86 protein-coding genes and 1 rRNA gene (1 of these 87 running past the window's edge) are annotated in these 95,129 nt (G+C 38.6%); 29 read left to right on the top strand and 58 right to left on the bottom strand.

What is annotated here, in order from left to right; all coding sequences use genetic code 11:
- A 16S ribosomal RNA gene (locus tag V7108_RS03955) occupies nt 1-114 on the bottom strand; the annotation flags it as partial.
- 600 nt (nt 115-714) lie between these two features.
- Between V7108_RS03955 and V7108_RS03950 the strand changes: the two genes are divergently transcribed.
- The 4 genes from V7108_RS03950 to V7108_RS03935 are packed head-to-tail and all read left to right on the top strand — an operon-like array spanning nt 715 to nt 5,424.
- Nucleotides 715-1,896 (top strand): galactokinase, encoded by a 1,182-nt coding sequence (locus V7108_RS03950; protein ID WP_335567393.1) that lies wholly within the window; start codon nt 715-717, stop codon nt 1,894-1,896.
- Between the two features lie 2 nt (nt 1,897-1,898).
- The gene (galE, locus tag V7108_RS03945) at nt 1,899-2,894 is read left to right on the top strand and encodes a UDP-glucose 4-epimerase GalE (RefSeq protein ID WP_335516647.1); all 996 of its coding nucleotides are present in this window, start codon (nt 1,899-1,901) and stop codon (nt 2,892-2,894) included.
- Nucleotides 2,895-2,896: 2 nt separating this feature from the next.
- Nucleotides 2,897-4,390, top strand: a complete 1,494-nt coding sequence (gene galT, locus V7108_RS03940; RefSeq protein ID WP_335516650.1) for a UDP-glucose--hexose-1-phosphate uridylyltransferase — start codon at nt 2,897-2,899, stop codon at nt 4,388-4,390.
- Nucleotides 4,387-5,424 (top strand): aldose epimerase family protein, encoded by a 1,038-nt coding sequence (locus V7108_RS03935; RefSeq protein WP_335567392.1) that lies wholly within the window; start codon nt 4,387-4,389, stop codon nt 5,422-5,424. Before galT ends, V7108_RS03935 begins: the two co-directional genes overlap by 4 nt.
- A 75-nt stretch (nt 5,425-5,499) precedes the next feature.
- Here V7108_RS03935 and V7108_RS03930 read toward each other — a convergent pair whose 3' ends face one another.
- The 15 genes from V7108_RS03930 to V7108_RS03860 all read right to left on the bottom strand — a co-directional run bounded on the left by V7108_RS03930 (nt 5,500) and on the right by V7108_RS03860 (nt 23,914).
- On the bottom strand, nt 5,500-6,057 hold the full coding sequence (locus V7108_RS03930) for a cysteine hydrolase family protein (protein WP_335567391.1): 558 nt from the start codon (nt 6,055-6,057) through the stop codon (nt 5,500-5,502).
- A 121-nt stretch (nt 6,058-6,178) separates the two neighbouring features.
- The gene (locus V7108_RS03925; RefSeq protein WP_335567390.1) at nt 6,179-7,360 is read right to left on the bottom strand and encodes an ROK family transcriptional regulator; all 1,182 of its coding nucleotides are present in this window, start codon (nt 7,358-7,360) and stop codon (nt 6,179-6,181) included.
- A gap of 276 nt (nt 7,361-7,636) precedes the next feature.
- Nucleotides 7,637-10,861: a DEAD/DEAH box helicase gene (locus tag V7108_RS03920; protein WP_420489157.1), complete on the bottom strand. Its 3,225-nt coding sequence runs from the start codon at nt 10,859-10,861 to the stop codon at nt 7,637-7,639.
- A gap of 129 nt (nt 10,862-10,990) precedes the next feature.
- Nucleotides 10,991-11,686, bottom strand: a complete 696-nt coding sequence (locus V7108_RS03915; RefSeq protein ID WP_335567389.1) for a hypothetical protein — start codon at nt 11,684-11,686, stop codon at nt 10,991-10,993.
- The gene (locus V7108_RS03910; protein WP_335567388.1) at nt 11,687-12,424 is read right to left on the bottom strand and encodes a hypothetical protein; all 738 of its coding nucleotides are present in this window, start codon (nt 12,422-12,424) and stop codon (nt 11,687-11,689) included.
- Nucleotides 12,411-13,307, bottom strand: a complete 897-nt coding sequence (locus V7108_RS03905; RefSeq protein WP_335567387.1) for an ABC transporter ATP-binding protein — start codon at nt 13,305-13,307, stop codon at nt 12,411-12,413. Before V7108_RS03905 ends, V7108_RS03910 begins: the two co-directional genes overlap by 14 nt.
- Complete coding sequence (locus V7108_RS03900; RefSeq protein ID WP_335516673.1) at nt 13,304-13,684, bottom strand: GntR family transcriptional regulator; 381 nt, start codon at nt 13,682-13,684, stop codon at nt 13,304-13,306. Before V7108_RS03900 ends, V7108_RS03905 begins: the two co-directional genes overlap by 4 nt.
- A gap of 144 nt (nt 13,685-13,828) precedes the next feature.
- On the bottom strand, nt 13,829-14,992 hold the full coding sequence (gene mmsB / locus V7108_RS03895) for a multiple monosaccharide ABC transporter permease (protein ID WP_335516675.1): 1,164 nt from the start codon (nt 14,990-14,992) through the stop codon (nt 13,829-13,831).
- Nucleotides 14,993-14,996: 4 nt separating this feature from the next.
- Nucleotides 14,997-16,526 carry a multiple monosaccharide ABC transporter ATP-binding protein gene (gene mmsA / locus V7108_RS03890; protein ID WP_335516676.1) on the bottom strand — a complete coding sequence of 510 codons (1,530 nt, stop codon included), beginning with the start codon at nt 16,524-16,526 and terminating at the stop codon, nt 14,997-14,999.
- A gap of 200 nt (nt 16,527-16,726) precedes the next feature.
- On the bottom strand, nt 16,727-17,803 hold the full coding sequence (gene chvE / locus V7108_RS03885; protein ID WP_335516679.1) for a multiple monosaccharide ABC transporter substrate-binding protein: 1,077 nt from the start codon (nt 17,801-17,803) through the stop codon (nt 16,727-16,729).
- A gap of 212 nt (nt 17,804-18,015) precedes the next feature.
- Nucleotides 18,016-19,248, bottom strand: coding sequence for a response regulator transcription factor (locus V7108_RS03880; protein WP_420489088.1), 1,233 nt, complete (start codon nt 19,246-19,248; stop codon nt 18,016-18,018).
- A gap of 19 nt (nt 19,249-19,267) precedes the next feature.
- Nucleotides 19,268-21,061, bottom strand: a complete 1,794-nt coding sequence (locus V7108_RS03875) for a sensor histidine kinase (RefSeq protein ID WP_335516685.1) — start codon at nt 21,059-21,061, stop codon at nt 19,268-19,270.
- Nucleotides 21,062-21,083: 22 nt separating this feature from the next.
- A complete protein-coding gene (locus V7108_RS03870) occupies nt 21,084-22,094 on the bottom strand; it encodes a substrate-binding domain-containing protein (protein ID WP_335516689.1) in 1,011 nt (336 codons plus the stop codon).
- 192 nt (nt 22,095-22,286) lie between these two features.
- Nucleotides 22,287-23,129, bottom strand: a complete 843-nt coding sequence (locus V7108_RS03865; protein WP_335516692.1) for a VOC family protein — start codon at nt 23,127-23,129, stop codon at nt 22,287-22,289.
- Between the two features lie 50 nt (nt 23,130-23,179).
- Nucleotides 23,180-23,914: a sulfite exporter TauE/SafE family protein gene (locus V7108_RS03860; protein ID WP_335516695.1), complete on the bottom strand. Its 735-nt coding sequence runs from the start codon at nt 23,912-23,914 to the stop codon at nt 23,180-23,182.
- 283 nt (nt 23,915-24,197) lie between these two features.
- On the opposite strand from V7108_RS03860, the gene V7108_RS03855 reads away from it, so the two are divergent.
- The 4 genes from V7108_RS03855 to V7108_RS03840 all read left to right on the top strand — a co-directional run bounded on the left by V7108_RS03855 (nt 24,198) and on the right by V7108_RS03840 (nt 28,079).
- Nucleotides 24,198-25,814, top strand: a complete 1,617-nt coding sequence (locus tag V7108_RS03855) for a PhoX family protein (protein ID WP_335516698.1) — start codon at nt 24,198-24,200, stop codon at nt 25,812-25,814.
- 214 nt (nt 25,815-26,028) lie between these two features.
- Nucleotides 26,029-26,217 carry a twin-arginine translocase TatA/TatE family subunit gene (locus V7108_RS03850; RefSeq protein WP_335516702.1) on the top strand — a complete coding sequence of 63 codons (189 nt, stop codon included), beginning with the start codon at nt 26,029-26,031 and terminating at the stop codon, nt 26,215-26,217.
- A gap of 66 nt (nt 26,218-26,283) precedes the next feature.
- Nucleotides 26,284-27,009, top strand: coding sequence for a twin-arginine translocase subunit TatC (gene tatC / locus V7108_RS03845; protein ID WP_335516706.1), 726 nt, complete (start codon nt 26,284-26,286; stop codon nt 27,007-27,009).
- A 281-nt stretch (nt 27,010-27,290) separates the two neighbouring features.
- On the top strand, nt 27,291-28,079 hold the full coding sequence (locus V7108_RS03840) for a metal-dependent hydrolase (protein ID WP_335516709.1): 789 nt from the start codon (nt 27,291-27,293) through the stop codon (nt 28,077-28,079).
- 607 nt (nt 28,080-28,686) lie between these two features.
- Here the strand turns inward: V7108_RS03840 and V7108_RS03835 are convergent.
- The 9 genes from V7108_RS03835 to V7108_RS03795 form a co-directional block, all read right to left on the bottom strand.
- Nucleotides 28,687-29,403 carry a hypothetical protein gene (locus V7108_RS03835; protein ID WP_335516712.1) on the bottom strand — a complete coding sequence of 239 codons (717 nt, stop codon included), beginning with the start codon at nt 29,401-29,403 and terminating at the stop codon, nt 28,687-28,689.
- A 218-nt stretch (nt 29,404-29,621) separates the two neighbouring features.
- Nucleotides 29,622-31,055, bottom strand: coding sequence for an IS110 family transposase (locus V7108_RS03830; RefSeq protein ID WP_335516714.1), 1,434 nt, complete (start codon nt 31,053-31,055; stop codon nt 29,622-29,624).
- An 848-nt stretch (nt 31,056-31,903) separates the two neighbouring features.
- Nucleotides 31,904-32,005: a YjcZ family sporulation protein gene (locus tag V7108_RS03825; RefSeq protein WP_335516717.1), complete on the bottom strand. Its 102-nt coding sequence runs from the start codon at nt 32,003-32,005 to the stop codon at nt 31,904-31,906.
- A 323-nt stretch (nt 32,006-32,328) separates the two neighbouring features.
- On the bottom strand, nt 32,329-32,793 hold the full coding sequence (locus V7108_RS03820; protein ID WP_335567386.1) for a hypothetical protein: 465 nt from the start codon (nt 32,791-32,793) through the stop codon (nt 32,329-32,331).
- Nucleotides 32,794-33,039: 246 nt separating this feature from the next.
- Nucleotides 33,040-34,215: an amidohydrolase gene (locus V7108_RS03815; protein ID WP_335512636.1), complete on the bottom strand. Its 1,176-nt coding sequence runs from the start codon at nt 34,213-34,215 to the stop codon at nt 33,040-33,042.
- A gap of 3 nt (nt 34,216-34,218) precedes the next feature.
- Nucleotides 34,219-35,472, bottom strand: coding sequence for a Zn-dependent hydrolase (locus tag V7108_RS03810; protein ID WP_335512638.1), 1,254 nt, complete (start codon nt 35,470-35,472; stop codon nt 34,219-34,221).
- An 18-nt stretch (nt 35,473-35,490) separates the two neighbouring features.
- Nucleotides 35,491-36,696 (bottom strand): hypothetical protein, encoded by a 1,206-nt coding sequence (locus V7108_RS03805; protein WP_335512640.1) that lies wholly within the window; start codon nt 36,694-36,696, stop codon nt 35,491-35,493.
- Nucleotides 36,697-36,954: 258 nt separating this feature from the next.
- On the bottom strand, nt 36,955-37,578 hold the full coding sequence (locus tag V7108_RS03800; RefSeq protein WP_335567385.1) for a histidine phosphatase family protein: 624 nt from the start codon (nt 37,576-37,578) through the stop codon (nt 36,955-36,957).
- A gap of 130 nt (nt 37,579-37,708) precedes the next feature.
- On the bottom strand, nt 37,709-38,875 hold the full coding sequence (locus V7108_RS03795; protein ID WP_335512644.1) for a TraB/GumN family protein: 1,167 nt from the start codon (nt 38,873-38,875) through the stop codon (nt 37,709-37,711).
- A 179-nt stretch (nt 38,876-39,054) separates the two neighbouring features.
- Here V7108_RS03795 and V7108_RS03790 point away from each other — a divergent pair, with 179 nt between their 5' ends.
- Nucleotides 39,055-39,939 (top strand): AraC family transcriptional regulator, encoded by an 885-nt coding sequence (locus tag V7108_RS03790; RefSeq protein WP_335512646.1) that lies wholly within the window; start codon nt 39,055-39,057, stop codon nt 39,937-39,939.
- A 115-nt stretch (nt 39,940-40,054) separates the two neighbouring features.
- On the opposite strand, the gene V7108_RS03785 is transcribed toward V7108_RS03790, so the two are convergent.
- The 7 genes from V7108_RS03785 to V7108_RS03755 all read right to left on the bottom strand — a co-directional run bounded on the left by V7108_RS03785 (nt 40,055) and on the right by V7108_RS03755 (nt 45,866).
- Nucleotides 40,055-40,678: a class I SAM-dependent methyltransferase gene (locus V7108_RS03785; protein ID WP_335567384.1), complete on the bottom strand. Its 624-nt coding sequence runs from the start codon at nt 40,676-40,678 to the stop codon at nt 40,055-40,057.
- A 37-nt stretch (nt 40,679-40,715) separates the two neighbouring features.
- Entirely contained in the window at nt 40,716-41,957 is a 1,242-nt protein-coding gene (locus tag V7108_RS03780; protein WP_335512649.1) for an MFS transporter, read from the bottom strand.
- A gap of 81 nt (nt 41,958-42,038) precedes the next feature.
- On the bottom strand, nt 42,039-42,749 hold the full coding sequence (locus V7108_RS03775; RefSeq protein ID WP_335512651.1) for a class II aldolase/adducin family protein: 711 nt from the start codon (nt 42,747-42,749) through the stop codon (nt 42,039-42,041).
- A gap of 160 nt (nt 42,750-42,909) precedes the next feature.
- Complete coding sequence (locus V7108_RS03770; protein ID WP_335512653.1) at nt 42,910-43,572, bottom strand: amino acid ABC transporter permease; 663 nt, start codon at nt 43,570-43,572, stop codon at nt 42,910-42,912.
- Nucleotides 43,573-43,584: 12 nt separating this feature from the next.
- The gene (locus V7108_RS03765; RefSeq protein WP_335512655.1) at nt 43,585-44,223 is read right to left on the bottom strand and encodes an amino acid ABC transporter permease; all 639 of its coding nucleotides are present in this window, start codon (nt 44,221-44,223) and stop codon (nt 43,585-43,587) included.
- A 91-nt stretch (nt 44,224-44,314) separates the two neighbouring features.
- Complete coding sequence (locus V7108_RS03760; RefSeq protein WP_335512658.1) at nt 44,315-45,121, bottom strand: transporter substrate-binding domain-containing protein; 807 nt, start codon at nt 45,119-45,121, stop codon at nt 44,315-44,317.
- 16 nt (nt 45,122-45,137) lie between these two features.
- Nucleotides 45,138-45,866 (bottom strand): amino acid ABC transporter ATP-binding protein, encoded by a 729-nt coding sequence (locus tag V7108_RS03755; RefSeq protein WP_335512661.1) that lies wholly within the window; start codon nt 45,864-45,866, stop codon nt 45,138-45,140.
- A 473-nt stretch (nt 45,867-46,339) separates the two neighbouring features.
- Between V7108_RS03755 and V7108_RS03750 the strand changes: the two genes are divergently transcribed.
- Nucleotides 46,340-47,560 (top strand): MFS transporter, encoded by a 1,221-nt coding sequence (locus tag V7108_RS03750; protein ID WP_335512663.1) that lies wholly within the window; start codon nt 46,340-46,342, stop codon nt 47,558-47,560.
- A 10-nt stretch (nt 47,561-47,570) separates the two neighbouring features.
- On the top strand, nt 47,571-48,128 hold the full coding sequence (locus V7108_RS03745; RefSeq protein ID WP_335512665.1) for a TetR/AcrR family transcriptional regulator: 558 nt from the start codon (nt 47,571-47,573) through the stop codon (nt 48,126-48,128).
- 169 nt (nt 48,129-48,297) lie between these two features.
- Here the strand turns inward: V7108_RS03745 and V7108_RS03740 are convergent, their stop codons facing one another.
- Together V7108_RS03740 and V7108_RS03735 are read right to left on the bottom strand one after the other, a co-directional pair.
- Nucleotides 48,298-48,642: a n-acetylglutamate synthase gene (locus V7108_RS03740; protein ID WP_335512667.1), complete on the bottom strand. Its 345-nt coding sequence runs from the start codon at nt 48,640-48,642 to the stop codon at nt 48,298-48,300.
- 367 nt (nt 48,643-49,009) lie between these two features.
- Nucleotides 49,010-50,413, bottom strand: a complete 1,404-nt coding sequence (locus V7108_RS03735) for a PLP-dependent aminotransferase family protein (RefSeq protein ID WP_335512669.1) — start codon at nt 50,411-50,413, stop codon at nt 49,010-49,012.
- A gap of 115 nt (nt 50,414-50,528) precedes the next feature.
- Here V7108_RS03735 and V7108_RS03730 point away from each other — a divergent pair, with 115 nt between their 5' ends.
- A complete protein-coding gene (locus V7108_RS03730; RefSeq protein WP_335512670.1) occupies nt 50,529-50,957 on the top strand; it encodes a GNAT family N-acetyltransferase in 429 nt (142 codons plus the stop codon).
- 209 nt (nt 50,958-51,166) lie between these two features.
- On the opposite strand, the gene mtnA is transcribed toward V7108_RS03730, so the two are convergent.
- From mtnA to V7108_RS03710, 4 genes are all read right to left on the bottom strand, one after another.
- Nucleotides 51,167-52,231, bottom strand: a complete 1,065-nt coding sequence (mtnA, locus tag V7108_RS03725) for an S-methyl-5-thioribose-1-phosphate isomerase (protein ID WP_335512672.1) — start codon at nt 52,229-52,231, stop codon at nt 51,167-51,169.
- Nucleotides 52,232-52,236: 5 nt separating this feature from the next.
- Complete coding sequence (gene mtnK, locus V7108_RS03720) at nt 52,237-53,472, bottom strand: S-methyl-5-thioribose kinase (protein WP_335512674.1); 1,236 nt, start codon at nt 53,470-53,472, stop codon at nt 52,237-52,239.
- Between the two features lie 169 nt (nt 53,473-53,641).
- Entirely contained in the window at nt 53,642-54,634 is a 993-nt protein-coding gene (locus tag V7108_RS03715; RefSeq protein WP_335512675.1) for a Gfo/Idh/MocA family protein, read from the bottom strand.
- An 82-nt stretch (nt 54,635-54,716) separates the two neighbouring features.
- Nucleotides 54,717-56,159, bottom strand: coding sequence for a PstS family phosphate ABC transporter substrate-binding protein (locus V7108_RS03710; RefSeq protein WP_335512678.1), 1,443 nt, complete (start codon nt 56,157-56,159; stop codon nt 54,717-54,719).
- A gap of 167 nt (nt 56,160-56,326) precedes the next feature.
- Between V7108_RS03710 and V7108_RS03705 the strand changes: the two genes are divergently transcribed.
- Nucleotides 56,327-57,334 carry a GNAT family N-acetyltransferase gene (locus tag V7108_RS03705; RefSeq protein WP_335512680.1) on the top strand — a complete coding sequence of 336 codons (1,008 nt, stop codon included), beginning with the start codon at nt 56,327-56,329 and terminating at the stop codon, nt 57,332-57,334.
- 350 nt (nt 57,335-57,684) lie between these two features.
- Here V7108_RS03705 and V7108_RS03700 read toward each other — a convergent pair whose 3' ends face one another.
- Entirely contained in the window at nt 57,685-57,924 is a 240-nt protein-coding gene (locus V7108_RS03700; protein ID WP_335512682.1) for a spore germination protein, read from the bottom strand.
- A gap of 344 nt (nt 57,925-58,268) precedes the next feature.
- On the opposite strand from V7108_RS03700, the gene V7108_RS03695 reads away from it, so the two are divergent.
- Nucleotides 58,269-58,751: an FUSC family protein gene (locus V7108_RS03695; RefSeq protein WP_335512684.1), complete on the top strand. Its 483-nt coding sequence runs from the start codon at nt 58,269-58,271 to the stop codon at nt 58,749-58,751.
- Between the two features lie 191 nt (nt 58,752-58,942).
- Entirely contained in the window at nt 58,943-59,074 is a 132-nt protein-coding gene (locus tag V7108_RS03690) for a YjcZ family sporulation protein (protein WP_335512686.1), read from the top strand.
- A gap of 270 nt (nt 59,075-59,344) precedes the next feature.
- On the opposite strand, the gene V7108_RS03685 is transcribed toward V7108_RS03690, so the two are convergent.
- Nucleotides 59,345-59,524, bottom strand: coding sequence for a hypothetical protein (locus V7108_RS03685; protein ID WP_335567383.1), 180 nt, complete (start codon nt 59,522-59,524; stop codon nt 59,345-59,347).
- A 98-nt stretch (nt 59,525-59,622) separates the two neighbouring features.
- Between V7108_RS03685 and V7108_RS03680 the strand changes: the two genes are divergently transcribed.
- Nucleotides 59,623-60,558 carry an SDR family oxidoreductase gene (locus V7108_RS03680; RefSeq protein WP_335512690.1) on the top strand — a complete coding sequence of 312 codons (936 nt, stop codon included), beginning with the start codon at nt 59,623-59,625 and terminating at the stop codon, nt 60,556-60,558.
- 367 nt (nt 60,559-60,925) lie between these two features.
- On the opposite strand, the gene V7108_RS03675 is transcribed toward V7108_RS03680, so the two are convergent.
- The 3 genes from V7108_RS03675 to brnQ all read right to left on the bottom strand — a co-directional run bounded on the left by V7108_RS03675 (nt 60,926) and on the right by brnQ (nt 66,189).
- Nucleotides 60,926-63,049 carry a glycoside hydrolase family 3 protein gene (locus tag V7108_RS03675; RefSeq protein ID WP_335567382.1) on the bottom strand — a complete coding sequence of 708 codons (2,124 nt, stop codon included), beginning with the start codon at nt 63,047-63,049 and terminating at the stop codon, nt 60,926-60,928.
- Nucleotides 63,050-63,582: 533 nt separating this feature from the next.
- Nucleotides 63,583-64,785, bottom strand: coding sequence for a helix-turn-helix transcriptional regulator (locus V7108_RS03670; protein ID WP_335567381.1), 1,203 nt, complete (start codon nt 64,783-64,785; stop codon nt 63,583-63,585).
- Between the two features lie 72 nt (nt 64,786-64,857).
- Nucleotides 64,858-66,189: a branched-chain amino acid transport system II carrier protein gene (gene brnQ, locus V7108_RS03665; RefSeq protein ID WP_335567380.1), complete on the bottom strand. Its 1,332-nt coding sequence runs from the start codon at nt 66,187-66,189 to the stop codon at nt 64,858-64,860.
- A gap of 281 nt (nt 66,190-66,470) precedes the next feature.
- Here brnQ and V7108_RS03660 point away from each other — a divergent pair, with 281 nt between their 5' ends.
- Together V7108_RS03660 and V7108_RS03655 are read left to right on the top strand one after the other, a co-directional pair.
- Complete coding sequence (locus V7108_RS03660; protein WP_335512700.1) at nt 66,471-66,713, top strand: hypothetical protein; 243 nt, start codon at nt 66,471-66,473, stop codon at nt 66,711-66,713.
- A gap of 54 nt (nt 66,714-66,767) precedes the next feature.
- Nucleotides 66,768-66,944: a DUF3934 domain-containing protein gene (locus V7108_RS03655; RefSeq protein WP_335512702.1), complete on the top strand. Its 177-nt coding sequence runs from the start codon at nt 66,768-66,770 to the stop codon at nt 66,942-66,944.
- A 76-nt stretch (nt 66,945-67,020) separates the two neighbouring features.
- Here V7108_RS03655 and V7108_RS03650 read toward each other — a convergent pair whose 3' ends face one another.
- The 10 genes from V7108_RS03650 to V7108_RS03605 all read right to left on the bottom strand — a co-directional run bounded on the left by V7108_RS03650 (nt 67,021) and on the right by V7108_RS03605 (nt 79,488).
- Complete coding sequence (locus V7108_RS03650; protein WP_335512704.1) at nt 67,021-67,776, bottom strand: NRDE family protein; 756 nt, start codon at nt 67,774-67,776, stop codon at nt 67,021-67,023.
- Between the two features lie 36 nt (nt 67,777-67,812).
- Nucleotides 67,813-68,871 (bottom strand): aldose epimerase family protein, encoded by a 1,059-nt coding sequence (locus V7108_RS03645; RefSeq protein ID WP_335567379.1) that lies wholly within the window; start codon nt 68,869-68,871, stop codon nt 67,813-67,815.
- A 529-nt stretch (nt 68,872-69,400) separates the two neighbouring features.
- Nucleotides 69,401-70,813, bottom strand: a complete 1,413-nt coding sequence (locus tag V7108_RS03640) for a sigma-54 interaction domain-containing protein (RefSeq protein ID WP_335567378.1) — start codon at nt 70,811-70,813, stop codon at nt 69,401-69,403.
- A gap of 98 nt (nt 70,814-70,911) precedes the next feature.
- Nucleotides 70,912-71,688: a 3-hydroxybutyrate dehydrogenase gene (locus tag V7108_RS03635; protein WP_335515549.1), complete on the bottom strand. Its 777-nt coding sequence runs from the start codon at nt 71,686-71,688 to the stop codon at nt 70,912-70,914.
- A gap of 22 nt (nt 71,689-71,710) precedes the next feature.
- Complete coding sequence (locus V7108_RS03630; protein ID WP_335567377.1) at nt 71,711-73,147, bottom strand: GntP family permease; 1,437 nt, start codon at nt 73,145-73,147, stop codon at nt 71,711-71,713.
- A gap of 341 nt (nt 73,148-73,488) precedes the next feature.
- A complete protein-coding gene (locus V7108_RS03625) occupies nt 73,489-74,148 on the bottom strand; it encodes a 3-oxoacid CoA-transferase subunit B (RefSeq protein WP_335515556.1) in 660 nt (219 codons plus the stop codon).
- A complete protein-coding gene (gene atoD / locus V7108_RS03620; RefSeq protein ID WP_335515559.1) occupies nt 74,148-74,807 on the bottom strand; it encodes an acetate CoA-transferase subunit alpha in 660 nt (219 codons plus the stop codon). Before atoD ends, V7108_RS03625 begins: the two co-directional genes overlap by 1 nt.
- A 115-nt stretch (nt 74,808-74,922) precedes the next feature.
- Nucleotides 74,923-76,548 carry an ATP-binding protein gene (locus V7108_RS03615; protein ID WP_335515561.1) on the bottom strand — a complete coding sequence of 542 codons (1,626 nt, stop codon included), beginning with the start codon at nt 76,546-76,548 and terminating at the stop codon, nt 74,923-74,925.
- Between the two features lie 160 nt (nt 76,549-76,708).
- A complete protein-coding gene (locus V7108_RS03610; RefSeq protein ID WP_335515564.1) occupies nt 76,709-78,814 on the bottom strand; it encodes an MMPL family transporter in 2,106 nt (701 codons plus the stop codon).
- A gap of 104 nt (nt 78,815-78,918) precedes the next feature.
- Nucleotides 78,919-79,488 carry a TetR/AcrR family transcriptional regulator gene (locus V7108_RS03605; protein ID WP_335515567.1) on the bottom strand — a complete coding sequence of 190 codons (570 nt, stop codon included), beginning with the start codon at nt 79,486-79,488 and terminating at the stop codon, nt 78,919-78,921.
- A 150-nt stretch (nt 79,489-79,638) separates the two neighbouring features.
- Between V7108_RS03605 and V7108_RS03600 the strand changes: the two genes are divergently transcribed.
- Genes V7108_RS03600 through V7108_RS03590 form a run of 3 tightly spaced genes read left to right on the top strand, consistent with a single transcriptional unit; the run spans nt 79,639 to nt 82,126 of the window.
- Complete coding sequence (locus V7108_RS03600) at nt 79,639-80,358, top strand: ABC transporter ATP-binding protein (protein WP_335515569.1); 720 nt, start codon at nt 79,639-79,641, stop codon at nt 80,356-80,358.
- Nucleotides 80,358-81,458, top strand: a complete 1,101-nt coding sequence (locus V7108_RS03595; RefSeq protein ID WP_335515573.1) for an ABC transporter permease — start codon at nt 80,358-80,360, stop codon at nt 81,456-81,458. The genes V7108_RS03600 and V7108_RS03595 overlap by 1 nt, the downstream gene beginning before the upstream one ends.
- Before the next feature lie 20 nt (nt 81,459-81,478).
- A complete protein-coding gene (locus V7108_RS03590) occupies nt 81,479-82,126 on the top strand; it encodes a TetR/AcrR family transcriptional regulator (RefSeq protein WP_335567376.1) in 648 nt (215 codons plus the stop codon).
- 115 nt (nt 82,127-82,241) lie between these two features.
- On the opposite strand, the gene V7108_RS03585 is transcribed toward V7108_RS03590, so the two are convergent.
- Complete coding sequence (locus V7108_RS03585; RefSeq protein WP_335567375.1) at nt 82,242-83,624, bottom strand: L-cystine transporter; 1,383 nt, start codon at nt 83,622-83,624, stop codon at nt 82,242-82,244.
- Nucleotides 83,625-83,782: 158 nt separating this feature from the next.
- On the opposite strand from V7108_RS03585, the gene V7108_RS03580 reads away from it, so the two are divergent.
- Together V7108_RS03580 and V7108_RS03575 are read left to right on the top strand one after the other, a co-directional pair.
- Nucleotides 83,783-84,640 carry a hypothetical protein gene (locus V7108_RS03580; RefSeq protein ID WP_335515581.1) on the top strand — a complete coding sequence of 286 codons (858 nt, stop codon included), beginning with the start codon at nt 83,783-83,785 and terminating at the stop codon, nt 84,638-84,640.
- A 185-nt stretch (nt 84,641-84,825) separates the two neighbouring features.
- The gene (locus V7108_RS03575) at nt 84,826-86,013 is read left to right on the top strand and encodes an MFS transporter (protein ID WP_335515584.1); all 1,188 of its coding nucleotides are present in this window, start codon (nt 84,826-84,828) and stop codon (nt 86,011-86,013) included.
- Between the two features lie 38 nt (nt 86,014-86,051).
- Here the strand turns inward: V7108_RS03575 and V7108_RS03570 are convergent, their stop codons facing one another.
- Both V7108_RS03570 and V7108_RS03565 read right to left on the bottom strand, forming a co-directional pair.
- Complete coding sequence (locus tag V7108_RS03570; RefSeq protein WP_335567374.1) at nt 86,052-87,065, bottom strand: HAAS signaling domain-containing protein; 1,014 nt, start codon at nt 87,063-87,065, stop codon at nt 86,052-86,054.
- A 5-nt stretch (nt 87,066-87,070) separates the two neighbouring features.
- Entirely contained in the window at nt 87,071-87,400 is a 330-nt protein-coding gene (locus V7108_RS03565) for a PadR family transcriptional regulator (RefSeq protein ID WP_335567373.1), read from the bottom strand.
- A gap of 232 nt (nt 87,401-87,632) precedes the next feature.
- Between V7108_RS03565 and V7108_RS03560 the strand changes: the two genes are divergently transcribed.
- Nucleotides 87,633-88,133, top strand: coding sequence for a DinB family protein (locus V7108_RS03560; RefSeq protein ID WP_335567372.1), 501 nt, complete (start codon nt 87,633-87,635; stop codon nt 88,131-88,133).
- A gap of 118 nt (nt 88,134-88,251) precedes the next feature.
- Here V7108_RS03560 and V7108_RS03555 read toward each other — a convergent pair whose 3' ends face one another.
- Nucleotides 88,252-89,352: an amidohydrolase gene (locus tag V7108_RS03555; protein ID WP_335567371.1), complete on the bottom strand. Its 1,101-nt coding sequence runs from the start codon at nt 89,350-89,352 to the stop codon at nt 88,252-88,254.
- Nucleotides 89,353-89,675: 323 nt separating this feature from the next.
- On the opposite strand from V7108_RS03555, the gene V7108_RS03550 reads away from it, so the two are divergent.
- From V7108_RS03550 to V7108_RS03530, 5 genes are all read left to right on the top strand, one after another.
- The gene (locus V7108_RS03550; protein WP_335514573.1) at nt 89,676-90,212 is read left to right on the top strand and encodes a ribonuclease H-like YkuK family protein; all 537 of its coding nucleotides are present in this window, start codon (nt 89,676-89,678) and stop codon (nt 90,210-90,212) included.
- A 166-nt stretch (nt 90,213-90,378) separates the two neighbouring features.
- The gene (locus V7108_RS03545) at nt 90,379-91,707 is read left to right on the top strand and encodes a UDP-glucose dehydrogenase family protein (RefSeq protein WP_335514569.1); all 1,329 of its coding nucleotides are present in this window, start codon (nt 90,379-90,381) and stop codon (nt 91,705-91,707) included.
- 15 nt (nt 91,708-91,722) lie between these two features.
- Nucleotides 91,723-92,250, top strand: a complete 528-nt coding sequence (locus V7108_RS03540) for a phosphatase PAP2 family protein (protein WP_335514566.1) — start codon at nt 91,723-91,725, stop codon at nt 92,248-92,250.
- 28 nt (nt 92,251-92,278) lie between these two features.
- Complete coding sequence (locus V7108_RS03535) at nt 92,279-93,421, top strand: glycosyltransferase family 4 protein (protein WP_335567370.1); 1,143 nt, start codon at nt 92,279-92,281, stop codon at nt 93,419-93,421.
- 19 nt (nt 93,422-93,440) lie between these two features.
- On the top strand, nt 93,441-94,424 hold the full coding sequence (locus V7108_RS03530; protein ID WP_335567369.1) for a metal-dependent hydrolase: 984 nt from the start codon (nt 93,441-93,443) through the stop codon (nt 94,422-94,424).
- A gap of 56 nt (nt 94,425-94,480) precedes the next feature.
- Here V7108_RS03530 and V7108_RS03525 read toward each other — a convergent pair whose 3' ends face one another.
- Nucleotides 94,481-95,129, bottom strand: the 3' portion of a protein-coding gene (locus V7108_RS03525) for a cytochrome-c peroxidase (RefSeq protein ID WP_335567368.1). It continues 446 nt past the right edge of the window; 649 of the gene's 1,095 nt are visible here — the last part of the coding sequence; its start codon lies beyond the right edge, outside the window — the gene reads right to left on this strand; its stop codon occupies nt 94,481-94,483.

Here is a 95,129-nt window from a genome sequence, read left to right as displayed (position 1 = left end):
ACTCACCCGTCCGCCGCTAACCATGAGGTGCAAGCACCTCAAGATTCGCTCGACTTGCATGTATTAGGCACGCCGCCAGCGTTCGTCCTGAGCCAGGATCAAACTCTCCAAGAAAGTTGATATAGCTCATTTGTTACGTTGGCTAGTTTCTATAGAAGAAACTAATATTTTTTGTTGACGTTCTTGTTTGTTTAGTTTTCAAAGAACAATACTTTTCGGAACAGGATGTTAGTATAACATCGCTTGTTTGTTCGTGTCAATTACTTTTTCGAAATATCTTTTCGTAATTGGCAACAAAAATTATTTTACTATGAATAAAATAATATGTCAACATTTTTTTCAAATTTCAAATAAAATCAATGGTTTGTTTCAGTTCCCCTATCGGGGAATTACTATACTACTATCTTTACGGATACAAATCAAGAGCATTATTCAAATACCATGTTTTACCACAACCCTTAATTCAAACCATCCCAAATGAAACCACATTCTTATTTTACCTAATGTACACATAAGTCTGTGGTATCATGCTTTAAAGTCCGGACCCACAAACTTTGTGATACCTAACAAAATTAATGGATTATTCTTTAATATTTTTATTGCCTCTTGATGCGATTCGCAGTAAACTTGTAGTAACTTAATTAAATTAATTAATTAAGCAGAAACCTTAAATATACGAATAAAAATTTACTTTTCATCTATATAGGAGGCATTATGAACACCACTCTCAATCTAATAAGCGAATTTCAATCTATTTTTGAAACACCTTTAACACCAAGAACTTTTTTTGCCCCAGGCAGGATTAACTTAATTGGTGAACATACGGATTATAACGGCGGTCATGTTTTCCCTGCTGCTATCTCCTATGGAACCTATGCACTAGCAAAGAAACGTGACGATCAAACTTTTCGTTTTTACAGTATGAATTTCCCTAAAATCGGTATCATCGAATGCAATTTACCAGATTTAGCTTTTAACGAGAACGATAATTGGGCGAATTACCCAAAGGGCATGATCCTCTTTATAAAAGAAGCTGGATATGATATTCAACAAGGTGCAGATGTTTTGTTTTATGGAAATATCCCAAATGGTGCAGGTCTCTCCTCCTCCGCATCCATTGAACTGGCAACAGGTGTTTTGTTAAATGGACTTTTTGATCTAAAACTAAATCGTATTCCTATGATTCAACTCGGACAAAAGGTTGAAAATGAATACATCGGTGTAAACAGCGGGATTATGGACCAATTTGCTATTGGGATGGGAAAAAAAGATCATGCTCTTCTTCTTAACTGTCAGACCTTAGAATACAAGTATGCACCCATCGTATTGGACAATTATGTGATTATGATTATGAATACAAATAAACAACGTACTTTAGCCGGTTCGAAGTATAATGAACGGCGTTCCCAATGTGAACAAGCGCTTAGTGACCTACAGTCGAAACTAGCAATTACTAGTTTAGGAGAATTAACACCATCACAATTCGACGAAAATAAGCACCTAATTCGTACTGAAATAAATCAAAAACGTGCAAAGCATGCAGTTTACGAAAATGCACGGACTCTAGAAGCATTAGAAAAACTTCAACAAGGTGATCTCAAGGGATTTGGCAAATTAATGAATGTTTCTCACCTATCCTTAAAGGATGATTATGAAGTGACGGGCCTTGAACTTGATACCCTTGTACAGGCAGCTTGGGAACATGACGGTGTCTTAGGAGCACGTATGACGGGAGCAGGATTTGGAGGTTGTGCGATTGCTGTTGTTGCGGAGGACCAAATAGATAATTTTAAGAAAAATATTAACAATATATATCGCGAAAAAGTTGGCTATGAGGCAACGTTCTACACCGCAGCCATTGGTGATGGCGCAAAAGAAATCTCTGAGGAGTGGTAAAGATGAGTGTACTCGTTTTAGGAGGAGCAGGTTATATCGGTTCACATGCTGTCTATCAATTAATCGACCAAGGAGAAGAGGTTGTGGTAATAGATAATCTTGAAACCGGTCACAAAGGGGCAGTCCATCCAAAGGCAGCTTTTTATGAAGGTGACATGCGTAATATTGATTTCCTTCGCTCCGTTTTTCAAAAAGAATCCATTGATGCGGTCATTCATTTTGGAGCCAATTCACTTGTCGGTGAATCGATGGAAAACCCGCTTAAATATTATGATAACAATGTGTACGGTACACAAGTTTTACTAAAAGCTATGGTGGAATTCGGTGTCAAAAAAATCGTTTTCTCTTCTACAGCAGCCACCTATGGAGAACCAGAAGCTGTTCCGATAACAGAATCAATGGCGACAAATCCAACCAGTACGTACGGTGAAACAAAGCTTGCAATGGAAAAGCTGATCAAGTGGACCGAGCAGGCGCACGGTATAAAATATGTTTCACTAAGATATTTTAATGTGGCTGGAGCGAGAGAAACAGGAGAAATCGGCGAAGACCACCGTCCTGAATCACATCTCATTCCGATTATCCTGCAAACAGCATTAGGACAGCGTCCACATATCATGATTTTTGGTGAAGATTATGATACAGCTGATGGAACGTGTATTCGTGATTATGTTCATGTAGAAGACCTAATCAATGCTCATCTGCTCGCTTTAGAATATTTGAATGAAGGCAATAGCAGTGATGTTTTCAACCTTGGAAGCAATCAAGGTTTCTCCGTTAAAGAAATGATTGATACTGCAAGAGATGTTACAGGCAAGGAAATTCCTGCTGTAATTGGTGAACGCAGAGCAGGCGACCCAAGCATATTAATTGCTTCCTCTGATAAGGCAAAACAAATATTAGGCTGGAATCCAACACGTACTTCCATTACTAAGATTATCAGTGACGCTTGGAATTGGCATTCCGCACATCCAGAAGGATATGGGAAGGAAGGGTGAACATGATTTACCAACTACTAAATGGACTTATTCAGAAAGCGTTGGAAGTGGAATTAATTGAAGCTGCTGATCAGATTTATGTTCGAAACCAGGTAATGAGCTTGCTAAAGCTTGAGGCTTTTCCTGATAAGGAAGTAGTACCAAGTGAGGATACAATCCCAAACCTCATTGAAAAAATTACTATTTATGCTGTTGAACAAGGTGTCATAGAAAACGTCTTTGATGATAAGGAAATTCTCGCAGCCAACATTATGAACTGCTTTGTCCCTAGACCTTCTGTTGTGAATGCTGTATTTAACCAAAAGCATCAGGACTCACCTCAAGCAGCAACGGATTATTTTTACAACCTAAGTAAAAACAATAATTACATTCAAATAAATCGGATTGCCAAAAACATCTCTTATAAGGTAGACACTGCTTACGGTGTCATGGATATTACCATTAATCTTTCCAAGCCGGAAAAAGACCCGGAGCAAATAAAACGCGAACGTGAAATGAAACAAACTGCTCATTATCCAAAATGCCTGTTATGTAAAGAAAACGAAGGCTACTCAGGGCGAACCGGTCATCCTGCACGTGCCAATCATAGGATTATCCATGTACCACTTTCAGGGCAAAGCTGGTTTTTGCAGTACTCTCCATATGTTTATTATAATGAACATTGTATTGTTTTTTCTGAGGAACATCGTGATATGAAGATTGATAGAAATGCGTTTGAGAGATTACTTGAATTCGCAGATAAATTCCCTCATTACTTCATTGGTTCAAATGCGGATTTACCTATTGTTGGAGGTTCTATTTTAAGTCATGACCATTATCAGGGCGGCTGCTATGAATTCGGCATGACGCGGGCAGAGGATGCCTTTACTTTTGAGTTGAAAAAATATCCAGAAATCCATGCAGCCGTTTTAAACTGGCCGATGTCTGTTATCCGTTTAAGGAGCAAAAACAAAGCCTCCCTGCTCGAGGCTGGTGATAATATATTGCAAACTTGGAAAGGCTATTCTGATGAACAAGCAGATGTTATTGCCTATACGGGCGAAACCCCGCATAATACAGTTACACCGATTGCCAGGAAACGAAATGGCAGCTTTGAATTGGACCTAGTACTTAGAAACAATCGGACAACAGATGAACATCCACTTGGGATTTTTCATCCCCATGCGGACGTACATCATATTAAGAAAGAAAACATCGGGTTAATTGAGGTTATGGGGCTTGCAGTTCTCCCGCCAAGACTATTAGATGAACTTGCTGAAATTAAAAGTTTTCTATTAGGCGAATCCGTTCATGTTGCAGAGTATCATCAGGAATGGGCAGACCAAATAAAAGCAGCATATGGCACACTTTCTGATTCAGAACAAGCGGAAACTATTTTACGCGAAGAACTAGGAAAGAAATTTGTAAGGGTACTGCAGGATGCAGGGGTATTAAAGGAACAGGAAGCATTTAATCGATTTATTAACACATTAAACAAACGGGTGGAAGTCAAATGAGAATAGAAAAAAAAGAGATTCACGAAAAATGGATAGAATACACGTTAACCAATGACGTCGGCATGAGTGTTAGTGTACTAGACCTCGGAGGAATTATTACCAAAATCATGGTTCCCGATCGCGATGGAAACATTGAAAATGTTGTTCTGGGTTATCGTAATTATGAAGATTATCAAGCAAATCCGAATTATTTTGGTGCTATTATTGGCCGGGTTGCAGGCAGAATTCAAGGTGCCTCCTTTAATCTGAATGGAGAAACGTATAAATTAGCTGCAAATGATGGAGAAAACCATTTGCATGGCGGTCCTCGCGGGCTTCATCAACTAGTTTGGGAAGCAAGCACCTTTGAATCTGATGAAGAAGTTGGATTAACTCTTAGCCATAGAAGCGTTGATTTGGACAGTGGATATCCTGGAAATGTAGAAATAAAGGTCACTTATACGCTAAATAACCAAAATCAACTCATCCTTGATTATGCAGCAAAAAGTGATCAAACTACCCCGCTTACACTGACAAACCATTCTTATTTTAATCTAAGCGGCAATTTAAAAAATACGGTTCACAATCATCAAGTAACGATTGATAGCAGCAAGTTCGTTGAGCTGGATTCAAACCTTATTCCCACTGGTATGCTGCTAAATGTTTCAGAGACATCATTTGATTTCCGCAGCGGACGTGCACTTGAAGAAGGGTTTAACAATGACTTCGAGCAAAATAAAGTCGCCGGAAGCGGGTATGATCATTATTTTATTTTTGACAATGCCCAGGAACATCAAGCAAACCTGCTAGACCCTGATAGCGGCCGCGTCATGCTCGTGAATACAAATGAACCTGGAATGGTCATGTATACATCAAACACTATGGAGGAAGGTCTGAAATTAGCAGAAGGATCCTCCCGTAAACACCTAGGCGTTTGTTTCGAAACTCAAGCATCACCTGCCTCCTTGCATCACGAAGGATTTCCGACGGTGATTCTAAATGCAGGAGAAGATTATAACAAACAAACTATTTTTACCTTTCTAATAGAAGACTAAAAATAAAAAAGGCAAACCTCGCCATAGTAATTGGCGAGGTTCTTTATTAGGGATACCGAAACCTTAATAAATATTTTAACGGTATTTATTGTGAATAGGGATAAATAAATCTTCATCTGTATTTCTAACAACTGAAAAATTATCTACATTATAATGACCGTGAAGAGTTGCATTGTGATGAAGAACTATTTGTTCTGCCGATAAAGTTTTCGAGTCTGAGGTAGAATGTCCATCTCCAACTAATGTTACATCAAAATGATTGATTGTTGCTGTTCTAACAGCTGTATCAATACAATGTTCTGTCTTACATCCCATTATTACAAGATGTTCTACATTGTTTGTATTTAAATGTTCGAGTAATGGAGTGCCATAAAACGAATTTGTGGCAGCTTTATCAAATATGGTAGCAGTGGGTGGTACTCTAATATCTTTATGTATCTGAAATCCAGGTCCCTTACCATTCGCAACATCTAGATCCCTTATAAAAACAATGGGGATACTATTATTTATCGCCTTTTCAATTACTGTGTTAATGTTATTGATGATTTTTTCTTTTTCAAAAACTCCTTGTTCTTCATTATTACCTTCCATTAAGTCCTGTTGAGCATCAATGATTAATAATGTTTGTTCCAAATATTTCTCCTCCTTTAACAGTTACCTGTTAGCACATCAACCAATTTCTATATATATTTTCGCCAGAGTTTACTAATACCATATTTTCTCATCTAAACACACCCCCCTGACGAAAAAGGGATCAGCCTATTTCTTTTATAGGGTTAAATAACTCTACCAACAGCAGGGACACCGCACCTAGCAATGTGGCATCATCACCAAGCTGCGTGACAGTAACTTCCGTATTTCTTGCCTCTGAAGTCAAGACTCTTTGCTGAATGGTTTCAAGAATGGCAGGCATAATGAATTCCTCACTCTTCATAACCCCTCCGCCTAAAACTATTTTTTGCGGATTTAGTAAGTGAATTAAGTTTGTTAATCCGACACCGATAATCGTACCGGTATCATGAAGAAGGGCTCTGTATAAGGGATTACCCTTTTGTGCCAATTCAAATACTTCTTTTCCTGTCAGGATTCCCTTGCTCTCATTTCCCTGTCTTTCTGCCCTTTCAGCAATCGCCGCTCCACTTACGAAGGTTTGAAAACAACCACGATTTCCACACTCACAAGTACTGCCGTTCATATCAATCGTCATATGACCAAATTCTCCTGCAATTCCCTGAGCACCATGATACAATTTTCCGTTCATGACAACTCCGGCACCGACACCACGGCCTATATTGACAGCAACCATACTTTCCGTTTCACCATGACCGCCAAACCATGATTCACCAAGCGCCATCGCCCGGGCGTCATTTTCAACCTTAATCGTTAGATTAAATTCCTCCTCCAATGCCTCTTTGATGGGAATATTTCTTAAGTTTAATATTGGGGCAACCAGAGAAGTTCCGGTTTCAACATCCACAACGCCGTGCATGGCAATACCGATACCAATGATTTTGTCATGGCTGATTTCAGTTGATTTTAAAATGGTATATATATTCTCTTTTAAAATTGAAAGGAATACCTCATTCGTTATTGGTTTTTTTATAGGGCTAGAAGTCCGTTGCAAAATTTCACCCGATAAATCCGTTAGAACACCTTTGATCGTTTCTGGCCCGGCATCAATCCCAATGACGTAAAGTGAACTGTGATTGATATGTAACATCGTTGGCTTCCGCCCGCCGCTTGAATGTCCCAAAGTACTCTCTCTTACCAACCCCTCTTCAATCAATTCCTTTACAATCGTACTGACGGTCGGGGGAGTAAGACTCGTTTCTTTGGCAATTTGTGCCCTGGATATTGGTTCTGAGGTACGAATCTTATTTAAGATAATTGATTTATTAACGGATTTCATCAATTGAAAAGTGCCACGCTGCTGCATAAAAAATCCCCCATCTAACGGTTTCATATCTGTATAGTATAACATAGTTAGTTAATTTAATTAATATATTCAGAATGATTAAAAGAGACTCGATAAACGAAAAAAATAGGCTGCGTCACTTTCAAGTTTGGCAGCCTATTTTTTATGAATGTAAAGGGAATTTTATTGAGTGCTTGTTCACTTCACTAGGTCTGGAGTTACCGTAATTTGAATTTTGTTGCTTGCTCGGTCACTCCACTAGGGACAAGCCACATCACCAACAATAAGTCGCGTATCCTAGATCATCAAAATCTCCCGAATATCTTCCTCCGTTAAGGTAGAATTCCCTTTCTCGCTCGGATCAATAATTTCTTCTATTAATTCTCTCTTTTTCTCCTGCAGCTCATTCATTTTTTCTTCGATTGTCCCTCGGGTAACCATTTTGATGACTTGCACAATATTGGTTTGGCCCATTCGGTGTGCCCGGTCGGCTGCTTGTTCTTCAACTGCCGGGTTCCACCAAAGATCATAAAGGATGACCGTGTCCGCACCTGTTAGATTGAGACCAGTCCCACCCGCCTTCAGGGATATGAGGAAAAGGTTCCGTTCGCCAGCATTAAATCGATTGGTAAGTTCTAAACGTTCTTCTGATGGGGTTTGTCCATCAAGATAGAAAAATGGTAACCCTTGGACAGCCATTTCCCGTCCAATCAGCTCCAGCATTTTCGTAAACTGGGAAAAAATCAACACCCTCCTGCCCGCTTGCTTTGATTCTTCTATAATCTGCAGCAGCTGATCAAATTTTGCTGAACTCCCCTTATAGCCATTTACGAACAATAACGGGTGACAGCAGATTTGCCGCAGCCTCGTTAAACCAGCAAGGATTTTAATTTTATTTTTTCGAAGAGTGTCTTTATCTAGATGTTTTAGGGTGTCATGCCGCAGTTTTGCTAAATAAGCCGCATAGAGCTTCTTCTGTTCTGGCAGTAGCTCGACTAAATCAATCGATTCAATTTTTTCTGGGAGTTCAAGAAGCACATCTTCCTTCAACCTTCGCAGTAAAAATGGCCGGACCCTCCTTGCAATCTTCTTTCGTGTTAAATGACTGTATTCCTTAAGTCCTTGAAAAAGTTCCGGAAATATAACATGAAAAATAGACCACAGCTCTTCCAACGAATTCTCTACTGGTGTTCCTGTAAGGGCAAATCGGTGGTCGGCCTTGATTCTCTTCACCGCTCTTGCCGTTTGTGTAATCGGGTTTTTAAAGGCCTGTGCTTCGTCAAAAAACACGGTGTGATAAGTTTGTTTCTCGAACCAAGCAATATCCTTTCGCAGCAATGGATAAGAGGTAATGACGACGTCTGCCACTCCCTCTTCCTTCTGTTTTACCTGCCTCTCTTCTCTACTTCCATCGACAATGACAGCTCGTAAAACAGGAGCAAATTTCTTTATTTCACTAAGCCAGTTATAGGTCAGTGAAGATGGACAGACAATGAGAATCGGAAGCTTTCTTTTTCGAATGATTTGCAGCTCCGAAAGAATAAAGGCAATACTTTGCACGGTTTTCCCAAGCCCCATATCATCTGCTAGAATTCCACCAAATCCATAGCTGGCAAGTGTTTTCATCCATTTATAACCATGAACTTGATAGTCTCTCAAAGCCGGTGCTAACAATTCAGGGACCTCAAATTCCATCCTCCCCGGATTACCTATTGTTTCTAGAAACTGACGGAACGACTCCTCTAAAGTAAACGTATCATTGTCTTCAACAGAGTCAATCAGCTTCATTCCGCGAACAATGGGCATGTTCAAACCTGCTTCTAAATCCTCAGCCTGAACGGGAACTGCCTGTAGAAACCGGTTGATTTCCTCAAACTCTCTTGTTTCCAATGAAAGAAGGGAACCATTCCGGAGGCGGTAATATTTGCGTTTTTCCTCAAGCGCGGCCAAAACCTCTTTTATCTGTTTCTCCGGGATTCCATCCATTTCAAATTTGAATTCGAGCCAATTGGTCCGCTCTTTTTTTACCTTTACCCGTATCTTCGGAATAGTATTTTCTCTAAAAATCCTGTTTCGTACAGACGTGGTCGCATAAATTTGTACCAGCTTTTGCAGTTTGGGCACCACATGATACAAAAAATCATACTCCAGCTCCTCGTTATGTAAATAATAACCGCTGTCTGTATGCGCAAACGCGCTCTCCTCCATCAGTGCCAGGATTTGATTTTCCTTTTCCAGATCCCTGATTAGTATGGGGCCCTTTTTCTGCTCCCTTGGGTTATCCAATGGGTTTATCACGATATTTTCATAATGAAACTCTAAACCAGCTAACAGCCGATTTTTAACACGATCCAAGTAAAGCTTGGCAATCAAAGGCGTCTTCTTATATCTGTCAGTTACGTTATAAGGCAGTTCCACCTCACCTAGCTTTTTTAAACCAGGGACCACTTTTTCTAAAAAATAATCCATTTGGTCATGGGGTATCTCGATTTGATTGGTATTTGAATTATCTAACATCCTTTTTAGGCCAGCCAATCGTTTGCAGTCACTTTCTTGCATTCGAATGAATTTACCCTTATATAGAACAAAGTGGTAGGATTCCAAAACAAGTAGATGGTTCAACCCTTTGATTCTCAGGTGATAGCCTTTGGTTCCCGATGTCGCAAAGACAAACTTTAATGGAAGTAATTTTTCTGTTAGATCAAGACCTGTATATGTTTCCCCTTCAAATTCAACGTTTACAGCTGGTGATTTTACCAATAAAGGAAGCAGCTGCTCCCAGGAAGATGGTGGAATAAGCAGCTGGTCAGATGTAAAAGTATTCTCTAAGGTTTCTGGCATTGCACTGACATAAGCCTTTTCATCTTGGAGCACGGTGCTGAGCTGCATAATCACATCATTTGTTTCTTTTTGAAAACAATGCTGGTTTGGATCGAAGGTGAAAGTGTCAGCAAGAATACTAGAATGCCCTTCTTTAATCCCAATAAGGAAATCTCGAATATTATTGACTTTTACATAGTCAATTTCCATTTGAATTCCAAGTAATTCGATGCCTTTTCGAATTTCCACTGGCTTACATAAAAACGCTGCTCCAAGTACTTTTCTATTCTCAAAATGAAGCTGATGACCGCTTGAACGTTTAGGCTGGTCGGTAAAAATGGTGAGCAGTCCTTTGGTCAGCTCTTGTTTGGCTGCTGAATCCATTTGACTTCCAGTCGTCACGACTGGCGTTGTGCCTTGCTGTTGATGTTCATAAAGCGCCAGTAATACCGCCGCGATATGCTGACATTCTGTTTTCACCGACATGAGTGTTGGACAGCTGCATGACGTCCGAAGGGTTCCAGTCTCTTCTATATTTACAGTGACATAAAAATCTTCCGTTCCCTTGACACTTGCCACACAACGAATAGGACTATAATAATCAAAAGAAACCTTTCCCGCTCTATAAAAAGAATCCCCTCGTTTAAAGGAGACAGTTCCGCACATTTCTTTAATCTGTTTATGAGTGATAGTAGTATTCAAATGTCCCGCTCCTCTCCAAGGGATATATTAATCAATAAAAAGTGACTGTCCACCCCAGGCGTACAGTTGTACACCGACGGTGCCTGTCACCAATATTTTTTCACTATTATTTTTCGCCGCTATATTTCCTTACTCCACATATTGTACATTAAGTTCGGATGGGGCGTTGATTTTTAGGTCTTTGGGAACTTTTAGGTAAAGGATGCTGGTTCCTTCATAGAAGTTATGGGAATGGCTGAAGCCGCCCTTTCCTGTAAATTGGCTAATTGGGAATGCTTGTTGGAATTGGGTGAATTTTAGTTCTAATTTTTCTGGATTCTCTATCCTCATCGTATTATTCTCAATCTTCATTCGAAGTGGTTTTTCTAAATCCGAGATGTCCATTCCATTAACACTGGACCCCGATTTAAAGTAGACCGCATCAATTCCGCCATCATTCACTGTTTTTCTTTTTACAATGATCGACGTTTCGATATATTCTTCATTTGGAGAAATTATTGCAAGTTGTTGATTTTGATACTCCAGATTCCATGTCTTTTTGATATAGTTACTATCCACCTTATCAATATTCCCCGCAAGTGCTGTCTCGTATAACTCGATACCCGCACGGTCTAGATTATTTACATCAATGGCTTTGTCAATTTTTTCGTCCTCCGGCAGCAAGGGACTTAAGCCAGCACAGATGACCAGGATGGCTAAATATCCACCAAAAAGCCAGCGAATTGGCTTACCAAAGAAGTAATTCTTCCTACCGCTGCTCTTCGACATTCTTACTATGGCAATTATGATAATTAAGATGATTAATAGAGGCAAAATAGAAACCATCTACCTCACCTCCAATCGATTCGATAGCAGCATCGAGCTAGAAAAAAGCAGAGTAACCAAAATTACTATTTTTATAAAAAATAAAGCGAAGGATGACTCCATAAAAATAAATTTAATCATATCTTGAAAAAATCCCCCATCCATACTTCCCGCTCCAAGCACAATCATTCCAATGAATACACCCGGTACCAAAACAACAAATAACCTATTAAGCTGGACAAGGGTTCCAATAAAATAACCGATTGCAGTACCAAGTAAAACATAGAGAATGGTAGCACCAAAACCAATAATCATTTCAGATGCAGCAATGGGACTCGATAGATATTCAGCTCGCTCCAATACATACATCAATACTTTCATTACATAAGTGGACATGATGGCCGTTATGCCACCAATGATACTAGCAGTCAACAAGAACAACATATTAGAAAAATTACTGCTTTTTCTATTTGTAATAAATACAAAATCATCATTTCTATATGCCTGAGTAGTGATAAGAATAGCAGAAATAATCGCCCAAACAATCGTGAAAGCAATCACTATATCTGCAGAATAAAAATGGACATTCACTCCAAGCGTATTACTGCCTCCTCCTGACATCCCAACACCGTTAAAGGAGAAAAGTATTCCTAACATCTGAATAAAGACCAGGGACATAAACACCTGAATATATGCCCGAAGCTTATAGATATATTGCTTTTTAACAATATCAAACATACTAATCTTAGATAAAGACATCATCGATTCCCCCTTTCGTTTTACTTGTTACATACACACATACATCACTTGAAGAAACCGGCATAAAGGTAAGCCCTGCGCCTTGTGACTGAAGCTTTTCATACTCAGTAAAATCATTTCTGACCACTGCATACATACGATCTGGACCGATGGTTTTTAAATGGATGACCTCTCTATCCTGTATCCATTCTTTCACATGCGCAGTCAATCCCTGTACGCCAATCGCCCAGCCTTTTAAATCTGCCATTGGCATATGAAGATATTCTTTCCCATCTTTTAACAGCAAGATGTCTTCTACTAAATCCTCAATCTCATTTAAGTGATGGCTAGAGAGTAAAATGGTTCGGGGATAAGCAAGGTAATCTTTTAACATAGCCCGATAAAAATCTTTTCTTACTGCCGCATCCATCCCGGTTGTCGGCTCATCAAACATGGTTATGGCACATCGAGCAGACAAACCTACGATTATATTAAACGTGCTTTTCATCCCCTTTGAAAGATCGTTATACTGTTGGGTTGGATGAAAGGAAAAGTAGTCAAAAAGACGAATAGCAAGCTCGTGGTCCCAATTTTCATAAAAGGTTGCTGCCACATTTAATATTTCTTTTAACGTTAATGCGGTTGGAAAATTCATTTGATCATTTATATAAATAACATTGGCAGAAACAAAGAGATTGTTAAACGGCTTTTCGGAAAAAACCTCCACTTCTCCTGCTGTTTCTCTCATAAAGCCGGCAATGATTTTTAGAAGCGTTGTTTTCCCCGCACCATTTCGTCCTATTAAACCGGTAATCTTATTTTCCTCTATGGTAAATGAAAGATGATCAAGTGCTTTTGTTCCCTTATAAACCTTGGTCAGTCCTCTGCAATTAACGACGTTCATTTCCCCGCCTCCCCTGTTTTTACATTGCGAATCATTTGGATCAATTCCTCTTTGCTTACATCTAACCGTTCCGCTTCCATTACTATTTCAACGACTAATCGCTTTAGGGTTTGATCCTTTCGTTTATTCGTGATGATTTCTTTCGCATTACTTGCCACAAACATTCCAAGTCCACGTTTTTTATATAAAATGTTCTCCTCGACCAGCAGCGTTAATCCCTTGGCTGCCGTAGCGGGATTAATCGTAAACATTTCTGCAAGCTGATACTGGGAGTAAATTTTTTGATCACTTTCAAAATTTCCGTTCAGAATCTCTCTCTCCAGCCACTCTGAAATTTGCAGATAGATCGGTTTTGTTCCGTCCATATTAAGAATCAACCCAATTCCTCCTTTCTGATATAGTACATTACTGTTGTAATGTACTATATCACTATTTCCGTCGGGAAACAACAAATATTGAATATTTTCCCAGTTATTAATAAACAAAAAAAAGAAGACAGCTGCAAACTGTCTTCCGTTCTATTAAGCTGCCTTATTTTTGTTATAAATATCAAACGCAACAGCCGCTAGTAAAACAAGTCCTTTAATGGCTTGCTGCCAGTCGATACCTAAGCCAATTAAGGACATACCATTGTTCATAACACCCATTACAAGACCACCGATAATCGCACCGGGAACAGTACCGATACCGCCATACGCGGAGGCGCCTCCAATGAAACATGCTGCAATGGCATCTAATTCAAATAGGTTACCCGCCTTCGGAGTTGCAGCATTCAGACGTGCAGCAAAGATTAACCCCGATAACGCTGATAGTACACCCATATTAACGAATACCCAGAATGTAACTCTCTTGGTCTTTACACCTGAAAGCAGCGCTGCTTTTTCGTTTCCGCCAATTGCATAAATATGGCGGCCAATAATGGTCTTTCTCATAACGAATGTATAAACAAGAATTAATACTGCTAAGATAATTAAAATATTGGGGATACCATTATAAGTCGCAAGCACATATGAAAATACCAGAAGAATAGCTACCAAAACTGCTAGTTTTGCAACAAATACACTTGTTGGAGAAACATCAAATTGATATTTCATTTGAGTTCTTCTATTCTTCAATTCTGTAAAAATTAAAATAACCGATAATAGGACACCAATCACAATGGTTAAAAGATGGGTTTCTCCTCCTCCAAATAAATCCGGAATAAAGCCTGAACTCATACCTTGAAATGACTTTGGAAATGGTGCAATCGATTGTCCCTGCAAGACAACCATTGTTAAACCTCTGAACAATAACATCCCAGCGAGAGTAACAATAAAGGCTGGTATTTTAACATAAGCAATCCAAAATCCCTGCCAAGCTCCGATGACCGCTCCAATTAATAATGAAATAATGATAGCAAGGGGTGTTGAGACATGATAGGTAACAATTAATATTCCAGCTATGGCCCCGACAAAGGCTGCAATCGATCCTACAGAAAGATCAATATGACCTGTAATAATGACTAATACCATACCAATTGCTAACACTAAAATGTAACTGTTTTGTAGAATTAAGTTTGTTATATTTAAAGGCTTTAAAAGTATGCCCTCCGTTAAGATTTGAAAGAGCAGCATAATAAAAACTAATGCAATAATCATACTTGATGATCTTAAATTTTTCTTCGCCATGCTTACTAGCGTTTGCATTTTTTTACCCCCTCGTCTTCGTCATATATTTCATAAGATTTTCTTGAGTGGCATCTTTTCTGTCTACTTCTCCAGTGATTCTGCCTTCACTCATTACATAGATTCGATCACAAATCCCTAAAATTTCCGGAAGCTCAGAAGAAATCACTAAAACACCTTTGCCTTCATTTGCTAATTGATTAATGATGGTATAGATATCAAACTTGGCTCCAACATCAATTCCACGGGTAGGTTCGTCCAAAATTAAGATTTCAGGATTAGAAAAAATCCACTTACTTAATACAACTTTTTGTTGGTTCCCCCCACTTAGGTTCCCAGCAGATTGCCAAATGCTCGGTGTTTTGATATTTAATTTTTGACGAAATTTTTCCGTTTCAATAATTTCTTGATTTTCGTTAATGACATTATTTTTAGAGATAGAAAACAAACTTGGAAGTGAGATATTTTTTCTAATATCATCCATTAAAATTAAACCGTTTCCTTTTCGGTCTTCCGATACATAGGCCAGCCCTTTTTTTATCGCCTGGTCGACACTTTTAAACTGAACTTCCGCACCATTCAAGTAGATGTTCCCGCTAATCTTCTGCCCATATGTTTTACCAAAAAGGCTCATGGCAAGTTCTGTTCTTCCGGCACCCATTAAACCAGCGATTCCAACGATCTCGCCTTTTTTAATTTTAAAATTAATATCATCCAGCACTTTGCGCTCACTATGCAAAGGATGATAAACATTCCAGTTTTTCACTTCAAAAATAACGTCTCCAATTTTAGGCTCTCTTTTTGGATAACGATTGGTTAAGTCACGCCCAACCATACCTTTAATGACACGTTCTTCTGTAATGTTTTCACCATGAACATCTAACGTTTCAATTGTTTGTCCGTCACGAAGGATTGTAATTGAATCCGCTACTTTTAAAATTTCATTCAATTTATGTGAAATAATGATAGCTGTAATTCCCTGCTTTTTTAATTCTAGTAATAAATTCAAGAGATTCTCACTATCATTTTCGTTTAATGCCGCAGTCGGTTCATCCAAAATTAGTAATTTTACTCGTTTAGATAGTGCTTTTGCAATTTCTACTAATTGCTGCTTACCAACACCAATATCGGTTATTTTTGTGTGAGGGTTTTCAGACAAACCTACTTTTGCTAATAGTTCTTTTGTTTTAAGAGTCGTTTCGTTCCAATTGATAATACCTTTTTTTGCCTGTTCATTACCTAGAAAAATATTTTCTGCTATTGATAAATCCGGTATTAATGCTAATTCTTGATGAATAATAACAATTCCTAAATCTTCACTTTGCTTGATATCCTTAAACTCGCAAATCTTTTCTTCAAAAAGAATATCCCCACTATACGTTCCAATCGGGTATACTCCACTTAATACCTTCATTAAAGTTGATTTTCCTGCACCATTTTCGCCCATTAGTGCATGAATTTCCCCTTTTTTCACTTGCAAATTAACATTCTCAAGTGCTTTAACGCCCGGAAACTCTTTTGTTATACTCTTCATTTCTAATATAATCTCCGACATTCTAACACCACACTTTCATAATGTAATAAATGAGGGCTCTTTTCTTGGAAAGAAAAGAGCTTGCAACTAGATTCACAAGCGGAAAATAACTATTCCCGCGTTAAAATCGTCTTTAAGATTTTAACAACCATCGTTACGAAAACTGCATAAATGATTTAGTGGTCTTATGAAAAAACCACTAAATCATTTTCTAGGATTCTCTATTTAAGATCGTCTTCGCTCCAATAACCGCCATCAACTAATACAGATTTATAGTTTTCGATATCAACAGATACAGGCTCTAATAGATAAGAAGGAACGACTTTCTTTCCATTGTCATATGTTTCTGTATCATTCACTTCCGCTTTTTCACCTTTTAATACCGCAACTGCCATTTCTACTGCTTTCTTAGCTAGTTCACGAGTATCTTTAAATACTGTTTGTGTTTGCTCTCCAGCAATAATTGATTTAACAGATGCTAATTCTGCATCTTGTCCTGTAATTATTGGAAGCGGCTGGCTGGCAGAACCGTAACCGATTCCTTTTAATGAGGAGATAATTCCGATACTAATACCATCGTATGGTGATAGAACTACGTCCACCCTTTCAGAAGCATAGTTAGCACTTAATAGGTTATCCATTCTGGATTGAGCAGTAGCCCCATCCCATCTTAAAGTGGCAGCTTGTTCGAATGAAGTTTGTTTACTCTTTACGACTAATTTTCCAGATTTAATATATGGCTGTAAAACTGACATTGCACCATCAAAGAAGAAGTATGCATTATTGTCATCCGGTGAACCTGCAAATAATTCAATGTTGAATGGGCCTTTTCCATCTTTTAATCCTAATTTTTCTTCAATGTAAGTACCTTGTTGTACACCGACTTTAAAGTTATCAAAAGTTGCATAGTATTCAACGTGCTCTGTGTTTTTGATTAAACGATCATAGGCAATTACTTTAATTTTCTCATCGTTAGCTTTTGATAAAACGTCTGTTAGTGCTTCACCATCGATAGAAGCAACCACTAGTACGTCGACACCCTTTGTGATCATGTTTTCAATTTGGGAGACTTGGTTTTCAACAACATCTTCTGCATATTGTAAATCTGTTTTATATCCTAATTTTTCAAACTCCTTTACCATGTTGTCTCCATCATGTACCCATCTTTCAGAGGACTTTGTCGGCATTGCAATTCCTACATAACCTTTTTCAGCGTCACCAGAAGATTCTTTACTTCCGCATGCAGCAAGTATGAACATCATGGTTAACAACAAGATTAATGAGAGCATTTTCTTCATTAGTCTTCCACTTCCCTTTTAAGTAGTTTTTATGAGTCAGGGTGTTTTCCTGTCTCTAAAAAATAATAACAGTACATCCAAATCCAGTCTTTTCAATAAAATGACTATTTTTATAAAAAATTAACATTTTTTAAACGCTTACATTTTAAACGCAAAAAAGAGCTACTAAAAAATAGTAACTCTTGTGGAAAAGTTAAAATAATGGCAGCTCATTATTTTTCAATAGACTGCAGCGTTAATCCTTTACGATATTGGTTCGGAGACACCCCTACAAATTTCTTAAATGCCGTACTAAAATAATGCTGAGATGCATACCCTGTCTGCTCTGCAATCTCAACCATATGCAGATCCGTTGTATATAATAGTTTAATAGCTTTCTCGATTCTCTTTTGGGTAACTAAACCGACAAAGGATGTCCCCAGCTCTTGTTTAATCGTCCTGCTTAAATAGACAGGTGATACTTGTAACAGCTGGGCAACCATTTCTAATGTAAAATCAGGATTTGTAAACGATTCAGTAATAATATTTTTCGCCCTTCTTACGATAGGAGAAACAGGAACTTCAGCATATACTTTCTTTAAACAGCTTTCATAAACAAAAGGAACATTATCAAAATCCCCTGTGACTGTTTCCGTATGAATTGTAACCGATACGTCTAGATAGTTTTGAATGTTCTTTTCGAGTGTTAAAAATAATTCATCGTACTCATGTCCCCATAATAGGATAAAAAGTAACCCAGAAGAGGGGTCACCAAAAACGAGCCTTGGTTCCTTTTCAAATATTTCTAACACAATGTTCTTTACCCCAAATAGGATTAATTCTTTATCCGACTCTGTTATAAGCTGCTGTTTACTTTCAAATTCCTGACTTCGGATACAAGCTAGCAAATTGGGCCTTTCCTCGGGGAGTCCCCAAAATTGCAACTGTTCCTTGATCTTTTCTCCTGTAAAGCTCCTAGCTATCCAGTTTCTGCAAAACTGCTCTTGAATAATAAACGTATTTTGTACTATTTGATTAGAAGCAACCTTTAAAAACTTCCTTTGAGCAGCCAAAGATTTAAGTGCTTCACCTATTTTTTCAAGGATATCCGTTAAATTATCGGGTTTAATAGGCTTTAAAATATAATCATCCACTTGTAGCCGTAATGCCTCCTGAGCGTACCGAAATTCATCATATCCAGAAATAACTACTACTCTACAATGCGGCAGGCTTTTGCGAATATTTTTAATTAATGTTAATCCATTCATAATTGGCATATTTAAGTCAGCTAAAAGAATATCAATTTCATATTTTAGCGCTAATTCTAAAGCTTCTTCCCCATCTTCTGCTTCTGCTGCAACCTCCATTCCAATTTCATTCCATTGAATCGAATATCGAATGCCTTCTCTAATTATCGGCTCATCATCCGCAATTAAAACCTTTAAATACTCCTGCAAATATAACACCCCATTATGTCCATTGTTGTCATTGCTCGGTATTTATTGGAAGTAGAATTTTTACCATTGTACCTCTTCCCTGGACACTTTCAACACTTATTCCATACGGGTCCCCAAAGGTTAATTTAATTCTGGCTTGTACATTCATGACTCCGTAACCGATAGCTTCCCGATTTCTTGTTTCTTCAAGACTATCAAAAGAAACAGCCAAACTTTCATTTAATCTGCAAAGTCTTTCCTCGGGTATTCCTACACCATCATCTTTTACATAAATGACTAAATTCCCTTCAGCTACTTCACTAGTAATAGTAATATATCCAGGTCCTCGCCGTTCCTTAATCCCATGATAAATTGCATTTTCCACAATAGGCTGCAGCACTAGTTTTACAACTTTTATATTGTTTAGTTCAGGATTTATTGAAATACTATAATTCAATTTATCCTTATATCTTGCTGTCTGAATTTTAAGATAACTATAAATATGTTCAATTTCATTTTCTAATGAAATGATGTCATTTCCTTTGCTTAGTCCAATTCTAAAAAGCTGTGATAAAGATTCCACTAGTTCCGCAACATCCAATGCCCCTTTTTTCCGAGACATCCAATTAATCGTATCGAGCGTATTATACAAAAAGTGTGGTTTAATATGCGCTTGAAGTGCCTGTAATTCTGCCTCCCGCTTTTGCCGGCCCTGAATTTGCATTAAGGAAATAAGCTTGTTAATTTGTTCAATCATCGTATTAAAGCTTCTTCCTAACATACCAATTTCATCCGCACGATTACCCCTATAACGAGTTGATAAATCTCCTGATTCTACCTTTTTCATAATTCTATTTAATTGATTTATAGGCCTAGACATCGAATAAGACAAATAATAGGAGGCACCAATACCAAATGCAAAAACAATAAATAAAAAGCTAATAACATAAAAGTTAACTTGTCGAACCTCCATAACAGATTCCGTTGTAGAAAATACCCCGATTGTCGTCCAATTCGTAAAAGGAGACTTCCTATAAATAAACTGCATGTTTTTCCCATCTATTTTTTTTGAGAATGAGTTTGGTGAGTCTTCTTTAAACCAATTTAGCTGAATCCTATCTACTAGCGATTCCTGCGGGGAATAAATGACCTCACCCTCATCATCAATAACCATCAAATAACCTGATTTACCTAAACGAACATCCTCAATTATTTCCGAGATTACTCGTAATTTTAAATCGATTAAGACGACACCAATCACCTTTTCCGTTTCAGGATCTACTATTGCTCGTGCACCTGCAACAATTTCATTATCTGTATAATTGATATGAGATTTCAAGCTTCTGTCTGCAGGATGGCCAATAAATTTAAAAATGCCTTTATTCTCTACTGCGTCTTGATACCATCTTTCTTCCGTCAGTGATTTGATATTTCTGGGATACAACTCGTTACTAAGATACTTACCTTCATTATTTACCACAAGGATTCCTGCAATTTCAGGATTAACCGTTGTGAAACCTTGCAAGAATTTCTTAAGTTGATAATTATCATTTGAACCCTGATATTCCTCACCTTGTAGAAAACGAATAATATCTGGATTGAAAGAGATTAAATAAGAGACATCCTGCATAGTTTCTCCGTAAGATTCTAGTGACTTATTTGCCTGCCCAATTAATTGGAGTGTATGCTCAGATGCTTGTTTTTCAATAATTTTATCTACTGCGATACTTACTAAGGAACCAAAACCTATAGAAGGGAGAATACTAATTACAAGTAATAGCACAATTATTTTGGAACGAATTGGTAAATCATTTATTTCAAATGATTTTACTTTTTTCAACATTATCACTCTTTTCTAAGTTGCCTTACTTCGCATAATAGCTGTCAACATTCTCTTTTGTCACAACTGTTATACCCGTGTCCATTTTCGGTGGTGATTGATTATTGGCTATGGACTGGGCACTTTTCGGTTCAATTAGTCGATGTTTAAGTTCAAACAAATATTGTAATGACCAAAAACCCATATTCCAGGTCCCCTGAGCTATTGTGGCGGATATGGCTCCTTCTTTCACCATATCTAAAGTTTGTTTATCCGTATCGAAACCAATAATTGTTACTTGTTTGTCTAAATTTAGAGTTTTCGTTGCTTTAGCAACCCCAACACCGCCATTTGCCTCTGTTACAAACACACCTTTTAAATCAGGATGTTCTTTTAAAATATCAACCGCCAAATTTCCTGAAACTAACTCATCACCTTTTCCGTCTTCAATCGCTACCACTTCAATATTAGGGTACTGCTTCTCCACGGTCTCTTGAAATCCCCTCGTGCGATCCATGTGATTTTGTTGATTTGGTAAGGAGATCACGGCGACCTTACCACTATTGTCTATTAAATCAGCCATTTTATGAGCTACTGTAACACCTGCATTATAATTATCAGTTCCTAAAAAGGAATAAGCTCTACTGTCGGGTGCATCAGAGTCAAACATGACAACAGGAATCCCTGTATTAATAGCTTTGTCAATGGTTGCACTTAGCGCATCTGGGTGCATCGAAGAGATTGCAATCCCTGATGGTTTCCTAGCTATTACCTGTTCAAGAACTGTGATTTGCTCATTCACGTCATATTGTGTTGCTCCTCGATATTCTACGGATACATTTAGTCCTTGTGCAGCATCCTCAAATCCTTTAACGACATTTTTCCAATAATCAATTCCAACTAGGAATGTAACCATGACATATTTTTCATCTATATCCCCCTGTAGTCCTTCCCCTTTCCAATTAGAACTTGCAGTCAATTCCTGTGATTGATAGTTTACTAAATATATAAGAAAGGCACTGATTAAAATAACATAAACGAAAATAAGCTTTTTCACTTGAAACCCCTTTCAAAAAACTATATTTAAAGGATTTAGCAAAATCTATTATACAATGTTTCCTGCCATTTGCGATTAGTATATTATTGAAATGTTGCAACTTGGTGTTATATTTTGATTATTCCCAAATAAAAAAGAGACATTAGGTTACCCCAAGTCTCTTTTCATCTTTAAATTGCTAGAAGTTAATTTTCATTTTAACCGTATTTGATTTCCTGATGGATCGCTGGTTAAATAATAATCCGCTTCTTTTTGTGTAGGGAAGCCTAATAGCTTTAGTTGTTTGACAGCACTTTCTCTTATTGCCTCATCCGGAAAGACGAGTGTATACCAATGTAAACCAACACTATTTTCTGGCGGTGTAGCTGCTCCCACTCCCTGCCAAGTGTTAATGGCAATATGGTGATGGTAACCGCCTGTTGATAAAAAGACCGCTTGTGGATAATGGCTTACCACTTTAAATCCGAGTCCTTTTGTATAAAATTCTTCTGCCTTCTGTAAATCTCCCACGTGGAGGTGAATATGGCCCATGATTGTCCCCGCAGGCAAGCCCGTCCATTCTGCATTACTTTCAGCTAATATCCCATTTCCATCGAGTTCTACCGTAGCCATATCCACTAACCCATTATTCCAAGTCCACTCCTTTGAAGGGCGATCCCGGTAGACTTCAATCCCGTTTCCATCAGGATCGGTAATATAAAGTGCTTCGCTAACATAATGATCGGCAGCACCGAGCGGGTATCCAGTACTAAGAAAATGACGTAAGAAGACGGATAAATCAGCACGGCTAGGAAGCAAAATGGCAAAGTGATAAAGCCCCGACATTCGCCCTTCTTTTGGTATCACATTTTCAGGCTGTTCAAGTGTAAGTAATGCAGTTTTCCCATCTGTGGTTAAAACTGCTTTCTGATCTGTTTTTTCTAAAACTTGAAAACCAATTAAGTTTTGATAAAAAGTTAATGCCCTATCTAAATTTTCCACTTTGAGCGTAACTTCGCCCACATAGATATTGGGTTTTTGATGAAAACCTTCCATTGTCTAGATCCCTCCATTTACCTTATTATTCAACAATCCATAAAAGTAATTCAAATTATCTGTTCGACAGCGATTTGAATAATAAGCGCAGCTGTTACAAAACGTAAGATGACTTTTACCACAATCGGTTTCAGCTTTTCAGCTAACCGTACACCGATTTGCGCACCAGTCAATGAGCCAAGGAGAAGGGCAATTGTAAATGGCCAAATAATTTTCCCCGAAGCGATATACGAAATTGCTGCCCCAAAGCAGCTTGAAAAAGTGGCAAGACGGACAAGACCCACTGCGCGAATATACGCGATATTCAAAAAGTCAAATAAATACAGCATAAGCGTTCCCTGGCCAGGTCCGAACAGTCCATCATATATCCCAATTCCATAAAGCCCCGTGATACTGATCTTATTCATTTTTAAAGGCTCTTTACCGGTGAAATTTCCTTTTCCAATAAACGATGTACCGAAGGCGAAAATGAGTAGAACGAGTGCAATGATAAACATATACTCTCCTGACAGTTTGGAGGCAATGAATCCGCCAGTTATCCCGCCGCCTAGACTAACGGGGATGATCCAACATGATTCCTTAAGGGAAATTTCCTTCTTTTTCAATAGGTGATAGAAGCTTGAAAAGGAACTAATCGTATTCGATACCTTGTTTGCCCCAATTGCAGAGTGAACGGGTATCCCCAAAATCAGCATAGCAGGAAGGCTAATTAACCCGCCTCCTCCAGCCAGAGTACCGAGTGTAGTGGCACAAATGCCGATAAAGAAAAGGAAAATGTACTCCATTTGGCCCACCTCCTGTTTGTTAATTACAGTATAATCCATCCATATCCTTCAAGAAATTTGTTATTTTTAATGAAAAAGAATAAGAAAATCTTATCAATTGTATAAACTATATCTTTCGTCATTTAAATCGGCCTTTTTGACCATTTTTCTAAAATTTACAGATAATTAAAACACTTTAAAACTTCTTAACAAATCTTTACACTCCCTTAATTAACATTGAAATCGGGACTGCCTATAATCATAAGTGAAGTTATTAAACCAGCTAAAAAGGGAGAATGATTAAATGGATCGCCGTTTATTTTTAACATATGTTGGAAGCAGTACTGCCGCACTGGTTGCCGCTTCATCAGGAATTGGAGCTTTAACCGGAAACGCTATGACTGGAAACCATTTACAGAATGGACAACCATCGGGTAAGGGCAAATCACTTACTTCACCATTCAAACCAATTAGTCGCACCTGGGAAAACGATGTGGTACTTCCAAATGGATATGACTATTCGATTATCGCTTCCTATGGAGATGTCATTAACTCAAAGGGCGAGAAATTTGGAGATGCCGCTGACCTTACAGTCTATTTTCCTATTGATAGTTTAAAAGGCGGAAACAATTCCGAAGAAGGCTTAATCTGGGTGAATCATGAGTTCCCGGAACCAGGAAACTATATGAAAATGTTAGGAATCAATGAATCTACTTTTAAAAAGGAAAATCTAGCAAACTATCCTGAGCTTCTTAAAATGGAAAAAGAAGCAGTCGGCGGATCTGTTATTCACGTTAAGAAAGAAAAAAATGGATGGAAGCTTGTAGTAAATGATACATACAATCGCCGAGTTGATGGCAATACTCCGATTGAATTAACGGGTCCAGCCCGCGGAAGCAAATATGTAGCAGGTGCTACAAGTGTTGTCGGCTCATTAGGCAACTGCTCTGGCGGTCGTACTCTATGGAATACCGTTCTTTCCTGTGAGGAAAATACAGAATATGGCGATGACTATGGCTGGCCGAATTTTAACGATAATCATTATGGCTGGGTTGTAGAGGTGGATCCGTTTGATCCTGCTAGACCTGTTCGCAAGCATACTGCCCTTGGCAGATTTGCACATGAAAATACAGCAATGGGCTTAACCAATGATGGCAGAGTTGTAGTATACATGGGTGATGATAAAGGTGACGCGTGTTTCTACAAATTCATCAGCAATAAGAAATTCAATCCTGCTAGTCGTGAAGCCAACTTCGATATTTTAGAAAGCGGAACTTTATATGTGGCCAATATGAAAGATCAAAAATGGGTTGCGCTTGACTATGCAACAAATTCTACTCTTCAGAAACAATTTGCTGACCAAGCGGATGTTTTAACAAATGCACGTGCAGCAGGTCTTGCCGTTGGCGGTACGAAATTAGATCGTCCGGAAGATGTAGAAATTCATCCTCATGACGGCACTGTTTTCTTAGCATTAACAAACAACACTGGTCACGGTAATTTCCATGGTCAAATTGTTCGCTTTGTTCCTGCAAATGGCGACCATGCTAGTGAAGCCTTCACATTTGAAGTATTTGTTGCTGGCGGACAGCAAAGCGGGATTACTTGCCCAGACAATCTTCACTTTGACAGCAAAGGGAACCTATGGGTTGTTGAAGATTTTGGTGCATCCGAAACGAATCAATATGCTGCTTATAAAAACTGTGGTGTGTTCATGATTCCAACTGATGGAAAAGAATACGGGGAACCTTTCCAATTTGCCTCAGGTCCAAAAGGCAGTGAACTAACAGGTCCATGGTTAACTCCAGATGAAAAAACATTATTCCTAGATGTTCAGCATCCTGAGACCTGGAATCCATACCCTGGTCAAACCTTTGGACGCTCTTGTTTAGTAGCTGTCCAAGGCGGTAGCTTTAAATAAGATAATGCGAAAGGAGTCCATTCTCACCATGTTTGTATGTTCCAACCACGTAAAGGATGCCTTGGGGCTTATGTATGTTCCACACATTAAATTGATTCCTGAGGAAGAAGGCAATCGCTGCCATCTTTGTAAGTGCAAAGCAAAATATAAGCTTTTTCAATATTGCTACCAAAGGAATTTGACAAGAAAAGCTATGTAAAGGAGGTAACAATCCATGCTTCAAAATATCGGCATACCGGGATTAATTCTCGTTTTAGTGATTGCCTTAATTATTTTCGGACCATCCAAATTGCCTGAATTAGGCCGTGCGGTTGGTTCCACACTGAAGGAATTTAAGAAGTCTACCCGCGATCTTGTTTCAGATGATGAATCTGATAAGGTGAAGACTAAAAAAGAGATATAAACTATTTCTTAGGAAGATGTAGGCAGAATCAGGTGCTTGCATCTTCTTTTTTAAGGAGGATATATAATGGCTAAGCCACAGGATATGGATTTGATTGGACATTTTGAAGAATTACGTAAACGTCTTATTATCATACTAGGAACCTTTTTAGTATTGTTTATTTTAGCCTTTGTTTATGTACAAGATATTTATCAATGGATTGTGAGGGATATAGAAGTACAGCTGGCCATATTAGGTCCGAGTGATATTTTATGGGTGTATTTACTGCTCGCCTGTGTCGTATCCATTTCGGGGACGATTCCTATGGCTGCCTATCAAACTTGGCTTTTTGTTCGTCCGGCATTGAAAGAAATGGAGCGTAAAGTAACTTTAGCCTATATTCCAGCTTTATTTTTTCTGTTTATTATCGGAATAAGCTTTGGGTATTTTGTCATTTTCCCAATCGTGTTTCAGTTCCTTCTTTCCTTATCTGAAGACATGTTTATGACCTTTTTCACCACAGAAAAATACTTTCAGTTTTTACTGCATATGACCCTGCCATTTGGATTTTTATTCGAACTTCCCGTGGTGATCATGTTTCTGACAAGTTTAGGAGTCTTGAACCCTTACAGATTGCAAAAGATTCGTAAATACTCCTATTTCGTGCTTATCGTAACAGCCGTCTTAATCACGCCGCCTGATTTACTATCAGACGTTTTGGTCATCATCCCGCTCATCTTTCTATACGAGTGTAGTGTATTACTATCGAAGGTGGTGTACCGCCGGAAACAAAAGGTCAGCTTGGCTGCTTAGTTTTTTAGTATTGAATTAATTTTTTTGGATCTTAAAGACAAATCTCTTTAATGCTGCTAGAGTTTTGTCTTTAAGAACCCCGATTGAGGACAAATCCCTCTAACACTACTATTCGTTTTGTCTTTAAGAAGCTCGATTAAGGACTAATCCTTCCAACACAACTATTCGTTTTGTCTTTAAGAAGCTTGATTAAGGACTAATCTCTTCAACCCCCCTGTTCTTTTTTTCTATTATGAAAATAAAATGGTTAAGGGAGTTTTATTTGTTTAGGAGGAATTGTTATGAAGATCTTGCGACTTGGACATGCGATGTATGTACTAAAAAGTAAGGAAGGGAAAAATTATTTGATTGATCCTTTTTTTGATTTGAATCCTGGTTTTCCTGAGGAGTTAAACACCGCTGACTTCTATCAATCTATTGACTGTGTTTTACTGACACACGGCCATTTTGATCATTCGAGCGGATTATCGAAAATAGTGGAGCACAAACCGGAGATTATGATTATTGCCCAGTATGAATTGGCGCTCATTCTTCTGCACCAAGGGATTAAAAATGTTCTTCCTATTAATTTTGGCGGTTCCGTTTCATTTGATGATGTGACAGTAACGATGGTGCAGGCAAGACACTCCTCCTCCTATGGAGAAACAACGGGTGCTCCGGTATATGCCGGGGAGTCAGCGGGGTATATATTTGATTTTAAAAATGACTATACTCTTTATAATTCAGGCGACACCGCCTTAATGGCAGATATGAAGCTGATTCAAGATGTTTACGAGCCTGAAATCGCCATCCTGTCTTCATCAGGACATTTTACCATGGGACCAAAAGAAGCAGCCTACGCAGTAAAAAATCTATTAAACGTAAAATATGTGATCCCTAGCCATACCTTCCCTACTACTGAAACAGCAGCATCACCCGAATCCTTGGCACAATTATTACAGGCTTTCCCTGTAGTGAAATTCATGATAGATAAAGATAACGAGTTAAAAGAACTCCTAAAGGATTACAAAAAAACAGCCGTAATCCCGCTTGGTTACGGGGAAGAACGAGAGTTTGTTTTAAAAAAATAATGGTGCCTGTCACCAGGGTGACACCTAAAAGGTGTTTACCTCCCGTGGACACTGTCCACCTCAGGCGGACAGTAGTTAAACAAAAAAAGGATACTGCCGCTGGCTAAGTAGAAAACCAGAAATAACATTAGACATAGAGTACTAAATGACATAAGGCTTAGCACTCTATTTTTTGTTGTTAAATCAACGCTAAAATAATTGACTGGATTAAGGTCAATATCGGTGCAAGAGTTAAAGATCCAGCTGCCATTTCTGGTACATATCGTAGTTATCCCCAAAAAAACACATTACTTCACTAATCGATGTTAAACCAGAAGATAAAGATGTGCTGACCGATTTAATTTCAGTGATTCAGAAAGTATCAAAACAAGTAAACGACAAATACGGTGCTTGTACTGTATCAACCAATATAGGTGTATCAAAGCAATAAACATATGCATTGGCACCTTCATTATGGAAATCGTTTATAATATTTAGATGGTACTTGGTGCTAAAAGATAACAGATGAAGATCGCTGCGGCGATCCTTTTTGTTGTTGAACGGGGGTATATAAAATAATGAACAAGTGCCCTCTATATAATGGGCACTTGTTTTAACTGAACAAACTTTAATTTTGATCTAAACCAAGTGTTTGTTTCATTTTAGAAACTGCTTGATCTAATTCCTCATCTTCCACAATGGTTATATCAGTGTCCCATTGTTCTCCTAAAGGTAATTCAAATTGGAAGTTCTCGGCATAGGGTGCTGGACGGCCTAATACATACTCAACAATTTCCTTTGCGATAAAGGCTCTTGCTTCTTCGGGAGTACGTTTACCTGTAACGATTTCATGCATCATATTTAAAGAGAGAGTATTTGCCCCTTCATTATCGCAGTGGACAGAAACTTCACCTTTTGTACGGTCAATAACGATACTACCTTCCAGCTGGGCAACTAATCCTATTTTATCTGCTGGCACATGATAATCAATGAATTGTTCAAGTACGTCAGTGTGGGGCTCAGGGAAATCATGAGGTACCTCATCGCGAAAGGCTATAGTTCGTTTCCAAGGTCCATTGTTATACCAGATTAAACAGCTTGAAGTTGCTTCATTGGGGGGGCCATAAAAATTAATTGTATTTTCAGCCGCCATTTTAGAAGTAGCAGGCCATTCCTCAATAATCTTTTTTGCATCCTCCAAATTAATTAAACCTGTCGAGCCTTTTTCTCTACCATACCCTTTTGCATGTAGCTTTTGATTACTAACCATTGCAGTTGTTGCTAATTTTAACCGATCTTCAGCTGGGGCTTCACTTGCAGCTGTTTTTTGTGAATTATTATCCATTTGCGAATCTCCTCCAATTGAAATAAATATATAGTATATCTTCCCGATTAAAATTAGATTAAACTTCGATTTTACGATAGGGAAAGATTCTACTTAAATGTAGTGTAGTGCTTTATTCAATTTAAGCTAATTCCTAAAAACACAAAATCGCCTTATTTTGAACAAAAAATAGGCGATTTTGTGTTTTTAATAGACTTAGGAGTTTGTTAAAAATATGCCTAATTTTTATTGCCCGTTAAAAGTTGAGGTTCTTTTGATGGATTTTTTAAATAGAGATTATCCATCTTAATACCGCAAGCCTTAGCGTGGATTATCGGATCGTATATCTTTTTGTTTTTTAGAACTGTATAAATAAGAGCTGCTATTTTACCACAAAGATGACCAATCGCCTTTTTCTTATTCATTCCTTCGTTAACCTTTCGGTCATAATATACTTTGAAGACGGTAGGGTGCTTTTGACCGTTTGCTAAAACGATTAAAGCTATTTGATATAGAACTCTTCTGGCATCTCGTACACCACTGTACGTTTGCCTTGTACCAGTTACAGATGTTCCTGATTGCTTATTTTCTGCTGAAACACCAAGATATTTTTTGAACTCTTTATATGTCCTGAATCGTTCAATATCACCTATTACCCCAATTAATGTACAAGCGATATTTTCACTTATGAAGGGTAAAGACATAAGAATCTCAGTGTATGGATGTGGCTCCACACACTTTTCAGGATTTCCCCATAGTAGTGTATGAATCTCTTGATCAATCAGTTTTAAACTCTCTTCAAGCCGTAAGGCTTCTTCTATAACCCATTTTTGCCTTTCTACAAGGTGTTCAGCGGGTACCGCAATCGTATTAGACATAACTTTAGCCAAGGTATTTGCTGCTTTTTTCGCTACGCCCTTTGCTCCAGCTCTAATTAAAGTCTCATATATTTCTTCAGCCGTAGCTTCTTTCATATGAAGCCCAGTAGGATACTGTAAGACTAATTTCATCACTGATGGGCTTGATAGACTTTTAAACGCCTTGTTTAAATCGGGGTGAGTTACTTTTAAAAGTTGTTGCACCTGGTTTTTTCTGCGTGTTAGCTGCACATTTAAATACCAACGATCCCGCATTACTGTACGAAACAAAGATTGAAGAACAGATTGCGGTCTAATAAGTGATACACCCTGCATATGTGGGTGTAACTGCTTATGCCAACCCATATATGACATTACTTTGGCATCCATTGAATCAGTCTTTTCAGAGATACCTAGGTTATTTTTGCGAAATTCACCAACAGCTCTATTCTCAACTTGAAACAGCTCATAGCCTTCGTTTAATAACACCTGTTGGACAAGGTAAGAATAGTGTCCTCCAGTTGGTTCTAATAGAATTAAAAAATCTTTTTTTGTAAGAGAAAATTGTTTTTCAATCTTTTCCAAAGCCTTTAAAAATTCAGCGATTCCAGCACTATCTGAGTTAAATTTCATTGTCTTCGTTCGTTTCCAGGCAATGCCCTTTGGATCTAGGAACGCATCAAATGGAATACAGGAAGCAACGTGAAAACTCGCTCCTATATCAATACCAACATAAAATTGATAAAACTTGCGCTTAGTTTGGTGGTCATTTTGCGTGTCATTTCCATAACTAAATGGAGTAATGGAATCTTTCATCATTTCTCCTCCTAGATGCAGTATGACATATCTGACTATCCAAGTTTCTATTAGAGCTTTATGCCCAGTGTAGTATGTCAGGATTATATCGCCAGATATTAAATCTCATATTTAACACAAGAGTCTAGTTTCCTAGCTCCAACCAACGGTAGAGTTTCAACTGCTTAATATGATATTGTTTTTGTAGTTTGCTCAATATAGTCTATTAACAAAAATTTATATACGACAAAAAACTAAGAATTCCTCCTAATAAAACAAAAAAACCCTGCAAAATATGACAGGATTTTTAATAAATAATTATGTAATTTAAGTGCAGTGCCACTGAAATAGTGGAGTGCCTCACACCAATATAAGAGGTCTAGAATTTTAGCCCCAACTCTAAATGTAGAATCATTTAAAGGTCACTGCACAATTATATTTTACAGCACTTTTGGCAATATAAAAACAATGTCCTCAGACAAACGGTAGAGTTCCACTAAATTAGTGATCCCACGTTTAAGTCAAAGGTACATTGATAACACCATTATAATTAATTAAAGAAATCTTTCAAATATTTTTTGCTTAAAACTAAGTAGGTAAAGCCATTAGAGTCCCCCAGTATGTAGTGTATTAAATGAGGTAATAAATCAGTTAAACTACTACAGAAACAAACGGGTGCGATAAAGAAGACTTCTCTACCTGGAGAACAAACTGAACGTACTTTTTCTCTATTTGCAGCTGTACATGCTTGGCACACAAAAAAAATGGCGATTCCCAAATTAAGGAATCACCTTTTTTTGATTTTAGTTCAGGTAAAGTCAATTTGGAAAATGAAAATCCCAAAAATGAGATCCATTTTTTTATTAGTATCAATAACCCCAGAAACTAGCTCCAATAATGACTAAGAGGATAAACAATACGATAAGTAAGGCGAAACCCCCGCCAGCGTATCCTCCAACTGCTCCTGACATAAAATCACCTCCTTTTTAGGAGGTGTTACAATGAGTGGTAATACATATTATGCTTCACATAATAGATGACACAATGTAGTTTGGTTTTATAAGTCATGAGTTATAAAAGGATTGGAATTGAACTAACGAAGCGGTTTAGTGGAAGAAGTAGAAAAAAATAAATAGTTATTAGGGGCAGAATTATGGAAAAACGTAACAAATGGTGAATGGGATTTTAAAAAAAATAACAGTTTTTATAATTCAAACACATTTATGAATAGATGTAACTTATATTTCTGTTTGATAACAACAAGGAGTTTTTTACATAAATAATATTTATTATTTTACTTTTCAGAAAATATATAATAAAATCCAGAACTACAATGAGAAATTACATTTAATAAAGATATATACATTTTCATTGCACGAATATCATTAAATTGCACAACCTTTTGAATACGATTAAATGCATCTTCTTTTTCATATCCGCAATTTTCTAAGTATTTATTAAAAATAGTAACGACCCAAGTTTCATTATCTTGATAATAAGAAATTAAGACATCTTCCTTATCTAATGGAGAAAATATTATTTGATTTGCAGCATTATCCTTTAATTCATCAACAACAAATTCTGGGTCATTATCTTTCAATTGATTTTCTACATAATATAAAATATCTTTTTTAATCATTAACGGAACCTGATATAAACTATCCATACTTGCCTCAAACATTTCTATCGAAAATTCCATATAGGTTCCCGATTGTGGTTTTGCTGAAAATAAATTTTTTATTGCTTTAAAAATAGACATAATTTATCACAACCTTTTAATTTAAATTACTTGATTATATCACTTTTTATATAATATAAAACAAAAAAGGATTTACATTATGGTGATAGATATAAAGATGAAAAAACGCTTGGTTTATCCAAGCGTTTTTGTATATGATTTAGTGTAATAATATTTATGTGTTTTAGTATGAAATCCTATCTGTAATTTCACATTTTACACTAGCAGCTTGCGTTATCCTTTTATATTTGTTTATTTTTTATTTATTTATTCATTTAAGTACGCCCAAGCATATTGCGCATAGAGTTCGGCGCCTGTTTTTAGGGCATCTTCGTCGATGTTGAATTTGCCGTGGTGGTGGGCCCATTCTGTGTCTTTTTCTGGGTTGCCGCTGCCGACGAGGGCAAAGCTGCCTGGTGCCTTTGTGAGATATTCGCTGAAGTCTTCCCCGCCCATCGTTGGTTTTTCGTGATAAATCGCATCTTTACCAAATGATTCAGATGCAACTTTTTGCACCAGGTTTGCACTGTATTCATCGTTAATGACCGCTTGCGTTCCATGGATGTATTCTACCTTAGCAGTGGCTCCGTATATTGCAGCCACCTGATCAGCGTAATGCTGTAGTTGTGTCTCAATATGATCTCTAGTTTCTGGGTGGAAACAGCGAACGGTTCCTTCTATCACTGCATTTTCCGCTATGACATTGAACCTAGTGCCAACAACCATTTTTCCAATAGTTAGAACAGCTGGATGCTGTGCGTCGATGGTTCGGGATACTACAGTTTGCACATTCATAACAAAGGATGAAGCCACGACTGCCGCATCAATACATGCATGAGGCATAGCCCCGTGGCCGCCCCTTCCTTTAAACGTGACTTTAAATAAATCTGCTGAAGCAAAAGACGGTCCCGGTGGACAAGAAACCTTGTTTGTCGGCATTTGTGACCAAATGTGGATACCAAAGACGTTATCCACGCCTTCCATGGCACCTTGTTTCACCAATGCCTTCGCACCTTCTGCTACTTCTTCCGCCGGCTGGAACAATAACCGTACATTACCCGGCAGTTCTTCTTTTATTTCATTTAGGGCTTTGGCTGCAATCATGAGCATTGAAGTGTGTGCGTCATGTCCGCACGCATGCATTTTACCTTCTTCTTTGGACGCATATGGTAAATCCTTGTTCAGTTCCTCAACCTGTAAGGCATCCATGTCGCCTCTTAATGCAACGGTTTTCCCCGGCTTTCCACCTTGAATTTCGGCAATAACACCGGTTGGTTCTGTTTTACGATAAGAGATTCCTAGTCTATCCAGATAGTCGCAGACAAACTGCGTGGTTTTGAATTCCTCCCATGATACTTCCGGTTCACTATGAAGCTGTCTGCGTAATTGTGTTAGTTCTTCACTATAGGTTTGAATCGCTTCTTTTATTTTTGTATGAATCATATCTTATTCCGCCTCCGTTAACGTTTTCGTAGCTTCAAATAGAATTTGGACTGCATTTGCAATATGACGTGAATCCGACCATTCTTCCGGACAATGACTTAATCCGTCTTTACTTGGAATAAACAGCATCCCTACATCGGTAAAATCAGAAAAGACCATTGCATCATGACCTGCACCACTGTTTATCGGACAGTTCTGAATCTCAAGCTCATTCGTCGTTTTCTTTAGCAAAGAGACAATTTCCTTGTTCATCTCTTTTGGCTGAATATATAATAGCTGCTCAACACTTATTTCCATTCCGTTGCTACTATATGAAACTGCTAATTCTTTCACTTTCTCGATAACATTCAGAACACGCTCTTCCTTCCCTGAGCGAATATCCACCGTAAACACTGTTTTATCGGGGATTACATTCGCTCCATTCGGAAACACATTCAACCGGCCTGTTGTGACAACCGTACCTTCCCCCTCTGAGCCCGCAAGCTCTGGGAATTGCGCAATCATCTTCGCAGCAGTAACTAACGCATCTGCCCTCCGGTCCATTGGAGTCGTGCCGGCATGTCCTGCTTGCCCCTTAACAGTTACTTCTAATTGAGTCAAACCGACAATCGCTTCCACCACACCAATTGGGATACCTTTTTCTTCAAGGATCGGTCCTTGTTCAATATGCAATTCTAGGTATGCCTTCATCGTTTTTGGATCTCTTTTTTTCGGAAGCGAAGGATCGAGTCCAATACTCTTCATGGCATCGACAGCATGTATTCCATCTTTGTCTATTAAAGCATTAAAACCTTCCTCATCTAATAATCCGACGATTCCCCGTGAACCCATCAGTCCGCCGCCAAATCTAGAACCTTCTTCTTCGACTAAGGCAATCACTTCTAAAGAATATTTCGGTGTTAAACCTTTCTCAGCAAACAGTGCTGCTACTTCAAGGCCTGCCACTACACCTGCCGGCCCATCATAGGAGCCGCCATTCGGCACCGAGTCGAAGTGTGAACCGATAAGAACACTTGGAGCATCCTTCAACGTTCCTTCCATCTTTCCAAAAATATTGCCAAATCCATCTTCCCTGACTTGTAAACCGTATTCTTTCATTTTTGCTTTCAGATACTGACGTGCCTTCGAATCCTCATGGCTGTATGTAAGCCGGGTAGTACCTTTACCCGGCGTGGCGGTAAAGGTACTTAAAGTATCAATATGACTTTCAACCTTGGCCTGTATTGCTGCTAGATTACGGTCAGTTTTTGCATTCATTCTATTACACAACCTTTCTTACAAGAAACCTACAAAGATACCTGCTAAAATAACCGACACCATCGTAACGGTGATGAATCCGCCGACAAGCATAGGAGGCAGCATATGGCTCGTTAGCATGTCTCTTTCTTTTTCATCCTCTGTTAGGGATTTAATGACTTCGTTTGTAATAATATAATCAGCTGGAAATCCATATAAAGCTGTCAGCGAAACAGCAAACGCCATATCTTTGCTCACCTTTAACAGTTTTCCGGCGATAAAGGAGAAGATATACATTCCGATTACACCCAGCACAATAACACCTACAAGTGGATAAATGATTTCAAGCATCATGCTTGGTGTAGCCTGTTTTAAACCATCAAAGATAAACAGCATAAGCGCCATGATCGCAAATCCAAAGCCATTTGCTTTTTGTAAAACTTGCTTTTCAAGGAACCCGATACTTGTTGCGATGACCCCGAACAGTAAGCATAGAACAAACGGGGAGATAGAAACGATTGGTGCTAATAGTGTTGAAGTTAGATAGGCAAGGTATGCGACTAAGGCTAGCCTTAAAAACTTAAAAAAGTCTGTATTGTATTTCTCTGGCATATTTTTAAACAACTTTAGCTCTGGCTTTGTAACTGCTGTCGAAACTGCAACCTCTGCTGCTGCCGCTTCTTGTGCTTTCATAGCCAGCTTCCCGCCTCGATATTGCTGAAGAAGTCTCTTTCCTTCTTTCTTCAAAACGATAGAGGTAAGCGGATATCCTGCAAATCCCTGCATGACATAAATAACGATGGCAAATACCGATAATGTGGCTAGACCAGCTTCTTTCGCACCCTCTGACATGATCAACGCCGATACGACACCACCAACTAATGGAGGGATGGCAACAACGATGGTTTCAAATCCGAAGAGCAAGGTTCCAACCCCAAATAGAAGTGCGATAATCCCTAAAATACCTGAAAGCGCAATGATGATTGTTTTCCACTGATTCTTTAATTCCTGTAGGGAAAGCAACGTTCCCATATTCGTAATGAGTAAGTACATCATCATCGTGGCTACCACTGGCGGTACTCCTGCCAATGCTACGATGTCCTGCGGAAAGAATGTCCAATATCCTAGAAGGAAAAGAACAGCGCAAACAAAAATTGAGGGCACCCAGGCCTTTGTTCGAACGGCAACTAAATCTCCGATAAATAGAATAAGTAATAGAATAACTAAAGCTAACATTTGTGACATAAGATGTCTTCCCCTCTTGGATGGATTTGGTATTATTTCGTCTTCCGAAAGATTTGTTATTAATTGAATAATAATATAATTATAGTTTTCAGTCAATTTAAATTATTAAAATTTTTCTTGCAACCTATTTCATTACCTTTTATATAAGGAATGTGTAAATTTTTCTATATTAGAAAAAGTTTTAATATTATTCTAGAAATTGATTTGTCCCCAAAAAAACACACCCCTAAGTCACGAATTGAGGGTGTGTGATCGATATTATTGGATAACTGGTACAAAAATTTTCTTATATTGATAGTCTCCATCTACTTCGTTTATTTTTATAACAGAAGCATTCTCAACAGGTTTGAAATTTTTCAAATCCTCCATTGGCCAATTCATTAAGAAGGTGAGCAGCATCTGAATAAAAGCAGCATGCGTGACAACGACAACATTATCATATCGCTGCTGACATCTTACTCGTTCCACTACCGAATGCATGAACATCGTCGCTCGTAGGTATACATCGGCGAGTGATTCCCCATTTTGAAAGCGGAAATAAAATTGACCCGCCGCTTTGAATTCTTTCTTCTTTTCAGGGGGACGATCTGAAAAATCATAAAGATTCCCCAACTCCCACTCTCTTATTAATGGATTCTCGTAAAATGGAACACCTTCTGGTAGTAGGGAATGTATCACCTTAGCTGTTTGCATTGTTCTTAAGTAAGGTGAACTATACAAAACAATCTTAGGAGTCACAATTGTATTGAAAAATTCAGCAGTTACTTGGGCTTGTTTCTGCCCCAGCTCCGTTAAACTATGCTGCGAATCATGAGTATGTGCCATCACTGTCTTATCCACATTATGCTCTGCTTCACCATGTCGGATGAGATAAATATTCAACCATCTCCAACCTCCTTTTACTAGTCTATTACTTCTATTCTATTTCAACCCGCTGACCCATTACCTAGAAAGCTTTCGACAACATTTTTCACCATAGAAAAAAGCACCCTCCGTATGGAAGGTACCTCGATTACAAATTATTCAAGAACGTACGAATAACATCCGCTCCCCCAATAAAGGTTCCAAATGAACCTCCAATGTTAGTAAGGATGATGACTAAAAGAACCCGTGTAAATTTATTTCGCCAAAAGCCTTTGAGTGAGAAAACATCCTCTGATAATGTTTCAAAGTCTGCTACACTTGGACGTTTGATATACGCTTGGACAATACCCGAAACCCAGCCGGCTGCCAATAACGGATGTAAGGTGGTAATCGGCGCTGCCAGGAAGGCCGATAATATCGCGAGCGGGTGCCCCAATGCAACTGCAGCACCAATCGCCGCCGTGATACCGGTCCAAAGGATCCAGCTAATTGCTTGGTCCATACCAGCCGCAGGATTCATGAAAAAGGTAAACGCAATTATGGCCACAATCAGCAATGGAATTGCCCAGCCGATGATTTGCGGTGTTTTAGATTTTGGTTTTGTTTTGGTTAAAGCCTGCAAGTCCTGTTCCTTATGAATTTCTTTCGTGATACCAGGAACGTGGGCCGCTCCGAGGACAGCAACAACCTTTTTACCGGGTGCTTCCTTTATCTTTTGAGCTAAGTATTGATCACGCTCATCAATTAATGGTTTCTTTAACTTAGGAAATGCTTCCGAAATTTCAGCAAGCGAAGCATTCAATGTATCCTGCGTTTTCATTTTCTCAAGCTCTTCTTCTGAAATTGATTCTTTATTGAAAATGCTATAGAAAATAGAAGTTAACAGCTGCCCTTTTCCCCAGATCCCAACATTACTCCAAATCCTCGAAAAAGTAATTTGAATATTTCGGTCTGCTAATACAAGCTCCGCACCAATTTCCTTTGCCGATTCAATTCCTTGAATCATTTCCTGTCCCGGTTTCGTATCAAATTGCTTAGCCAAACGATTCTGGAAAGACGAGATTGCGAGATTCATGATGAGTAATGTCGCTTTTTTTTCTTTTATCACCTTAAAGATATCTGTTTCTCGCCACTTATTGCCTTCCATAATGGATTTATATCGCTGTTCATCCAATTCGATACAAACAGAATCAGGCTGTTCCCGATCAATAACTTCCTTAACCTGTTCTACACTTTGCTTGGAAACATGAGCGGTACCAATTAATATGATTTCTTTGCCATCCAAATCAATTCGGGTTATATTTTCTTCCGTCATAATCTACTTCCTTCATAAAAATATACTTATTCACAGAAATGTCTCTATCCTTATAATGAAGGACAGCCACCAGAATTTCAACAGAAAGAAAGAATGATGGTGCACAGATTCAAATATAAATTATAATTTATTAAACAATGTTATTTTTCGAGGTGAACCTTATTCAACAGTTACATTTGTTGCAGGAAGTAATCGATTATATTGAAGAACATATTAAGGGTGACATTAACCCTGAAGATTTAGCACAAAAGGCGGGATATTCCCCTTATCATTTTTATCGAGTGTTTCAAAAGCATACAGGTTACACCTTGATGGACTATGTCGTAAAAAGAAAGCTCCAGTATGCATTACATGAATTGGTCCATGGAAAAAAAATCATCCAAATTGCAATGGATTATGGATTTGAAACACATGCCGGCTTTACCAAAGCGTTTAAAAAATGCTTTGGCAGTCCTCCTCGATTGTATAAGATTCATTGTCCCAAATCGCTGCCGCAAAAATTGGATTTAATGAGTATTCATCAAAAACAGACAGGCGGAATCGTGATGCAGCCAATGATTGTGAAGATGCCCTCCTTCACGGTTGCAGGTAAAACCTTTGAAATTAACATGGGAAATGTAGCTTATACAAGAGAGGCGCCCGCGATTTGGGATCAAGAAGGGCTGGCAGACGGTTCTATCGAAAGATTGCTCTATTCGTCGCTTGCCCCAAACAAACATGGGGAGTACTGTATAAATTTAAGTTCTGCAAACGTTGAAGATACATTTATCTATTTGTTCGCAGTAGATTTAGACAATGATACTTCGCTTCCAGATGGCCTGACACCATTAGAAATACCAGCAGCTACTTATGCTGTGTTCAGAACCCCTCTGGTAGAGGTGGAGAAGTTTGCCTCCGCGATCAAAGGAACGTGGAAGTATATTTTAGAGGACTGGGTCCCACATTCCTCCTATGAAGTGGATGAAGATGCCTATGACTTTGAATACTATGATGAACATTGCCACTACTGGGACCACGAAAGAGTATATATGGAAATTTGTATTCCCATTAAAGAGCGAGGGTGAGTCTCCTAACGGATTCCGTTCCCCTCTTTTGCCAAACGTGTACTTGCGGTGCTTTTTCATTATAAAAATAGTAGCCCAGCTCATAGGAACCAGGCTAAACAGTAAATTTCGAACATTATTCTTTCTTACATTTCACCATGAGAAAATTTATGGAAGGTTTATTTTTCATTTCTTTATTTGGCTCATCCATTTCAGAAACCTCTACCAGTCCATACTTTCCAAATTCTTGCTTTATGGAGTCGGAATCATAAAAGAACATTTTTATGCCTTCCATAATCTCGTAATAGTCTTTATCCAATTGTCTGCCCTTCCCAAACATCGGGGCTTTTTGTGAAACAGTTGTAAAAATCATATATCCATTTGGCTTTAACTGATTATAGCAATCCATAATAAACTTTTCTCTTTCATGTTTATTTAACAAGTGAATCAGTGCATGAGAAAAAATGCCGTCGTAGAGTTTAGAATCAAAAGGCATGTCCATTACAGAACCATGAAATATAGGCATATTAATCCCATTCTTCCTTGCTAAATCAATCGCAGTTTTTGAAATCTCAATACCCGTAACATTGATTCCATTGTCAATAAAGACCTTTGCATTTCTTCCATATCCGATTCCTGGTACAAGTATGTCCGTAACATTCTTTTCAAGAAAAAATTCATTTGTTAAGATGGCAGAGTCTGTTGGTTCGAATCCCCACATCGTTTGTTTTTCTATAAAGCTTGATTCCCAGAACTCCATTCTTTGCCTCCTAGCCATTTTATAAGAAGAGGAACCTTTACGATTCCTCCCCTCTCGTTTTTCTCATCATTCGGCTATATAAGAATAGTACAGGCGTCAAAATAATTCCACTCACCAGAATCGCTATTTTAATCGTAAAGGTTGAAGCGATCACGCCAATTACCGGACCGCCGCCAATTTGTCCGATTGCATCCACCTGGCCTTTGACTGAAAAAAAGGTAGCTCGTGTAGAAGAATCTGGGATGATTTTATTCAGCCAGACACTCTCCAAAGGATACATAACGCTTCTTGAAATTTGGATGATGATATAAAAAGCGATCAACCCTACAGCGAATGTGGTAAAAGCAAAACCCATTAAGGAACATATAATTAGAATGCTCCCTATAAAAAGGGCCGTGTATATATGGCTTAGACGCTGGTGGATAGAACTATTATCAATAAAATGGAGCGCAGCAAATGTTAAAAAGACGACAATGAATTCAACCCCGCCCATCAGCAAAACTAACTGACTGTCCGACAGATTTGCTAGACCAGATTGTTCTAGAAAGTGGGATAGCCACAATCGATCGAAGCCCTCACTATAAAAACCAAAAAACAACGCAATCAGAAAGAGTATTCTCATTAGATAATTTAGTCGAGAATAATATAGAATTTGGCTCATATTTCCCTTTATGTTCTTCCAAACGGAAACTTGCTCCACCTTTTCAGCAGGTTTAAAATTTTCTTCTTTCATAAAGAAAACTAAAAGGATCGAAAGCAAGACTAACCCTATACCACCTAAAACAATTGGCAGATTGAGCAAATAATACCCTGCCAGCATACTTAATGGAATCGCAAGGACTTTTCCGAGATTGCCTGCCTTGGCACCTTTGACAAATGCTGAAGAAGCACGTTCTTCCCCAATCTCATCAGCAATCCATGCTTGATGGGCCCCACTCGTAAAGGTATAGCCAATCCCCCAAATAATTTGTGCTAAAATCACTGCCGTAAAAAACGGAAACATGCCCTCGATAATAAACCCGATTCCAATTAGGAAAAAGCCAATTATGACAGAAAGCTTTCTGCTTTTTAAATCGGACAGAATTCCAGTAGGAATTTCAAAAATAAAAACAGTCGCCTCCAATACCGTCCCCACTAACACGAGCTGCAATGCATCAAGTTGAACCATTTCCACTTGATATAACAAGTTAACTGTAAAAATAATAGTAAAAAACAATTGTGATACGAAACAAGTATAAATATATACCTGATACGGATCCTTCTTCTTTAACAGATTCATTTTCCTTCCCCCTCACCTTCATCATAAAGGGGGGACGGAATTATTTCTTTTCCTAAATTGCGATAATCTGTACAAAATGATTTATTTTTCTTTTTTCCTATCAACTTCACTTATCGGTACGCCGCCTGCTTTTATTCCCATCGATTCTCGAATCTTTATCAAGTCAGCAATTTGTGAACTATTTAATTCATTCATCTTTTTCAAAATATTAGTAGAGTACATAAGGATAGCAGCGTAATGTTCGAGCGATTCCATCCGGAAGTATGCCTCCATCAGGTCTCTTCCCCATGTAAGGGCTCCGTGATTAGCCAAGAGAACGGCATTATGTGTCTTGCAGTAAGGTGCAATGGAATCGGGAACTTCTTGTGTTCCTGGTAATGCATACGGTGCCACTGGGACATTCCCTAACAGGACAATTGCCTCTGGCAGTACTGGTTGATCCAAACTTATTCCTGCAACTGCAAAAGAAGTGGCTACTTGCGGGTGAGCATGGACCACACCATGGACTTCAGAATTTTCATTGTAAACCCTCAGGTGCATTTTCACCTCAGAAGAATGCTTTAATTTTCCGGATAGAACATTCCCAGAAAGGTCCATTTTCACCATCATGTCTGGAGTCATAAACCCTTTGCTTACCCCTGTTGGTGTCGTCAATATTTCATTGTTACCCACTTTCACGGAGATATTTCCATCATTCGCGGCTACATAACTTCTGTTATACATTCTTCTGCCGATTTCGCAGATCATTTCTCTTGCTTCGAAATCGGAATCGTATTGTTTGTTATCCTGCATAAGTATTGAACTCCTTTTACAGCAACTTTAATCATCCATTAACAATAATCTTATTTTATGTGTTCAGCAGTAAATTTGTATGTAACCTTTTTCTGTTTTTTATGATAAACTATGAACTTTTTAAAAACAAAAATCCGGCCCAATTAATGAGCCGGATTTCTTAAGACTGTTTTAATTCTAACCTTCGCGCAACTAGTGACAAAGCATAATTAACGATAAAGTACATCAACGCCACTATTACAAAAACAGGTATCACATACGATCCCTTTTGCGCGTAAATTATTTGTCCGTTGTGCAATAAATCCGGCAACGCGATGACGACCGCTAATGATGTATCTTTTAGCAGAGAAATAAATTGACTGACAATAGGCGGAACCATTCTTCTCAGTGCTTGGGGCATGATGATATAGCGTAATGTCTGGATGTAGTTCAGACCAGACGCACGTCCTGCTTCAATCTGTCCTTTTTCAATCGAGTTTAAGCCACTTCTGATGATTTCAGACAGCATCGCTGATTCAAAAACGGTCAATGCTGCGATGGCCGCAGTGGTTATTTCCATTTCAATCCCAATTTCAGGCAATGCAAAATAGGTGAAGAAAATGATGAGCAGCAAAGGAAGGTTACGAATCGTCTCGACAATCACGGCTAGTAATTGAGAAACAACGGGAATCCGCGCATATCTGAGAGTTCCAATTAGACCTCCAATAATGAAGCTGAGCACGATTGAAATTGCAGCAACCTTGAGAGTTACCCCAAATCCTTCCAGCAAAAATTTAAAATGTTCAGGTGTATATACTTCAATGAACGGTGCTAGAAAATCCATCTGCGCACCTCCTTAATTACTTCTAGCCAAGCGTTTTTCTAAATATCCTACGCCAAGACTTAAAGGTATAGTTAAAATTAAATAAAATAAGGCAACGAAAACATATGTATCAAAGGTTACGTACGTTTTTGCAGATATTAAATCCCCCTGATACATTAAATCCCCTCCAGCAACGACCGCTAACAAGGATGAATTTTTAACTAAATTGATAAATTGGTTGCCAAGAGGGGGGATAACGATCTTTATAGCCTGAGGGAGTATAACCATTCTCATTGCCTGGCCGTAAGTTAATCCTGTCGAGCGGGCAGCTTCCATTTGCCCTCTTGGTACAGACATAATTCCGGCACGGATTGCTTCAGCGATGAATGCGGCTGTATAGATGGTCAACCCGATTGTTCCTGCAGTCATCCCGCCAAAATTACCAGCCAAATAAGCGAAAAACACAATAACCAGTACAGGTATATTACGAATAAATTCAACATATGCCGTACCCAGCCAGTTAAGAGGTTTAAACGGAGCAATTCGCATAACAGCAAGAAGTGTTCCCAAAATAAAACTTCCTAATAAAGCTATTAAACTGGCAATTATGGTTACTTTTAATCCTTCTAAAAATGAATCCATATTAGTCGTTAGTATCGAGAAATCCAGCAAACGATCTCCTCCTAAATAATCAGGATGGGCCGCTCCGAAAAGATTGAATACGGATTACAGCCCATCCCGATGAGAAACCTGGTATTAATAATTAATTTTTAATCCATTTATCTTTAATCTCATCGTACTTTCCTGAATCCTTCAGGCTTTTCAATGCTTTATTCAACTCATCAACAAGCTCTGTATTACCTTTTTTTACAGCTATCCCGTATGGCTCTTCAGTAAACGTTCCTCCGACCAATTCAAATGACGGATCTTCTTCTGCCATACCATAAAGGATCGAATCATCTGTAGTCAGGGCATCACCCTTACCTGCCTTTAGTGCTGTAAAGGCTTCAGCATAGTTTTCGAATTCAAGTACTGTTGTTTCAGGAGCTTTCTCACGAATATTGATAGAAGATGTCGAGCCTTTAACAGCAAGAACTTTTGTGTCTTTTTTTAAGTCATCAATGCCCTGAATCTTACTGCCCTTTTTTACAAGCAATGATTGCCCAGCATCAAAATAAACATCAGTAAAATCAACTTCCTTTTTGCGTTCTTCCGTGATTGTCATCGTAGCGACAACCGCATCAACCTTACCATTATTTAAGAGACCTACCCTTGTTTTCGAAGTAACCTCAACGAACTCAGGCTTAACTTCCTTGCCAAACATTTCTTCTGCCAGCGCTTTGGAAAGATCGATATCGAACCCTTCCACTTCACCTGTTGATGGATTTTTCAATCCAAACAAACGCGTATCATGTTTTACGCCAAATACAACTTTTTTGTCTTCCTTGATCTGGGCTAGTACATCCTTGCTGCTACCAGTAGAAGTCTTGTCCCCGCCGCAACCGGCAAGAAATATGGCAGCCATTGCAGATACTAACGCCATTTTTACGAATTTTTTTGTTTTGAACATTCCTTTTTACCCCCTATTAATGATTTAATATACGGCTGAGAAATAAGCGAGCTCGTTCTTCACGAGGATTCTCATAAAATTCAGCCGGAACTGCATCTTCTAAAATTCTTCCTGCATCAATAAATACGATTCGGTCGGCCACCTCTCTAGCAAAGCCCATTTCGTGGGTTACTACGACCATTGTCATGCCTTCCCTAGCTAGGGTTTTCATTACATCCAGAACCTCCCCGATCATTTCGGGATCAAGTGCAGAGGTGGGTTCATCGAAAAGCATAATTTCTGGTTTCATTGCAAGACCACGGGCAATTGCTACACGCTGCTGCTGGCCTCCGGATAGCTGAGAAGGATAAGATTCAGCCTTATCCAATATCCCTACTTTTTCTAGATAATGCCGGGCTGTTTCTTTAGCCTCTTTTTCGGATTGGCCCAATACTTTCATAGGAGCCAGAGTAATATTTTCAAGCACGGTTTTATGGGGATATAAATAAAAATGTTGAAAAACCATTCCAATATTGCGTCTTAGCTTATTGATATCTGTTTTTTTATCCCCAACTGATATCCCATTTACCGTAAGTGTTCCGTCAGTGATTGTTTCCAGGTGATTGATACAGCGCAGCAGAGTACTTTTCCCTGAACCGGATGGACCTATTACTACAACTACTTCACCTTGATTGATTGTAAGATTAATATCTTTTAAGACTTGAAAATCTCCATAAAACTTATTTACCTTATTAAATACAATCATGCTTGACCTCCTTATTACAAACCTATCAATTATCGAGTTTCCACTTTTGAAAATTTTCAGAATTAAGTAAATTATAGTCATGCTTTGTCGAAACTGTCAAATAGTGACAAATTACCTGTTTTTTCATAGTCTTTTAATACTATCTTTTATAGCGGAATTAAAAAGAAACCTCGCCAAGATATGTACTGCACCTCCATTGTTAGACTCAAAACTAACAATGGAGGTGCAGTTTTTTATATGGCTAAATTCACATTTGATGACAAGTTATGGGCAGTGAACGAATTCGAAAAAGGGAGTTTATCATATCGAGATATGGCAGAGTGGGTTAATAAAATGAATGAAGTATGTAAGAGAACGTGTCTTGGTATTCCCTGCATAATCGCATCAAATTCATAAAAACATTTACTAACTGACGCACGTCAGATAAAATACTTAATATCAAGAAGGATATACATCGTACCTGAGGTGAATTTATGACTGGTCAAATCCATACGGCTTCAAAAGTAAAATTATGGACCCGCTCTTTTATTTTTATTATGATTGCAAACGGCTTGCTGTTTATGGCGTTTGAAATGCTGCTTCCGACCTTGCCGCTATTTGTTTCAAGCATTGGCGGAGAGGCTTCTCAAATTGGCCTGGTCACAGGGATTTTCACCGTTTCGGCTATTCTTATCCGCCCATTTGCAGGGATACTCACAACAAAATTCAACAAGAAACTCCTGCTAATGATTGGAATGGCCATTTGTGCACTTTCAACCGGTTTATACTACCTGTCGTCAGATATTTGGATTCTAATTTTTATCCGTTTGATTCATGGGATTGGATTCGGTCTTGCAACGATCTATATTACAACAATTGCAGCTGAAAACATGCCTAAGGAGCGAATGGGCGAGGCGATGGGTTATTTTGGTGTTGGGGAGACGGTAGCAATTTCTCTCGGACCGGTATTAGGCATCAGTGTGTTACATTGGTTCGATTTTAATGGGATGTTTTGGAGTGCTATGGCGATTTCACTTTTAGCGATCTTATTCGCTGGTTTTACTTCTAGAAAATCCGAGTTTAGTAATGACAATGAGCCTGAAACCGTCCCCTTCTCAAAATTCAAGTGGGTAGAAAAACGAGTTCTGCTCCCTTCTATTCTTATCTTGATGACGGGAATCGCTGCTGGCGGTGTCATGTCTTTTACGACTTTATACGCAGTAGAGAAAGGATTTCACCTAATTGCCTGGTTTTTCTTTATATCAGCTGCAAGTGGTTTATTGGTACGGGTTATATCCGGTAAGATGTTTGACCGTTATGGAGCTGGGGTTGTGGTGATCCCTTTTGGAGTCATTACGATTGCTGGATTTATTGTACTCATTGCAGCACAGAATGATCTCCAGTTTCTACTAGCTGGATTCTTATATGGCTCTGGAATAGGAGCTATTTTTCCAGCACTTATGACGTGGTGCTTAAACTTGGTTGAGGTATATGAACGTGAAAATGCAATGGCATCCTTTTTTAACTTTTTCGATTTTGGTTTAGGAGGAGGTGCTATTATTCTTGGTATCGTGGCAGAAGCATTTTCATACCAGGCCGTATATTACATAGCGATAGTAGCTTATTTACTGTTTCTACTTATCTATTTCATATCAGCAAGTAAAAAAAGAGGTATTATTCAAAAAAGCAATGATAAAGTTTCAACTTTTCATTAACGGAGGACAAATGAGCAAACCAGAAATAAAAAAAATAGCAATCAAGCATTTTAACCAGTTTGGATATGATGGAACGAAAATGGCTCAAATCGCTGAAGAGGCCGGAATTCGTAAGCAATCACTCTCCTATCACTATCCTACAAAAAAGGATTTACTCATTGAAGTTTATAAAGAAGTAATCGAAGAAGAGCAAGCTTTTGTTCGTTATTATTTTGAAAAACATAAAGAGGAAGCATTAGAAACACTGTTGTACGGTTTTTTAACAGAACACAAAAATCGTTTTTTAACGGAACCCAATGTCACACTTATGTATTCTTTGTCATTCATTACTCCTTTAGATGTACATGATTTCGTACTCTCTCAATTCCGCCTGTATCTAGCAACATTAAAAGAGGTAATTAGTTCGTGCTTTACCAAACATCCTTGTAGATTAAGCCCTGAAGAATGTACGATTGCTTTTATTACGATACTAGATGGCCTCGATATCCAGTTAGTATATGAAACACGCCAAGCTTATGAGAGAGTTCAAAGGATTACTTTTGATATTTTTTGGAAAGGTATTCTATAAAGGGAGCCGAAAGTGCAACCCAATTTGTACTGTGTTTTGTATCTGTTTTTGCAATAAAAGAAATGGCTAAGTTCACTATACTAAGCCATTTCTTTTTTTGATTTCTATTTGCTTGTTTGAGTAATGCACCCGCTCGTGAAACAAGAACTACTTCATAAGTTTAATAATTTCATCCAACAACTTCTTCAATAATGGAACTTCCCTCAGTATTTTCGGCATCAAGCCATCTCCATTTTTCATAAAGTCTAATTCTTCCGTCTGGCAAGATTTTAGGAATAGAAACACATTTTCCACCTCTAATTTCATTCTTATTATTCACGTGGTTGTATCTGAACTCTAGGGAACAATCATCCTGGACTACTCCAATTAAAGTACCTTGTATAATTTCTCCGCCACTATATGTCGCTGAGATTATATGTCCCTTTTGTTTATATTTAAATAAAGTTTGCGAAGAAACCTCTCCATTTTCTGTATTTTCGATGGATACAAAATTACGTCCATTATAATTTATCATTACTCGCTTCTCCTTTACCTACCAATATATTAATCATTATTTCTTAATCTAGCCTGCTTTTATTAGTTAAATATTCTAAATACTAATGTTGGCATAATATTTGAATTGGTTGAAATTTATCTTTTATCCTAATTGGATATTTTCACATAATGTTTAAGATTTGAGCAAATATTGATACACATAGACTTACAAAGAAGGTTATAAGCCAATTTATTTTTTTGGTTGTCTTTAAAAGTATATTTAGTAATGAACCAATAGCCATACAAACTAAAAAAGCGACTAAAATCATAATAAATTCCAAAAAAACCCCTCCTAACACTTACATTTTACCACAAATAACCATATTCCTTATTGTCGTATGGAATATTTAAAGCTCCCAAACTTCTTTTAATAAACGAATTCCTATATCAATTTCCGTTTCTGATAAACCTCCGAAGCCTAGTATGACTCCAGGACTTAAGCTTTCTTTTGCACAGTGATAATATATCGATATTGGATATACCTTGACACCAACATTCAATGCCTTGCTAATTAACTCATCTTCCTTCATACTGTTTTTCACTTCCAAAACAATATGAAGTCCCGAATTTCCACCCACAACAATTGCATTTTCCCCAAAATAATTTTGAATAGATACCATTAAGGTACTGTGCTTTTTACGATAAAGAGTTCTCATTTTATTTAAATGGCTTTGCCAATGTCCATCATTCATAAAGCGATAAAGAGTATCCTGGTGAAGGCGAGAAACGGTCTGCTTATAAACAGTAAAGCTCTCCTGATATTTTTTAATCAACGAGGATGGTAAAACCATATAACTTATACGAATAGACGGAATCAATGACTTGGAAAATGTCCCTAAATAGACAACATTTCCTTTTGTATCTAACCCCTGTAAGGAAGGAATCGGCTTCCCTTTAAAACGATATTCACCGTCATAGTCATCTTCAATAATATAACCGTTCTTGCCTTCTGCCCATTTTAACAATTCCATTCTTCGTGAAATTGGCATTATCATTCCATAAGGGAACTGATGAGATGGTGTAACATAAACAACACTGGCAGCACTATTTTTTAATTGATTTATATTAATTCCATCTTCATCAAGAGGTGTTGAAATCGTATGGACTCCTAGATCTTGTAAAGTAGTCCTCGTTCTATGGAGACCAGGATTCTCAAGTGCATAGATATGGTCTTTACCAATTAACAGAGATAATAATCCAATAAGTACCTGAGTACCTGCACCAATGATGATTTGATTGGCAGAGCACCTTACACCTCTAGATGCAAATAGATATTTTGCAATTTGTTCTCGAAGTAACAACTCCCCTTGCGGATTTCCATTATAAAATAATTCGCCCTTATCTTGGTATAAAGATTGAATGGTTAATTTTCGCCATATGGAATATGGAAAGTGTTCTAAATCTACCTTACCTGAATTGAAATCATATTTAATATTTACTTTCAATTCCTCATTCTCTGGCTCACATTTTTGAGAAAATATTTGGTTAGAGGGAATTTCTTCATTAAAAGTTGAAACAAATATTCCTTTACGGGGTTTACTTTCTACATATCCTTCTGCACATAACTGTTCATAGGCTGACTGAATTGTATTTAAGCTTAAATTAAGGTAACGAGATAAATTTCGCTTTGAAGGTAATTTTTCATTTGGTTTTATTCTTCCTGATAAAATTTCTTGTTTAATGTAATTGGCTAGCTGGACATACAGTGGACTATTACTTCTACTATCCAAAACGGGGGTTATTTCAATCATTATTCCACTCCCATTGTCTGACTGGTACCATTAAATTTATCGTATCTGGTACTTTCGATTATACCAGGTTGTGATTTAATAATAATTAAACAACTCTTCAAGGAGATGAAGAAAAATGGTTTTAATTAAGGAATTGAAAAATGAGACGGAATGGAAGGCAGCATTTGTTGTGATGAAGCAATTGAGATCTCATTTGGATGAGGTAAATTATCTTCAATTAGTTCAAGAAGCAATCCAAAAGGAAGGTTATAAATTGGTTGCTTTGTATGATAATGAAAAAATGGTAGCAGTAACAGGCTTTATGCCTATGATTACTTTATACAATGGAAGGTCCATTTGGGTTTGTGATTTAGTTACAGATTCAGATAGTCGTTCGAAAGGGTATGGAGAAGCACTTCTAAATTATGTACAAAAGTGGTCAAAGGAAAATGGCTATGATATTGTCTCACTATCATCAGGTTTACAAAGAGTAGATGCTCATCGTTTTTATGAAAATAAGATGGAATATGACAAGGTTAGCTATGTTTTTTTAAAAAGAGTTTAAATCAGAATTATGGTAAAAAAAGGACCAACTGAAGCTCTTTTTTTCATATAGTTCATAAAAGTGTTAACTTTGTTAAACCTTTTTGTTCAACTCACCTGCCCGTGAACATAAGAACAGACGTGTGCCAATTCACATGTCAGTTCTTATGTTCATATTAAGAAGGCAGCCGAATATAGGAGCCTTTTCTCGATAGACCTAGCTTTTATGGTTTATTTTTCAAACATCCTTGGAAGACTTTCTGTATACGGTGCATAAGCAATCCCTTTTTCCGTAACGATCCCTGTGATTAATGAATGGTCGGTAACGTCAAAGGCCGGATTATAGGTTTGAACACCCTCAGGTGCCATGGACTTTTCATACCATTTGCTTGTTATTTCCTCAGAAGGACGCAATTCAATCTGAATATCATCCCCTGTTTTACACTCCAAATCAACCGTTGACAATGGAGCACAAACATAAAACGGAATTTTGTAGTGTTTGGCTAGAATCGCTACACCAGATGTCCCAATTTTATTGGCACTATCGCCATTTTCTGCTACCCTGTCACAGCCAACCAACACTGCCTGAATCTTCCCTTCTTTCATGACAATCGAAGCCATATTATCACAAATTAATGTGACATTCACTCCTGCCTGCTGAAGCTCCCAGGCTGTTAGGCGGGCACCTTGCAATAATGGTCTAGTCTCATCTGCATATACCCTGAAGTTATAGCCCCTTTCCTGCCCTAAATAAATCGGGGCTAATGCTGTTCCATATTTGGCGGTCGCAATCGTTCCTGCATTACAATGAGTAAGAATTCCCCATCCGTGTTCAAGCAAGGATAAGGCATTTTCTCCAATCCTTTCACAGATTTTTTCATCCTCAGCCCGAATCGCATCAGCTTCCTCTTTTAGTGCAGCCTTCACCTCTACTGCACTTTTCCCTGCTTCTTGCTTAAATCGCGCTTCCATCCGATTTAACGCCCAAAACAGATTTACAGCAGTTGGACGTGAAGTGGCCAAATAATCTTTCACTTTCTTAAAATCTTCAAAAAGAGCTTCATAGGTTTCTGCTGTTGATTTTTTTGTCCCTAAATAGACACCATATGCTGCAGCAATCCCAATGGCGGGTGCTCCGCGAACCTTTAATTGATAAATGGCATCCCAAATATCTTCTAATTCCTTTAACGCTAAGAAGCTGGTCTCATTCGGTAAAACCGTTTGATCTAACAATACTAACGTATCATTCTCATCATCTAGTCTTACGGATTGAATGACAGTAACTGGATTTTGCAAATGTATTACGCCTCCTTCACCGATGTTCGTTCAGCACCATGAATGGCATTGATATAATCAGGTCCAGATTTTATTGATTCACGGTTGAGTATTAATTCTTTTCCTACGGTTAAACAGATTTTTTCCGCACGCGTTCTGGATTCTGGATTTTGAATGGAGGTAATATCCTTCACTTTTGCAAGTCCAATAATTCTGCGCAGTAACTCTAGACCTGTGACAGCAGCCGTATCTCTTAAAATTGCCTCTAAATAATATTCCTTAAATCCTTCATAACTCGCCACTCGTTCAGTTGCCTTATCATCCCAAGCATTATTAAATTTATCTGTAAATAGATTAATAACATCTCTAATAGTAGTTACAAGGTAATTTAAATAGTCATTACGTGTTTTCTCATCATCAATCGTAAATTTTCCATTGGCATAGGCAAAAATGAGATTGGCCATGATATTTCCAATATCATAACCAGCCGGCCCATAAAAAGCGAATTCAGGGTCAATCACCTTCGTAGAATCTTTTTTGATAAAAATCGACCCTGTATGGAGGTCACCATGCAGTAATGACTGAGCATTTGTCATAAACTCAAATTTTAATTTTGCACTTTCAAGAACTAATTTCTTATCATTCCAAATATGGTCTTTTACGAATTCCTTCGAGCCTTCAAACACTTCATTACGAGGACAATCATAAAACGGTTCTGTATAGACCAAATCTTCTGTTATTTCACATAGCTCTGGGTTAATGAATTGCTTAACAAGTGCTTTCTTTTCCTTATGTTCTAGTACTACGTCAGACGTACATAATAAGGTATTTACGAGGAATGAGGTAATATGGTCAGCAAAGAGCGGAAATTTCTTATGTTTTAATAGAGCGGTTCTCATTATCTCGTGATCTGATAAATCTTCCATCACACAGCAGTTCATAATCGAATCGTAGTGATATACCTTAGGTACGAACCCTGGAGCTAGTTTATTTTGTACGCCTAGTATTTCACTTTCAATTCGATTGCGGTCGGTCGAAAGTTTAAAATCATCGGAGATCCGAGCAACTGGTCCTGCCTGTTTAATAATAACCGACTTGTTGTTTTTCCCGTCTACAACCTTGAACACATAGTTTAAGTTGCCGTCACCAATTTCTTTGCAGGATAATTCAGCATCTGTTTGGAAAAAATCAATACTTGTTCTTGCGTAATCCACCGCATCCTGTTCCGTCATGGTGAAATATTCAATTGTGAAGTCTTTCATGTGAACCCCTCCAGCAACAATATCCTATAGTATATAGTTATGATTGCTGGAGTATTATCTCAAAAACCCAGAAAATCAAATAATTCGAAAAATTATTTACACAAGAAAAAACAGTGTACCTCCCTCTCAAGCTTTTAGGATTTACACTGTTTTATTTAACTACATGATTCTAATTTAGATGTATCGTCGTTCCTGATTTAATGGATTGATAGCATGCTTCAATGACACGCATATTTTGAATCGCATTCTCACCTGTATAAGAAGGTTCGCCATTTTCTAAAATGGCTTGTGAAATATGCTCAACCTCCGTTTTATAAATATCACAGCTGATTTTTTCTTCTCTTGTTACACCGGCTTTTTGGACAATGACGAGACCTTCTCCCCCATTGTTATCTGGACGAAATGCTCTTGGAACCTTAATCTGACCCTCTGTTCCAATTAATTCATATTCCGCTCTAAAAACCCTATCAAAGCCGCAATCAAAATGGGCATGAACGCCATTATCCATTTTCATATAACCAAATGCGGAGGTATCAACTTGATAGTCTGAATCAATCACAGCGTGAGCTTGGACTTCTACCGGCTCTGCACATAGTATATTTCTAATGGCATGGATGCCATAACATCCTACATCATAGATACTTCCTCCGCCTTTATTTGGATTCATTTTAATGCTGCCTTCTTTTTGGGATAGGAAGTATGAAAAGCTTGCCCGCATGTATTTAACCTCACCAATTTCGCCAGAACGGATAATCTCTCGTACCCTTTCATGCTGAGGGTGAAATTGATACATAAACGCTTCCATAAATTTAACATTTTTCTCTCTGCAGTATTCAACCATTTCATTGGTTTCTTCTGCTGTTAGGGACGCAGGCTTTTCACATAGAATATGCTTGCCGTGTTTTGCTGCCTCAATAGTCCACTTTTTATGTAAATGGTTTGGCAGCGGGATATAGACTGCATCGATCTCCGGATCCTGCAGCAATTCTTCATAACTCGTATATGACTTTGCTATATTCAATTGTTTGGCAACATCCTCTGCTTTTCCACTGCTGGAGGCAATCGCTGCCACCACTGCATTTTCGGCACGATCAAATGCAGGAATTAACGTTTTTTGTGCGATATTTGCCGTGCTTAAAATTCCCCATCTTACTTTTTTCAACCACTTTTCCTCCTTAACAAAAGGGTATTTCCTTTTGCTTTACTTATATCACTAGTCTAACATAGGCCAAATTGTGAGAATATCAATTTTTTATGTATCCAATTTTTCCGACAATGTCCTGACCTTGAGGGCTCTTCATCCATTCCAAGAAAGGTTCTATCTGCGGTTTAGGGTTATCCTTTAACGTAATCGCATAAAGGTTTGCAGTGAAAGGATATTTTCTACTCGCGATATTCTCTGGAGATGGTTCAATTCCATCAATAGCAAGAAGTTTAATATCCGGGTTGTTCCTCATTCCTGTTGCAAAAAATCGGAAGGAAAATCCAATGGAATGATCATAATTTCGATAATCGGCTACTTGCTCGATAATCCCGCCCATCCCTTCAGGAACATCTTCCTTTAAAGGCTCCATTATTGGCGTATTCCCCATTATTTTTTCAAGAAGCGTTTGGCTTCCTGAATTTTTCGGCCGCTGAAAGGCTACGATTCTTTCATTCTTTCCACCAAGCTCCGACCAATTTTTTATTTTTCCAGAATAGATGCCTTTAATCTCTGAAACTTTTAAACCATCTACTTTATTATCGGGATTAACAAAGAAGACAAATGCTTCCTTGCCAATGGGCGTCATGACTAATTCCTTACCCTGTTGTTTGGCCATTTCCTGCTGCTCTTTCGAGGGTTCTGCACCGAAGTAAATATCCACCTCACCTGATAAGAGGCGTTCATAAGAATATATCGTATTGGTAAAGCTGACAATTTCCTCTGCCCGATCCAGCTTTCCAATATCTTCGTAGACTGCATTGGCAAAGGCAGAATAGACTGGGTAGGCTGCTTCTGCCCCGTCCAATATCGGCATTTCACTTGGATTCTTAATGGTAAAGGTTTGCGCTGTTTCAAGCTTTGGCAGGATATGATTTGGATTTGTAACATAATAAGGGAATAAATCAGTTGAAGAGTAGCCGCCCCCATATTCAAAGCCATAGGATGGCAGGACCGTCTTACTCCGGTGCCACTGAACAGCTGAACCTGTACCCATTGCCAGGGCAAAAACAGTTATCAGTGTCAATACCTGCTTCTTGTTAACAGAGGTGCGAATACTTTTTATGAGAAGTGCAATGAAAATAGCAACCACAAATGCTAATTCATATGTTAGTGGCGCCCATAGAAACAATCTACCCTCGCCCATTAGCATCGTCATAAAAAAGATTGGCGCAATTGCAATATGTAGAATTCCGTAGAAAAGCCAGACATCGTCCCCGTAAAACCCGCCGCTGATTAGCATAAAAATTGCCCAAATTACAGCCGTATACGCCAGCGGAAGTAAAAACAGCAGACTAAGCCCTCTTTTATCATCCGATTTGGGCAGTGTCCTGCTGGCAATCCCGCCAGCAATACACCCGCCAATGATAAGCGGCAGGATGGTTGAAATTAAAAAATTATTTGTTGTAATAATCAGTGTGATGAATGAAATAGCAAGTGGAACTACACCAAAATACAAAAACAGTTGAAGCATATTTTTCCCCATAGAATGTCCCTCCTAAAAACTTTTTTAGGTGTATAGTGTAATTTTACACTTTTGACCATTATTTTACAATAGGCTTATTTTATGTATCCATCTTTTGTAAAAAGCAGGATTTTTATAGGAAAGATAGAATAATTAATTTCTAATCTTATATTGGGAGGAAGAGCTTAATGGCGTTTGAGAGTAATCTATCTACAAAAATAAGGCTTCGAAATCTTCAGTTACCGGAAGATTACCAGCATATAGCCACATTGTTTAACTCTATTGAACCCGGTTCTGCAACCGTTGAGGCTCTTGAGGATGAAGATCGCCATATTCCTCAAACATCTACACTCACATTAAATGATAATGGTCTTCTAACTGGTTTTGGGAGGTTAAGAGTTTTAGCAGAAAACACAGAAGGTCAGGTAATTGGCTATGGTACCTCATGGCGGGCTCCTTGGAGTGACCCTGGAGAGCTGGCAAGTACTTTTTGCGTTCATCCCTCTTACCAAAGACAAGGTGTTGGAGAACTTATTCTTTCTTATCTCGAAAATTGGGCAGCAAGTCAGAACGCATCCGTTATATTTTCAGAAGTAAAGGATTGGGTCCCTGGCTCTCTACCTTTTGCAGAGAAACATGGTTTTGTACTGGAGGCACATATTTTTGAATTAAGGTTAAACTTGAAACAACTAGATTTGACGAAATTAGCAGATCCCATACATAGATTAAAAGATACTGGTTATTACTTTGTTACCTTAGCTGATATAGCTGGTGAGGTGTCAGAAAAGAAATTATATGATTTATATGTAGAGACATCAAAAGACAACCCAGGACAATCCGGAAACCTTCCTGCATTTCCTCAATGGCGTAAGGAGGCACTTCCTGAAGACTGTTCGCAGGAAAAATGGGTATTTATCGCTCTTGATGAAGATGATTTCGTAGGTGTGTCCACCCTTTTTAGAACGGAAGAGACTGGGGTAATGCACACGGATTATACAGGAGTGAAACAAGGCTATCGCGGCCAAGGAGTTGCCAAAGCTCTAAAACTTCTTTCCATTCATGCAGCAATAAATGAAGGGGCTCATACGATGATGACGGAGACAGAAGCAGGCAATGAGGCTATGCAGAAGCTTAATAGAGGTTTAGGCTATTTGCCTGGTAAAGGTCATTACCGTATTTGCAAACCAATATTATAGGAGGATTGATGCATGGAAAAGTTGCAATTTCCTGAATTATTAGATGAGGTCAAATGGTCAGGAAGAGAAGAAAACATTGTCCAGCGTCATTTCGAGGTGCTGTAAGGATTGCTGTAAGGAAGAAAACTTATCTTAGCAGGCAGAACTTTGAACATGGATCCGTCAGGAATGGGCATTGTTATCCTTGAAGTAAGTACATTCCTTCACATTTTTTTACAATAAAAAAGGCTGCCTTCGCAGCTCTAATATATATGACCATTCTTTTCACTTTCGTGATATTTAATCATAAAATGTTCAGAGAATAGTTCATGAATCCTTAGACAGGTTCCTAGAATGAAATAGATGAACCATCATTGGCTATTGTTTGCTGAAGATGGATTTTCGATTTGACCTTGATCACTTATATCGGGATCTTGGGTCACCGTAATAATCAGGGAATTTGTTGGTGAAAAGTCTCCCATTGAAAAATTAGCACCATATAATTTTATGTTTGAAGTATGGCTATTTTGGACTGTACTTCCTATATTAATGTTTGCATTCTGTGCCATCCCGTTTACGTGCAGGTTGAAAATTTTAATTTGATTAGACATAAGATCCTCCAGTTAAAAGAACATTTTGAATTTAATATACAATATGTTGAACAAGCATAATAAGAAATGGACAAACATGGAATTCAGAATATATAGTTTTTATCCTAGCTTTCTGAAAAGTGCAATGTATAAGTATATTTCAACAAAACTGTTCGTTAGCTTGTGAATTACCTCACAATATCATTAAAAGGTGATGCTAATTCCTTACATATAAACTTATAAGTTAGGTTAAGCTTAATTATGGGAACTAACGCAAGACGAACAAGTAGGTCCAAGTTTCTGCTCCCACCGACTAAGATGAGTTTACACAATGCACGAAAAGAATAAAAATAGTCGAGGTTCCTATGGAATTACAGAGAAACAAATTTTTTAATGAAAATTTATCTATCCTAGCTTGGAAATTATCTATAGGCTCTATTTTATCTTGGGAATTATCCGAACTTTTAGGTTCCGACCATCCTTATTTATCTCCGCTTTCTGTGATCCTAACTATTCAATCTACAATGGATAAAACTGTTAGCCTTTCGATAAAACGTATGATTGGAACGATTATCGGAATATTGGTTACAGTTTTGATTGCTGGACACTTAAACATTAACGGTTGGAATTTGGGGATTTTAATTCTTTTAGGTTGTTACATCTCCATTTATCTTAAATTGGAAAAAAAAGTCCTTCATCAGGTTTCAATTACAATACTATTTGTTTTTGCTTTTGAACACCAAACAAAGCATTATGCCACAGACAGGTTGAGAGACACACTAGTCGGTGTATTGGTTGCTGGAATCATTCAATTAGTTTGGTCCCGGATCATTTTACGAAAAACTTGAACTCACTATGGTTACGATTGATCGCTATTTGCGTCAAAGGTGCATAAAGATTTTCAGCAGCGTTCGGCTTATTTTCATCTGCTTTAATCATATTCCATAGTTGATCTCATAAAAGTTAGTGAAATAGCCCTTCCCACCTTAATTTCTCAGCATATTTTATAGGGAATAAGTATATAAAGGAGGGCTAACAAATGTTTGGATACGGCGGATATGGTGGTTGTGGTGGCTACGGCTACGGAGGCGTTGGTTTCGGCGGCGGTTTTGCATTAATCGTTGTATTGTTTATCTTGTTAATCATCGTTGGAGCAGTAATCTGTTTCTAAGTAAAAACAATTACACTTTTCTAAAAATACAAAAAAGCCCTTGTGAGGGCTTTTTTGTATTTGAGAATACCTATTTAAGGTGTATGTGTAATGTAGGATAAGGGAATATGGTGCTTCTGCTGCACTATCATATGCATCCGTTTATGTGACTAATCAATAGGTTAAGCCCTAATTGAGTGTCAAATTCATATACAATTCGGCACTCTTTTAAATTACATCTCTAATGGTTGCGATAGGCAGCGGATCCCGTTAGGCTGAGCATAGTATTTTTTAGATTACAGGGTAATAAGGTTCATATCTTGGATTTGTATAATACGGCGGTCTCGGACCTATTTTTGGCATTTTCCAAGTTGTTGGATTGGAGTTATAGAGAATCTCTTCCTTGTCTTTTGAATGATTAATTAACAACAGCTTTACTTCCCGATTTAACCTATAATAGTACAAGCACATTACCTCCTTAAGGGTTACCCTTCACACTATTCATTCCACTAAAGCAATGTGAAAGACCATGCACGGTATTCGCCCATGTATCATATCTTAAACCCAAAATGGTTTTTCAAGGAGGGTTACATGTGTCACAAGATGATCAAAATTATCCTATGTATCCCCATTACGGAAAAATAACACGCTATGAAGATATACCTCTTACGGTTCCGGAACAGCGCCAGCACCGCCAGCCTGGAGTAGAAAAGTTGATGGTTCCAAGACCTATCATTGAAAATCCGAACTACAAAGGAAGCGGAAAACTGGCAGGAAAGACTGCACTCATCACTGGTGGTGACAGCGGAATAGGAGCAGCTGCAGCGATTGCTTTCGCAAAAGAAGGTGCCGACGTTGCTATCTCTTATCTGGATGAGCATGAAGATGCAAATCGAACAAAGACTCGGATTGAAGAGCTTGGGCAGCGGTGCTTGTTATTGCCTGGCGACTTACGAGAAAAACAGCAATGTATTGATATCGTAGAAAAAACGGTTCAAGCCTTTGGAAAGCTAGATATTCTATGCAACCATGTTGGAATCCAGTTTCAGCAGCTAAGCCTCCTAGATATTACCGATGAACAGTTTGATACTACTTTTAAAGTCAATATTTATTCCCATTTTTACACCACCCGGGCAGCTCTAAAACACTTAAAAGCTGGCAGCTCTATTATCAATACCGCTTCGGTGGTTGCTTTTTACGGAAATGAACAATTGATCGATTATTCAGCAACAAAGGCGGCAAACATTGGTTTCACACGTGCACTGGCGAACAATTTAGTCGATAAAGGCATTCGTGTTAACGCCGTTGCTCCTGGTCGAGTATGGACCCCGCTCATTCCCTCCAGCTTCTCTGCAGACCAAATTCCTCTAGCAGGGAATCCCATGCAGCGTCAGGGTCAGCCTTTTGAACTTGCCCCAGCCTATGTTTATCTTGCGTCGGATGATTCCCGATTCATGACCGGGCAAACCATTCATGTTAACGGCGGACAGATTACATCGTCTTAAAAAACTTTCATACTGCTTTATTGGAAAGTGGATGAAGGACAAATCACAAGAGCTTCCGATGAGTTTTGTCCTTCATAAGGTCGATGAAGGACAAATCACAAGAGCTTCCGATGAGTTTTGTCCTTCATGAGGTGGATGAAGGACAAATCACGAGAGCTTCCGATGAGTTTTGTCCTTCATAAGGTCGATGAAGGACAAATCACGAGAGCTTCCGATGAGTTTTGTCCTTCATAAGGTCGATGAAGGACAAATCACGAGATCTATTAATGAGTTTTGTCCTTCATAAAAATCTTCATGAAAATCAACTCATCTCATAGCAAAAAAAGCGTTAAACCCAAAATCAAGGGTTTAACGCTTTTTCGTACGATTAATAAGTTAGTCCATAGTTAAGTGTATAGACATTTCCATCGCTATCTTTATATGCATAGGAAGTTCCTTCAGGCATATACTTGTCTTTGTCATAGCCTGGGACATCGTTTCTTGAGAAACAGTCTCCATTTTCATCAACCGTAATGACTGCTTCACTTGCTGGCAATGTCATCGGCAGGACACCTGATGGTTTGAACTGGCCTGCAATGACTTCAAATTGCGGCTTAAAGAAAGTATCGTATCCAGCTACTAACGCGTCAGCTAATGGTTCCACATTTCCAAGAATCCATGGCAATGTGATATTCACACTCATAATGACTTTCCCGTCACGATTATGGATATGATCACAAACTTCCTTTAAATGATCCAAACGGCTCAACGTTGTTTCTTGATACTCAGAACCATCTAAAGCTTTTAGTGTTTTATCCTCAACCATTTCAAGTTCTAACAGTCCAGGTGTTGCCTGGAAATAGTTTCCGGATTTTGGCTGTAACATCAATACCGCAACATCCGCTTCCTCATGATTTTCAGTCAACGCAGCTATTCCAATTTCCTTCCATTCTTTCCTTGCTTGTTCCGTGTAAGTATCAGCAAGTTTTGGATCCTTATGGAAAACTTCAACATAAACCTTCTTATTGTTTAGCTTTTCTGCTGTTAAAGGTAATGTTTGATTTGAATTCTTAAGAACAGTTACTGATTTTAGATGTGCTTGATAAGCAGCTTCCCAGTGAGCCGGCGTGCTAACTACTTGGGTAGCTTGTTCTGGTGAAACATACGTACGATCATCGAATAATCCTAATGTAAACATTTCCTCTAGTAAACGTACATTGGCTTCGTTAATACGCTTTTCACTGATCCAGCCATTTTCGATTGCTTTTTTAAGATTTTCAATATCATTTGTATCGGCAACAAGGTCTGTACCAGCATTAACTGCTTTTGCGAAACGTTCCGCCTCAGTTTTCGTTTCTTGGCCCCATGCCATTTTATTAACAATTCCACTGTCACTATTTACATAGCCTTTGAATCCTAGTTTATCTCTAAGGATAGTTTGTAAGAAATAATGATTAAACGTAAATCCAACTTCTTCAAATGGAATATCCTCACCCTCGAATTCTTGCACCGTGCTCTTATTAATACGTGGGATTGAATAATATGGCATAATTGAAGAAGTTCCGTGTTCAACCGCTGCTCTAAATGGCGGTAAGTGATATTTTTCTAAGCTTCCAGGGGTTGGATATAGGTTCCATTTTCCTTCTTCATAGTGTGGATCGAATCCATTTTCCCTTGCACCGCCGCCAGGAAAATGCTTAGTTGTCATAGCAATGCTATTCTTTCCTAACTCTTTTCCCTGGAATTCGTCAATGATACGGCCAATTGCATCTGAAATAAACTCTGGATCTTCCCCAAATGTACCATATGTACGCTGCCATCTAGGATCTGTAGCAGTATCCGCCATGTACATATAGCCTTTTCTGATTCCAGTCGCATCCCACTCGTCATGTGCAATTTTTGCAAATTGACTAATTAATGAGGCGTCGCCGCCATTTTTGATATCGCCTTTCGCTGCAGCAGCAAGTCCTAAAGTACCTGGCCATGTAGAGAAAATACCCACCGCATCGTTCATACCGAAAATGGATTCACCATTTTCATTTCGTGAATTAGATGCCATTAAACAAGGAATCCCAAGACGTGTTTCCTCACATAATTCATTCATCTTATTGATCCACTCTGCCATTTGGGCAGGGCTATGATTGTCTCTATGAATGAAGTGACGTAAATGCATATTTTCAATCGTATGGGTCGTTCCATAGATTTTTGAAGTTGCAAAAATGTTTTCACCTTTTTCAACGATTGCTTCATCTAGAAGACCATCATGACTTGTCTTGCTCTTATCTTCTTGGGAAAGGCCCATTTTACGGGTATTGATCAGCATCATGCCGACTTTTTCATCAAGGTTCATTAAGGAAACAAGGTTTTCTGCCCGTTCTTTTGGACTTAATCGCCAATCTTTATAAGGTTCTAATTTCCCGCTATTATTTAAATCTTTAAACTTTAATCCATCTACTTCAATGATCTTTTTGACTCTGACTTCTAAATTCGGTTGTTGTTGGTTATTTTCCAAATCAAGGCCTCCTAAACTTAATCAGTCCACTTAAATAGATTGTCCTGAATGTTTATTACAGATTCATATTAACAATTTGAATCCGGTTCCACACCCAATAATGAAAACTTTTATATAAAATTGCACACTTCTCCCAATAATTTTTTAAAAAAATAGGTACAAATTCATTGTCTTTTATACAAATTTATTGAGAATTTAGATTGAGTTTTCTTGTTCCATCATTGGCGCCAGCAACTTCGGACATCCTCTAGCAAATTTGCGCTGACCTTGTCCGAAGTACTGCCATCTTCGGACATACTCTAGCAATTTTACGTTGACCTTGTCCGAAGTCCTGTCATCTTCGGACATCCTCTAGCAAATTCGCGCTGACCTTGTCCGAAGTCCCGCCATCTTCGGACATTCATCAGCAAATTCACACTGACCTTGTCCGAAGTCCTGCCATCTTCGGACATCATAAAGCAGTTTCATGCTTTCCTTGTCTAATCACCTCTTAAAAATAACAAGGAGGCCATGACAATGCCCATGTGCCTCTTTTATTGTTTGATTCCCTTATACTCTGTAGCTGTTATTCCTTTTACATCTTTAAATATTTTACAAAAATAATTATAGCTGCTGAACCCCACTTGTATTCCTATATCCGTTATGGATAACCGCCCTTGTTCAAGAAGAAAAACAGCCTCCTCGATTCGTTTTTTATGGATATAATCAATTACACTTATCTGCATTTCTTCTTTAAATTTCCGAGCGAGATAGTTCCGGCTAAATCCAATTTTATCTGCTATCGATTGCACTGTTATGGGTTCCTTAAAATAAAGGTTTATTTCCATTAATGCTTCCCTGACAACGGGACTATGGCCTTTAACGGTAAAATTCTGAACCGCTTCGCAATACTCTTCGATCATATTGAATTCAATCGCGTCTAATTCCGACATTGCCACTGCAGCTTCGATCCTAAGGGCAAATTTTTCCGAAATTGCATGTAAATATTGTGGTTCCACCCCTCCCCTACCCGCTGCCAGCCTGGACATTGTGTTACTTGAAAAAGAAAGGTTCTTTTTTGCGCGTAAAGGATTGCCTGGAACTCGATATGAAAAGTCACCGGCAAATTCAAGGAATGCTTTGAAGGCATTTTCCTTATCTCCTATTTCAATAAAATGCAAAAAAATTCTTTCTGCTTCATATCTTAATTTCACATCCATACCGCTTTGAGAATAGTCCTGCGGCTGTACAACCGGCTGAGATGGTGCGTTTTCACCTTTCACCGTCATCAATTTAGAGTCAACACGCGGGTTCACAACGATATTTACTAACAATTCACTAATGGCTAAGTACGATTGCCCCAAATAGGCTAATGATTTATAAAACTTCTCCAAAGGATTAAACCAATTATGATCTAATCGATTGTGCTTCAAAATATTCCATAAGAATAAGTCCGTGACCCGCTCATTCAGGAAAGGTCCAACCAAAACCATTCCTTGAAATTGGTCATTCTCATGCAAGGCAACTGCCAGATACGATAGTTGGAAAGAGTCTGTATGAAAACAAAAGCTATTTTTATTTGCCTCTCCTAATGCTTTTTGAAGATCGGAATAGATTGCTTTTCTAGCTTCTACTAAAATAAGAGGTTCACTATCATTTGATAGGTGATAAATCGTTTGAAATTGTTTATCTACTACTTGAACATCTATATTAAAAGCATTCTTAATAAGCCGGCATTTACTTAACAGTTCATCCACTTTCATCATCCTTTTAAAATAAAACAAAAAGCAGTGAAAACCACTGCCCTTGTTGTTTTATTTTATTTTACCTTAACGGAACGTTGACGACATACCATTTAGGGTTTTAACATATTGAAAAAGCAGCCCCAGTAATCCCCCAACGATACTTGGCAGCAGCCATCCTAGTCCATTCGAGTAAAGCGGAATAAAAGCTAAAGCAGAAGAAATAGCAGAAATCTCAAAGCCAGCTGCGGTTAAGCCATCATACACACTAACCAGTCCTGCACCAACAATGGCGCCCACATAGATTGCTCTCGTCATTGGCAGATAGGAGTGTAATAAAGATAATAGGATTAGGACAATCGCAATCGGATAAATCATGATGAGCAGCGGAATAGAAACGGAAATTAATTGACTTAAACCTAGATTTGCCATCGTAAAACTAAAGAAACAGAGAATCGTAACGGCAACAGGATAGGAAAGTTTTTTAAACCGATGACTTAAATATTCACTGCAAGCAGCCACCAAACCAATGGAGGTTGTTAAACAGGCCCCAGTAATAACTCCTGCCAGTAAAACGGACCCAAAAGAACCAAATAGCAGCGACGTTACCGATGAGAGAATGGCTCCGCCGTTGTCCTGAATTCCAATTGCGTCTGTACTGGTTGCCCCAATATAAGATAATGAGATATAGACAAAAGATAGTCCCAACCCAGCAATGATTCCTGCTTTAATGGTATAAGAGCGAATAAACGGTGCTGTTTTAAACCCCATTTCTTTTACTCGGTTAATGACAACTACTCCAAATACAAGAGCAGCGATGGCGTCCATAGTCAGGTACCCTTCAACAAACCCTCCAAAAAACGCTCCCTCTTTGTATTTCCCTGCTGCCTCACCAATCGGTCCAATCGGTGAAGCAAATCCTCTGATTGAAATAATAATAATTAATAGTAAAAGAAGCGGAGTAAGAACTTTCCCTACACGATCCACTAGCTTTGCTGGATTAAGCGCAATCCAAAAGGTTATCAAAAAGAATATGAGTGTGGATATAAATAAGCCGAAACTGCTGTCATTTGGTAAGAATGGAGCTACCCCAATCTCATAGGTGACTGTTCCGGTTCGAGGTATTCCGAAAAACGGCCCAATCGTTAAATAAATAATAACTGGAAAAACCTTCGCGAATGCGGGATGTACTCTGTTGGATAAGTCATCCAAGTCCCCGCCCGATCTTGCTATCGTGAACACAGCCAATACAGGCAGTCCTACACCAGTTACTAAGAATCCAATAATCGCTGACAAAAGGGAGTCACCAGCTTGCTGTCCCAGTAATGGCGGGAAAATGATATTTCCTGCTCCTAAAAAGAGTGCGAACATAAAAAAGCCTAATGCGATTACTTCTTTAAATGGTAATTTCCGTTCCATGAAAACCCTCCGGTGATTATATAAAAAGGAAAACCTCAATTTCCTAATTTAAATAATAATTTATTTAAACAAAAAAGCCTTAATTCAATAAATTGTTACAATATTAACTATATTAATATACAGAATATCATGCTGAACTGCAAAGAATTTTTAATCGATAATTACAACTAGCCTGTCAAGAATTTTTTTTGGATAAAACAATGGTAAAAAAATTGTTTATAATTTTCGGTTTAGTCATAACCTATGTTCGAATCTTATATGCAAAAGTTGGAGGTGTGATGATGTCAGAATTAGAACCATTGGAATATCAAACTGGTGCACCTATTCTTGATTATGATATTATTGAAATTAAAAACACAGTGAATGGATTTGAGGTCCTTCTTGATATCAATTTGGACAGCGGGTATTCATTATCTAGAACAACTTTAGAAATTACACATGAGGATTTACAAGGTTATGATACAAATGAAATTGAAGAAGGCATTAAATATGCATTGGGCTTTTTCGGAAACGAGATTCAATAACTTTTCTCTTAAAATCACCCGCAGCCTAATCTTCAATTATGATGGAGTGATTATATGCCGAAAGCAAAAGCAAAGAGTGGAGTAGGAAGAGGAACAGGTAAGAAGGGATGGAATCGTTGGCAGGCTGGTGCTAAAAAAGCAAAAAATGCTAAACCTTATGTTAGCAAAGGCGTTAAAAGAGCAAAGTCTGAACAACCAAGCGGAGACACACCTGGTACCACCGAGACCTAATTGTATTAAATATGGTTTAAACAAACGTTTGATTAGTTTACCACCCAGTCTAATCAAACGTTTGATTCGTTTTTTATCACAGTTTTAGTGTATAGTTTTGATTCTTTATTTCATTGTCTGTAAAGACACGTTCCGCATAGACCATTTCTGTTTCAGACTGCAATAAAAGTGTTGAACTCCTTGTCCCATAGTTCTTACTCTTGATAAACATCGGGGAAAGCATTCTTTCCCATTCTATCGAAACGCCTGTTTTCGGCAGCCGTTCATCGGGCGCCAGCTCTGATTTTTGAAGGAGTGTAAACAGTGGTTCTAGCAAATCTTCATTATCATTACTTAGGATTGTACTTAGTCCATCCTTGCCTGATTGCACTTTTGGCCAATCGGTATTCAATAAATGATTGCTGACTCCATAAATCCCTGGGGTTAATTTTTTTAATTCACGTCCAACGTTTGAATAATAAAACAGCTCATCCCCATCCCCGGCCAGCAAATTGTATCCAGGATACCAGTCATTCTCTCCAGCTAACCCCTGCATATAATCCTTTATATCTCCTTTAAACTGAAGTGCATTTGCTACAAGTTCCCCACGGGAACGTTTTCCCTCGGTAACTTCATTCGGATCTCGATAATTCGTTAACGCCGCAAATCTACCGCTTCTTGTAACTCCCATCCATGTCCCCATTTTTTCTAGATCACGCCCTGCCAGTATCTCAGGAGCATCCTCCCAAAAGTGTGCAGGAGTAGTCGGTCTCAGGTAAAATTCATCGCGATTCGCTGCAACCATTAACTTATATTTGGGATTTACCTTGTATGCAAATAGTATTAAACACATGACATTCACTACCTTCTAAAAAATTGTAGGCACATATTAAACACCTATTGTCTTGGAAAAAAAGCGATAGGTTGTTGTAGAACGGTATACTTCATCTGGGTTTAACAAGGTGGCAGGAAAATGGGGTTGGTTAAAGTCGATAGGAAGCCCTTGCGTCTCAAGGCACACGCCTAAGTAGTTCCTGGCTCGGACACCAGATATAGAATAAAGACCTTCAAGATGATTAGCTGTATAAAGGACCACACATGGCTGGTCTGTTGTCATTAGCAGCGTCCTTCCACTTTCTTTGTCCGTTAACACCACTGTATTTTCACCTTTTTTTGAAAAAACCAGATGATGGTCGTAACCATTGCCAGCGAGTACATTTTGTGGATGAGAGGATTTCATTCCTGATTTTAACAAACGTCCATGCTTAAAATCAAAAGGGGTATTCGCAGCCTCTAGCAATCTTCCAGTAGGAATTAAATCTGAGTCCAGCTCTAAAAAACGATCACCGTCCAATTGAAGGACATGCTCGGAACAATCTCTTTTTAGATTACCGCTTAAATTAAAATAAGAATGATTGGTTAAATTGACGATTGTTTTTTGATCTGTACGGGCTTCATAGGTAATGCTGAGCTCATTCTGATTATTTAATAGGTAAATAATCGTCGTGTCTAAATTTCCTGGATAGCCTTCTTCGCCATCCTTGCTGCGATAGAAAAATTTTAAACCAACAGCACTCTCCGTCTCAATCGGTTCCGACTTCCATATGACGGAATGAAAGCCCTTCTTCCCGCCATGTAGATGATTGGGCTCTTCATTAGCTGTCAGTTGGAGGGATTCTCCATCTAACGTAAACTCTGCATTACGAATCCTGCCAGCTGCCCGTCCGACAACACATCCAAAATACGGGGACAAATCTAGATAATCAAAGAATTGATCAAATCCAAGCACGACATTTTCAATGTTTCCACAGCGATCAGGAACTAATATTTTCGTGATTGTACAACCGTAATTCAAACAAGAAACACTCATTCCTGAATCGTTAACAAGGGTATACTCCATCACTGGCTCATCGTTCGTATGACCAAATAATGTATCTGTCATTTTCATCTATTTCACTCCATTATCACTCACTTAGGTAACCTTTCTGTTATTCATAGCCCATCCTTCGTCTGTCGTTGTTCCTATTCCTTCATTTTAAATGATTCTGAAAATTGCATCCATTTTTTACTATACTTTTACTAAAATAGCGGTAAACAGCAGTGTATACTGCATTTCCCCAAATCTCTTTTTCTACCGGCTTTCGGTCACTCCAGCACCTCTGCATTTACCCAACTTTCTCTTTCTACCAGCTTTCGGTCACTCCAGCACCTCTGCATTTACCCAACTCTCTCTTTCTACCAGCTTTCAGTCACTCCAGCACCTCTGCATTTACCCAACTCTCTTTTTCTACCAGTTCTCGGTCACTCCAGCACCTCTGCATTTACCCAAATCTCTTTTTCTACCAGCTTTCGGTCACTCCAGCACCTCTGCATTTACCCAACTCTCTCTTTCTACCAGCTTTCGGTCACTCCAAAATTTCCTTTATATTACCCATCGCGAAAAAGGGCAGAATCCCAATGGAAATCTGCCTTTTAATTTAATGTATATCATAAATTTTGCATTTCTCATAAAAACTTGTTTTTCCAATTTCGAGAAGCTTGGCCGCTTTCTGCTTATTTCCATTGGCAGCCGTTAAAGCATTATGGATGGCTTGTTTTTCCACTTCCGCAAGTGTCGCTTTTAATGGCTGAACAGGGAAGGCTGCATCATGGACTGTTTCACGCTCGTTTTGTTTTTTAGGAATATTTATGATTTCATCATCTCGTAAATATAATGGTAAATGCACCAATTCGATTATATTTCCATCCAATACATTGATACACCTTTCTAGAACATTCTCCAGCTCTCGAATATTTCCTTGCCACTTATGCTGATTAAGCCTCTCTACAACTTCAGGAGATAATTTTATACCCTTGCGATAAAATTTCCTGCCTAATTTTTCCAAAAGATTGATGGCAATTAATTCAACATCCCCATCACGATTTCTTAGCGGGGGGATATCTATTTTTATAACATTTAATCGATAATATAAATCCTGACGGAATGTCCCCTCTTCTACCATTTTCTCTAAATTCCGGTGTGTTGCTGCAATGATGCGGACATCAACCGCAATTGGTTTTTGACCGCCGACTGGCAGGATTTCACGCTCCTGCAGGACTCTCAAAAGTTTACTTTGCATCGCGAGCGGCATATCGCCGATTTCATCAAGAAAAATCGTTCCACGATTGGCCAACTGGAAGTGGCCTTTCTTACCGCCTTTCTTTGCCCCTGTAAAAGCGCCTTCATCATATCCGAACAATTCAGATTCCAGTAAATGCTCCGGAATAGACGCACAATTTATTGGAACAAAAGGAAAAGATGCGCGCGTGCTGTTATTATGAATAGCTGAAGCAAACAATTCTTTCCCAGTACCTGATTCTCCAAGTAATAAAACCGCTGACTGACTGCTAGAAACTCTTTCCGCCAATTTCTTGACTGCCGTGAAAGAAGGGCTATCCCCAATTAGGTGACTAAAATAATATTTGCTTTTACTATTTCTTTCAGCTTTTGTTTTATAATAATTCAATTCTTTAACGAGATGTTGAATTTTATTTTTGTATAATAACCAATCCTCAGGATTTCGGAACATTACCGTTCCCACTGCTCCTACTAATTCACCATTAATGATAAGCGGAAATCGGTTGGCAATCATCTCACTGCCGTTAATGGGCTGAAGGGCGGCCAGCTCTTCTTGTCCGGTTTTGGCGACGATATGCATTCTCGAGTTTTCAATTACATCCTGAACAGGTCTTCTGATTGCATTTTCGACGGTGGTCCCTAAAAATTCACAATAAGCTGCGTTGATATAAAGAATAATCCCTTCCCGGTCTACAACGACAATGCGCTCACCCGCCAGATTCACAATTTCTTCAATCCAGTGATGAGGGATATTTTCTATTCCTAGTTTCATATCTTTTCACCCTAGTAGTTTTATATGTCCATTATAACAAAGTGGTATTGCTTTTAATAAAAGAATCCTGACCGGAAATTCCGACCAGGATTTTTACTTTATTGGACAGTATATCCACCATCGAGAATTACGGCTTGACCTGTTATTCCTCTTCCTTTTTCACTTGCTAAGAAAGATGCATAATCCGCAATTTCAGATACAGCTAAAAGCCTTTTTTGAGGAACAAGCGTTAGAAGGACATCATCGATTACACGATCTATGCTTACATTCCTTGTAATCGATAAATCTTTCAGCTGGTTTCTAACAAGCGGCGTATCCACATAACCCGGGCATAGGGCATTGACAGTAATACCGTGTGTTGCGCCTTCTAATGCAGCTACTTTTGTTAAACCAATAACTCCGTGCTTGGCACTATTGTAGGCAGCTTTTCCAGCAAACCCAATTACACCGTTAATAGAAGCCATATTGATGATTCTTCCAAACCCCTGTTCTTTCATAATCGGGAATACATGCTTAATCCCAATAAACGGAGCTGTCAACATTACTTTTATCATAAACTCAAATTTTTCAGTAGGAAATTCCTCAATTGGAGAAACATACTGAAGGCCAGCATTATTAACCAAAATGTCAATTCTGCCAAACCTGCTGTGTGCAGACTCAAGAGCGCCCTTGAAAGCTTCCTCATCGGTCACATCACATGGGGCAGAGAATGCTTCATACCCCTGATCTCTTAATTCCCCTGCAACGATATCACTTTTTTCTTGATTTAAATCAGAAATGACCACTTTTGCTCCTTCTTGTGCAAAAGTCTTAGCGATCTCTAAACCAATTCCACTTGCAGAGCCAGTTATAAACGCTACTTTTCCTACTAACATATTAAAACCTCCATTTCGAACTCTATACCAGACCAAAAAGTGAATAAATTCCGATAATAACGAAAACAGCTACTGTTTTGATAATCGTTATGGCAAAAATATCGCGATAGGATTGCTTGTGTGTTAAGCCTGTAACAGCTAAAAGGGTAATAACCGCACCATTGTGTGGAAGTGTGTCCATACCACCGGAAGCCATCGCAACAACACGGTGCATAACTTCAGGCGGAATATTAGCTGCAGCAATTGCTTTATTGTATTGATCAGCCATGGCACCTAATGCAATCCCCATACCGCCAGATGCAGAACCAGTAACACCGGCAAGTGTACTTGTTGTTACAGCTCCATTTACAAGCGGATTGGTGAACGTAGTAGAAATTCCATCACTAATTTTTGCAAATCCTGGAAGTGCAGCAATAACTCCACCGAAACCATACTCAGCACCGGTATTCATGGTTGCAAGAAGTGAACCGCCAATACTTTGATTGATTCCTTCTTTAAATTTATGTGATACTCGTTTCCAATCATATAAAAGAGAAGAAACAATACCGACAACTAATGCCATTTCAATCGCCCAAATTGCTTGATTCGCTGTTACGTCGATTGTGTACGGTAAACCTATTGCTTTAAAATCAAAGCCATTTGGATACCACTTAGGGATATATGTAATAAATAGTTTATTGGTTACCCCTACAAGGATAAGTGGAACAAAGGCTAAAATTTGTCTTAAAACCGATTGATTTGAAGTTAAATCAGGTTTTCCTTCTTCTTTTTCTTCAACTAGATCTTTTGCTAAAGCAGCAGCATTCTCTTCACCGAAGCCGTAATAGCCTTCTCCAGCCTTTTCAGCCTTTTTCCTTCTCATTTCCAAATACAATAAACCAAGGGTTAAGACGAATATGGCACCGATGATACCAAGGACTGGTGCTGCATAAATGTCGGTTTTGAAGAAAGCGATGGGAATAACGTTCTGAATTTGCGGCGTTCCCGGTAATGCGTCCATCGTGAATGTAAATGCACCAAGAGCAATCGTTCCTGGAATAAGTCTTTTTGGAATGTTTGCTTCTCTGAACATTTGCGCAGCAAACGGATAAATCGCAAATACGGCAACGAATAAACTTACACCGCTGTACGTTAAGATTGCACCTAGTAGAACAATCGTTAACATTGCGCGTTTTGCACCAAGCATACGAACAATAGTTTTTGCAATGGATTCAGCAATCCCGGACATTTCAACAACCTTACCGAAGATCGCTCCTAATAAGAAGACTGGGAAGTAAGATTTGATAAATCCGACCATTTTTTCCATAAATATTCCAGAGAAAAACGGCAAAACTTGACTTGGATCAATTAGTACAACAGCTAAAATGGCACATAGTGGTGCGAATAAAATGACAGAAAAACCACGGTAGGCGGCAAACATTAACAGTCCGAGCGCCAATAGAATAATAATTAAATCCATTTAAATCCCCCTATACATTTATTTTTGTAAGCTTCCAAAACACATCCCCTTAGTAAGCGTTTTCACTAAATGCTTACATGTTTATAAATGCAATTTCTGTGCCAAGTTGTATTAAGTTCGAAATAATAAGAAAATTATCCCTTATTATACTATTTAACTAGTAATTAAAAGAAAATAAGTTAGATCCTAACAGAATCCGATTTTAGCTAAAATTCCGGTTTTACGGAATTTTAAGTATTTACCATTCCGCAAAACCGGAATTTTCCGTATTTACGGAATGGTTTATTTCTCTATTTCTTTTCCAATTAAGCAATTGTTGTGATACCTTGACCATTTAATCACTATGCTGGTATTAACATCGTTGAGCTAATCGTAAATGAAGCTTCTGTTTTTTCCTTCACTGTTTGAAGGTCAACACCTTCTTGAAGATCCTCAAGTATGAGTCCTTCTTCTGTTACACGAAAGACTGCCAGTTCCGTTACAATCATGTCTACTACCCCTTTACCAGTCAGTGGTAATCGACATTCTTCTAGAATTTTAGAAGAACCATTCTTGGCTGTATGTTCCATGGCGACAATTACTTTCTTTGCTCCGGTAACCAAATCCATCGCACCGCCCATACCAGGGACCATTTTTCCTGGGACCATCCAGTTTGCGAGGTTTCCTTTAACATCAACTTCAAGTCCCCCAAGGACCGTTACATCCACATGCCCGCCGCGAATTAACTCAAAAGAGAAAACGCTATCAAAAAATGCACCACCTGGAAGGATTCCCGATGGCTGTCCACCTGCGTTTACTAAATCGGGATCAATCTCTCCCTCTAAAGGACCTAATCCAACGTAACCATTTTCCGATTGTAGAATAACATTTACACTATCAGGCAAGTAGCTTGGCACCATTGTTGGCAAGCCGATTCCTAAGTTTACTACATCCCCGTCTCTCATTTCCTTTGCCACACGCGCAGCGATCATTTGTTTTGGACTCATTAATGTTGCAATCATTAGTTACTACCTCCCTGAACAAATATTTTATCTACAAGGATTCCCGGTGTCATAACATCATCTGGATCAATTTCTCCAACTTCCACCAATTTTTCGACCTGAACAATGACGAGATCTGCTGCCAATGCCATGAAAGGATTAAAGTTGCGGGCTGAGCGATGGTAAACCAAATTCCCAGATTTGTCGGCTTTATATGCTTTAAGAAGAGCGACCTCTGCACGAAGTGGTTTTTCAAGCAAGTATTCAACCCCATCTACCGTCAGCTTTTCCTTTCCATCTTCGACAACGGTTCCTACTCCAGTTGGAGTAAGGATTCCGCCTAGACCTGCGCCGCCTGCACGAACTCTTTCAGCAAGTGTACCTTGGGGAACTAATTCAACCTCCATTTCACCTGCAATCATTTGCCGGCCAGTCTCAGGGTTTGTACCAATGTGTGAAGCAATCACTTTCTTCACTCGATGGTTTACAATTAACGGTCCTACGCCGCTCTCTTTGAAAGCGGTGTCATTTGCGATCAATGTTATATCTTTAACGTCTGCTTCTAGCAAGGCATTCACTAGGTCTTCTGGTGTACCAACTCCCATAAAGCCGCCTGCCATAATCGTCATGCCATCATAAAAAAAAGAAGGGACTTCTTTTAACGAAATCAATTTATTCACGTAACAGCACCTCCTGAAAAAATAGGTGAGTATATTGCTCACACCTTAACAAAATGCAAGAAACGTGCCAAAATAACAAGGGACACTCTCCTAATGAGGAAAGCGCCCCTTGTTATTAACTAGCCAATGGTAACACGATTTCTACCAAGGTACCTTGCTGTGCTTTACTTTGATACGTAATGCTGCCATGGTGCTGTTTAATAATTTTATTACAAATCATCAATCCAAGTCCTGTTCCCTTTTCTTTTAAACTATAAAAAGGTTCACCTAGGCGAGGCAGCAGTTCTTCTGGTATCCCAACGCCTTCATCCTGAACAGAAAGAACACATTTATTCGCTTCTGCCTTTTGGAGCCTAATATGTATATTTCCGCCATCGGGCATTGCTTCTATCGCATTCTTAAATACATTTAAGAAAACCTGCTTTAATTGATTTTTCTCTCCGATTATATCAAATAACGCTTCCTCTACACTTAGAATGAATTGGATATTCTGCATATGCGCTTGCGGAGAAAGGAGTTCAAGCGTATTCTCAAGCAATTCTCTTACATTGGTACGATGAAGCTGCACAGCCTGTGGTTTTCCGAGTGTAAGCATTTCACTCGTAATGGTTTCAATTCGTCCAAGTTCACTAAGGAGGAGTTCATTGATTTCGTCTACTCCATTTTCCCATTTATATAGTTGAACAAATCCTTTGATTGTTGTGAGCGGATTGCGGATTTCATGTGCCACCCCTGCCGCTAATTCGCCAACAATGGATAATTTCTCGGATTGAATGAGTATTTCCTCTGACCTTTTGCGCTCTGAAATGTCACGGCTGATGATTACAATATGTTCAATGTCATCATTTTCTCCCTTAACTGGCATACATCGAGATTCAAATTCAATCCAATCGCCATTCTTATGACCAAGACGAAACTCAATGGATTCTGATTTTTTCGTTTCAAACATCCTGTCTAATGTATCTTTAAATAATTCAATATCATGAGGGTGAAGGAACTTGCATAATTTCGCCTCTTGCAGTTCACAGCATTGAAAACCTAATACCACCTCATGCGATGGAGAAAAATAGGTAAGGGAATGTTCTTTATCCATCACCATAATAAGATCAGATGTATTTTCAGCAATCAGCCTATACTTGGATTCACTTGCCTCTACCATTCTATACATATCCGACAATCTATTGTTTAGTCTGTGAAGTTTAACATAGGACTCTATCAGTAATACACCGATAGCAACTCCTAGCATGACAAACAAGATATATTGAAAATGAAAGAATGGGTTATCTCTAAAAATGTTGAAAGCAATTGGTACCGTCACGACATAGATAATGATATAAGCTGCAATTAAAAGTATAGCTTTTCTAATGGGGGTAAATTTTTTAAAATTATAACAGATGAAGGTAAAACAAATCATTTGAACAATCCAGCCGATAATGGCAGGTTCCCAGTGGCCGCTTGATAATAGCCGTGCCATTAACCCGAATACTGCCGTAATTATTCCTGCAATCGGTCCCAGGTATGCAAAAACCAGAATGATTGGTGCGTAGCGTATATCGTAAGTATAACCTTGCTCTTGTATTGCCAGTAGAATGAGAATTACGGATACAATTCCACCATAAATCCCCACCCAAAGGTTGACATGTTTTATTGGTTTATGATTAATAAAAGAACGAATTACTAATGGAGTACTAACCAGGAGCGAAAAAATTGAGAGATTGACAATATAATCTAGTAAAAACAATGAACTCCCACCCATAAAAAGTCTATTTTTTCCTCTATCATAAACTAGAATATTCGCCATGGCTATATGTAATAAATTATTTTAAATGTAAATTTACGCCAGAAAAAAGAAGGATCAAATCCCAGGGTTCTTTGATCCTTCCTTTTGTAAAATCACTTTATTAAACGCTCTTTTCTACGGCAGGTTTATCTTTTTCCAATAAAACAATTAATGCTGGCAATAAGATTCCACGTATTAAGAATGTATCTAATAAAATACCGACCGCCACGATGAAGCCGAATACAAACAATAATTGGATTGGCTGTGTCATCAACACCGCAAACGTTGCTGCTAAAATAATCCCAGCAGACGAGATCACACCGCCCGTATTGGCTACCGCAATTTCCACTGCTTTTTTTACAGAATGCTTTTTCCGTTCTTCCATAAATCGAGATATTAATATGATGTTATAATCAATACCCAGCGCTACTAAAAAGACAAACGAGTATAGCGGAACTCGATTACTAATCGTATCTATATCAAAAAACAGTTTGCTTAAAAACATTCCCAGCCCAACAGCCGCTAAGAATGAAATTAAAATAGTCCCCATCATATAAATCGGCATTTTAAATGATTTTGTCATGACAATTAACATGGTAAAAATTAATAATGACTCGAGTATAACAATCACAATCAAATCTCTATCATTTATGGCGCGGTCATCCACTTTTTTCGCCGTTTCCCCAGCGAAGTGAAGTTCTCCTTCGAGATTATTATCTGCTAACAGTTTATCTGCCTGATCTCTCATCTTTTCCAATGCATCCATGGTTTCTGCTGCGTATGGACTTTCCTTAAAAGTGAGACTATATTGGATTACGGCATTATCGTCTGTGCTTCCATTCGGACGAACATTGCTGACTAGTTCTTGATCTGCCAGTTCCTCCAGCAAATCGGCTTGCTGTTCAGGTGTTACCGCTTCTTTCGATTCAAACAATACCGTAGTGGCAGCTAAATCACCTTTTTCAAACTTTTCTTCTAATATTTCATAGCCTTGCCTTGAAGGCATATCCTTCGGAAACGACTTCATCGTATCAAATTCATATTTCAAATTAAACATGTTAAGTGCCGAAGCTAGGAGGATTAATCCTATAATTGAAGCTGAAAGGATTGGTTTTTTCACCACAAAGCGGCCAACTTTACTCCATAGAGAGCTGGATTTAACGGTTTCCTCTCCAACTCTAGGAATTTTGGGCCAGAAAGATTTTCGTCCAAACAAAGTAAACAAGGCTGGCACCAGCGTAATCGAAGCGAGCATTATAATGAGCATGGCTGCTGCGAAGACCGGTGCAAAGTTGCGATAGTCCCCAAACTCCGCAAAAAACAATACCAACATGGCTGCTAAAACTGTCCCGCCTGAGAAGAATACAGGCAGACCCGTTTCTCTCATGGCAAATTTCATCGCGTCAAACTTGCTTTCGGATTTTTTTAATTCCTCTCGGAAACGGGAGAAGACAAATAAGGAATAATCAATGACGGCTGCAAACAAAAGAATCGTCATGATCGAAAAGGTTTGATTGCTTATGACTAATCCAGCTGCTCCCATCAATCCTAATACCTGATTCACTACCTCATATACAAATGCAGCTGCAATCAGTGGGATTAGCGCTAATAATGGTGAACGATAAATTACTACCAATAAGATAAGAATAATTCCTACAGTGGATAATAATAAAACAATATCAGCACGGGAGAACAAATTGAGAGAATCCACAGCAATACCTGCTGGACCTGTAATATTTAGCGTTAAGTCCGTATTTTTTTCCACAATTTCAGTTACTTCCTCTAGGACCGTCCTCATTTCCTTTGATTCTAGAGAAGGGTCTAATGTTAATGGAAGAATGACTGTACTTTGATCCTCAGAGAAGAAATTAGCTGTCGCCTGTGGCGGCATCTTTGTTAAGGGAACATATTCCTTGATCCCCTCTACCTGATCGATTTTTTCAAACAGGGGATCTAAGTCCGATAGGGTAACATTGCTGCCATCCTTCTGAAAAACCAATATGGCAGGTGTTCCTTCATTATTTTCAAAGTATTTATCTTGCTTTTCTTGGGCAATCATCGATTTTGCATCTGAAGGAATAGAATTAATACTTGAGACCTCGTATTCCTTAGCACTTGGAGCGAGGACTGCCAATAACATTGTTATTAAAAGCCACATTCCAAGCGTTATCCACATTCCCTTTTTTGAGGTTGCCCGGTCAGTTATTGATCGTAAAAATGAGTTCATTCATTTTCCCCCTTCTTTATAAGTGACACTTGTGTAACTTTAATGAAAAAATAATTAACACAATGCACTTTTATTATCAATCATAGTGACACATGTGTCAATTATCAATTCATGAACATTCCTTGACTAATTATTTCCTTTATTGATGTTAACCATTCTCGTTGAGGGACCGCGAAATGATTCGGAATTGCCACGGTTTGGAGGATAAAACCGATGATAAGACTATCCGGAAGGTGTTTTTTCAAAACTCCTTCTTTCTTCCCCAAAAGGATAAACCCATGTAAATACTTGTACATTTCTAATGGCAGCTTTTTGAGTTTTGCTTTGCTTTCCATAGAATGCTCTATTCTTGCCAAGACTTGTTGAGCCGCTTCAATCAAATGATGTACTTCCGTTTTCTTAAAAATAAGATCCATAAGAAAATCAAATTGCTTTTCAAACCCGTCTAGTTCTTCCATTTTCTTTAAATCGTTCAGAAATTCTTCCATTTCATAAATCATGAAGTCGGTAATTAACTCTTCTTTATTCTCGTAGTATTTATATAGAGCTGCTCTCGATACTTCCATACGTTCCGCCAAAAGACTAAAGGTAAACCCGTCATAACCATGCTGCAGTAGCAGCTGCTTTGCTTCATGAAATAATTCCACTGTATTAAATTTTCGTTCCCGTGCCATTTATGCACCCCCAGTCACTATATAAAAATAGTATACCATATTGACCAAAAATTTTTTGATCGGTCTATTCTGTTGTTTATTGACCTGGTTTGAGGATTTGTTATAATTAAAGTGAGTAATCACTCACTTTCTGGAGGGGACTGATTTATAATGTCATCAACCATCGTGATCAATGATGTGAGCAAAAGTTTTGGGAAGAAGTTAGTTTTAAATCATATTTCTCTAAACGTGGAATCAGGAAGTATTTTTGGGCTGATCGGGCCTTCTGGTTCAGGTAAAACAACCCTGGTAAAGCTTATTGTAGGCATGGATTCTCCTGACCAAGGGAATGTTGAGGTATTGAATTCTGCTGTTCCAAATTTAAAATTGCTGCAGAGAATCGGTTATATGGCCCAGGCTGACGCTCTTTATTCTGATTTAACAGGAGAAGAGAACCTTGCCTTTTTTGCCTCCCTCTACAAGCTTAAAAAGGACGTTAGAAAAGAACGTATTTCCTATGCGGCAAACTTAGTGAATTTAACAGGTGAATTAAAAAAGAAGGTTGAAAATTATTCCGGCGGGATGAAGCGCCGTTTATCCCTTGCTGTTGCGTTAATCCAGGACCCAGACATACTTATTCTAGATGAACCGACTGTAGGGATTGACCCTGAGCTGAGACAGTCGATATGGGCAGAGTTATTTCGTTTAAAAAATGCCGGTAAAACCATTTTAGTCACCACACATGTAATGGATGAAGCTGAAAAATGTGATGTTCTTGCTATGGTCCGTAACGGTGAAATACTCACGATTGGATCTCCATCAGAATTAAAAGACAGATACGGGATTACCTCTCTAGAAGAGGTATTTTTAGCTGCGGGAGGTAAACGGTGATGAGTATACTGGCAATGGTTAAACGGATTTTCCGCCAAATGCTACGTGATAAGCGGGCGCTCGCATTGATGATGGTGGCTCCATTATTGGTTCTTACCCTTTTAAATTACCTTCTAGCTGGTAATACCGTTGACCCGAGACTGGGTGTCATTCAAGGTGATGACAAACTAATTGAAAGATTAGAAGATAACCACATTACCGTTTTACAGGTGAATGGTCATACAAATAAAATGCTGCTTGAAAAAGACCTGGATGGCATTCTTGAATTTGATGGAGAAGAAATTTCTTTGACCCTTACCAACGACCAGCCTAATGCTGCAAAAGCATTGCAAATAAAGGTTCAACAGGCGATTGCAGCCGAAAAGTCAAAAGAACAAGCTGAAAATTTAGCTGTATTCATGGAAAACATTCAAAGTAAGCTTCCCGGAGTTCCGTTAAACATGGAGCAAGTAAAAGCACCTGAAATCAAAATGTCTTATCTCTATGGCAATAAAGATACCATCTTTTTTGATCAATTAAGTCCCATTTTAGTCGGTTTCTTTGTCTTCTTCTTTGTATTCTTAATCTCTGGGATTGCCTTGCTGCGAGAACGAACCACCGGCACCCTGGAACGATTACTGGCAACACCTATTCTGAGAAGAGATATTGTCTTTGGCTATATACTCGGCTATGGATTATTTGCAGTAATTCAAACCATCATTGTCGTTACGTATGCTGTTAAAGTATTAGATATTAATCTTGCAGGTTCATTCTGGAATGTTGTACTGATTAACTTAACCCTTGCTCTCGTGGCATTAACACTTGGCATTCTTTTATCAGCATTCGCTAATTCAGAGTTTCAGATGATGCAATTTATTCCCTTAGCGATCATTCCACAGGTCTTCTTTGCAGGGATCTTTCCTTTTGAGTCTATGGCTGGCTGGATGCAGGTCCTCGCGAAATGTATGCCGATGTATTACGGGGGCAGTGCTTTAGTGGACGTCATGTATAAAGGTTTAGGCTTTATTGACATTATGAACGACCTTTTCGTGTTATGGGGATTTGCCCTTGTCTTCATAGTTTTAAATATAGTAGCATTGAAAAAATATAGGAAAATTTAGATTGTGTGAAGGAGCAAGCAATGACTGAAGACGAATTAATGCTTGAGCAGTTATTTGATGAGGATAAATTAACGGATAAACAAAAGAAAATCATTGTGGCCGCAATTGAAACCTTTTCGGAAAAAGGCTATGCAGCCTCTTCCACAAGTGAGATCGCTAAGAAGGCCGGTGTGGCAGAAGGAACAATTTTTCGTCATTATAAAACCAAGAAGGAATTATTAGTTTCTATTGTGGCACCTTTGATGACAAAGTTCATTGCACCGCTAGTGGTCAAAGACTTCAATAAAGTACTCGACCGGGAATATGAAACAGTTGAGGATTTTCTACGAGCTACAATTGAAAATCGAAGGGACCTTCTCATCCGAATGCTCCCTGTGGTGAAAATCATGTTTCAAGAAATTCCCTTCCAGCCGGAATTGCGTGAACAATTTCTTGAACTTGTGGTAAAGAATATTTTTAACCGGGTTGAAAAAGTTATCATTAGCTATCAGGAAAAAGGGCTATTAATCAATATGCCGCCAGAAAGTATCGCTAGGTTAACGATTACCAATATTCTTGGCTTCTTATTTTCCCGATACATTCTATTTCCTCATTTGGAATGGGATGATGAGCTTGAAACTGAGCGGACGATACAATTTATTATGCACGGGATAGGGAAAAAGGAATAATACAAAAGGAAAGCCCCTCAGTAAACAATAGTGAGGGGCTTGCTTTTTATCCTATTAACAAAAACTCATTACCATCTTCAACACTGAACTGTTCAATGTCTCCCCATCAACTTGTTTAAGCTTCAACAATGTTTGGTTCTTGGTATACTTCTTGATTGAATTCGCCTGTTGCTTTGCTTGTTAGGACTCCGGATGTGATTGCACCGCTTACGTTTAGGGCTGTACGGCCCATATCAATGAGCGGCTCTACTGAGATTAGGAGACCTACAATTGCAATTGGAAGGTTCATGACGGATAGTACGATAAGTGCAGCGAATGTTGCACCGCCGCCAACACCTGCTACCCCAAATGAACTAATGGCAACTACGATAATCAAGGAAATTATAAAACCTGGGCTGAGTGGATCAATACCAGCTGCTGGTGCAACCATAACCGCTAACATTGCAGGGTATACCCCAGCGCATCCATTTTGACCAATGGAAAGTCCAAAGGAACCTGCAAAGTTGGCAATCCCTTCAGAAACACCCAGGTCTTTCGTTTGTGTTTTAATCGTTAAAGGCAGTGTTCCTGCACTCGAGCGTGAAGTAAAAGCAAATGTTAACGTTGGTAATGACTTTTTCACGAAATTAACTGGGTTAATTTTTGCAATTGTTAGCAAAAGTAAATGAACAATAAATACAAGAATAAGTGCTACATACGAAGCGATAACAAACTTTCCTAATTTTACAATTGCATCATAGTTGCTTGTTGCCGCAACCTTTGTAATAATTGCTAAAATCCCATACGGTGTTAGGCGAAGAATCAATGTTACAACTCGCATGACAACCGCGTATATGGAATCAATAATTTTAGCAAAAAGTTCAGCATTCTCAGGGTCTTTACGTTTTACGGCAAGGTAAGCAATCCCGATAAAAGCGGCAAAGATAACCACTGCAATGGTTGAGGTTGCACGAGCACCTGTTAAATCTAAAAATGGATTCGCAGGCACTAATTCAAGGATTTGCTGTGGGATGGTCATGGATTCAACAGTGCCGACTCTTTCTTCTAAAGCCGCATTTCTCGCTGCCTCTGCTTCCCCTTCCGTCAGCTCAATACCATCCAGACCAAATCCTAATGATGTACCAATGCCAATCGCTGCAGAAATAGCGGTTGTTCCAAGTAAAATTCCAATTACAAGGATGCTGATTTTCCCGATGTTTTTGGTTAATTTTAATTTTGTAAATGCTCCTACAATTGAAATGAATACAAGCGGCATGACCACCATTTGCAGTAACTTAACGTACCCTGTTCCTACAATGTTAAACCACCCAATCGATTCCGTTGTAACCTTAGAATCAGCACCATAAAGTAAATGAATAATAAAACCAAATATAAGTCCTAAACCTAATCCAGAGAATACACGTTTTGAGAAAGATACATGCTTCTTTGCCATAAACCGCAAACCGGCCATGAGTAAAAGCAAAACGGCGACATTCACAATAATAAGTATTGTGTTCATCCTTCTTCCCCCTATTTATAATTTTTATATTACGCATTAATATATGAACATACTAAGGTTGATATTCTTATAGTAAAGTGAGAAGTAAGTATTTTGAATAAAATCTCCAGATTGAAGAATACTACCTGCTAACAATAAAAACAGAAGGAGAATTAAATATGGAGTTTAATTCCTATTGGTATCTGGGATTAGGTGTCTTAAGTATTCTTCTGTTAATTTATGTGTATCTAAAAACTAGGAACCCTCGAAGTATACTGCTTTTTCTTACTATGGTGGGTCTAGGATATATAATAGAAGCTGTGATTTATAATTTCGGACATAGTTATCGGTATTACCCTAAACTTCTTATGTACGATTCTTTTTATGACAGTAATATGGGCGCCATTGCCTCCAATGCGCTGGCATTACCTATTGCAGCAACATTTATAGCCGTACTTCGAAAGAATTGGCTCTGGATTCTATTTTTTGTCTGCCTTTTTGCCGGTACAGAATGGTTATTCTTGAAGCTTGACATCTATAAACATAATTGGTGGAAAATCAGATATACTGTTTTAGGACTTCTTCTTGTTTATTTTCCTTTAGCAAAAGTGTTCTATTCCTTGCTTCTCCAATCGCTACAAGGGAAACTTCACTCCATTTTACTGTTTCTAATTATCAGTCCAATATCAGCAAGTTTCCAATTTACACCAATTATGTTCTTCTCAAATCGTTATTATGAATTGGGCTGGTTTGAGACCTTTTCAGAAGATACCACTGCTTTTAGTGCTCTCTATTACATATCCGCTTGTCTTTTCTATGTTTGGATAGCCAAATTTCCTTGGAAGCTAAAATGGTTAAAGTATGTGGTAACACCATGTTTAATGTACCTCTTAAACCTTTTCCTACAAAAAGCCGGTATCCTCCACAGCCAAGTCTGGTGGGATCCATGGTTTTACCTCATCCTATCTGTTTTCGTATTAAAAATTACCGTTACCATTAGCAAGCACTTAACAAATGGACCACAAAAAAATACCTAACCTATTATAAAGATTAGGCATTTTTCGTTCGGACTGTCCGCCTGGGGTGGAAAGTGTCCACGAGCGGTGCCTGTCACCAAGGTGTCACCATTTTAATCTTCTTAAGTAGTTCTACTCTTTTTACTACGATTGAATTATTATAGGTTTAGTAGAAGAATAAAAAATATAGATTGAGAGAACTGCTTATGTGGCGAAATAGAAATGTATGGATATTATTAATGGGGGAGTTTATCGCAGGTCTTGGGTTATGGCTTGGGATTATTGGGAATTTAGAGTTTATGCAAGAGAAAATACCTTCTGATTTTTTAAAATCACTTCTTATGGCCACCGGACTATTAGCTGGAATTGCAGTTGGTCCTTACGCAGGCAAAATCACCGATCAGGTAAGCAAGAAAACGGTTATGTTATGGTCTGGCTTACTGCGTACAATCAGTGTGATCTTTATGCTTATTGCAATTGCCACTGGCTCCGTTTGGTGGATGGTTGTTTTTTTCGTTACGATACAGATTTCTGCTGCCTTTTACTTTCCGGCTTTGCAAGCGGCGATCCCTCTTATTGTTAAAAACAAGGATTTGCTTCAGATGAATGGAGTTCATATGAATGTCTCGACCCTTTCCAGAATTATTGGTACCTCTGTTGCGGGTATACTTTTGGTTGTACTTCCGTTGTCTATGCTCTATATCGGTTCTTTGGCTGCCTACCTTGGGTTACTAATCCTAACTTGGTTCCTCAATTTCGAAGAAACCAAGGAAGAATCGTCAGCTGCGTCAAGTGCCCAGGAAAAAGCGAGTTTTAAAGATGTTTTACCAGTTATTAAGGGATTACCGGTTGTCTTTATAACTCTGTTGATGACACTTGTTCCACTTTTATTTCTGGGCGGCTTTAATCTTCTCGTCATCAATATTAGTGAATTACAGGACAGCTCGGCTATAAAAGGATGGATTTACGCGGCTGAAGGAATTTCCTTTATGATTGGTGCCTTTTTCATAAAAAAAATAAGTGACAAACTTTCTCCACACCGAATATTAATAATCAGTTCTATTCTCTGTGGTTTGTCACAGCTTCTGCTATATTTTGCATATGTTCCGTTCATTACGATTGCAGCGTTCCTGATTTTTGGATTCTCAGTTGGCTGCTTCTTTCCAACAGCCTCTACTATCTTTCAAACAAGTGTACCAAAGGATTTTCATGGAAGATTTTTTTCGTTCCGCAATATGCTCGATCGCGTTGCCTTCCAAATCGTACTGCTTATAACTGGGTTCTTGCTTGACTTTATCGGGTTGCAGCTCATGTGTGTACTTTTTGGCGGCCTCACCATTATGACAACGTTACTTTTTTATGTTAAAAACAAGCAAATTCTTCGTGAAAACTGACAAAAGGCACCTGCATTTTTATAGCAGGTGCCTTTCGATTATTTTTTAACATCAACTTTCTGGATGGCCGCCTTTCTAAATCCTTGGTATACATCAATGACTGCGAATAAAAGGAAAATAAAAACAGCACCCCCAAAAATCCAATTATCTAGATCACCTGTAATACTAAATAAATCAGTCATATAAGTAACGAATCCTGAATTAAATAACTGGTTGTTACTAGCAATGACAATAAATACAATCGAAGCTGCACCATGTATGACAGTATTGAGAATTGCAAGTTTCCTAGTCCATTGGCGGGTTTTCAATTTATATAAGGCCATGGCAATATCGAGCACAATAACAAGAACCACCAATGGCCAATATGATTGTAAAACCTCTTGATTGAATGCCGGTATTACAAATTCAAGACCATTCCTTCCTTTTTCATAGACTCCAAGAAGACTTGATGCATTAAAATAAACACTTGCCCAAATCGCCGTCCAAAGTAAACCGAGGAATACTTCTCCCTTTGGTATTGCTTTTTCTTTTAGAATGTAAGGGATGTTGTTCAAATCCTCAGGTGTCCACTCTTTAAAGCATGGTGTTAAGGGAACTTGAGTTTTCTTGTGATCCGTACGTTCTATGATTGCAAACACAACCGTTGCCCAAAAAAACACTTGAATTCCCGTGCTCAAGATTTTCCATATGCCCAAGCCAATTAGGTTCAAAATGACGGTTAATACTGCTTCATCCGAAGAATGTGTAAGAATCGTTTCCGCAATCATGGAAATCAGTGAGATAGCTACTGCTATAGGAAGGATCATTTTTAATAGATTTATATAGATGTCATAGTAACGTGGTCCAATTAAATGCAGCGGTCGATCTAAATAACCGCTGGCAAGGAGCACAGGATTGCCCATTTTTTTAAGAACATCCTTAACATCTTCCTCTGAAAAATCATCTGGCAGCATATCCTCAATGGTTGAGCGCAGCTCCAGGGCAATATCGGCACGACTTTTTTCAGGCAGTCTGCGCGTAACCTCTTGAATATAAAGCTCAATCAGCCTCATCCTTTTCAACTCCTTTTTAATAATAGGGTAAGTTCTTGGGATGTTTTCTCCCATTCTTTCTTTAATTGCTGGAATATCTCTGTTCCGTATGGTGTTAACACGTAATATCTCCGCGGCCTGCTTTCTGTTGTATCCCAGCTGCTTGAAACTAATTCTTGTTTCTCCAAACGGCGAAGCAATGGATATAGTGTACTTTGTTCGATGGTGATCCCACACTCCTCTAATAATTGGACAAGAGAATATCCATATTGAGGAGTTTTCAGCTGGCTTAACACAGCCAACGTTAAAGTTCCTCTCCTAAGCTCTGTCGTCAACGAATTCAGTAACGTACTCATCCTTCCACCTCCTTCGGTCACAATGCTGTGCGTCGTACACTATGCTATATACTATGCGTCATACACTATTGTTGTTCCTAAAATAATTCATACTGAACAATATCTCTTTATCAAAGGTAATTGATCAGGTCATATTTTCTTGTAGTGGTGAATATAAAACGGTGACAGGCACCGGGGTTGAAACGTAGTTTTAACCATACATCTATGTATATTTTTTGAGGGGGAATGGATTATGAGTACTTCTGTATTGGAAAATCTAGTTACGACAAGGGATCATGTATTAAAGGAGATTGAGTTACTAAGCTATGAGGATCTCAACAAAAAGCCTGATTCCATTACCTGGAGTATTGCTCAGGTTTGCCACCATTTGTATTTAACAGAAAGTGTCTTCACGCAAGCGATTATTTACGGGCTTAATAAAAGTAATGGAAAAAAGGCGGATGCAAAGGAGATTCAGGTTACAGCTGACCGGGCACAAAAGATACAAGCACCCGAAATAGTTATACCTGGAGACGGACCATGGGAAATACAGCAAATTAAAGACCTATTAAATCAATCAAGAACTATATTTTTGGACTTTTATAATCAAATCGAAGACAAATCCGTGCTTGCAGAAAAATCCACAAAGCACCCGCTCTTCGGCTACCTGCCGCTAAATCAATGGGTAGATTTAATCTACCTCCATGAAGAGCGCCATATCGAGCAAATTAAAGAGCTTAAAATGGTGAAGTGATGTTTTAAATGGAATGGTGCCTGTCACCATTTATACACCTATGCATAAACATCCATATTTTTACAACCACCAAAAAAAGGAGGAGCCTGCAGCTAGTAATGCTGCATGGCTCCTTCTTTCAGGCTCTGATCAAGGTTTCCGCTAGTATCCGGGCACCAACGTCAAGTGCAGATTTATTAAAGGTCATATAAGGGTGATGCAAACCTGGCTGAAGATCAGCACCTACACCAATCATTGTTGCTTTTAATGCTGGATTCTTTATGGTGTAGAAATGAAAATCATCACTTCCAGAAGTGATTACTGGCGGGGCTAATACTTCATCACCGAATGTATGTCGAATTGCTTCTTCAGCAATGGCCTCTGCCTCAGGAGAAACCTCTGCCCCAGGTGTAAAGTCATTCCATTTCCATTCAATCTTTACACCATATAAATCAGATAAACTGGCTAGCCCAGTTTCTATTTTGTCCTTCAGTTTTTTCAGTACCTCATTCTTTTGAGCACGGACATCGATGGCAAATTCCGCCGAACCCGGGATAATGTTTAAGCTCTCTCCGCCAGCTAGGACCTTCGTAAGTTTTGCAGAATAGGCCTCGAATGGGGATAGGTAGATAGATTTGATGAATTGGTGCAGCCCAAAAATCACATCGATCGCGTTTTTGCCTTGATGCGGTCTCGCCCCGTGCGCGTCCTCACCAAAGACTTTTCCTTCTAAGAAGAAAGCCGCACCATGATGAATAGATGGTGAAACTCGTCCCATTGAAAGCTCCTCAATAGGGCGAAGATGAATACCGAATAAGTGGCTCACGTTTTCAATCGCCCCGCGCTCAATCATGGCTAAAGATCCGTTCCCCTTCTCCTCGGCAGGCTGAAAGATAAAACGTATCTTCTTAGTCAGCTTCTGATCTTTCAAATAAAGCAGTGCTCCAAGCACCATTGAAATGATCGCATCATGGCCGCAGGAGTGGTTACCCTGCCAAACGCCATTTACCTCTTGCCATAATGCGTCGATTTCTGCCCGTACCGCAATTACTTCGTCCCCATCGCCTATTTCAGCGATAAGCCCAGTAACATCTGAAAACGTCCTGTATGTAACACCCAAATTATCTAATATACCAGCAATAGCCTGCGTAGTTTTAAACTCCTTCCAGCTTACCTCAGGGTTTGCATGGAAATGCTCAAACCAAGCCAAAATTTGCTTCTCAAGATCCTCCCTTACCACAAAAACACCCCTATCCTTCTAAAAAATCATTATACAAATAGTACAACAACAAAGCCTGCCCTTACAATCATTTTTAGAAAGGAAAGATTATAAAGAGGTGACAGGCACCACAGAAAGACACTGTCCACCTCAGGCGTACACTCCTTTACGAAAAATTAACCTATATCCATTGTGTGTTCAAAAAGCTTTTGGGGCTTGGTTCATTTTGTGTTGGACAAGTTTGTTGTGAACAAGGTGCACAAGAATAATTTTTATTCCATAAAATAATATTAAGAATTGTAGAAGTAAATATAAATTGTGAAGGGAAAGATGTGGTGTTCGTAATGAAAAATTATCAGGTTTTTGATTATTCGTTTCAGAATCTTCGTGAGAAGAGCATGTCGTTTGAAGAGGTATTTGAACATATCATCAAATTCATGAACTTGGCGCCCAGCGGGAATTACCGTTTAATGGTCGGAACGGATTCCCAAGTTCATAAAAGACACACCATTTTTATAACGGGTATTGTGATTCAAAATGAAGGCAGGGGAGCATGGGCTTGCATAAGGAAAATCATCATTCCAAGGAAAATGACGCAGCTTCATGAAAGAATTTCTTTTGAGCTCTCGTTAACCGAGGACATCGTAGCATTATTTACGGAAGAGAGAAAAGATCGGTTAATCAATATCGTACTTCCCTTTGTCTATCAGGGAGCTACATTCACCATGGAAGGGCATATTGATATTGGAGCGGGAAAACGAAACAAAACGAGGGAGTTCGTAAAAGAAATGGTTTCCCGAATGGAATCGATGGGAGTAGAGCCTAAGATAAAGCCAAATGCCTTTGTTGCCTCAAGCTATGCCAATCGCTACACAAAATAGGGACCTGAGCCATGTTGCGTTCACTACAAATACGCACCAGGGCTCAGGTCTCTACTTTTTTCCTCGAACTATACAAAGTCTTTACATTCTTTTAACACCGGGTTAAGAAAGAATTCAAATTTTTCAGATAAGATTAAACAAACGACACTAATCCGGGAGGGACAAAATGAAGATTACAGTTGCGGGTGCAGGAAATGTTGGATTAGTCACAGCCGTTTGTCTGGCCGATGCGGGTCACCAAGTAACCTGTGTTGACACACAAAAAGAAAAAATAGAAATGCTCAGAAAGGGAATTACCCCATTCTTTGAACCTGGATTGGAACCTTTGTTAGAAAAAACACTCTCCAATGGGCAACTCCGCTTTACGACTGATCCGAAGCTTGCCTATTCCAATGCTGAGATTATTTTTATTGCAGTTGGAACACCTGCTAAAAAAGATGGTTCTGTGGACTTATCCTATATTTATGCTGTTTCCTACACCATTGCCGAAAATATTCAAAATGACGTAATTGTCTGTACGAAAAGTACTGTCCCCGTTGGCACAAACGATGTCATCAAGCAAATCTTCCACCATCGTAAGCCGCGGCACCTTAAAGCTGATATTGTTTCAAACCCTGAATTTCTGCGTGAAGGTTCAGCCATTATGGACTTTTATTTAGGAGACAGAATTATCGTTGGTACTGATAACCCTGAAGCTGCAAACATTATGGAACAGCTCTATCTTCCATTAAAAATACCAATCATTATAACGGACATTAGGAGCGCAGAGATGATTAAATATGCCTCCAATGCATTTCTTGCAACGAAAATCAGTTTTATCAATGAAATTGCCAACCTCTGTGAAAAGGTTGGAGCGAATATTGACGAGGTGGTATACGGAATTGGAAGGGATAAACGGATTGGGACATCTTTTCTCCAAGCCGGGATTGGATATGGGGGTTCTTGTTTTCCTAAAGACACAAAAGCATTGGTCCAGCTTGCCGGCAATGTCAAACATCCTTTTGAATTACTCGAGTCGGTCATCAAGGTAAATCAGTCCCAGCATTCCCTTCTAGTAAGAAAGGCAAAGGAAATAATGGGCTCGTTAAAAGGAAAAAAAGCTGCCTTACTCGGACTCGCCTTTAAACCAGAAACAGATGATATCCGTGAAGCAGCCTCAATCACCATTATTAAGGACTTACTTGAAGAAGGGGCTATCATCACAGCCTTTGATCCGATTGCCATTCCAAAAGCACATCAACTGTTAGGAAATTCTATTGAATACAGTACGGATATTCGACAAGCGCTTAAAGACGCAGACTTTGCTGTCATTGCCACCGAGTGGGAGCAAATAAAGCATCTGCCCTTGAATACGTTCGCTGCCTATATGAAAGAACCGATTGTGCTGGATGGACGAAATTGCTATGCACTACGAGAAGTTCAACGATACCCCATTACTTACGTATCGATTGGCAGACCTGTTATTTCAAATGTAAAGCCTATATCTTTAAAATAGAGGGAGAATCCTACCATGAGAATAATTCAATCCTTTTATCACCTCGAATGCAAAGTATTTCAAGGGATTAATAGCCATTTTGATAAGAAGTTTTTTAATCTCTTTTTTCGCACGATAACGCATATAGGAGGAGCATTCTTTATCAGTGTAACGGCCTTGTTGCTTATTATCTTTTCTTCTGGCCAAACTAGACTCGCAGCAATTTCTAGCGCTGTGTCCTTGGCTCTGAGTCATATACCGGTGCAGCTGGTAAAGAAGCTTTTCCCTCGGAAGAGGCCCTATTTATCTTTGGAAACCACGAAGATTTTGCCTAATCCATTAAAGGATCATTCTTTTCCATCTGGTCATACCACAGCGGTTTTCTCAGTTATTGTCCCATTTGTCCTGCTTAACCCCTTATTAGCCTTTTGTCTAATTCCTTTAGGGCTATGTGTTGGGATTTCGAGAATCTATTTGGGTCTTCATTATCCATCTGATGTCATTGCAGGAGCTATTCTTGGTGCAAGCTTTGGAAGTCTTTGTTTTTCTTTCTTAATCAACTAAGATGCAGGACTTGTAGAGGAGGGTTTTTATGAAAATTGCTATTTTCACTGATACCTTTTTTCCAGATGTAAATGGGGTTGCACGGACACTCAATCGATTTACTCACTATCTTGAAAATCAAGGGCATTCCTATAAGGTATTCGCTCCTAATTCTGTTCCAAATGAATATGTTTCAGACAATATTCACAGGTTAAAAAGCTTGCCCTTGTTCCTGTATCCCGAATGCCGGGTAGCTTTCCCAAACTTTTTGCAAATAAAGTCAGATATAGAGCAATTCTCCCCAGATTTGATTCATGTTGCAACACCATTTACTGTCGGTCTTTCTGGTGTTTATTTTGCTAAAAAATTAGATATTCCGGTTGTCGGTTCCTATCACACTGATTTCAGTGACTATTTACGGTTTTATGACCTAGAATTCCTTTCTAAACCTCTTTGGAAGTACATGAAATGGTTTCATAGCCCATTTAAAAAACTCTTCGTCCCATCTATGGATACGCTAGAAAAGCTAAATATCCGCGGATTTTCAAACCTGGAAATCTGGCCAAGGGGTGTCGATTGCCAGCTTTATCATCCCAATTATGATAAGGCGAGTGTTCGTCACCGGTACGGTATTTCTAAAAAATTCACCCTTACTTTTGTAGGAAGGTTGGCCCCAGAAAAGGATTTACACACTCTTATGAAAATCGCAAACTCTTTACCTGCTGGGATAAATGAACAGGTACACTGGATAATTGCCGGGGATGGCCCGCTCCTTGAAGAACTTAAAATGATTGCGCCAGCCAATATGACCTTTACAGGTTATTTAAAAGGTGAAGGATTAGCAGAAGTTTATTCAGCTTCAGACTTATTTATTTTTCCATCGCCAACTGAAACCTTTGGCAATGTTGTTCTAGAAGCACTTGCAAGCGGGACACCGGTCATTGGGGCAAATTCTGGCGGAGTGAAAAATATCGTTACACATGGCGGTACGGGGCATTTATGTGAGCCAGGCAATGCAGAGGATTTTCTCCAGCGTATTGTTCTTTTGTTAACGAATGATTCACTAAGGGCTCAAATTGCGCTTAATGCTAGGAGATATGCACTTACTCAAAAGTGGGACCAGATATTCGAAAACTTAGTGAACCATTATTACTCTGTGATCGATGAGCCTGTAAAAAAGATATATGCTTGAAGGTGAGGAGGAGTAGGATATGGATACAGTTTCTCATATTATGATCGGCTTCGGCCTAGGTGCCCTTGCTCAAATGGACCCGATGATTTCAACCGACAGCACCTTATCAACGGCTGTCCTGATTGGAACCGTAGTTGGTTCTAATGCTCCTGATTTCGATTTCATGTATCGTCTCAAAGGGAAAAGCTGTTATTACCGAAATCATCGCGGGTTGTCACATTCTCTGCCGGCCATCTTAATTTGGTCATTACTCATTTCAACCTGTTTACTCATTCCGTTCACTGGCACCTCCTTTTCCCACTTATTTTTCTGGACATTACTTGCTGTATCTATCCACGTCCTTTTTGATTTATTTAACGTAAATGGGACACAAGCATTTCGCCCATTTTCGTCAAAATGGTTTTCCTTAGACTTCCTTCCCTTGGTCGACCCCTATATAATAATGTTTCATATTCTTGGATTCAGCCTGCTGCCTTTCTATGCTCCAGGCAGTGTGTTTTCTGTTATTTACCTAGTAATCGTCTTTTACCTTTTGATCCGTTTGACAGCAGCCCTGCTCTTAAAAAGGAAACTAACACTGCATTTTCAAAATGCCCTGCAAATAAAATTGATTCCTAAAACTTCACCTTTCCAGTGGAGCATTCTGATTGAAACGGACTTGGACTTTTTATTTGGAACTTATTCGCAAAGCCAATTATGGATTGAGCATACGTTTTCCAAAAAAATAGAATACCCGGAGTTAGTTTTATATAGCTGTAAAGATCAGCAGGTAGATAACTTTCTTAGAAGTACTCATTATGCCTTCCCGTTTGTTCAAAAAAGGAAAAGCGGCTATTTCATTTATTGGAAAGATCTTCGTTTTCGCTCAAAGAAATTTTTCCCTAAGCTTGCTATTGTGTTTATTTCATTAGGTAACGAAAAACAGGTTTCTTATTCTGGGAAACTAGTGTCTATTAAACATTACAAAAGGGTAATTAAGAACTTGGCAGCGTCAACAAAGTAAAAATCCTGAGCCACTTTGCGTTTTACTCAAAACGCCGGGTGGTTCAGGATTTTTTGTTATGGAAGCTCTGGTTTTTTAAATACCGGCGGCTCCCCACCTAAGGTTTTTAAAAACGCTAATAAATCAGCCTTCTCTTGTTCTGTTAAGCCTAGGGGACTCATGAATTTTTGCATAAAAAAGCTCTTATTCGGGTGGTTATCTCCCCCGCGGTTATAGTAGTCTATTACTTCTTCTAACGTGGCTAGACTGCCATCCCGCATGTATGGTGCCGTGTGAGTAATTCCATAAAGGCCAGGTGTACGAATTCTCCCCAGGTCAGTTTCTTGTCCCGTCACAGCTTGTCTGCCTTTATCCTGGGTATTGATACCAATATTGTAAAAATTGTTATCTGAAAGGTTCGGCCCATTATGGCAGGTCACACAAAATGCTTTTCCTGTAAATAATCTCAAGCCGCTGATTTCTTGGCTTGTCAGCGCCTCTGTTTCACCTTCAAGAAACCTATCGTAGGGTGTGTCCTTTACAACGATTTGCCTTTGAAAGGCAGCAAGCGCTTTTGCGATATTTTGTTCAGTGATTCCATCGTTAAATGCCGCTTGGAACTTTTCTTGATAGCCTTGGATCGCAGATAGTTCTTGGATGAGTTCATCTAGCTGTTGGTTCATCTCATTAGGATTTTCAATTGGTCCAAGTGCTTGCTCCTCTAAC

The sequence above is a fragment of the Neobacillus vireti genome (assembly GCF_036962345.1).
Taxonomy (GTDB): domain Bacteria; phylum Bacillota; class Bacilli; order Bacillales; family Cytobacillaceae; genus Neobacillus; species Neobacillus vireti_A.
This window is presented reverse-complemented; position numbering and strand designations above follow the sequence as displayed.

What these genes read in the sequence shown, in the direction of transcription:
- V7108_RS03645 (WP_335567379.1), bottom strand. Translation starts at nt 68,871, where the DNA reads ATGAAAATGACAGATACATTATTTGGTCATACGAACGATGAGCCAGTG.
- mmsB (WP_335516675.1), bottom strand. Translation starts at nt 14,992, where the DNA reads ATGCAAACGCTAGTAAGCATGGCGAAGAAAAATTTAAGATCATCAAGT.
- V7108_RS03820 (WP_335567386.1), bottom strand. Translation starts at nt 32,793, where the DNA reads ATGTCTATTTTTAAAGCAATAAAAAATTTATTTTCAGCAAAACCACAA.
- V7108_RS03630 (WP_335567377.1), bottom strand. Translation starts at nt 73,147, where the DNA reads ATGGATTTAATTATTATTCTATTGGCGCTCGGACTGTTAATGTTTGCC.
- V7108_RS03865 (WP_335516692.1), bottom strand. Translation starts at nt 23,129, where the DNA reads ATGGAAGGTTTTCATCAAAAACCCAATATCTATGTGGGCGAAGTTACG.
- V7108_RS03740 (WP_335512667.1), bottom strand. Translation starts at nt 48,642, where the DNA reads ATGATAAATTATAATGGACGTAATTTTGTATCCATCGAAAATACAGAA.
- V7108_RS03860 (WP_335516695.1), bottom strand. Translation starts at nt 23,914, where the DNA reads ATGGAGTACATTTTCCTTTTCTTTATCGGCATTTGTGCCACTACACTC.
- V7108_RS03780 (WP_335512649.1), bottom strand. Translation starts at nt 41,957, where the DNA reads ATGAATCTGTTAAAGAAGAAGGATCCGTATCAGGTATATATTTATACT.
- mtnK (WP_335512674.1), bottom strand. Translation starts at nt 53,472, where the DNA reads ATGAAAGACTTCACAATTGAATATTTCACCATGACGGAACAGGATGCG.
- V7108_RS03830 (WP_335516714.1), bottom strand. Translation starts at nt 31,055, where the DNA reads ATGAAAGATTCCATTACTCCATTTAGTTATGGAAATGACACGCAAAAT.
- V7108_RS03910 (WP_335567388.1), bottom strand. Translation starts at nt 12,424, where the DNA reads ATGTCTTTATCTAAGATTAGTATGTTTGATATTGTTAAAAAGCAATAT.
- V7108_RS03540 (WP_335514566.1), top strand. Translation starts at nt 91,723, where the DNA reads ATGAGAATAATTCAATCCTTTTATCACCTCGAATGCAAAGTATTTCAA.
- V7108_RS03935 (WP_335567392.1), top strand. Translation starts at nt 4,387, where the DNA reads ATGAGAATAGAAAAAAAAGAGATTCACGAAAAATGGATAGAATACACG.
- chvE (WP_335516679.1), bottom strand. Translation starts at nt 17,803, where the DNA reads ATGAAGAAAATGCTCTCATTAATCTTGTTGTTAACCATGATGTTCATA.
- V7108_RS03735 (WP_335512669.1), bottom strand. Translation starts at nt 50,413, where the DNA reads ATGATTGAAATAACCCCCGTTTTGGATAGTAGAAGTAATAGTCCACTG.
- V7108_RS03810 (WP_335512638.1), bottom strand. Translation starts at nt 35,472, where the DNA reads ATGAATGCAAAAACTGACCGTAATCTAGCAGCAATACAGGCCAAGGTT.
- V7108_RS03600 (WP_335515569.1), top strand. Translation starts at nt 79,639, where the DNA reads ATGTCATCAACCATCGTGATCAATGATGTGAGCAAAAGTTTTGGGAAG.
- V7108_RS03815 (WP_335512636.1), bottom strand. Translation starts at nt 34,215, where the DNA reads ATGATTCATACAAAAATAAAAGAAGCGATTCAAACCTATAGTGAAGAA.
- V7108_RS03750 (WP_335512663.1), top strand. Translation starts at nt 46,340, where the DNA reads ATGACTGGTCAAATCCATACGGCTTCAAAAGTAAAATTATGGACCCGC.
- V7108_RS03710 (WP_335512678.1), bottom strand. Translation starts at nt 56,159, where the DNA reads ATGGGGAAAAATATGCTTCAACTGTTTTTGTATTTTGGTGTAGTTCCA.
- V7108_RS03585 (WP_335567375.1), bottom strand. Translation starts at nt 83,624, where the DNA reads ATGAACACAATACTTATTATTGTGAATGTCGCCGTTTTGCTTTTACTC.
- V7108_RS03660 (WP_335512700.1), top strand. Translation starts at nt 66,471, where the DNA reads ATGTCAGAATTAGAACCATTGGAATATCAAACTGGTGCACCTATTCTT.
- V7108_RS03545 (WP_335514569.1), top strand. Translation starts at nt 90,379, where the DNA reads ATGAAGATTACAGTTGCGGGTGCAGGAAATGTTGGATTAGTCACAGCC.
- V7108_RS03605 (WP_335515567.1), bottom strand. Translation starts at nt 79,488, where the DNA reads ATGGCACGGGAACGAAAATTTAATACAGTGGAATTATTTCATGAAGCA.
- V7108_RS03530 (WP_335567369.1), top strand. Translation starts at nt 93,441, where the DNA reads ATGGATACAGTTTCTCATATTATGATCGGCTTCGGCCTAGGTGCCCTT.
- V7108_RS03850 (WP_335516702.1), top strand. Translation starts at nt 26,029, where the DNA reads ATGCTTCAAAATATCGGCATACCGGGATTAATTCTCGTTTTAGTGATT.
- V7108_RS03695 (WP_335512684.1), top strand. Translation starts at nt 58,269, where the DNA reads ATGGAATTACAGAGAAACAAATTTTTTAATGAAAATTTATCTATCCTA.
- V7108_RS03745 (WP_335512665.1), top strand. Translation starts at nt 47,571, where the DNA reads ATGAGCAAACCAGAAATAAAAAAAATAGCAATCAAGCATTTTAACCAG.
- V7108_RS03690 (WP_335512686.1), top strand. Translation starts at nt 58,943, where the DNA reads ATGTTTGGATACGGCGGATATGGTGGTTGTGGTGGCTACGGCTACGGA.
- V7108_RS03795 (WP_335512644.1), bottom strand. Translation starts at nt 38,875, where the DNA reads ATGACGGAAGAAAATATAACCCGAATTGATTTGGATGGCAAAGAAATC.
- V7108_RS03580 (WP_335515581.1), top strand. Translation starts at nt 83,783, where the DNA reads ATGGAGTTTAATTCCTATTGGTATCTGGGATTAGGTGTCTTAAGTATT.
- V7108_RS03760 (WP_335512658.1), bottom strand. Translation starts at nt 45,121, where the DNA reads ATGTTCAAAACAAAAAAATTCGTAAAAATGGCGTTAGTATCTGCAATG.
- V7108_RS03550 (WP_335514573.1), top strand. Translation starts at nt 89,676, where the DNA reads ATGAAAAATTATCAGGTTTTTGATTATTCGTTTCAGAATCTTCGTGAG.
- V7108_RS03560 (WP_335567372.1), top strand. Translation starts at nt 87,633, where the DNA reads ATGAGTACTTCTGTATTGGAAAATCTAGTTACGACAAGGGATCATGTA.
- V7108_RS03535 (WP_335567370.1), top strand. Translation starts at nt 92,279, where the DNA reads ATGAAAATTGCTATTTTCACTGATACCTTTTTTCCAGATGTAAATGGG.
- V7108_RS03905 (WP_335567387.1), bottom strand. Translation starts at nt 13,307, where the DNA reads ATGAACGTCGTTAATTGCAGAGGACTGACCAAGGTTTATAAGGGAACA.
- V7108_RS03625 (WP_335515556.1), bottom strand. Translation starts at nt 74,148, where the DNA reads ATGATTGCAACATTAATGAGTCCAAAACAAATGATCGCTGCGCGTGTG.
- V7108_RS03730 (WP_335512670.1), top strand. Translation starts at nt 50,529, where the DNA reads ATGGTTTTAATTAAGGAATTGAAAAATGAGACGGAATGGAAGGCAGCA.
- V7108_RS03825 (WP_335516717.1), bottom strand. Translation starts at nt 32,005, where the DNA reads ATGTCAGGAGCAGTTGGAGGATACGCTGGCGGGGGTTTCGCCTTACTT.
- V7108_RS03590 (WP_335567376.1), top strand. Translation starts at nt 81,479, where the DNA reads ATGACTGAAGACGAATTAATGCTTGAGCAGTTATTTGATGAGGATAAA.
- V7108_RS03705 (WP_335512680.1), top strand. Translation starts at nt 56,327, where the DNA reads ATGGCGTTTGAGAGTAATCTATCTACAAAAATAAGGCTTCGAAATCTT.
- V7108_RS03700 (WP_335512682.1), bottom strand. Translation starts at nt 57,924, where the DNA reads ATGTCTAATCAAATTAAAATTTTCAACCTGCACGTAAACGGGATGGCA.
- V7108_RS03595 (WP_335515573.1), top strand. Translation starts at nt 80,358, where the DNA reads ATGAGTATACTGGCAATGGTTAAACGGATTTTCCGCCAAATGCTACGT.
- V7108_RS03770 (WP_335512653.1), bottom strand. Translation starts at nt 43,572, where the DNA reads ATGGATTTTCTAGCACCGTTCATTGAAGTATATACACCTGAACATTTT.
- V7108_RS03575 (WP_335515584.1), top strand. Translation starts at nt 84,826, where the DNA reads ATGTGGCGAAATAGAAATGTATGGATATTATTAATGGGGGAGTTTATC.
- brnQ (WP_335567380.1), bottom strand. Translation starts at nt 66,189, where the DNA reads ATGGAACGGAAATTACCATTTAAAGAAGTAATCGCATTAGGCTTTTTT.
- V7108_RS03650 (WP_335512704.1), bottom strand. Translation starts at nt 67,776, where the DNA reads ATGTGTTTAATACTATTTGCATACAAGGTAAATCCCAAATATAAGTTA.
- galE (WP_335516647.1), top strand. Translation starts at nt 1,899, where the DNA reads ATGAGTGTACTCGTTTTAGGAGGAGCAGGTTATATCGGTTCACATGCT.
- V7108_RS03610 (WP_335515564.1), bottom strand. Translation starts at nt 78,814, where the DNA reads ATGAACTCATTTTTACGATCAATAACTGACCGGGCAACCTCAAAAAAG.
- V7108_RS03875 (WP_335516685.1), bottom strand. Translation starts at nt 21,061, where the DNA reads ATGTTGAAAAAAGTAAAATCATTTGAAATAAATGATTTACCAATTCGT.
- V7108_RS03950 (WP_335567393.1), top strand. Translation starts at nt 715, where the DNA reads ATGAACACCACTCTCAATCTAATAAGCGAATTTCAATCTATTTTTGAA.
- V7108_RS03565 (WP_335567373.1), bottom strand. Translation starts at nt 87,400, where the DNA reads ATGAGTACGTTACTGAATTCGTTGACGACAGAGCTTAGGAGAGGAACT.
- V7108_RS03915 (WP_335567389.1), bottom strand. Translation starts at nt 11,686, where the DNA reads ATGGTTTCTATTTTGCCTCTATTAATCATCTTAATTATCATAATTGCC.
- V7108_RS03835 (WP_335516712.1), bottom strand. Translation starts at nt 29,403, where the DNA reads ATGGATAATAATTCACAAAAAACAGCTGCAAGTGAAGCCCCAGCTGAA.
- V7108_RS03635 (WP_335515549.1), bottom strand. Translation starts at nt 71,688, where the DNA reads ATGTTAGTAGGAAAAGTAGCGTTTATAACTGGCTCTGCAAGTGGAATT.
- tatC (WP_335516706.1), top strand. Translation starts at nt 26,284, where the DNA reads ATGGCTAAGCCACAGGATATGGATTTGATTGGACATTTTGAAGAATTA.
- V7108_RS03680 (WP_335512690.1), top strand. Translation starts at nt 59,623, where the DNA reads ATGGTTTTTCAAGGAGGGTTACATGTGTCACAAGATGATCAAAATTAT.
- V7108_RS03785 (WP_335567384.1), bottom strand. Translation starts at nt 40,678, where the DNA reads ATGGAGTTCTGGGAATCAAGCTTTATAGAAAAACAAACGATGTGGGGA.
- V7108_RS03925 (WP_335567390.1), bottom strand. Translation starts at nt 7,360, where the DNA reads ATGCAGCAGCGTGGCACTTTTCAATTGATGAAATCCGTTAATAAATCA.
- V7108_RS03685 (WP_335567383.1), bottom strand. Translation starts at nt 59,524, where the DNA reads ATGTGCTTGTACTATTATAGGTTAAATCGGGAAGTAAAGCTGTTGTTA.
- V7108_RS03655 (WP_335512702.1), top strand. Translation starts at nt 66,768, where the DNA reads ATGCCGAAAGCAAAAGCAAAGAGTGGAGTAGGAAGAGGAACAGGTAAG.
- V7108_RS03855 (WP_335516698.1), top strand. Translation starts at nt 24,198, where the DNA reads ATGGATCGCCGTTTATTTTTAACATATGTTGGAAGCAGTACTGCCGCA.
- V7108_RS03805 (WP_335512640.1), bottom strand. Translation starts at nt 36,696, where the DNA reads ATGTCACAAATGTTAGCTTTAGTTATTCTATTACTTATTCTATTTATC.
- galT (WP_335516650.1), top strand. Translation starts at nt 2,897, where the DNA reads ATGATTTACCAACTACTAAATGGACTTATTCAGAAAGCGTTGGAAGTG.
- V7108_RS03775 (WP_335512651.1), bottom strand. Translation starts at nt 42,749, where the DNA reads ATGCAGGATAACAAACAATACGATTCCGATTTCGAAGCAAGAGAAATG.
- V7108_RS03755 (WP_335512661.1), bottom strand. Translation starts at nt 45,866, where the DNA reads ATGATTGTATTTAATAAGGTAAATAAGTTTTATGGAGATTTTCAAGTC.
- V7108_RS03570 (WP_335567374.1), bottom strand. Translation starts at nt 87,065, where the DNA reads ATGAGGCTGATTGAGCTTTATATTCAAGAGGTTACGCGCAGACTGCCT.
- V7108_RS03840 (WP_335516709.1), top strand. Translation starts at nt 27,291, where the DNA reads ATGAAGATCTTGCGACTTGGACATGCGATGTATGTACTAAAAAGTAAG.
- V7108_RS03640 (WP_335567378.1), bottom strand. Translation starts at nt 70,813, where the DNA reads ATGAAACTAGGAATAGAAAATATCCCTCATCACTGGATTGAAGAAATT.
- mmsA (WP_335516676.1), bottom strand. Translation starts at nt 16,526, where the DNA reads ATGTCGGAGATTATATTAGAAATGAAGAGTATAACAAAAGAGTTTCCG.